We start from the raw sequence: 115,343 nt of genomic DNA, 5'->3' as shown, positions 1-115,343 counted from the left end.
AATTCACGAATATCTTCCGGTAAACAGACTTGAGCGACTTTCACTACCGTCTCAAAATTATTCGCCTCTTCCTGATAGCGTTGATAGTGAATCGAGTCTGAGATTGCCCAATAAATACAGGTGTGAGAACCACAAGGGGAATGGTTATCGTTAGTCTGTGAATGTATAGAAACGGCTAAAGCGGCGATCGCTCCTGGCAGTGCATGGGTAATAATGGGTTCATCAGTGAGGGAACGACTTGGTGGATAAGGGAGGACACTGATTGGAGTCGCGGATAAGGATAAATCAATTAACTCGGAAAGGCGATCGAGGTCACTGAGCATTTGCCTCGCGCTTTTATAACGCCGAGCAGGTAATTTTTCTAAGGCTTTGAAAATAATTTTTTGCAAAGGTAGAGGCACCTGGTCTGGAACGACGACCCGTTGATTGAGATGATAGTTCATCAACTGCTGGGGTTGTCCAGAAAAGGGGCGATTCCCCACCACTAACTCATAAAGAATCACCCCTAGAGCATAAATATCTGACTGAAGAGAATATTGCCCATAGAATCGCTCTGGAGCCATATAAGCCGGCGATCCTGTGTTATCTGAACCGGCTTTACTTTCCTGCATTAACCGAGCAATACCGAAATCCGATATGCGAGCGATCCAACCCCTTGATTTGAGTGTTAATAAAATATTTTCTGGCTTCAAATCCCGGTGGATAATGCCTCGACTATTAGCATGTTCCATCCCTTGCAATACATCTTTCATAAATTGGATCGACATCCCCAGAGGCAATTTTCCCTGGCGATCCATCCAATTTCGCAACGTTCCTCCCTCACAATAATCCATGATCAAATAGCGCCCTTCTCGAGAATGTTCTAGGGCGCGACACGTGACAATATTCGGATGGGACAGTTGCAATAAAAACCTCAATTCCCGCAAAAACTGATGCGTTGGAAAACGATGTTGATCTAAATCTTTGAGGGCAACTAATTTTCCCGTTTTGCGATGACACCCACAAAACACACGCCCAAACTGTCCTTGGCCAATCAATCCTAAAATCAGATATTTACTTTTGGGACGTTTGGACACAGTCATAGGCAGATCGTTCGTTTACATTGTGATTAAGTCATTCATAAGATCTACATGAGCTGTTCCCTGTTCGATCTGTTCTTCAATTTTTCTTAAGCGTTCCTCTAACCCGACAATAAAGTGGTTACATTCTGCACCCAAAGATTCACAAGAAGTTTGGACACAATGTAAGTCTTTCCCACTCAATTGACTAAAGAATGCACTGAAGACCCCCGCGTCCAGGAAACAAACCGGAATACCGAGATTAGGACCCTGGGTTGCGAAGGGAGCATTCCAAGTTTTGACGACTAAAAAACCTTGAGCAATATAACTTTGATCGAGATCGATTTTTCCCCATCCGTGAGTTTTCCAACATTCTTTAAACGATTGCAAAAAGTCTAACATACTCATATCTGCTAACGGTTTTTCGTAGTATTCCGATACTTCTTCAGCAAACCGAGCATAAAAGTTTTTTCCCCACCAGCGACCGCAGTTATACAAGACTAATTTTGAGGCTTGTCCCGTTTCTTTGTCTAAACCAGAATAGATGGCTTTGATTAAGGGTTCGGGCATTGCTAAGAGGCGATCGCCCCGGCGATTTTCTAACAATCCTAATTCTAAATCACTTCGCACATAAACATCTGTAGCAAAGTAATTACTAGGGATACGGTTATTGGTGACTAAATCAGAAACAGAAATCATAGTTAATTCTCGCCATAGGCTCCTGAACGATAAACCAATCTGTTAATTAATCCTTTAGCTTTCACTCTTGAGTAATTGGGTTTGGGCTAAAATCAACGGTGATTTGATTAATTTAATTTGCTCTGGTTTTAAGCTTTTCATCAATTGTTGATTGAGCAATTTGTATAAGGCTTTATCTAAATCTTGGGTTTCATACATGGCCATGCTTTGCGAGAGCCAATCCACAAATCGATCTTGAACCAATTTATCATTATTAATCAACATGGCCATGGCGCAATATCGCAACATGAGCATGGCATTTTTAATCGATCGCTCCATATCTTCAACGGATGAATTCGGAAAATACTGAGGAAGCTGATCGGCAACGGCTTGCATAATTTCTACTTCTTTTTCTCGAATCTGACTATAGGTTTCTAGCCGTTGGGGTAAGGACTCAACATACTCGGTTAAACCTTTGAGTTCTTCAGGTTTCAGATAGCGATTTTCTGCTTCTGCAAAAAGGGTTTCTAGATCGGTGTTCATAGCCACTAGATACGAATGGGTAAAGGTTTAAAATAAACTCGAAAAGTCTTCTAACGTCACATCATCTTCGTCTTGAATGGATGTGGACTCTACATCTAGAGGAAGGGGGTCACTTGGAGCGATCGCTCCTTGACCCTCCCAATCAATACAAGTAAAGAACTGGCTAACCGTCAAGGTCAAGGATAGATGCTTGCTCGACTCTTTTCCTTCTAAACTGGCTTGCTTACTCGCTTGTTTAAATTGCTGGATCGGTTCAGGGTCCTGTTCCCAGTTAATCTGGCTAAAAAAGTCACGGACTGAGACTCGACTCCAGGTTTTGGGAATCTCTTGGGTTTTTGTGGTTTTGGGTTTCGATGGGGTTTGAGAACGGGTACGGGGACTCATGTTAACCGCTCCCCTGAACGCAACCGTTTTTCAATATCACGAGCGGTTGCTCCTTCATTGAGCCAGAATGAGGCTGCATCAATGCGATCTTTACCCCCCAGCAGGAATTTACAATAGGTTTCCCCCATCGAATAGCATTGAATTTCAATACAACTGAGTTGTTTTTTGACTAATTCAGTAAAAAAGCCAGCAAATAGACCAGCATAGATATGACAGACGGGTTTACCGACATCGCCAAGGGTTCGTGCTACGGCAGAATCAAACAAGTTAATAAACATAAAGCCTTGTCTGCGATCGCCCATATCCACTTCCCAGCGTCCCCATCCTTGGGAAGTAAACGGCCACCACCAGGTTTCTAACAGAAACATTAAATTGGCTTGCCGGATGCTGCGATCGAACTCTTTTTCAAACCATTTTTCAAAGAAAAAAGCATCTTTTTGTCCCCACTCCACACCGATGGTATACATGATGGCAGCCGAAGCATCTCCAACTTCTTCTTCGAGACCTTCAACTAACCCAATAATAAAATCTTCACTGGTGAGGACATTTTGGGCACCATTCCAGTCTACGACGGTTCCGCGTTCTGGATCGAATTGAAAAAAATCCTGGAAGCCGTAGTGGTTGTGTTTTTTGGGCTGTTTGCTATTGAGTAAATGTTGAGTTTTAGTTGCGTTTGCCATAAGCGTTCAGATCGGTGAGTGGGGTTGGCCTTCTGACTAGAGAAGCGTTGACCTGGATGGGTTCATCTCTCCGATTTTCATTGTATCGGCTGGTGACGAATCCACAGCAAACTTGTAATGAAAGTCAAGCAAATTTTGCCCTTACAAGGGAAATTCTTCAATGGAAGAGGCTTGAGAGAGGATTTGGCGGTTATATTCGAGGATGGGACGTAAGAGAGCTGCTTCCTCGCGAGTTAAGAGGGATTCAACGACATTCTGCATGATTGAGTAAGTCACCTTACAGCTATCTTGAGCATCAAAGGCTCTCATTATTGTTTGAAACCACAATAGGAGGCGATCGCGTAATCTGTCCCGATCGTCGATCAATAGGGCTAGGGCTGAGTGACGTAGGATACGAAGGGTATCTTGTTTCCATTTAGCGCTCAAGTCTTTATTACCGCGCTGGAGCAAGTGGGGGGCCCGAGCGCGAATTTGAGATTGCACTTGTTGGACAATCAGAGCTTCTGATGTGCGAATCTTGTTATAGGTGGTTAACCGCAACGGAAACGATTGGATATAATCCTGGAAAAATTGCAATTCTTCATCTGTGGCATAGCGACCATCGCTTTCTCGGTATAGGTTTTGAGTTTGGGTTAGCATAGCTTCTGGATACTCTTTTAAGCATCTTTGGTTTGCGTTAAGTAGGCTCCAATTTCAAATTTTGTATCTTCGAGTTGTTTCAGGGTGGAGCGGGTGACGAGTTTACCCGTTTCGACTAAGACTTCCCCGGTTACCGGATGGAGCATATCTTGATCGGCTCGTCTGCCAATGAGAGCTTCAATATCTTGTAGCGATCTCACGTACATCCCTGGAGGTAATTCTACCACCACCCCATCCATCAGTACCCGTGACTGACAGGCCAGACGAGAATTGGGTTTACAGGAAGTAATCACCTCTAAGGTGCGCTGTTCCCTGCGATTCATGGGAGTGAGGAACTCCATCCCATCTTTAATGTACACATGGCAGGTGGCACACATGCCTCGGCCACCACATTCTTTGAGAACATCTAAGTCTTTATCGATCAAAACCGATAACAGATTGCCGTTAGTTTCTACTTCAGTCTCTTGGGCGATCGGTTCAAGTCTGACAATTTTTACCATAATTTTTGCGTCTCTAAGGGTTCTTAGGGTAAGAGTAACTGTTTATATTCAGGTTTGAGGGATTTTTCCACTAAGGCAGGAAAATCCCGGATCACTTTGATGCACCGACTGATAAAGGCGGCCACCCAAGACTGAATCAAGGCTAACTGTTCTGGGGTTACCGTTTGGGTAAGGGCTGTAGAACGGGTAAACGTCAATTCAGCAGTGCGGCTGATTTCAAAGCTCTGTAACCATTCCACATCTGGACGGGTGGATTTCCAATAATTGGTAATCACCGCTTTACCTAAATACTGGGTGGTATAAAGACTCAGTTGGTTGAGGGCTTCAAGCAATTCTTTTAGGGTAACCTGGGACGTAGCTTCTGGAATAGGAGAGGCATTAGGAACCGTAGGTTGAGACTTGAAAGGAACACGAATAGGAGAGGGACTGGGAGTCGGAGAATTTTGCCAGTAGGTTTGGTTGGAGAGGGTTAAACTGCCAGCAAGGAGTCGGAACGTGGCGATCGCCGTAGCCGTATCTGCAATCAATTCAGTTTTCAGCTCATGGAGCGCTTCAGCATAATTGCTATAGACCAAATCCAGGGTCGTCAGCACTAACAAAATCACGCCTTCAGGAAGCTTATAAATAAACACCTGATTTTGGGCAAATTGAAATTCAAAGGACTCAAACCCTTCTGGAGTGGTTTCGACGACCTGTCGCAAACCTTGGGCTAGGGCTTCTTTTTGCTGGAAGTTGAGGGTACTATCCACGCCACAAAAATAGGGGCGCGATCGCCGATCGATTAGGGCGACTCCCGCAATTCCTGGTAAATTCAGAAAATCCTCAACTACCTCCCGTTCCATAAGTAGATGCTTATCTGTTGTCTCCTGATGATGGGGTCATTGGTCTTCAATCTATTTATTTTGGGGCACTTTCATGTCACAACGGTAGGGGGGAGAGGTTTTGAGTCAAGATGGTTCAAGTTGTAGACACCAAGGGTATAGGTCTGCTATGGGTCAATTATCAGTTTGGTCTCAATTTTACCCAATTTCATTTTCTCATGTTCCCAAGGGTCTGTCTTGTTTTCCGTCCACTGAACTCTCCAATATCCCATTTTAGGTTGATCACTCATGTCTGACCTTCCATTCACGTTGGATCAATTACGCATTCTCAAGGCGATCGCCATTGAAGGAAGCTTTAAACGAGCCGCTGACAGTCTCTATGTCTCCCAACCGGCCGTGAGTCTCCAAGTCCAGAACTTAGAGAAACAATTAGATGTTCCCCTATTCGATCGAGGTGGAAGACGGGCCCAACTCACAGAAGCGGGTCATCTACTCCTTCAGTATGGTGAAAAGATTCTTTCGCTCTGTCAAGAAACCTGTCGGGCGATCGAAGATTTGCAAAATCTGCAAGGGGGGACTCTGATTGTTGGAGCCTCTCAAACCACAGGAACCTATCTGTTACCTCGGATGATTGGTGCATTTCGGCAAAAATACCCAGATGTGTCCGTGCAACTGCATGTTCATTCGACCCGCCGAACCTGTTGGAGTGTTTCTAATGGCCAAATTGATTTGGCTATTATCGGTGGTGAAGTGCCCAGCGAACTCCAAGAAACCTTAGAAATCTCTTCCTATGCTGAAGATGAATTAGCCCTGATTTTAGCCCCTTCCCATCCCCTGGCAGCCCAGAGGACGATTCACAAGGAAGACCTGTATGAACTCCAGTTTATTGCTCTAGATTCACAATCGACCATTCGTAAGGTAATTGATCAGGTTTTAACGCGCTGTGGGATTGAAACGAACCGCCTAAAGGTGGAAATGGAACTCAATTCGATTGAAGCGATTAAAAATGCGGTACAAGCTAATTTAGGCGCAGCTTTTGTTTCCATCTCAGCGATTGAAAAAGAATTGCAAATTAATTTGCTTCATCGTGCTTATGTTGAAGGGGTTTCTATCCAGCGTACTCTGTCCGTGATTGTCAATCCCAATCGCTATCGCTCTAAGGCGGCAGAAGCGTTTCGGACTCAAATCCTACCGGCTTTCACCACCCAAGGTAAAGTAGGGTTAACTCCCCCCACGGATATCGGGATCGATCTCAATGCTGCTGCTCAAGGGTCGGATCGAGAATCGTCTGTATCCTTGGATTAACTGGGGTCTATGATTGGAGTGATCGAGGTTTGCCGTCTGGCCTATGGATATTCATTGCACGCGCCCAAAATGTCAGCGTCCTATCAACCCGGTTCCTGAACTCGATAGTCCGGAACACTTGAAAACGACTTCCCAGAAATTTTGTACTTGCTGTGGAATGCCTTTAATTTTGGCTGGCCGGTATTTACCCCAACGGTTATTGGGTCAAGGGGGGTTTGGTGCAGCTTATTTGGCGGTGGATCGCTATACGCCGACTCTGCGCTCTTGCGTGGTTAAACAGTTTCAACCAGCCGGTCAGTTGTCCGAGCAACAATTGGCGATCGCCCAACAACATTTTGAGCAAGAGGCTTTAGTGCTGGAGGAATTGGGCAATGAACATCCTCAAATTCCTCGGCTTTATGCATTTTTCCCGCTCTTGGTTCCGTCATCAGCTCAAGGGGAAGAGAACCAATTTTTTTATCTCGTTCAAGAATGGATTGATGGTCAAAATTTAGAGGAAGAATTGGAGTATACTGGGCCGTTTTCAGAAGAGGATATTCTGACTCTATTGCGCCAAATTTTGCCCGTATTACAATTTATTCACGACCGCCATACTATTCACCGAGATATTAAACCGTCTAATATTATGCGGGATAAAAAGGGGCGATTGGTATTGCTCGATTTTGGTGCAGTGAAGCAAATTAGTCAAGGGTCAGGAGGTCGATCGACAGAAATCTATTCCCAAGGGTTTGCGCCTCCGGAACAAATGGCGGGAGGTCAGGTTTATCCGTCTACAGATTTGTATGCTCTGGCGGTGACTTGCTTAATTTTATTAACCCAAAAGGAGTCTCAGGATTTATATGATTCTTATAATAATCGTTGGAACTGGCGATCGGAAATTGAGTTATCAGAACCTTTAGCCTCGGCTTTAGATAAAATGCTGGCCCTATCTCCCTATCAACGGTTTGCTAGTGCCAATGAGGTCTTAGCCCTCTTGCGTTCCCAGTCTATTCAATCAATGAGTCCCTCGACTACCCTTCAGTCTCCGGCTGCTTCTGGTACAGTGGCTTCTGCTGTGACTCCCGCTCAACAGGTGCTGAAGACTCCGGTTTTTTCTACCCCAGAATTGTTGGGTATTTCGGTATTTACAGGGTTTGAATCGGTGGTTTTAGCATTAGGTTTAACTAATCTACTAGGAGTTAATGGGATCAGTATGGGGATTTGGGGGGCGCTGATGGGGGGGTTAGTTTATGCTCAATTTCGCCGGTGGATTGAACGGATGGACTTAGCAATTCTGGCGGTGATTTCTTGGGGGATTTTATTGTTTGTTCCTCCAGTGCGAGGAACTCATGCCTTAGATGTGATTTTAATTATTCCGGTTTGTGTGGGGGCTGGTTTAGGGTTGATTATGTCTGTTTTTCGGTTAATTTCTCAGAAGTTAATACGATAGCTCGCTTTGCGCTGTGATAGCGAGATAGGATGAACAAAAAACAGACTTGATCGAGCTTTTAGCTGTTCTAGCTATTCCCTATTCCCTATTCCCTATTCCTTCATTGCCTATTCCCTATTCCCTATTGCCTATTAACTGTCCTAACCCACTCCTTCTCTGCTATAACAATTAGTATTAAAGAGGTTAAGCTACAGTAGTGACTCAAGAACATTGCGATCCGAATGGAATGAGTGTGCCGAATGGTTGTTTTTTTGGTTTACCCTATTCGGTTGAGGATGCGAAACTGGTGTTTTTACCAGTTCCTTGGGATGTGACGACTTCCTATGGAGAAGGAGCTGCTCAGGGACCACAAGCAATTTTAGAGGCTTCAGTACAGTTGGATTGGTATGATTTTGATGTGCCTAATGCCTGGAAAATTCCGTTGGCGACTCTAGGGATTGATGCAGCAATTTTAGCCGAAAATGGTCGGATGAGGGCGATCGCCAAGCAAGTTATTGCCCATCTGGAAAGAGGTGGAGCAGTGGACGATCCGGCGATCGCTTCATCTTTAGCAAAGGTCAATCAAGCGTGTGCAGATGTTAATGCATGGGTTTATACTCAAAGCAAGAACTATCTAGAGCAAGGGAAGCTCGTCGCCATTGTCGGAGGCGATCATAGTGTACCCCTGGGATTAATGCAATCTCTGGGTCAGCAATACGAAAATTATGGCATTTTGCAGATTGATGCTCATGCCGATCTGCGTCCCGCCTACGAGGGATTTACTTATTCCCATGCATCAATTATGGATAATGCCCTCAAGATTCCCCAGATCAGTCGCTTGGTTCAGGTGGGAATTCGGGATGTTTGTGAGGCAGAAATAGACAGGGTAAAGGGCGATCGACGCATCGTTATGTTTGATGATTGGCAGCTTAAACACAACACCTATGAAGGGATAAATTGGGCGACCCAATGCCAGGAAATTATCTCCCATTTACCTGATCGGGTTTATATTAGCTTTGATATTGACGGCTTAAACCCCTCCTATTGTCCCCATACTGGTACGCCTGTACCCGGAGGATTAGAGTTTAATGAGAGCCTATATTTGATGCGATCGCTCGTTCGAGCTGGTAAAACAATCATTGGGTTTGATATCTGCGAAGTTGCTCCAGGTGAACCAGCAGACCAGTGGGATGGCAATGTGGGAGCCAGGATCCTCTATAAATTAGCCTGTTTGACCGAATTAATGAATCATTAAATAATTCTAGTTAAAAGCGTTTCCTTGCAAGGGTGATATCAATTAACAGAGAATTTATGAAAAAATGGAGATTTGATCGCCCCAAATGTCTAAGAAGTGATGCATTTTTTGGCGCATCCAAGTTAAGGGGTTATTGGCTTGTTTGCCTAGAGCTTTGTTATAACTTTGATAAGCTTGATTGTATTGTTGCAAATGATGTAAACACACGCCCCGAAACAGTTGTAGAGTGGAATCTTGAGGATTGAGGCTGAGAGCTTCTTCAAAACTCCATAGCGCTTTTTGATAGTGATGGAGATGGGTACAAGCGCACCCTCGCTGAATCCAAAGGTCTATGTTTTGTGGATCGAAAATGAGGGCACGGTCAAAATGGGAGATCGCCTCTACATAATTTCCTTTTTCCACACAGCGCTCGGCTTTCTGGGCGTAGTTTTGGCTCATCAACATCCTAGTCATTACTATATTGCCTCGTTTTTTATGCCGATTTTTATATATTAGGATCTACTGTTGAGCGCGACGATTTCATAGACTATATACGCTCGTGCCTATCAGTATCTTACGAGAAAAGAAAAATGGGGATAAGGGTATCACCCCCCATACGGATGGGGTACGTATAGAAAGATTATTTATGGTCAAAAGACGTGAATTTACTGATACTTCTTGAGAACTTCAAGAACGATTGGGGCAGGAACCAGGGTATTCGCGCATAAAATCCCGGAAGCGGCAACAGCCGGAACCCCAATACCCGGCAATGTGCTATCACCAACTCGATACAATCCCGGAATTGGGGTATAGCAACTGGGCCAGGTTCCTTGACCCGGGGCGATCGCCGGCCCGTAGGTTCCCCGATCGCGACGTAGATAATGGGAGTGGGTGAGGGGAGTGCCCACCAGCTCCAACACAATGCGCTCTCGAATATCGGGAATTACTCGCTCTACAGCCCGATAAAGGGGTTGAGATTTAAGGGATTTGCGATCGTGATACTCGCCATCTCGACTCCATCCGGCAAAAGATTCTAAGGTATAGGCATGAAGACAATGATGACCTTCGGGAGCCAGACTTTTATCCCATACGGAGGGAATAGAAATCATACAAGTATTACCGGGGCTGGTAATATCCACATCATCAGAATGGACGACTACATGATGGCCCGTTAACCCTTCTAAGCCATCGGCACGAATCCCTAAATGCAGGTGCATAAAGCTCTCTACCGCAGGGGTAGATAACTGTTCTTGGCGATAGGTCTTGGGTAGATCTTCGGAGTCTAAGAGGTGAGTGTAAGTATCCCAAAGAGTAGCATTAGAAATCACGATGGGAGCCGTTACCCTTTCGTTGCGTCGTAGCTGTACCCCTGCCACTCGTCCTTGCTCGATCGCAATTTTCTCGACATGGGCCCCAAGTTTCAATTGGCCACCCCACCGAGTTAATCCCCTCACTAGAGCGTCGATAATAGCTTCACTACCGCCTAGGGGATAGTCTACAACGGAGCGATCGCGCTCCCCTAACATAAAAGCGACTTCTGGCGCTACCGTTCCTTCAGCTTTGAGACCAGAGAGTAAAAAACATTCGAGATCGATCAACCGTCTGACCCAAGGATCTTGAACCGTGGAATTTAAGATCTGGCCAACCGAACCGTTAATGATGCCTAAATGGGGCAGCAGTTGCCACAAAGCGGGTAAATAGCGCGTGGCCAAAATGGGGAGCAGTTGCCAGTCCGAGCGCAGAGCAATGGTGGGAATCTGGCTCAAAGCTTCGTAGAGTTCTAACAGCGGTCGTTGAAAGGCGATCAGTTCCTTGGCTCCTTGGGGCGTAATCTGGGCTAAGGCTTCTTGGTAGCGATCGCTCTGGCAATAAATGGGTAAGGTAGCATCCGGAAAATGGTAATGTCCCAAGGGGTCATAAGCGATCGCCTCCACCCGTTCCCCCAAAATCTTCAAAACTTGGCACAGGGGATTCAGGGAATTAAAATCGCCCAATCCACAATAAAAAGACGGCCCCGTATCAAACCGAAACCCTTGACGGACAAAGCCATGGGCGGCTCCTCCAGGAATTCCATGGCTCTCACAAATAATGACCCGTTTGCCATAGTAAGAGAGCAACGCCCCCGCCACTAATCCCCCAATTCCACTACCAATGACCACCACATCCGCGTCTGACATTATTCCATCCTTATAGTTCAGCTATTCCAGAAAAGGGTAACCCCGGGTTTTCCCTATTGCCTGCCTATTGCCTATTGCCTACTTATTGCCTCTATCCTTGCATACTTCACATCTACACTATGCAAATTCTCGGAAAATATCAGAAAAAAGTTGCCCTAGATACATAAGTAAACTATAATAGGAAAGATAAGTTTTAATAGCTCTTTAAGTTCAGTTAGCCATTGCCTAAACTCTCTTAAAGAACTGTTAAAAAAATACGGTTATTTCCCTAAAACTAGGGTTCTAATCAACACAGAAAGGCTCAATCAACACCTGAGCAATTCAAACTTCACTCCTATTTTAGAGTTTCAAGAGGCAACAGCGATGAATTTGCGTTATCGCGGCATACAATATCAGCGTACTCTACCTTCTGTAAAGGCTCCTGAAGAAGTCAATCTACCTGAGGAAGTCATTCCCCAATCTCCTTTATCCTCTTCCCTGGATTTACAAACCCTACAGCTCTACAAGACGCTCATCGTCTTGATTGTAGCTCTGATGGCAGGGGTGGCATCATTAGTGACTTAAACCAGCGAGTGGTTACTCTGAATCCCCATTAGACCTCCTGTTCATGTAAACTGTTTTTCAATTTACCAGGGATCTAATGGAGTGAAAGAACTGAGGACAGACGGCGATTGAAATCCTAAAGGCTATGCAGGGCCCCTTTTCGGCCGACTTCAGACATTTTCATAAAAATATCTTGCGAACTTTGAGGTTCAGCATTTTCGGGAGGTTGGCGTTGGAGATAGGTTCCATCAGACTGAAGCTCCCAAGCATGGCGGTTATCGGCAAGCATAACCCCCAAAATCTCTTGCACATCTTTTTGGATCTCTGGATCATCAATGGGGGTAACCGCCTCCACCCGTCGATCGAGATTACGAGGCATCCAATCTGCACTACCAATATAGGACTCTTCAGCACCCTGGTTGTGGAAGTAGAAGATTCGAGCATGTTCTAAAAAGCGACCCACAATACTAATCACACGGATAGTCTCGCTCACTCCTGGAATTCCCGGTCGTAAACAACACATTCCCCGTACAATCAGATCGATTTGCACACCCGCCTGAGATGCTTTATAGAGGGCAGCAATCATTTTAGGATCGACTAAAGAGTTCATTTTCGCTACAATCCGAGCATGATGGCCATTACGAGCATGTTCAATTTCCCGTTCGATCAACTCCATCATCCGCGATCGCAAACTCACCGGAGCCACCAACAACTTACGATAAGATCGTTGTCGAGAATATCCGGTCAAGAAATTAAACAAATCCGTCAAATCTGCTCCTAGCTCATCATGACAAGACAAAATGCCCAAATCCGTATAGAGTTTTGCTGTTTTGGGATTGTAATTACCCGTGCCAATATGCACATAGCGCCGCATCTGATCCGAATCCCGACGCACCACCATCACCACCTTTGTATGGGTTTTCAATCCCACCAACCCATACACCACATGCACCCCAGCACTCTCTAGGGTTCTGGCCCATTGAATATTATTCTCTTCATCAAATCGAGCCTTCAATTCCACTAAAGCCACCACTTGCTTCCCATTTTCCGCCGCCGCAATCAAAGCCTTCACAATTGGAGAATCTCCAGAGGTTCGATACAACGTCATTTTGATCGCCAGCACTTTCGGATCGTAGGCCGCTTCTGTAATAAACCGTTGTACCGTAGAAGCAAAAGAATCATAGGGATGATGGAAAAACAAATCACGCTCGCGAATCAGCTCAAAAATACTAATCCCTTCCTCTTGATCCTCAGAAAACGGATCGGTTTGTAGGGATCTGAGTCCCTGAAAATAATGGGGGACAATAGGAGACCATTCTGGATCTTTAAGATGAGGTAAAGGAAGCCCCATAAAACTCATTAAGTCCCCTAGACCGACTAAGCCCTCAACTTCATAAACATCCTCTTCTTTTAAGTTCATTTCCTGGATTAACATCTCGCGAATTTTAGGCGGCGTATTGACCATAATTTCCATCCGCACGATTAATCCACCAATGCGACGTTTACGCAATTCTTGTTCCATTGCCAGCAGCAAATCATCGGCTTCATCTTCTTGTACTGATAGATCCGCATTGCGAGTAATCCGGAAAGGATAATATTCTTGGATATTCATCCCCGGAAATAAAGGGTCTAGATTATGGGCAATAATTTGTTCCAATGGAACACCCATCCAACGAATTTTAGCGGGATCTTCGGAAGAATAATATAACTCAGGAGGTAAGGCTAAAAAACGAGCCAGTGCCCTCGGAACTTTGACCCGAGCAAAATGATCTTCATCGGTTTCTGGGTCATTGACTAAAACGGCTAAATTGAGACTACGGTTAGAAATATAAGGAAAAGGATGGCTGGGATCAACGGCTAGAGGGGTTAAAACGGGAAAAATTTGCTTTTCAAAATAGTTTTGGTAATAGAGGCGTTGCTCTGGAGTGAGGTCAATATAATCAACCAAATAAATCCCTTCTTCAATCAGCTTGGGTTTAAGAACTTGATGAAAATGTTGATGTTGTTTTTCAACGGTTGGATGTAATTGTTGACTAATCTCTAGGAGTTGTTGTTCTGGAGTCCGTCCATCGGGAGTTAATTTATGGACTTCCGCTTCTACTTGTTTTTTCAAGCCAGCAATCCTCACCATGAAAAACTCATCGAGATTACTGCTGAAAATTCCGAGGAATTTTAATTTTTCTAATAAAGGAGTTCGCGGATCAAGCGCTTCATGTAAAACTCGTTTGTTAAACTCCAGCCAACTGAGTTCTCGATTCAAGTAGTATTGGGAATCTTTGAGATTTAAAGGTGGGGTTGTTTTGTTAGATTTAGCCATTATCAATAAGTGAATTAACAGAGCAAAGTTAACCCCTTATCCCACGGGATGAAAATTTTTTTTTTCGGTGAGGTGGGGGATTGGCTTGTATTTTACCTTATTAAGAGAGAAGTACAAAAATTAGGGTTTAAGGGCGTGAGTTGGGCGATAATCTGCATATCATGGTGAAGGATTGTCCTCCAGTGCGATTGGGGTGTTTGCTGTTATCAACTTGAGTAAATCCCAGGCGATGATAAAGGTGAAGGGCTGGATTATCAGAGCGTACATTGAGGGAGATGGAAGCATAGTGGAGTTGAGCTGTTGCTAGGAGTCGTTGGAGTAGTTGCGTGCCGATTCCCTGTCTTCGATATTGGGGGATAACAGCGATCGCCAATTCAGGAATTGAATCAGCGATATATCCAAACCCTCGGTCATTTTCTGGCCATAATCGCATCCAAGCTGCACCCAGGGGGTGTTGAGTTTTAGAGGCGATCGCCACCCAGCCCAGATCGCCCGATCTACCCCAATGATGAGCATATCGAGCGAGACTGGGGTTTTCTTGTACGGAAGTGACAGAAGATTCATAAGTGGCTAATCTGAGCATATCCCAGATGATCTCTTGGTCTTCTTGGCCTAAAAGGCGAAACAAATACTCATTCATAGGGTTAATTAGTGATCGCTGAAATCCCGAAAACATGGCCTTTCCAAGCCGCAATATCTAAATAGAGTCCTTGGCTGGATAACTCCTCCCCTTGTCGTTCATAATAGGCAGCGCTGATTAAATCTTGAAGAGCATAGGAAACCGGTTGCCAATCCCAGGGAATATGGACATAGCATTGTCCGGGATAGGGTGCATAATTCACTACAACCAACACCCGTTCATGGCGATCATTGTGCCAACCAAAGGCAATAAAATTAGCCCAAGTGCCGTTATATTCCCATGCAGGAGAGCAGTCCAAGAGCTGCCAGTTCCCTTCCCGCAGTACAGGATGACTCAAGGATTGTAGCAGTTGCTCATAGAAGTGTTCTAAAGCAGGATTAGAGACTTGTTTAGCACTGCGACACAGATGGATAGAAACTTTTTGTGTCCATCCATACAACTGCCCATGGTGGAAAAATCGGAGTCCAGGACATAGATAAGTCAACAGAGCCGCCGCTTGATGACTGCCCAAGGGAAATATGCCCGCAGCGCGGGGTTCATCATGATTTTCCAGGAAGCGGACAGAGCGCTCTTGATAGTCTAAGGAGGCGCTAAAGTGTTCGCGGACGGGATGGGCTTGTTGGCTATGGAGGCGATCGTAGAGGCGCTTGTCGTAGGTATAATCAAAGCCTTGTTGTTGCAGCGTCCATTCTAAACCCCAATAGACTTCTGCCATGAAGGTAAAGGTGGGGTGTTGTTGTTTTACGGTCTGGATGGCTGAGGGCCAAAAGGAGTGGGCAATAATGCCCCAAGTACGATGAAAAATGTCTGGCAGGATTAACATGGCCATGTCACAGCGTACTCCATCACAGACTTGGGCAATGGAGAGTAATTCATCGGTCATAGCCGTTAAAACTGCAGGGTGACCATAGTCGAGTTGTAGGGTATCTGGCCAACCCGTAAAGTAGGGGTCTCGACCATGGGCGAAGATGCCTTGGTGAGGAATTTCCGTGTAGTTTTGGGGTTCTCGTTGGCGATCTTCTGGGCTTCCTTGGATATAGAAGTCCGGATGCTCTTGTACCCAAGGATGATCGGGAGCAGTGTGGTTGGGGACAAAATCAAGCATCAGTTTGAGACCCCGTTGATGGAGGCGATCGCCAAATTCTTTTAGAGCAGATGGATCGCCAAAGCTAGGATGCAGTTGATAGGCTTTGATGGCAAAACAAGAGCCGCAAATATCGCTCTCGGTTAGATCGGGCAGGAGTTCTTTATATTCCCTCACCCAGTCGGGGTTCGTGCGCGAGACTTCTCGTCCTAGGGTTCCCGTTTCCCAGATTCCTAAGGCATAAATCCAATCAAACCCTAGTTTCGCCCACCCATCGAGTTCGCGATCGGGAATATCGTTGAGGGTGGTTGGACGGTTTAATTCTTGGGAGAGATTATGGAGCCGCAGACGGATATTGAGTTGGTAAAGGGTTGGATTCACAGTACAAGATATTAAAGAGTGTTTAATCAGACAAGCGTAGAGTGAAGCAAAACTTGAGTTTATGGGTTTATTGTATCGTGGTGTACTGCACAAAGGCGCGCGATCGATATGAGACGTATGGATCTTAAGGCTAATCCCGATCGACGGAGAATAAGTTGGAACAAAGAAAGGGGCAACTTGCACTTGAGTGGCGCAATCGGTACGATTGATGTCGGTGATCTCTAGCATCAGTGATGCCCAGAGATACGGCCCCGTGCATGATTCAATGGCATTGATAAAACTTTCCCCATGAATGACCCTCTTTCAGTTTCCCAATCTATGCTTAAACCTCGTCATCAGAGGAAAAAATTGTTTTTGAAATTTGCTCTCCTGTTAGCAATGCTCTCATTGGGCTACAAAGGGATTAGGAGTTATTTTCAAGAACCTGACGCGATTTTAGTCTTGGGAGGTTCGGTAGTCCGGGAACAGTTTGCGGCTGATTTTGCTCGCCAGCATAGTCATTTGGATATCTGGATTTCTGGGGGAAGTAATCCAGAATATGCACAATGGCTATTTACGGAAGCGGGGATTAGTTTGCGGCGACTCCATTTAGATTATGAAGCGGTAGATACGGTGACGAATTTCACGACTTTAGTCGATGAGTTTAAGGCGAGGGGAATTGATAGTGTTTATTTAATTACTTCAGACGATCATATGCGCCGCGCTCAAGTCATTGGCCAAATTGTGTTTGGCAGTCGAGGGATTGAATATAAACCTTTATCTGTACCTTCTGGACGAGAACCAGAGCCAATGGAAAAAGTTTTTCGTGATGGGGCAAGGGCAGTTTTATGGGTAATGACGGGAAAAACTGGATCGAGTTGGAGAGACTGGTTTTGAAGAATTCAAAAGAAAAACGCTAGTGGGTAGGACATCAAGAGTAATGCAGTAATTCTAGGTTCTGATGATGATTGCCATTCGTACCTATTACCTATTACCTTGTGCGGGTCTTCTACAAGAAGTCTAGAACCTAAATTGGGGGAAAATTCGCCAGTCCTGATACGGTTTGCCCTCCTGTCTCAAAGGGTTCAAACCTTTAGGATAAGAACAGTAGAAATCACTTACCCAAGGTCAACAGGAGGGTAACCATGATCGCGATGATGCGCGTCCAATCGATGGAACAAAGACCACTCTATCAACCGGCGATCGCCTGGCAAATCACATCAGAAGGTCTGATGCTACACGTTGAAGCACCAGGAATTCAAGCTGAAGATCTCGATATTGAAGCAACAGAAAAAACCCTAACCGTGCAATGGACTCGTCATCTTCGTCCTGACTCGGTTGCTCTCTATTCTGAAGTGAAGTATGGGCAATTTCGGCGCTCTGTAGCTCTACCGTTTGCCATAGAGTGCGATCGCATCGAGAGCCAATTAAAGCACGGCATCCTGACTCTGAACCTACCCAAAAAGCAAAAACCGCAACCGGTCAAAATCACCTTGGGTAAATCGACTCTCTCTCAACCCGAACCCACCCCCTTAGAAACTCCCGTCAGTTTAGACGAAGACCCTTGGGCAGCTTAAGTGCAACGGCTCGCCAGGTTCGGTAAACCGCCCTTCATCACAAGGGCAAACCCCCCTCAGTATAGGACAAGAGGTCTTTATACTGAGAACGGCCCATCCTCAAAGCAACGGATTTATAGATAGCTCTCAGGCCCAGGCCGTAAACCCTAGTCCTTAATTAAAGTTGGAACGCAAAAACTCTTATGGCTAAAGTAGTTGGAATTGACTTAGGAACCACAAACTCTTGTGTGGCAGTAATGGAAGGAGGAAAACCCACTGTTATTGCTAACGCAGAAGGTGGACGCACCACTCCTTCTGTCGTTGCTTATGCTAAAAATGGCGATCGCCTGGTCGGACAAATTGCCAAACGCCAAGCGGTCATGAACGCCCAAAATACCTTCTATTCCGTAAAGCGCTTCATTGGACGGCGCTACGATGAAGTGGGAACCGAATCCACAGAAGTATCCTACGAAGTCGTCAAAGAAGGAAATAACGTTAAACTCAACTGTCCAGCGGCGGACAAAAAATTTGCCCCTGAAGAAATCTCTGCCCAAGTACTGCGTAAACTGGTTGACGATGCCAGTAAATATCTGGGCGAAACCGTTACCCAAGCGGTGATTACCGTTCCGGCTTACTTTAATGACTCCCAACGGCAAGCCACCAAAGATGCGGGTAAAATTGCTGGAGTTGAAGTCCTGCGGATTATTAACGAACCCACTGCCGCCTCTCTGGCTTATGGATTAGACAAAAAGAGCAATGAAACCATTCTCGTCTTTGACTTAGGGGGTGGAACCTTCGACGTATCCATCCTAGAAGTCGGCGATGGTGTATTTGAAGTCTTATCCACCTCTGGAGATACTCACCTGGGTGGGGATGACTTCGATAAGAAAATTGTTGATTATCTGGCTGCAGAATTCCAGAAAACCGAGGGGATTGACCTGCGTAAGGATAAACAAGCCCTGCAACGGTTAACCGAAGCGGCTGAGAAAGCTAAAATTGAACTCTCCAGTGTTACTCAAGCAGAAATTAACTTACCCTTTATTACCGCTACCCAAGAGGGCCCCAAACATTTAGACTTAACTCTCACACGGGGTAAATTTGAAGATTTATGTGGCGATCTGATTAAGCGCTGCGCCATCCCTGTAGAAACAGCCCTCAAGGATGCCAAACTGGATAAATCTGCCATTGATGAAGTGGTACTGGTTGGGGGTTCCACTCGGATGCCTGCGGTTGGAGAAGTGGTGAAGAAAACCCTCGGTAAGGAACCCAACCAAACCGTAAACCCCGATGAAGTGGTGGCGGTTGGTGCTGCTATTCAAGCTGGAGTATTGGCTGGGGAAGTTAAAGATATTCTCCTACTGGATGTAACTCCCCTATCTCTTGGAGTGGAAACCCTCGGTGGTGTAATGACCAAGATTATTCCCCGCAACACCACTATTCCCACCAAGAAATCAGAAACCTTCTCGACTGCAGTTGATGGTCAAACCAATGTAGAAATTCATGTCCTGCAAGGGGAGCGGGAAATGTCAACTGACAACAAGAGCTTGGGAACCTTCCGCTTGGATGGCATTCCGGCGGCTCCCCGTGGTGTTCCTCAAATTGAGGTCACGTTTGATATTGATGCCAACGGTATCTTGAATGTGACGGCTAAAGATAAGGGAACCGGTAAGGCTCAGTCGATTAGTATTACCGGAGCTTCGACACTCGATGATCGGGAAGTCGATCGCATGGTGAAAGAAGCAGAAGCGAATGCCGATGCGGATAAGGAACGGCGCGAGAAAATCGATCGCAAGAACCAAGCCGATCAACTCTGCTATCAAGCCGAGAAGCAGATGGAAGAGCTTGGTGATAAGGTTCCCGCAGAAGATAAGACCAAGGTCGAAGGTTTGGTTAAAGACTTGCGTGAGGCGATCGGCAAGGAAGAGGATGAGAGCATCCAATCTCTGACCACTGAACTGCAACAAACCCTCTATGCTATTGGTAGCAGTGTCTATCAACAGGCTGGCGGTGATGAAGCTGGTGCACCGGGGGCTGATGCTCCCCCTCCTGGAGATGATGCTGGTTCCAATGGTCCTGATGATGATGTAATTGATGCTGAGTTCTCGGAAACGAAGTAGTTTTTCTATGATTTCTGAGTCAAAGCGGGTAATCGCTTAACATTAGGTATAGGGGGCGCTGCCCCCTATTTGGGTTGAACACAGTCTAAAGGCAAGTAATTTTCCACTTAACAAGGGGTTCTCAGCCCCTTGTTTCTCAAGGATCAATTGATGTAAGCATCTGAGCAAAAGGATATAGGTCTACCATGGAAAAAATGGAAAATTTCTCATTACTTGCAGGGCGAGCATTTCTGGTTGCTATTTTTCTCAGATCTGGGATTCTGAAAATTCTTGGCTTTAGTGGCACTGCATCAGTGATAGCGTCCCAAGGAATTCCTGTCCCAGAATTCTTCTTGGTTTTTGCTATTCTATTTGAGTTGATTGGCGCAATATCGATCCTTGTGGGTTATAAGTCTCGGTGGGGAGCGCTACTTTTAATGATTTTCCTAATCCCCACAACCTTAATATTTCATCTTGACTTTTCGGATCAAAGCCAGGTTATCGCATTTATGAAAAATTTATCGATTTTGGGAGGACTCCTTATTATTTTCTCACAAGGTTCGGGTCCTTTGAGTTTGGATTCCAGAGAAAGCAAATGAGGGAGAGTCTCAAGAGCGATTGTCTCCTAACTCATCTTCGTATGAATCAGCTTTAAAATACCGTTTTCGTCAAAGTCTAGGATAACACTCCGTGCTTCTTTGAGGGTGATTCGCGGTACATCAATAGTGGTTTTCAAGGATCTCCAAAATAGCTCAAAGCTAGATTGAGTATATTGTTCACTGCCTCACAGAGAACGCAAAGCGCTGTAACCCACTTATTCGCTGCGATATAATAATCCTCATTGTTGCTTCCTCCCCGATCGCCTTATGTCTTTCGTAGGATTACATATTCACACCGACTATAGCTTACTTGATGGCGCGTCTCAAATCAGTCAATTGGTCGGCAAAGCGCAGGAATTGGACATGCCGGCGATCGCCATTACGGATCATGGAGTCATGTATGGAGCAATTGAGTTAATTAAAGCCTGTCGAAATAGTTCGGTCAAACCTATTATTGGTAATGAAATGTATATCATTAATGGGGATATTGAGACCAAATATAAGAAAATCAAGAAATATCACCAATTAGTCTTAACAAAAAATACGCAAGGCTATAAAAACTTAGTCAAATTAACCACAGAATCCAATCTCAAAGGAATTCAGGGAAAAGGAATTTTTTCCCGTCCTTGCATTAACAAAGAACTCCTAGAACAATATCACGAAGGTCTAATTCTAACCAGTGGCTGTTTAGGCAGTGAAATTCCCCAGCTCATTCTTGCAGGAGAGATGGAAAAAGCGCGAGATGTGGCCAAATGGTATCAGAACCTATTGCAAGAAGATTATTATCTGGAAATTCAAGACCATGGTTCCCAAGAAGACCGAATTGTGAATGTGGAATTGATGAAAATTGGTCAAGAATTAGGGATTAAACTGGTTGCCACCAATGATTCCCACTTCATTTCCTGTTATGATACAGAAGCCCATGACGCGCTCCTGTGCATCAATACCGCCAGTTTAATTACCGATCAAAAGCGGATGCGCTATAGCGGGACAGAATATTTAAAAACCGCTGAGGAAATGGCGAAGCTATTCCGGGATCATCTTCCGGAGCAAGTGATTCAGGAGGCGATCGCCAATACCCTAGAAGTTGCTGAAAAAGTACAACCCTACCAAGGAGTTCTTGGAGAACCCCGCATCCCCGATTATCCCATTCCCAAGGATCACACCCCCGACACCTATGTAGAAAAACAAGCCTGGGATGGACTTCTAGAGCGCTTAAAGCTCAAAAGTCGAGACGAACTTAAACCCGCTTATAAAGAGCGGCTGGAATACGAAATCAAAATGCTCCAGCGCATGGGATTTTCCACCTATTTTCTAGTGGTTTGGGATTATATAAAATTTGCCAGAGATCATAATATTCCGGTCGGTCCCGGTCGTGGATCAGCCGCCGGTTCATTAGTCGCTTATGCCTTAAGAATTACCAACATTGATCCCGTTCACCATGGACTTTTATTCGAGCGATTTTTGAATCCAGAACGGAAATCCATGCCGGATATTGATACCGATTTTTGCATTGAACGTCGAGATGATGTGATTGATTATGTGACCGAAAAATATGGTAAAGAACGGGTCGCGCAAATCATCACGTTTAACCGCATGACCTCGAAAGCCGTGCTTAAAGATGTGGCGCGAGTTTTAGCCATTCCCTACTCAGATGCAGATCAAATGGCGAAAATGATCCCCGTTTCTCGAGGAAAACCCACGAAACTTAAAATTATGGTTTCTGATCAAACCCCGGCACCTGAATTTAAGCAAAAATATGATACCGATCCTGATGTGCGGCGCTGGATAGACATGGCGATGAGAATTGAAGGAACGAACAAAACGTTTGGCGTTCATGCTGCGGGGGTGGTGATTTCTAAAGAACCCTTAGATGAAATTGTTCCCCTCCAGAGAAATAATGATGGATCTGTGATTACCCAATATTCCATGGAGGATATTGAGTCTTTGGGATTGCTTAAAATGGACTTTTTGGGATTGAAAAACCTGACCACGATTCAAAAAGCTTTGGAATATATTGAACAGGATTATGGATTGAAAATTGACCCCTATGATATCCCTGCTGATGAACGGAGAGCGCAAGAAACTTATGTGCGCCTCAAGAAATTACCCAAAGATGTGCATAAAACCTATAAAGTTCTGGAAAAAGGAGACTTAGAAGGTATTTTTCAGTTGGAATCTTCTGGGATGAAGCAAGTAGTTCGCGAGCTGAAACCGTCCTGTATTGAAGATATTTCTTCTATTCTTGCTCTCTATCGACCGGGGCCACTGGATGCGGGTCTAATTCCGAAGTTTATTGGCCGGAAACATGGAACAGAAAAAATTGTTTATGACCATGAGATGTTAGAACCTATCTTGAATGAAACCTATGCGGTTTTAGTCTATCAAGAACAGATCATGAAAGTAGCTCAGGATTTAGCCGGATATTCTCTAGGAGAAGCGGACTTGCTGCGCCGAGCGATGGGGAAAAAGAAAATGGCAGAAATGCAGAAGCATCGCAATATTTTCATCGATGGTTCTGCGAAAAATGGGATTGATAAAAGCATTGCAGAAAGTTTGTTCGATCAGATGGTTTTGTTTGCGGAATATTGCTTTAATAAATCGCACTCTACAGCCTATGCCTATGTTACCTACCAGACCGCTTATCTGAAAGCCAATTATCCAGTAGAATATATGGCTGCTTTGTTGACTTCTAATAGTGGCGATCAGGATAAAGTCGGTAAGTATATCGCCAATTGTCGAGAAATGAGGATAGGGATTGAATCGCCCGATATTAATCGATCGGGGGTTGAATTTACGCCCACTCAAAACAAAACAATTTTATTTGGCTTGTCCGCAGTCAAAAATTTAGGACAAGGAGCGATTGATTGCATTTTAAGAGCGAGAGAAGAAGGGGAGTTTAAGGCATTAGCAGATTTGTGCGATCGCGTGGATTTACGAACGGTCAATAACCGCGCCTTAGAATCTCTGATTAAATGTGGTGCTTTTGATGCTTTTGATGAGAATCGCGCCCAACTTTTAGCGGATTTAGAAAAGATTGTTCCCTGGGCCCAGAGTCGGGCGAAAGACCGGGAAAGTGGCCCCAATTTATTTGACATGTTAGGCAATACTCCTTTTAGCAGTCAAAATACCAATGGTCGCGCCCACGAAGTCGCCCCAAAAGCCGATCCTGCACCGGAAATGACTTTAGCCGAAAAGCTACAAATGGAAAAAGAATTGCTCGGCTTTTATGTGTCTGAACATCCTCTTAATTCTGTGACTCAATTTGTGCAAAATTTAGATCCACAACCGATTCTGCTCTCCCAGTTAGAAAATGCTCCGAAGCGCAAGCCAATTAAAGTAGTGGCGATGATTACAGAGATTAAGGAAATTACCACTAAATCCGGTAAATTAATGGTGATTCTCAACCTAGAAGACTTAAGTACGAAAGGAGAAGCCAAGGTCTGGGGAGATGATTACGAACGAGTGAAAGGGAATTTAGGGACTGAAATTCCAGTGATTTTAACCGGAAAAGTGAGTTCCTGGAACGATCAAACCCAGCTTACGGTTAGTGATGCCCAAAAGATAAATTTAGAGGACATTCAACAGCCGATAGAAAATGAACCGGAATCACCTATAGATCAGATAGAGTCCGAGTTTGTATCCGAGCCTGCAAATGTAGAGATACTCGAAAATTATCCGCCCAAAATTGAGAATAAACCGTCTGAGTTTGTCCCCCCACCCCCTGCGCCAGAGGTTCCCCAAGATCAGTGGGTTGTGATTAGCCTTTCCTTAGAAGAAGCTTCTCAAGAAGTCGTGAAAAATCGGCTGAAGCTATGGTTGGGAGAATATTCTGGACAAACGAATACCAAAACTTATCCGGTTCTGATTGTGATTCAAGGGGATCGCTTTGGATTTTTGCAAGGGGTGCAACTGCCCCTAAAATGGCAAATTCAAGACCCAGAAGGCTTAGTGGAACAACTCGGCAAACAACAAGTTGTTGCTGAGTTTAAACCTTTATAATTGGAAAACTTGCGAGTGTAATATCAATTAAACGTTACTCAACCCCATTGAACGATAATGGGAAGAATTAAAAGCCAAGCTAAGATGGCAGAACTGTAAAGACCTGAAAAGGCTACAGCAAAGGCTTTCACAAGTCCTTGATTCCTTCGATAAGGTAACGATCGCCTCGATTACTGGATGGGACTACTTGGTCTATGCCTTATTAAGCGCAACTTCATAGAGAAATGGTACAACCCTCTTCTGTCACTTTCGGAAATCGAGATAGCTGTATCTCCTATGGAGAGAGACATGTACTGATCTGACTGGATTTTCGAGTTTCTGTTAGGAAAAACTGTCGCGATCGCCGATACTGCAAGAGTTCTAGAATTCAGTCAACACAAATGTTTTGCCAGTTTGACAGAAGAGGGTTAATTTGCATGGATGAAGCCAGCAAGGAATTACATGGGTATCTGTATCAACCAATTCCTGGGCAACCTGGGATTGATGCCAAAGAAGACACTACTGGCATGGCAAGCTTAAAATAGTTCATTAGGAAATCGCTATGATTGTTGAAATTAGAGAATTTAAGCAAAATCCTATTGCATCAAATTAAGCTTGCCACGCCACTACGACGATGCGTTAACCAATTGCTAATGATTCGTTATTCTTGATTACCCCAACGATTTCCTCGACCTGGGCCAAAGCGATCGCGTTTTTGATTCATCATCTCAGCAAACTGTTGCCGTTGACTCTCATTAAGCACTGCACGAATCTCCATCATGCTCTCAAAACGAAGATTTCCCATTTGTTGAGCCAACTGTTGCACCTGCTGATATTGGTTCCGAATTTGGCTCTCATCGGCATTTCCTGCCATTAAATTGCGCAACTGCTCGCGAGCTTGCTGCATGGCCTCTCGACCTTGTTCCAATTGGGGTTTATAGCGGTCTCGAATAGCTTCAATGTCCTGTTGCTGTTGTTCAGAAAGATTCAACTGTTGCATCAATCCACTATTTGTTCCGCGCTGACCCCAGCCTCTTTGTTGAGCCATAATCGTACCTTGATTATCCCAATTCCGACGCGATTGAGCTTCAGCCATTCCCCCACCAAGAACCAGTAAGGTGAAGCTAACAGCACAGACCCGAGCGATCGAACGAACATTAACAGACATCATTTTGAGATACCTCTTCGGTTGGATGAATAAACTAATGGGTTTATGGGGAAGATTCCCAGAGAAGCAATGGATCGTCTTGAACCCAAGACAACTCTTGGCCAGTCAGACTGACCGTTTCCTGCCAAGTGGCTTGCAAAAATTGATCTAATGACGCGATTTCTTCTTCGGATAGGGGTTGGCTTGCCATTTGAGTAGACCAGCGGGCATATCCACCCATCCCCAAAACCAGACTAGCGGCGATCGCCCCTACGACCCAAACCTTTCTCCTTTTGCGACTTATCGGTGTTTCAGGATGAAGGCTCTGAATGTCTTGCAGAATTTGCTCTTCCAGTCCCCTTGTCTCTGGTGGAGGGCAAGGGCGATAGTGATGCAGAAACTCAACCAGGCGATCGTCTTTTTCTGGCTCACCCGATGAAGATTGAGGATTAAGTGGCTTCATAATTGCACTCCCTGTGCTTCCAAAAACTTACGCATGGCTGCTCGGCCATGAAATAACCTCGATTTCACTGTCCCCACAGGAATCTGTAAAACCTGAGCAATCTCCTTTTGCGGTACATCTTCCAAATCATGCAAAACCAGAACTGTGCGTTGTTCCCAACTCAATTGTTCTAGACCTCGATGCACCAAATCTTGATAATGGAGTTGCATTAAATCGGATGTGTTTTCAGACACAGACAAAAGATCCACATTCAAGGAAAGTTGATTCTGTTTCGCCAATTGTCGTCGTTGATCCGAGGCTACATTACAAGTAATTCGGTAGAGCCAAGTCGAAAACTTAGCACTTCTCCGAAACTTGGGTAGTCCTTTCCAAGCTCGTAAAAATACATCCTGAACCAGATCATCCAGGTGAGATGGCCCACAAAGTTGATACAAAGTGGAGCGAACCTGGGCTTGATAACGGCGATATAATAGGCGATAGCTCTGGGAATCTCCCTGAAGACATCGATGGACTAATTCTGAATCATGATTGGATGATTCAGAATCACCATTCCTGCGATCGGGGCCCCAAAGATGAGCTAATCTAGCAGCCACGCAACCCGTTCCTCGTCATTAGTGATTTCTGTATGTTTAGACTTGGGGGGGGAGCAGGAGGTTCAAAGTCGTCAAGAATAATTTTAAAATTCTAGATTTTTAAATTCTGGATAAAATAAAAGATTAACAAATCACCCATCTTGTCTAACCCCTAATTTTATATGGATTTACTAGAGTATCAGGCTAAGGAACTATTCGCGGAGATTGGCATTCCAATATTGCCGTCTCAGTGCATCAATCATCCGGCTGAGTTGAAAGGATTGAAGATTCCCTATCCCGTAGTATTGAAGTCCCAAGTGCGGGCTGGAGGTCGCAGTAAGGCTGGAGGGGTAAAGTTTGCCGAAAATACCATTGATGCAGTGGCGGCTGCCCAAGCGATCGCGAATCTGCCGATTATGGGAGATTATCCAGATGTGATTCTCGCAGAGGCTAAGTACAATGCCGACCAAGAGTTCTATCTGGCAGTTGTTTTGGATACTCAGGCTAGACGACCAGTACTGTTAGGGTCGAAGAAAGGCGGGGTGGATCTCGATGCGGTGATGGAACAAATGCAATTGGTGGTGGTAGACCAGGCTTTTTCACCCTTTTATGCTCGCCGTTTGGTGTTGAAGATGGGACTCCAGGGGCGCTTGATTCAATCGGTTAGTCAAATCATTGAAAAAATGTATCGATTGTTTGTGGATAAAGACCTGGATGTGGTAGAAATCAATCCTTTGGGCGTAAGTCCCGATGGCAGTGTGATGGCTCTAGATGGTAAGATAACGGTGAATGACGAGGCCTTAAGCCGCCATCCGGATATGGTGGACTTATTGCCCCAACATGCCCCTGGATTGCTCAAGGCTAATCCGTTGAAGTTAGAGGTTAATGGCGATCGCCCACAGAAAAGAGATAAGATACGAGATTTGGGCTTTCATCTGATGGATTTAGAGGGCACAATTGGAGTCTTATCCAATGGCACAGGATTGATGATGGCCACCCTCGATTTAATCTATAGTAACCGAGGTAATCCAGGCCGGTGCTTAGATATTGCTGGGGACTTTCAAGGGGGATGGTTAGCCGACCAACTCTGTGAGCGGATTGAAATTGCCTTGGATTGGGTACTCGATGGGACGGATGAGGAGGTCTTGTTCATGAATTTGATCGGTAGTTTAACGCCGAGCGATCGTATTGCTGAAACGATCCTAAAGGTATTAGAACGCCGATCTCGATCACCTGTGAGTCGTTCAATTCCAGTTATTCTCAGAGTGGTGGGAGATCCCTTGAGTCCAGAGATGGAAGAGCGATTAGCTCAATTTCAAATTACGTGGATACAAGACCTAGAAGCAGCAATTAAAGCAGCTTTGGCTCCCAGTAAACTTTAAGTGTTCTGTCAAAAAAAGCGCCCTGATTACCCATGAACTTTAGTCATACTCAAAAAGTATTAGTCCAAGGAATTACCCAGGCTTTAGGAGGAGTCCATGCCCGGTTAATGAAAGAGTATGGTACGAATGTGGTGGCAGGGGTGAGTGCGGGAGATGGAGGTCAAGAGATTGAAGGCATTCCCACATTTGATTTGGTGGAAGAGGCAGTGACTCAGGTGGAGGGGATTGATACATCGTTGATTTTTGTCTCGCCCTATGAAATGCTTGATGCTGCTCTAGAGGCGATCGCCGCTGGAATTCGCAATCTGATTTTAATTCCCTCTGGAATGCCTCCCCTGGATATGGTGAAGTTACTGCGTAAAGCGGAAGTGACGGAAACCTTAGTCTTGGGGCCCAATTGTCCCGGCATCATTGTCCCAGGTCAAGTACTACTGGGAACCCATCCCACTCAATGTTATACTCCCGGCCGCATTGGTGTAATTAGTTGCGCGGATACTCTGACCTATCAGGTAGCCTTAGAGTTAAGTAAGGCAGGATTGGGCCAATCCGTAGGGGTGGGTTTAGGCCGAGAAACCATTTTAGGGTCTTCGTTTGCCCAATGGTTACAAATTTTAGAAGAAGATGACCAAACCGATGCGATCGTTCTTGTGGGTGAGATGGGTGGACTTGGAGGAGAAGAACAAGCTGCCCAGTATATTAGTGAAGCCATTGATAAACCGGTAGTAGCCTATTTAGCGGGTCAACAGTCCCCCAAACTTCGCCGAAAACGCCATGCAGCCTTAATTGCGTCCCGATTATTAGTGGGTGAGGCGAAAGCAGGAAGAGGTTCGATGGTGAATACGGAAATAGGCGATCGCAAGTTAGAAGCCTTTAAAGCTGGTAAAATTTCTGTGGCGCAGAAACTTGCTGATATTCCTAGATTGCTGAAAACTAAATTGAAACCCGCTTCATCTGCTAGAGGACGAAGAAGCCAAAAGTGAGGATAAAAATGAACAAAAAAACAACAGTACTAATCTGAACGTTCTTGGTCTTCCTACAATGGCTTTGATATTAGTTCAGATTATCCAGTTTTTCCAATAGTCTTAATCCCTTGTTGGGGTTACCTTGAGTTGCCATAGCTTTAAATCTACGTTCTGCCTCAAACTCAGTCAAAGCAAGCACTGAAAGCTCTTCAATCAGTTTATTTATACTGACTCCTTTGGCTTTCGCTAAATCTTGAAGGCGATCGCATTGATCGTCTGGTAATTGAATCATTAAAGTTGCCATATTCACCTATTCCTTATCATTACTTCTGGTTTTAAGATCGATAATTTTGGAAATAATAGTTCAGCGTTTTGGAAATCTTTCAGGTTATTGGTAACAATCGATGAAGCACCACCTGCTAGAGCAAGTTCAATTAAATGGTTATCAGCCTCATCTCTCAAGTTCGGTCGCCACAAAAAGTAAATATTCACCCATTCTGAAACCTTTAAAAAGCTTGAAATAACTCCAAAATCTCTTCTTCAGTTAGAGAACATTGATCGAAAATATCGGAGCGAAAAACAACAGATTAATACTCAGAAAACAGAGGATTTCCCAATATCAGCTTATATTCACGGCTCAAACAAAGTCGAATTACTTCTGGGCTTGGGCCACTCGGACTAATTAACGCACTAATGAAAACGCTCGTATCTACAACGATTCTTGAAGTCATATCAGCATAATAGCATATATAGCGTTTCTCTCTTCTATGAGCTACAGCTTGAAGCCTTAGAACCTAAGCCATACAAGCTATTGCTATTCATGCCTATTGCCTATTGCCTAGCGCGAAGCGCTATATATCTCTATGTGTAAGCTAGGACAATTTGATTAAAACGGCTTAGATAAAACAAAAAACGAAAAGCCATTATCCTGCCAAGTACCCTGATTAACGGGATTATCGATTAAAGCAATTCCCCATTGAACTCCAACCGTTAAATTTTCTTGTTCCCAACGTAAGCCAATTCCCAAGGAAGATAACGGTTGGGTATCCCTACCGGAGAAATTCCAACCAATGCCATAATCAAAAAAAGGAGTCAATTGGACTTGGGCTTCCCACTGGGTAATTTTAACCAGAGGAAAGCGTAATTCTAAAGCAGAAAACCAGCCGCTATCAGTTAATATTCCATCTTGACTACAATCTGAGTAGCCAGCTTGGGAAGTTCGGGTTCAGGATTAGAAGGAGGTAATAATTCCTCTGGAGTAGGACGTGCAGGAGGAGAAGAAACAGGGGGTCGAGCGATCGCCTCATCATCTATAGCGACAGATAATAAACCCCCAGCTATCAGTGCCCAGATCCATAGATAAAACGGTCGCCAAACCATACCAGAATGAGGAAAATAGGAGAGTCGAGTTCGTTCCATATGCTAAATTGCAACAAGTATGGGAGGCTTTGGTGAACCGATCCGATGAATACTCAAGACCCCGATCCAGAAACGTTTGTGGTACAAATGGCATCCATGCTCGATTTACCACCAGAGTGGGCAAATCAGCCAGGCACGATCGACAATATAACTCGATTGATGGCGATCGCCCAATCTCTGAACCAATTTCCTTTGCCTGAAGATCTTGAAGTTGCTCCCATTTTTAAGCCATGACCTTGGATCTTGATTATCTGGATGCGGTTGCGATCGCTCGTGGGGTACGCAACCAAAAATATCGTGCCCAAGAGGTTATGGAGGCGACGTTAAGCCGCATCGATCGCCATAATCCCTCCCTAAATTGTTTTACCACGCTCTTAGCAGAAGAAGCCTTGGACAAGGCCAAAGCCTTAGATCGAGGACTCGAAAGGGGCGATCGCCCAGGGGCGCTGGCTGGAGTTCCGTTTGCGGTGAAGAATTTATTTGATATTGCTGGGGTAACCACGGTAGCGGGTTCCAAGATCCATCGCTCCCATGCTCGAGCGAGGCAAGATGCCACGGCGATCGCCCGTTTAAAGCGAGCGGGAGCCATTGTGGTGGGAGCCTTGAATATGGATGAATATGCCTATGGGTTTGTGACGGAAAATGCCCATTATGGCCCCACCCATAACCCCCACGATCTAAGCCGCATAGCGGGAGGATCATCTGGAGGTTCGGCAGCGGCAGTTGCTGGGGGTTTAGTACCCTTTAGTTTAGGTTCAGATACCAATGGTTCAATCCGAATTCCAGCGGCGTTGTGTGGCGTTTATGGCTTGAAACCGACCTATGGTCGTTTGTCCCGTGCGGGAGTGATGTTGTTTTCCAGTAGCCTGGATCATATTGGCCCTTTTGGTCGCTCCGTGCGAGATATGGCGACGTTGTTTGATATTTTGCAAGGGGAAGATCCTCTCGATCCGGTCTGTTGTACGTTGCCCCCCGAACCCTGTCTGCCGCAACTGCATCAACCGATCGAGTCTTTACGGATCGCGATCGCCGATGATTATTTTACTCAAGGGGGAGAGCTAGAGGTTTTCGAGGCAGTAGAAAAGGTAGCTCAAGTATTAGGCGCAACCCAGACAGTGAAGCTCTCCGAAGCAGCGAGAGCGAGGGAAGCGGCTTATCTGATTACAGCCAGTGAGGGGGCTAATGTTCATTTATCCGATTTGAAAGCCTCCCCGCAGGACTTCGATCCAGCGACGCGCGATCGCTTTTTTGCTGGAGCTATGATTCCCGCGCAATGGTACTTAAACGCACAACGATTTCGGCGCTGGTATCGCGATCGGATTCGGGAAGTTTTTCGGGAAGTCGATGTTATTCTGGCTCCCACTACCCCTTGTGTCGCCACCCCCATCGGTCAAACCACCCTCAATATACAAGGAGAAGACGTGTTACTTCGTCCTAACTTAGGTCGCTATACTCAACCCCTCTCTTTTATTGGCTTACCTGTTTTATCCGTTCCTGTTCATCGTCCCCATCAGCTCCCGGTGGGAGTGCAAATTGTAGCAGCTCCCTATAATGAGGCACTCATTTTGCGCGTGGCAGCCGTTCTAGAAGATCGAGGGGCGATCGATGCCTCTAGTCATAAATTCACTCGACAATAATAGACTTCTTGCAGAAGGTGAGGGAATAGGGAATAGGGGTAAGAATGCAGGATTACTCCATTGCCATTTATTTTCTGCACAATTATGCAAGAGGTCTAATCTAAATCGACAAATTAAGGTATTGCAAAACTACTGAATTTGAAGTTAATCAGATTCTGAGTGTTCTTTGGTTCTTTGTGAGATTCTATCAGCTTCTTGGTCTCCTTTGTCTGTTGTGATTAGATAAGCTATATCGCCAATACTCGGCTCTGTTCCTAATTCGCTCCATTCACGATCAATGCGATGTATAGCACTATCAATGTCTAGATCGCAAATCTTGAATTCTAGTTTATTGTCATTATTGTACTCAAGCATTGCTAGTTCTATAAATCCACTGTTTAGGTATTCCCGAACTATTTCCAGTGTTATCACTTTTCTTTCCTGTTCGTTGGCTTTTGGGAAAATTGAACGGACTTCAGAAAGTATTTGCCACAGACCCACATCACCGTCTGAAGCTTCAAGAATCCGATCTTCCCAAAACTCATACTGCATAAACTTATTCTTCATTAAACCCCCTCGAATACCTGCCTTTTTATTTGGAATTTCACTAATCATCATCATCTGGAAAATCATCAGATTCCTTAGATGATTTTTTCTCTTTCAATTGCACCATGTTAGATGCAGCACTAATCCGTCTTAATTGTAATACAGCCCACTCAGCAACTTCTTGAACTTCTTCATCTGGATCGTCAACTGCATGGCACATCATATGGCTGACGGTGGCGATTAATTCATACATGCGAGTAAAATCTCGAATCGCATTTTTTCTGACATCCGGATTATCATCTTGTAACGATAAAGATAAAGCTCGATTCATGGGCTTAATGGTTTTTACGCCAATTTCCGATAGAGCAGATAAAATTAAAGTCCGCTGTCCTGAATCAGAATCGAACAGTAAATTAAGCAAGGGTTGCACTGCCAAAGAATTCCCCCGTTGTCCCAATTCCCAAATGGCTTGACGGCGCTTTTGAGGATCGGCACTTTCTAAATCTTTAATTAAATCTTCAACAATTGTAAGTTTAGGTAAACGGGTGGTTTCATTAACGGGCAAAAGCTGATCGGTTTTCTCCGATTCTGAAGAAGAATCTTCAGAAGAAATGGGTTCTTTTTCGAGTTCTGGATGGGCGTTTTTTTCTGGAGAAATTTGCTCGGTTTGCTCTTCAGATAAACCTTGGGATTCGGTTTCTGGATCGTGATGAGCTGATTTCCCATTGCGCAGTTTTTCTAGAGCGGCTTGAGCCAGAGAAGGCATCAGTTCAGGGGCGGAAGAATCAGCTCCTGACTCGACTGATTCTAGTTCTTCCTCGTCTTCTTCCTCTTCAAACTCCTCTTCTTCTACTCGTCGATTGAGCAGCTTAAGGAGGATAAAAACCGTTCCTCCTAAAACGGTTAAGCCTCCTAACCCCATCATCACCCAACCGATGATCCCTTGTCTCTTAGAGGGTTTTTGCTCCTGATTATCTTTCTCTGATTCATTTTCTTCGCTTTCAGCTTTGCTAGAAGCCTGGGCAATGAGGGCAGAGTCTAACTTATCCCAAGTATTTTGACCGACTTGACCATCAGGATCTAATCCTTGTGCGTTTTGGAATGCGATCGCGGCTTCCTGGGTCGTTTGAGCAAAAATACCATCCACTTCACCTTGAAAATGACCTAAGTCTTTAAGCTGTTGCTGAAGTTGGGTAACCGCTTCTCCCTGAGCGCCCAGGACGAGAAAGGGTCTAGGAGTGCGGTTTTTGTCAGCTTCTTCTAAAGCAACTTCACTGTTATTGCGATAAAAGTTAATCCTCTCTTGAGCTTTGGCATAACAGTCATCTTCTGCGGGCACTTGAGCCATGAAGTCGGCGGCTTGTTGCCATTGCTTGGAGATTTGAGTCCATTGCCCAGCAGTGGTGGCAATTTTTCCGGCTTGATTAGCTTTCTGAGCTAATTCTAGACCCTGAGCGCAAGCATTTTCAGAGGCTTGAGCCAGCAGAAGAGGTCTGGTTTCAGGGTTGGATAAGCCAGAAGTAGCAATAATGTGACCCATACCTCGACTGCGCTCGGCAACCATCGCTGGCGCGATCGCCGTTGCAGAAGTGATGATTCCTAGACTGGCAAGGGTACTAAAAATACATAAGGGGAGGCGATAGGACATTAGGGTAAGCCGCTGCCGGAGAAGCGAGTTTATGGATCAGAATCTATGAGTCTGTGATACCTTGGATTGCTTGATCTGGCAAGGATATGTCCTCCCTGTTTTGGGGGGTTATGCCATGGGAATGGGCGTTTCAGCAGATGCTCGGAAGGGGGTTGAGCAATTTGAGGTATGGGTATGCAGGATTCTAAGCGGATTTTACCATAAGGTCGAAGGGCTGTTCGACTCTACAGTTTAGAGATTATGCTTATCAATTTCGACTATCTGTGGGGCGAGGGTGGAATCCGGGTTGGGGAAAAATTTCAGGTTAAATGTGGCCGCTAGGATTTCTCGTTGATTAACTAAGTAGATGCTGATTAGGGTTAAGCCTACACCTAGCCATTGTAAGGGACTGAGGATTTCTTCGAGGATCAGATTGCCAAACAGGAGGGCAAAGATAGGGGTGAGGAAGGTGAGGGAGCTGAGGCTCGTTAAGTTTCCAGAGGAAGCAAAGTAGAAGAAGAGTCCATAGGCGATCGCGCTGCCAAAAATCGTTGAATAGGCGATCGCCATCCAATCATTGATCAATAGTCCATCCCATTGGTGAGTTTCCCAAAGTCCAGAGGCGAGCATCAGGGGAAGTCCTCCTAGGATCATATGCCAACCGGTGGCCATGACTGGATCGGCATGACGGCTCACATAACGAATGAGAATGGTTCCCACTGCCATGGAGAGGGCAGCAAAGAGCATTAATCCTTGTCCATTCTGGAAAATTTGGGTCAAGTTGGGCATCTCTTGTACCGGAAATCCACCTAAAATCCATTCATCGGGTAATCCAATCAGGCTAATGCCACTTATGCCTAGGATTAAGCCGAATGCCCCCCACAGACCAATCGTTTCGCCGAATAACCCAGCAGCCAGTAGTGCTACGGCTAGAGGTTGGGAGTCAATCATCACCGATCCGAGTCCTGCATTGGTTCGGACTAATCCTTGGGCAAGAAAGCCTTGGAAGAGGGTTCCATCCACAAGGGCAAAGAGACTAATCCATAACCAAGCTTTCCATCCTTGGGGTTGGGAGCGTTGAGTGAGCCAACCGGCAATCAGGATTAAAAGTCCAGCAGGAACCAGACGCAGGGTAGCTACAAAGAAGGGGGTAGTGTGAGGAAGAGAACCTTTCATCGCGACCATAGCTGTTCCCCAGAAGAAGAACGGCGCAATTAAGATCAGGGAGAAGAGCCAAGAGGATTGACTGTTGAAGGGTTTCAGTTGCATATTTCTACAGTTGAGGGCAGCAAGCCAAGATTCTGAGTTGGCGAATGGTTAAGATACATTGTAGTCTATGTAGATTTGTGAAGCGATCAGTCAAGGGGTTGAGAACGGGTTAAGCAATAATGGGTTAAGGAGGCTGGTTCGGTTCTCTGTAAACATCTAGGTTAATTATGATTTGGTTTTTTAAGTCAAAAGCACGAAAGCAAATAGCTCGGATTGAAATTAATGGGGCGATCGCCTCTGCAACTCGCAAACGGGTTTTAGAAGCACTCAAAACGATCGAAGAGAAAAAATACCCGGCTCTGCTACTGCGGATTGATTCTCCTGGGGGAACTGTGGGAGATTCCCAGGAAATTTACGCTGCCTTAATGCGACTGCGCAAGAAGCTCAAAATCGTGGCCAGTTTTGGTAATATTTCTGCATCGGGTGGCGTGTATATCGGCATGGGAGCCGAGCATATCGTCTCTAACCCTGGAACGATCACCGGCAGTATTGGTGTGATCTTGCGTGGTAATAACTTAGAGCGCCTGCTAGAGAAAATTGGGGTCTCGTTTAAGGTGGTCAAATCTGGCCCTTACAAAGATATCTTGGCCTTTGACCGAGAATTAACCCAGGAGGAGCAAGATATTCTCCAACAAATGATTGATACCAGTTATCAACAGTTTGTCGAAACGGTTGCCCAATCTCGGAACTTAGAGGTAGATCGGGTTAAAAGTTTTGCCGATGGTCGAATTTTCACCGGTCAACAGGCCTTAGAGTTAGGCGTGGTTGACCGACTGGGAACCGAAGAAGATGCTCGCCTCTGGTTAGCCGAATTGGTCGATCTTGACCCCCAAAAAACCGAGTGTAAAACCATTGAAGAACCCAAACCTTTATGGAGTCGCATTATTAGTGGCGATAATCAGGTAAAATCAGGATTGCCGGCTGCGATGGACTGGTTGGAGTTTGAGGCATCAACCAATGGCTTGCCCTTATGGTTATATCGACCTTGAATAGGGAGTAATTTTTTCTGTATCCAAACCAGACCAGCAATCATTACAAGCATGGAGAAGAGGAACGTGGGTTGGCAAGTCCGGGCAATTCGTGGAGCAACGACAGTAGAAGACAATACCGTTGAGGCGATCAAGAAAGCGGTCACCGAGTTACTCGATGAGCTAGACCGAAAAAACCGGCTTTGTCCTGACCAACTGATTAGTGTCACGTTTTCAGTCACCCGCGATCTCGATGCAGTGTTTCCAGCAGCGATCGCCCGTCAAAGAAAAGGATGGGATCATGTGCCATTATTGGATGTGCAACAAATGCATGTGGAAGGAGCCTTATCCCACTGTATCCGATTTCTAATTCATGCTTATTTGCCTGTGGAACATCATGTGAGCCATCCCTACTTAAGAGGGGCGAGAAAACTACGACCCGACTTAAACCCAGATCTGCAAGAGGGATTAAGCTAAAAAATCAGAAGGCTGGAAATCAGAACCAGTCTTCGAGGCTATCATGGAATTAGGTTACATAGTCGAGCAGGAGTTATGAAGACTGCCGAGATTGTCGTCAACTCTCTCCTGCTCTCGGTAAGGCTTTCCCCTAGAACTGTTCTGGCCTCTGAATTATGTCCTTTGCTTCTGTATCTTTTCAATTACCAAGTTTAGAAAGTGTACTGGATCGTCACCCTGTTGTGGTTTCCCCGGATCTCAGTGTAGAGGAAGCGATCGCGTTTTGGAATCGTGAATCGCCCTATCCTTATCTTGTGGTCAGCCAAAACCAGCAAGTATTAGGGATGATAACGGTATCGGATTATCATCAGATTCGCACCCATTGGCAAAAATGGAGATCGGTGAGTGTTGAGCGAGTCATGACTCCCCAGGGTTGTAGTTTAACGTGGCAACCAGATTTAGATCTGTTGGCCGTCACGAAACTGATGGTTGAGGAGCAAATCGAGTATTTACCTATACTCAATCTCCAACAGAATATCATGGGCGTAGTCTGTGCCCACGATCTGCAAAAAAGCTTACAAGATTTAGATGCGATCTCTGTTTACTATGGCTTGGCACAACTTCAAGCAATACACAAAAAATCTGATGATCGCCACAACATTGGTTTTCAGACGCTTCTGGATCGCACAGTTACAGAAATTCATCAGGGTTTAAAGTGCGATCGAGTCTTAATTTATCGTTTTGAACCGGATGGTGGTGGTACGGTAATTGCAGAATCTGTATATCCCTTATGTAAATCTTTATTAGGTATAAAGATTAAGGATTCTCATTTTGGTGAAGATCTGTTTAAAGCCTACATCAATGGCCGAACTCAAGTTACCCACGATATTGAATCAGGAGGCTTAACCCCTTGTCATGTGGAATTCTTACGGCAAATTCAGGTCAAGGCGAATTTGGTGGTTCCCATTCTCCAAGAGAATCATCTCTGGGGATTGCTAACCGCACAACAGGCGATCGCCCCTCGGTATTGGTCTAGAAACGATGAAGCCTTTCTTAAACAGCAAGCGGATCAATTGGCGATCTGCCTCAAACAAAGCTTACCGTTCCAAGATTTACCTACCCAACTGAGGGAACATCAATGGATGCACTATACGTTGGAACAAGAAAAGAACTTTACCCATGCCATTCTCAGTGCAGTTGATGCGTTAGTGGTGGTCGTTAATCAACAGGGTGAAATTATTTACTTTAATAATGCCTGCCAACGTTTAAGTGGTGTTCTGGAACAACAGGCTCAAGGTCAGCGATTTTGGGAATTTCTGATTCCCGTAGCCGAACAACCTCAGATTAAACACGTGATTGGGCAAGCACTCCAGGGAGAATCTACTGGGGCTTATCAATGCCACTGGGTGATTCAAGGTAGTAAAAAACGCCGTATTGAGTGGTCAAACCAGATCTTTCACGACCGGGGGATTGTAACCCATGCGATCATTACTGGAATAGATTTAAGCCGACGACAGGAAGCTCAAATCCAGCTTCGGTTTCGCGATCGCCAACAACAAACCTTAACCTATTTAAGCCAGTATGCGATCACAGCTACAGACTTACAGAGTCTGATGAACGAAATTGTACAGCAAGTTGCCAAAACTCTAAGTGTTGATTATGTAGAAATTCTGGAATTATTGCCCAATCAAGCAGCATTTCAAATGCAAGCTGCCCATGGATTTACTTCTTGTTATCATCACGATCTTCATCATTCCATTGAACAACCGACTCTTGGTGCCACAAAAAATACACAGCCGGGATATACTTTATCCTGTGGCCAATCTGTCATTGTAGACGATCTACAGATAGAAACTCGGTTTCGAGGGGCGGCGTTACATAATAATCGTAGAATCATCAGTAGCATAACCACCATTATTCCTGGTGTAAAACAACCCTTTGGAGTATTGGGAGTCCATAGCAGAGAGCATCGTCATTTTAATCCTGATGAAGTGCAATTTTTGGAGGCAATTGCCCATTTATTGGCTTCTTTCCTGGAGCAACATCGACTCACTGAAGAATTAAACCAATTTTTTAACCTTTCCCTCGATCTGTTTTGTATTATTACTTTTGACGGTTCTTTTAAACGGATCAACCCTCGTTTTCAAGGACTCTTAGGATATAGCTCACATCAACTGCAATCGAGGAGCTTATTTGACTTCATCCATCCCGATGATTTAGCAGCCACCCAAGCTCAAGTACAACAACTTGCCTCTAGAGTTCCCACCGTTAATTTTGAACATCGGTATCGCTGTCAGGATGGTTCCTATCGATGGATTGCTTGGACGGCTATGCCGACCGACGAATCCTATTTTTACGCCGTTGGTCGAGATATCACAGAGCGACGAGAAATAGAAATAGCCTTAAAAGAGAGTCGAAAACGCTATGTAACTTTAGCCACTGCTTCTCCTGTGGGGATCTTTCAGACGGATAATCAAGGTCTGTGTTTATACGTCAATCAGTGCTGGTGTGATATGACCGATCTATCAGCGCAAGAAGCAATGATGGAGGGTTGGTTGCAAACCCTCCATCCCGAAGATTCAGAACGGGTGTTTCAGGAGTGGAATAAAGCGGTTGAGGAGTATCGTCCCTTTTCTTCTGAGTATCGGTTTAAACATCGAGATGGAAGCGTGGTTTGGGTCATGGGTCAGGCGGTTGCTGATGTAGATGAGGAAGGGAAGATTGTAGGGTATGTGGGCAGTATTACTGATATTAGCGATCGCAAGCAAGCCGAAGAAGCTCTGAAATATCTCAATCAAACCCTAGAAGATCAAGTGGCTCAACGCACGGCTGATTTAGAAACCGCCAATGAAGCCCTCTGTTATGCCGAAGAACGGTTTAGGATTGCCCTAAAAAATGCCCCCATTACCGTTTTTAACCAAGATGTAGATCTGCGATATACCTGGATTTATAATCCCACTCTCGGTTATACCGCAGAAGCAGTAATTGGAAAGTCCGATCGAGATTTATTTGCTCCAGAAGATGCCCAAAAATTAGAACGAATCAAACAACAAGCCTTAGATTCTCAGAGCAGTGTGCGAGAAGAGGTCATGCTCACCGATCGTGGGAATTTGAAGTGCTACGATATAACTGTTGACCCCTTATCAAATTTAGAGAACCAGGTTATTGGAATTACTTGCGCAGTCTTAGATATTACTCACCGTAAAAAAGCTGAATTAGCTCTGCAAGAGAACGAGCGATTTATTCAACGTATTGCTGATGCCAGTCCGAATATTCTCTATATTTATGACTTAGAACAGCATAAGACTGTTTATAGTAACAAAAACATTGCTCTAGTCTTAGGTTATACTCCCCATGAGGTTCAGGAAATGGGCAATATTGTCTGTGAGGACTTCCTACATCCAGAAGATCGACCTAAACTAGCCCAATGGTATCAAGAATTGATGAATGCAAATAATACAGACATTTGGGAACTCGAATACCGAATGCTCGATCGCAATGGAGAATCGCATTGGTTTGTAAGTCGAGATACAATTTTTACTCGAAATGCCGAGGGAAAACCGATGCAGCTTTTGGGAGCTGCTTCTGATATTACGGAACGTAAGGAAGTTGAAGAACAGTTGCGCTTGAGTGAACGAGCGATCGCTGCTAGCAGTAATGGTATCGTTATTATTGATGCTCAACAGCCCGATTTTCCCGTGATTTCAGTTAATCCTGCTTTTGAGCGAGTCACCGGATATTGTGCACAAGATATAATCGGTAAGAATTGCCGAATTCTACAAGGGACGGATCGTGAGCAAGAGGGACTTGAAACGATTCGTAAAGCCTTAAAAAATGAAGAAAGCTGTACGGTTGTCTTGCGAAACTATCGCAAAGATGGAAGTTTATTTTGGAATCGAACTACTATTTCTCCGATTCATGATGATCAGGGTATTTTAACTCACTATCTAGGCATTCAAAATAATATCACTGAAATCAAAGTTGCTGAAGAACGTTTACTGGCTAAAGTTAAACGTGAAGAGCTGTTTGGCATGATTACTCAACGAATTCGAGAATCTTTAGATCTGCAAGAAATTTTGAGAACCACAGTCCAAGAAGTCAAACAGCTTTTACTCTCCGATCGCGTATTAGTTTATCGGATTTTACCCAATTATACAGGACAAGTAATTGCGGAAGCTGTTAATCCAGGTTGGACTGGAACCTTAGATAAAAAATTTCCAGAAGAGACCTTCCCTAGAGAATGCTACGATCAATATCTTGCTGGCAAAACTTATGCCATATCCGACGTTACTCAAACAGATATTCGTCCTTGCTTAGTTGAGTTTTTACAAGAATTTCAAGTCAAAAGTAAAATCGTAGTTCCCATTATTCAAAATAACTTACTTTGGGGATTGTTGATTGTCCATCAATGCGATCGAGTCAGAGACTGGAAAGAGGAAGAAATTGAGTTATTGAAACAGATTGCTTCCCAATTAGCGATCGCTATCCAACAATCAGAATTTTATCAGCAACTGCAAAGAGAGCTTAAAGAACGAATTGTTGCTGAAACAGCTTTATTAATGAGCCAAGAAAGGATTCAATATTTACTCTCTTCTAGTCCTGGTATTTTATATAGTTTGCGGGCAAATGATAGCTTAGAGCTTACATTTGTGAGTGACAATGCCTATGATGTTATTGGCTATGAATTACTGGAAATGTTTGAGGAAAACTTTTGGTGGACTCATCTGCATCCAGAAGATCAAGTCAAAATCAGTCAGCATGGCTTAAAGCGTTTATTTGACCAGGGTTTTTATAGCCATGAATACCGTTTTTTACATAAAGATGGCAGATATATTTGGATCTACGACAAACTCAATTTAGTCCGTGATGAAGAAGGTAATCCTCTAGAAATTATTGGCTATTGGATTGACATTACCGATCGCAAGCGAATCGAACAAAAATTACAAGAAACAACTTCTCGATTAACCAGCTTAATTTCCAATCTTCAACTGGGTGTTTTAGTTAAGGATGAACATCATAAAGTCGCGTTAATCAACCAAACATTTTGTCATCTATTCAAAACCACAAATTGTTCTGAACAATTAATTGGGCAAGAATGGGGAAATATTGGAGATGAATTTTCACATTTATTTGATCGCCCAGAAGAAATTAGTCAACACCATCAAGATATTGTCGCCCATAATAAAATAGTGACCAACCAGGAAATCAAATTGGCTGATGGTCGCATCTTAGAACAAAATTATGTTCCTATATTGATTGACTCTATTGATCGCGGACATCTATGGATGTATCGAGATATTAGCGATCGCAAACAAGCTGAAAGTCGATTGGTGACTTCTTTGCAAGAAAAAGAAATTCTCTTAAAAGAAATTCATCATCGAGTTAAAAATAATTTATTGGTCGTTTCTAATCTATTGGAATTTCAAGCAGATTATGTTAGCGATCCGACGTTAATTAAAGTTTTGGAAGATAGTCGCAATCGTATTTATTCCATGGCTCTGATTCATGAAAAACTCTATCGGTCGATGACCCTAGATACGATTAATTTTGGTGAATATTTGCAAGATTTAGTCCTCAATTTGTTTGAATCCTATAATGTAGAAGACAATAAGGTTAAATTTTATTTGGATATCGAACCCGTTCTATTAAATATAGAAACAGCTCATCCCTGTGGCTTAATTGTAAATGAGTTATTGTCCAATACTTTAAAACATGCTTTTCCTGAAGAAAAAATAGGAAAAGTGGAGGTAATTATGTATCAAAAAGATAACAATCAAATTGTCGTCAAAGTAGCGGATAATGGAATTGGTTTTCCAGAAGACTTGGATTTTCGCAAGGTTGATTCTTTGGGCATGGAGTTGGTTTGTACCCTAACGGAACAGTTAGAAGGTGAAATCACATTATTCAGAGACCATGGCACAACATTTGAATTACGATTTTCAGAGTTAAAGTATCGTCAGAGGGTATAATTATGTCTCCTGTCAAAATTTTAATTGTTGAGGATGAATTACTGATTGCCAAAGGATTAGCCCGTAAATTACAAAAATTAGGCTATGAAGTAGTGGGGATTGTCTCTTCTGGAAAAGCAGCTCTCAATAAAATTAGAGAGATTATTCCTGATATAATTCTAATGGATATTGTGATTAAAGGGGATATGGATGGTATTGAAACTACAGAAGAAATTAGAAAACAATATAATATTCCAGTTATCTATGTAACGGCTTATGCTGATGATGAGACCTTGTCCCGTGCTGAAGAAACCGGCTCTTATGGCTATTTACTCAAACCTTTTAAGGAAAGGGAAGTTCATGCCACGATTAAAATGACGTTAAAAAAATATCAGGAAAGCTTAAATATAGAATCTTCGTTAGCTCAGGCAAAATCTAAAAGTCAAGAAAAAACAGAATACATCTCGATCGCGTCCCATGACTTGAAAACGCCTTTAACCGCAATTCAAATGTCGGCAGGAATGTTACAACGTTATGGTAATAAACTAACGGAAGAGAAAAAAGAGAAGCACTTAAAGCGCATTCAAACCGCAGCACAGCATATGCATCAGTTATTGGAAGATATTCTCACATTAAGCCGGACTGAATTTGGCAAGTTAGAGTTTAATCCGGAACAGATTAATGTAGTCGAGTTTTGTGAAGAGATTATTGAAGAAATCAAAGTGATTGCCTCTTCTAAGCATAACTTAGTGCTGACCCTTTATGGAGAAAACCGGATTATTAATCTTGATGCTATGATTCTACGCCATGTTCTCTCGAATTTGCTCTCGAATGCCATCAAGTATTCCCCAAATGGAGGAACTGTTAAGCTTGATATTACCCAAACTGAATCTGAGATTAGGCTTGCAGTTCGAGACCAAGGGATTGGGTTACCTCTAGACTATCAACAAAAACTGTTTCAACGGTTTGAACGAGGCGCGAATGTGGGGAAAATCCCCGGAACTGGCTTAGGACTTTCCATTGTGAAACGCTTAATTGATCTCCATGGAGGTGAAATCATGGTGGAGAGTGAACAAGGAAAGGGAAGTGCTTTTACCGTTACCTTCCCCTGTGTTTTCTAGTCGGGTCAGTCATAGATGGCACTAGGACAGACAAGGAGCTGAAAATCCGGGTTAAAGATCAGTTTATAGATAGTTTAAGTATAAATAATTAGTCTGGATCTAATCATTGATTGTTGGAGAGCAATACTGATCGCTCACTACACGGCTATAAGTATGTAAAGAGGGTTTGTCGGTATAGCGAGGATTAGGTTGAATGACAGACTCTAACTGCTTGCAAACCTTTTGATGACTTCCTACGCGATCGTATCCCCAGCTATAGACAAGGGTATGTTCACTAGGGGGTTGTGCTTGGACAGGATTTGAGATTAGGGATGTACAGAGAATTAGGGTAAAGGCTCCCAGGAATAAGATCGCGAACTTCAACATAGGATAACTTTCGTGATTGGCTAATTTAGATGGTGTTACTTGGATCATAGAAGCTGTAACCTAACTTTGAAATGAGTTAAATCACACAACTATCCGTTTTAAAATGCACCTTGGAGATAGTCTATAATCATAAACTGCTGATGGTTATAGGTGAGTGGTGGGGAGATCGCCCGAACATCTGAACATGTACCCACTCGCTGATAATAGACCAACGCCACATCAAAACGACATCCCCATTCACCAAACTCAGGTGACTCAGCTAGAAAGAGTTCCGCAGCACAGCGCAATTTCTCCTGTTTCCTAGAAGAAATTGCACCTAACCCATTCTGATCCCAATTGCCAGCACTGCGGGTTTTCACCTCCACAAAAACCAACTCTTCCTGCCATTGGACAATCAGATCTAACTCTCCCCAACGACAATGCCACCGACGATGCAAAATCTTTGCACCTTGCTGTTGCAACCATTGAGCAACGGTCTCTTCTCCTTGCATTCCCGGATTGAGCCTCATATCAGTCCACCCTCTTTTCAGCCTCCACCTTCCCATAGGATGATGATATCGCTGTTGAACACCTAAACCGACCATTCCCATGACCGTCAAAAAAATTCCTACTTATCTGATTGGGTTATTGAGTGTATGCCTAATCCTGAGCCTGAGCCTGACTGGAAGCATCGGTAACCTATCCCCAGCGTTTGCCCAAAACTATGAAAAAGTAGACCTGAAAGGTGCTGATTTTTCGGGTAAAGATCTCATAGAAGCTCAATTCGATCAAGCAGATCTGACTGAAAGCAGCTTTGTGGGAGCAGACTTGCGAGGCGCGAGTTTATTTGGAGCCAAATTAATTAGAGCGAATTTAGAAGGAGCCGATCTGAGATATTCCACTATTGGAGAAGCCAATTTTAGAAAGGCGAACTTAAAAGATGTTCTCTTTGAAGGGGCTTTTGCCCAACTGGCCAGCTTTAGAGATGCTAATATCGAGGGAGCAGATTTTACTGATGTGATTCTCCGAGATGATGCTCAGGAATATTTATGTGCGATCGCCAAAGGAACCAACCCCATCACCGGAGAAAACACCCGCGATACCCTTTACTGTGATTAACTTCACCTATTCTCTCCTGCCCTACTCGGGCAGGCTCAGACTTTCCTCGGTTTCGCAAAATCCCTGCTTCCTAAGTTCGGTTCACCTCCAATGGCTTTTTTGAGTCCTCGTTTACAGTAAAAACAGTCAATAGAAGTCACTCTCTCATTGAGTCAAAAACTATGAATCCTAACATACCCTCCCAACATTCCGATCTCTTCGAGCAATTGGCTAATGACAACAACGTCCTAGGTCAATATCTGCATTCCCTAGACCCTGAAGCTGTTAATCATCTCTCACAACCCTCTAAAGAAGCCCTCAGCGTCATGGAACACAACATTGTGGGATTGCTGGGACATTTGCCTCCAGACCATTTCGGAGTGACTATCACCACCAGTCGGGAACAGTTAGGCCGTTTGTTGGCTTCGGCAATGATGACGGGCTATTTTCTGCATAAAGCGGAAACTCGCATGGGATTGGAAGAGCATCTGGCAAACTTAAGCGACGAAGAGTAATCCAACTCAGTGATGAGGAGCGTTTATGCCTTCCCCTTTTTCAGGGATGAACCCTTATCTGGAACATCCAGAACTTTGGCCAGGAGTCCATCACTGGCTCATTATTGAACTGGCTCTAAGGGGCAGTCTCAGAAAGGGCGAAAGCAATATGAGGGTAAGCGCAATAAAGTTTTAAGCAGTTCTACTCATTTAGTGGAGATTGATTTATTGCGCAAGGGACAACCTATACTGGTTTATTACAGCTAAGGTTCCACTAATTATCGAATTTTGGTTAGTCGAGGCGATCGCCGCCCTCAAGCAGATTTGTATGGATTTAATTTATGCGATCGCATTCCTGCATTTCCCTTGTCTCTAATACCATTTCTCTTTAAGTTTGCCACTAATGATTTCTATTGAGGCAATTATCTGAGAGTATTCATTAAGCGCAATATCATAGAGAAATAGTATAAAGTCTGGAGATACGGAATCCTTAGTAGATTTACAGGTATTGTTAGATAATATTTACGATACAGCCAGTTATGATTTAGTCGTAGATTATAGCCAAGATCCTCTGCCCCCTTGATCGGAGGGCGATAGCTGGTTGAGGGAGCAAAATCTGCGATCGCTACCCGATCTCAAGTCTGATTAGTCTATTATGATACCATGTATTTAACCGGACTTAAAAGTGAAAATTATTATATAAAAAAATATGCTCAACCGACGAAAATTACTGACTTATATGGCCGGTACAAGCGGCACAATCCTACTGAGTCAATGTAATCGAAAAACGATCAGCCAAGCACCAGCTATGCCGAATACTCATATCAGTCAAGACGGATTTTTATCTGTGGATATGGTTGCCCAAGAAATGCCAATGCAATTCGGCAGAAATCGGCTCATGCAATGGGGATATAATGGGCAAATTCCCGGGCCAAGACTAGAAGCGAAACCCGGAGATACGATTCAAATTAATTTTCAGAATCAATTACCCCAAACGAGCAACCTTCATTATCACGGATTGCATATTCCGCCCACAGGAAAGGCTGATAATGTGTTTATTGCTGTTCCTCCTGGAGAACAATTCAGCTATGAATTTACGCTGCCTGAAAATCATCCGGCGGTCACCTCTTGGTATCATCCCCATTACCATGGACAAGTAGCAGAACAGGTATTTAAAGGATTAGCTGGCTTGTTGATTGTCCGGGGTGAATTAGACGAAATTCCAGAAATTAAAGCCGCTTCTGAAGAATTTTTAGTGTTACAAGATTTTAGTGCTAATCGTAATGCCCACCTCTCCCATGGGGCAATTATGTTAGGGAGAGAAGGAGAATTGGTGACGGTGAATGGGAAAATCAAGCCAGAGTTTTCTATTCCTGCCCAAGGTTTGCTGCGCTTACACTTGTTGAATGCGTCCAGTTCTCGGTTTTATCGCTTATCCTTAGATGAACATCCCTTTTATTTAATTGCTACAGATGGGGGTGCAATTTCCGAACCGGTAGAATTAAGAGAATTACTGTTAGCGCCAGGAGAGCGAGTACAGGTTTTAATTTCAGGCGATCGCCCCCCATCCCAGTATACGTTATCGAGTTTACCCTATGACCGGGGAACCGTGGGCATGATGGGGCATATGAGATTATCCTCTAGCAGCAACCAAACTCAGGCGATCGCCACGTTCAAGTATACTGAACCTGTCGCCCCCATTCCCCTACCCAAAACCCTGATTCCCATTACACCGTTACCTGAACCGCAAACCCTGCGCCAGTTTACCCTCAATCATGGCATGACTCCAGGAAGGGGAATGGTATTTTTGATTAACGATCGGGTCTTTAATCATCAACGTATCGATGTTAGGGTCAAATTGAATCAAATTGAAGAGTGGGAAATCATTAATCCAGGAGGAATGGATCATCCCTTTCATATCCATCTCAACTCATTCCAAGTGATCGGCCGCAATCAAACTCCTGAACCGCTTTTAGCCTGGAAAGATGTGGTTAATGTCCGTCGTGGTGAAACCGTTCGCTTGCGAATTCAGTATCAAGATTTTATCGGCAAAACCGTTTACCACTGTCATATCCTCGACCATGAAGATCAAGGTATGATGGGTATGTTAGAGATTGTTTGATAATTTAACACTCAAGTGCTTTATTTATGGAATATCCAAGGAAAGGGCAAAACTGGGTTGTTCTTATTCCCCATTCCCTAAACCGTAATCTGATATCCAACGTCTTGTAAGAGCACTAAATCGAGAAGGGTAGGGAATTGTCGTACCCCTAAAGAAACAAAGGGTGTGAGTAAGGAATCTCCACTGATGCCATTGGGTAAGAAATGGTCTTCAATATGGGATAAATCGTCAGCTAAGGGAACCCCTAAACCCTCAGTCATCACTAGGGCATTGGGTCCGATGAAGGTTTGACCGGATATCCATTGGTTAAAGGCTTGGGATTTACCTATACCCAGAATATGGCCGAGTTCATGGGCCGCAACGGTCATTAAATCGACTTGTCCTGGCGGAATATCATTATGGGTTTGGGGCGTTGGATCGATAAACCAATTAATGCTTGAATTAAAACTGATATGACCCGTCCAAGGCTCAAAGTTGGCACTGTTAAATCGGCGATCGAGGTCACTACCAGGAGTCCAATTGCCACTTGGCCCTGCTTGAGCAAGAATTGGAGAGGAGAGGGGCGCTGCACCAACAAAGACGAGTACATCATCAATGGGACGGTCTAGGGTAAACGATACGGTGCTTCGAGTGGTGGGATTTTTGATGTAAATGGAGGTTCCGGGAGCTAGATCTGCAAATTCATCCAGAATATGGCGCTCCCAGAAGGAGGCAGCAGTTTCTAGGATTTGACGACAGTTAGGATCGTTGAAAAAACCACTGTGATCGAATCGATAGTCAAATTCAATGTTAAATGAGGTGGGGGTTTCGGGAGGGGCTAGGAGTAAGGGAGAATCGGATGGTGCGCTTTGGCTGAGGTTAAAGGGGAGAGCCTCACTGATAAAGTCTTCAGGGGTTAATTGATTGGGATGAATACCGGATAAAATGGTAAGGGTTTGGCCGGTGAGGAGATCTTGAATGAGGGTTGTACCGGTTAAGTTATCGGTTCCTAAACCAATGATTAGTCGCTCATAAGTTAAACCACCCATAAGTTGGATATAATCTTGACCGTCTTCAAAATCAAGTATCCAATCTGTTTGGGTCTGGTTTGCGGAGGATGGCTGACTGAGGATAAAGAAGTCTCGATCTGCCCCCCCGATCAGGAGGTCTGAACCGAGGTCTCCGGAAAGGCGATCGCTCCCCTTGTCCCCGTAGAGGGTATCATTTCCTTGACCTCCATGGAGCAGATCCGAGTCTTGTCCGCCATAAAGTAGATCTTGGCCTGTATTGGCTTTGAGAGTATCTGAGCCTTGATTTCCGGCAATCCAATCGTCTCCAGCATAAGTAATGATTTTATCCGGGTTCGGGGTTCCAATCAAAGTATCAGCGCTAGGGGTTCCGGCGATCGCTGATCCTGGAGTCAATGCAGACTCTAATGCATACTCATCTGTTGGCATGGATTTAGTATTTTTATTTATATTCTAGTATAATTTATTATATCTTTTTGGGAAGAACTAGAAAATTTTAGATTATTTTTAGATCGGTAACGCCAAAAATATAATATGGGGCTTCTCTCTTCTATGGAATACAGCTTCAAGCCTTAGCACCATCAATAAGGAGCTGAACAGATGGATTGCAATCCCTGATTTCATGCTTAAAGGAAAACAATGTGCTAGGCTATTTGAAAATCTTTTTGCAATTATCTATATCCATGAGCAAGGTTCTGGTGTTAAATGCCTCTTACGAACCGCTCAATATCGCTACCTGGCGACGGGCGGTTATTCTGTTGCTCAAGGGAAAAGCCGAACAAGTAGAACACAATGGTAAGTTGTTGTGCCCTGGTTTTCCCTTACCAACCGTAATTCGACTGCGGCACTATATCCAAGTTCCCTATAAAGAAATTCCCTTGACAAGACGAAATATTTTGTACAGAGACTCCCATTGCTGTCAATACTGTGGATACAAGGGAGAGGGTCTAACGCTCGATCATGTAATTCCGCGATCGCGCAGAGGAGGAGATACCTGGGAAAACTTAGTCACAGCCTGTGTTCGCTGTAATGTCAAAAAAGGAAACCGGACTCCAGAAGAAGCTTCTATGACTTTATCTCATCCCCCGCGAAAGCCATACAGCAGTCTCTATTTCGAGCTGCAAAAGCATGTGACAAGCGGTACACATCAAGAATGGAAAAAATATGTGATTGGCATCTAAACCCCTGACTTCATCTTCAGGGGTTTTTTCAACGCTAAATGATGGGTAATGATGTGCAAATCTCTAGGGAATATGGAGGAAAGGCTCCTCAACCCAGCAGATTGGTCATTACCCATTCTCCTTGTCTAGAGAGTCTCCGTTTCTCCGTTTCTCCGTGTCATCCCCAGTCCAATCATTCCCTTGAAAGGGGGAGCTATGGGGCGATTGGCACTTGACCATGGGTATCAATAACATCCTGAAAAAACTCAACCACTAAATCCTGATTAATGGGAATAACTCCTTCAGACCCAAACCAGCGATTAATGACGGCTACATCATCCGGTCTCTCCATCAGGTAACCTTGCATGAATTTAGCCAAGCTATAGTTAACCAGATCGCGGAATTTAGAATTATCTTCTGGCATCATACAAGCAATTCCTTCACGGGTATAAGGAACTTCAGGGACAACCTTAAATTGATCTGGATCGCTGGCCGTTTTGCGTAAACCTTCTAAAAGCACACCATCCCACGCAAACGCATCAATCTTACCATCTTGGAGAGCAGCTAATCCTTCCGCACTACCGCGCATAGGAACCAGATCGGCATCCGGTTGAATCAGTTGAATGACCTGTTCATTTGTCGTTCCCAGTAATACACCTACTTTTTTACCTTTTAAAGAGTCTGGTGATTCTAATCGATTTCCTTGTTGAACCAATAAACGAGTCCCGGTGACAGCATAACTTAAGGAAAAGTCTACAAAAACATCCCGATCCCAAGTAAAACTGGTGACTCCACAGACTAAATCAACCGTGCGATTGGTAATTGCAGGAATGCGAGTATCCGGCGTGACTTCAACTAACTCTAAGGTGATTTCTTTCCCCAGTTGAGCTTCCATTTCTTGGCGAATTCGGTCAAGCATATCAATCGAATAGCCCACTAACTCTTCTTGCTCATTAATATAAGCAAAAGGTGCTGTATGGGTACGAGTTCCTGCCGTGAGTACCCCTGTACGCATGACTTTTTCTATCACTGTCTCTGCCCAACTGGGTAGGGATAGACTGCCTGAAAACAGCAAAGTTAGGACGGCGATTGCTAAATTCCGTTTCATGGTTTTTCCCTCACTGAATTAATTCATCTGCTGCATGATACTCAAGGCTTATCTTCATTGTCAATTTTTATCGCTATTACAAATAACAATACGGTGAATTTGTAGGAAGATGAAATCGCTTGTCAGGGATTTTCCTCCCCATCTTACAGTTATTCCCATTCATTTTCTGGAAGCCACTGTAAAGAGTTTAGAGTTTCTTGATAATGAAAATAAACGGCTTGTCGAGGATAGGGAAGTAAGCCATCTGTTCCAAACCAGCGTTGAAAAATGGCAATTTCAGCCGGTTTATCGGTTAAAAATCCTTGCATATATTTAACCAAGCTGTAATTAATCATTGATTGCCAACGAGAATTGTTTTCTGGGAGAATACAAGCATAGGATTCTAAGCTGTAAGGACGACTGGGGGTCACTCTCCAGGCTTGGGGGTCTTTGGCGGTTCTCCGGAGAGCTTCTAGGAGAACTCCATCACTCACTAGGGCATCAATGTTTCCTTGTTCTAATTGTTGCAATCCCTGGACGCGATCGCGCACCCAGATAAATTCAGCATTGGGTTGGATCTTTTGAATGATTTCAGCATTGGTGGTATTTTCAATAACTCCTATCCGTTTCCCCTGTAAAGATTCTGGGTTTCCTAGCTTAGTTTGTTGGGGAACCAAAAGCTGAGTACCTGTGCTAAAGTAGCTAATAGAAAAATCGACGATTTCATCTCGTTCCCAAGTAAAAGAGTTTGAGCCACAATCGAGATCTACCTGATTCTCTTGAATGGCTTGAAACCGATTTTGGGTATCAACTTCGACCCATTCTATCTCAATAGTTTTATTCAGTTCTGCTTCTAGCTCGGCTTGAATACGCTTAACTAAATCCACAGAAAACCCCATCCATTGTCCTCGATCATTTTTGAATCCAAAGGGAATGGTATCTTGGCGAACGGCAACTCGTAAGGTTCCGCTTTGATTCACTTGTTCAAGAACATTAGCTGCCCAACTGGGATAAGCAATAGAAAGGGGAATTAAGCTCAATAGAGCTGTAGCGATCGCTAGTTTTTTCTGCATCTGAATGTTTTCCTAATTTCCACTAATATGAACGACCAGTTCCCGGTGGTGACTCCGACTGCGATGTTCCCATAAGTAAATCCCCTGCCAAGTCCCTAACAGTAAGCGTCCTTGGTGAATGGGAATTTGTTCTGACGTTTTGGTTAATGCGCTGCGGATATGAGCGGGCATATCATCTGGCCCTTCAGCATCATGAATATAACTTATTCCATCTTCAGGAACTAATTTGGCAAAAAAGTTAGCTAAATCTTGCAAAACATCAGGATCGGCATTTTCTTGAATGACTAAACTGGCGGAAGTATGCCTTAAAAACAGAGTACATAATCCAGTTTGAATCCCGGATTCTTTGACTACTTGTTTAATTTGAGCCGTGATAGCAGAAAAGTTCTTTCCTGTGGTTTTGATATGCAATTGGGTTTGATAATGGGTCATGGGGGAATGGGAGAGACACGGGGATGCGGGGACACGGAGACACGGGGAAATGTCCTATTACTCATTACTCATTACTCCTTTGGGAAGAGAATCTTCACCGGTAATCAACCGTGCTCCTCTTCCACTGGTCAGGTAGTTCCATCCCCATTGGACCATGACGACTAATTTATTATCAAACTCGATTAAATAATAGATATGGGCGAATACCCAGGTTAACCAGGCAATAAATCCGGTGAGCTTAATCCATCCTAAGTCTACCACCGCCGCATTTTGACCAATTACGGCTAGACTTCCAACTTCGGTATAGCGGAAGGGGGAATGGGTTTGGCCGCGCAGTTCCTGTTTTATCCATTGGGCCACATATTTACCTTGTTGCATAGCGACCGGGGCAATACCGGGTAAGGGTTGCTCTCCTTGATGGGAGAAGTTGGCTAGGTCACCAATAACGAAAATGTTCGGATAACCGGGAATGCTTAGGTTCTCTTCTACCCTTACCCGACCTGCCCGATCTAGGGCAACTCCGGTTTTCTGATTGAGTACTTTCCCAAGACTCGAAGCCTTGACCCCAGCAGCCCAGAGAATGGTACGAGCAGGAATTACGTTTTCTTTTTCTCCTTGCCGCACGGTTACTGAACTGTCCGTGACTTGGGTGACTAGGGTCTGAGTTTGTACCCTTACTCCTAGCTGGGTAAGGTCTTCTTCTGCTCTAATGGACAATTCTGGCGCGTAAGGAGGTAAGATGCGATCTACACCCTCTAGGAGCAAAATTTGGGCGCTGGTGGTGTTGATGTGATGAAAGTCGTTTTTGAGGACGCTATGGGCTAATTCGGCGATCGCCCCTGCTAATTCTACTCCAGTCGGGCCACCACCGACTATCACAAACGTCAGCCAAGCTTTTTGTTTTTCGGGATCAGTTTCTTTTTCTGCGGCTTCAAATGCGCCATAAATGCGGCGACGCATGAGCAGAGCATCTTCGATAGTTTTCAAACCAGGGGCAATATTTTGCCATTGGTCGTTGCCAAAATAGTGATGCTTCACACCCGTGGCCAGAATCAGGGTATCGTAGGAGAGGGTACGGTTGTCGAGGGTAAGCTGTTGGCGATCGGGATCAATATCCTTTACATGATCTAAAAGGACTTGGGTGTTTTTATTTTGATTTAAAACCAAGCGCAGAGGAGAAGAAATATCCGCAGGAGATAAACTGCCCGTCGCCACTTGATACAGTAAGGGTTGAAATAGGTGGAAATTGCGTTTATCGATTAAGGTCAGTTTAACCGGTGCTTTGCCTAGGCTTTGGGCTGCATAAAGCCCCCCAAAGCCTCCTCCAACAATCACGACATGGGGGACAGAGGGTTGGTTTTTTGCATCAACCATAGCGTTTGGGTTCTCAACGTAAGATTGCGATCCGATCTTAGTTTAGCAATGAAATATTGAATTCACTATGAATGATGAATGATACACTAAAGCCTAGAGATACCATCATTCTCTGGCACTTTGGGTTATTGAGGTTGAAGATCTGGCGATTTGAATTCCCGAAATATCATGCGATCGCGACCCTGTTTTTTAGCTTCGTAGAGGGCTTGATCCGCAATTTCAAACAATTCTTCTCCTGACGTTTCGTGAGTGGGGATGGTTGAAGAGAGTCCCATACTCATCGTAATAAAAGGACTAACGAGTGAGGCTTGATGATCGAGGGATAGTTGACGCACATGCTCTTGGATTTCTTGAGCAACTATCCAAGCTCCAGATGCTTGAGTATTGGGCAAAATTACGACAAATTCTTCTCCACCATATCGAGCCACTAAATCCGCTGGTCTTTTTAAAGCTTGTTTGATTGCTTCGGCTATTTTTTGTAAGCATTCATCTCCCATTTGATGCCCATAAGTATCATTATAACGCTTAAAATAATCTACATCACAGATAATAATGGATAGGGGCAATTTCTCCCTTGCCAGTCGAGACCATTCTCGATCAAATGTTTCTTGCAAACAGCGACGGTTTGCCACTTGGGTTAAGCCATCTAAATTAGCCAGTTGATTTAATTCTTGGTTTACTCGCTCTAATTCAGCGGTTCTTTCAGCTACTTTTCTCTCTAAGGTATAGGAATAGTCCCGGAGTTGTTCATAAAATAGAGCATTCTGAATTGATGCGGCGGCTTGGGAAGCTAGAGCTGTAAATAATTTGAGGTCTTGGGCTGTATAGTCTAGAGCGCGATCGCTACTAATTTGAATTATGCCTAATTTCCCCGTTTGTGTCATTAACGGACAACACATCATAGACACAATTTCAAAATCTTGAGGAATAAATCGAGGATCTAAAGTCACCTGATTTACAATTTCCGCCTTTCCTGAATTAAAAACAGAACCATAAATTCCGATATTAGTTGGAATTTTCTTCCCTAAGATGACTTGATTTTCATCAGTTTTAGGATAAAAAGTTTGCATAGATTGTTCATAAGCATTATAAATCATGACCACTAATGCATTACCCGGTATTTGTTTGAATGCTTCATTCGCCATGAGCTTGATCACTTCATGGACATGCAAACACGTAGATATTTTAGAGGAGATATCATACAAAAAGTTTAGTTCTTCGTATTTGTCTAAAGCATCAGCCGCTAACACTTTTTTGTTGACTTCTATTTCAATTAAATAAATAACCAGTTGGGCAATCGAATCATGGATATCTTCGCTGACGACCCAACCTAAAATTTTATCTTCTACAGCAATTTCATATCCTTGGGCATTAGCTAGGGTTAGCTCTCCTAAAATGGGAATTTGACGATCGTCTAAAATCCCTATCTGATGATTATCGTTAGTGAGCCGCTGGATGATTTTTTTTATTCTAGGCTTGAGGACAATTTTTTTAAAATTAATATTTATCATTAAAATTTACTCATTTATAAATCCAAGAATTTCTCTTGATTTAGCCAATACTTCCTTCGGACGAAAAGGTTTAGTCATATACAAATCTGCTCCTACAGCTATGCCTGTTTTTCTATCAAACTCTTGACCTTTTGCCGTCAGCATAATAATATAGATATTATCAAACTTAGAATTTTCTTTAACTTGGGCACAAACTTCTAGTCCATTCATCTTAGGCATCATCACATCTAAAAAAACTAAGTCAGGGTTTTCTTCTTCAATTACCTGCAATGCTTCTTGACCGTTTTTAGCTGTTAAGAGAATTACGTCATCTTCATCCTCCAATTTTTCAAGAGCTTGTTCCATGAGGATAAGGATGTTAGGTTCATCATCAACAATTAAGACTTTTTTATTCATTGAATTCCTCTATATGCTGTCTAACCACTTTTGGATCGAGGGGAAGCAAAAAAGAAAACTTACTTCCTTGATTAAGGGCACTTTCAACCCAAATTTTACCCCCATGATATTCAATAATCTGTTTACAAATTGCTAATCCTAAACCTGTTCCTTTAGGTTTATTCGTTAAAATATCCCCCACTTGCTTAAACCGCTCAAATACAGTATCCTGGTTTTCTGGTGCAATACCTATACCTGTATCAATAATGGAAACCACCAGGTGATTGTCTGCAACCTCTGCTTCACAAGTAATGGTTCCTTGTTCGGTAAATTTTACAGCATTAGAGATTAAATTAATGAGGACTTGAATCAGGCGATCGGTATCAACTTCAATCACGGGTAAATCTGGATGGATTTTTTTGATTAACTGTAAATTATTACTGTTGATGAGAGAAAAAGTTACGGCAATCGCTCGATCTAAAATCACCTTTGGATTAACGGGTTGAATATTCCAGTCTACTCGACCAGATTCCATTTTTGCAATATCTAATACATCATTGATTAGGGAGGTTAACCGTTCTGCTTCAGAAATGATAATGTCAATGTTATTACTGACTGCGACAACCGATCGCTTCACTTTTCTATCCTGTTGTATAGTTGCAGGAAAAATAATTTCTTCCAGCTTCTCCTGAATCATTTCTGCAAATCCTAGTACTGAAGTTAAAGGGGTTCTCAATTCATGGGAAACTGTGTTTAAGAAATCAGTTTTCATCCGATCTACTTCCCGCTCGACAGTGACATCTCGAATGAGAATCACTGAACCCATACATTGATCCCCTTCCATTCCTTCTCCTTCCTTAATAATACTCGTCGCTAAGGCTTGACCTTCGCGATGATTCCCCAACTTCACATCAAGGGTAATAATTTCTTGATTTCGATTATGAATTAATGCGATCAACTCCTCTAATTCAGGGGAGAAAATCGTCCAAACATTCTGTCCTTCTAGTTGCCATCGTTCTAAGTTAAACATCGACAAAAGAGCAGGATTAAACCGAGTTACTCTCCCTTGGGTATCAGTCACTAATAAGCCATCGGCTAAATTATCAACAATGGCATTTAAATCTGCTAGGGTTATTCGTAATTCACTGGATCGCTTTTGTGCTTGAGAGAGTAATTCTGCCTGTTGTAAGGCTACGCCTAACTGAATGGCAATTTTACGGGTAAATTCAATTTCTTTGGGGTCCCAAGTTCTGGCTTTGGAACATTGATGAATACATAGCAAACCCCATAACTGATTCCCTTTAACTAGGGGGAGAACTAGATTGGCACGAATTTGAAATTTGTTTAAGATATTAAAATAGCAAGGAGATAGATCTGCCGTAAAAATGTCGGAAATGGCTTGTAGTTTTCCGGGTTTATGATTATTGTTCTGATGCCAATCAAAACAATAATCATAAACTTTTTGAGTTAAGGTTGATTCAAAGCTAGGTAAGACATCTTCAGAAACAAATTTTCCCTGAGTACAGTCGGACTCGCGATCAAACTCAAAAATAGCGACTCGATCTGCATTTAGCAGTTGTCGGACTTCTGTTGCAGCCGTTTGAAAAATAGTCTCTAAGTCTAGGGTACGACGAATTTTATCAATTACTTCAGCGATCGCCTTCTCCCGTTGTGCTTCTTGCTCTAATTCATTGGCTCGTTTTTGCAGTTGGGCATCTAATGTGCTTTTTAATTCGCTAGAGCGTTTTTGGGTTTGGGCTAATAATTCTGCTTGTTGAATCGCCACTCCTAATTGAGAACTAATCTGAACTAAGAAGTTGATTTCAATCTCTTGCCAATCTCTGGGGCCGGAATTTTGAAAGACAGCTAATAAGCCCCATAGACGCTGGTGTTGATAAATGGCGACAATGGCATAGGCTCTAGCTTGATAGGATTCTAAGGCCTGAATATAACATTCAGAAAAATTACTATTATAGATATCTGAACAAACCCGAAATAATTGCACTTGATTAAATAATTGGCCTTGGGTTTGCTGGAAGTAAGTATCTGTGACGGACAAATGTTCTAGGTTTTTGAGACTACATTCACTAATCTGACCGTTCAAATTTGGATTTTTCTGTTGCCCGATAATTAAGGATTTCCACATCGGAGCGACGGAGTCTACAACAAATTCTCCACTCCAATCTTCGTTAAAACGATAAATGACGACTCGATCGGCTTTGAGCAGTTGACGGACTTCATCGGTGGTGGTGCGAAAAATAGTATCGAGATCGAGGGATTGGCGGATTTTCGTGATTACAGCAGCGATCGCCTGTTCCCGATCCACAGCCTGAGCTACCGCTTTAGCTAACCGATCTGACTGTTGTTTTTGCCCGGCTAAGACTTCTGCCTGCTGTAGAGCAACTCCTAAATGAACCGCGATTTGGGAAACAAATTCTATTTCTTGGGGTTGCCAACATCGAGGATCGCCACACTGATGAATACAGAGAAGTCCCCATAATATCTCTCCCTTTAGGAGGGGAACCACCAAATTAGCTTGGACTTGGAATTGTTCTAAGATCTGAATATGACAAGTATTTAAACCTTGTGCATAAATATCATTGCAAGCCCAAATTCGTCCTTCTTGGTAATATTGGGCATAATTATCGCCAAAACAGTGATCTTCAATCCGAGCAGCTAAAGTGGAAGAAAAAGGAGGTAAGACATCCTCGGAGACAAATTCCCCCCATTGGTAGTTAGAGTTTTCAGCAAATTGATACATGCCTACCCGATCGGCATTTAACAGTTGTCGTACTTCTATCGCTGTTGATTGGAAAATAGTTTCCACATCCAGAGATTGACGAATGCGTGTAATGACGGCTAAAAGGGCTTTTTGTTGAGCCACCTGGATAGGTTCAGGTTGAATTTGGGTCGGCTGTTCAAGTGCCCATACCCGTTCTCTGAGGCGTTTTACTTCCTCTTGAAGGGAAGTATATTCACTGGTTTTAACCACAATATACTCATCGGACATGGAATTTATAAGGGGGAAAAAGTAACTATCATTGCCTTGATCGGTAGCTTGGCCAGTATAAAAGATTGGAAGGGGAACTGTGCGTAAAGAAGTTTAAACCTTTTTTAGGATTCTGCTGTGCCCCAAGGCAATCGGTAATAAATTTTCTAATGAATAAGGGATACAACCGGTTCGTTGTATCCCTTCAGAGTTGTGAATCTGTTGGCTTTCAGGGCTATGCGTTATAAGCGAGTTTGCCAAACGGCGATCGCCCGTTGGGCCTCTGCATAAGCTCCTGTGTTTTCGGGAACCAATTTAGCTGCCGCGATCGCCTGTGCCGGACCATCACTGGCTAACCGACGGTAGGCAATTTTGAGGATTTCACTACTCCATTGGTTGGCCAGTGTTTGAGCTTGGTTATATCGGGGTTGATCCGCCCCAATGGTCTTCACCTGGGCGATTGCCTGATTATAAGAAGACGCTTGATTGGCCTTAATCTTACTACTGGCTTGTTGAATCACCACCTGATTCGCCTTGGCTTGAGCTGCCTGCTGTTGCCAAGTGGTGATTGAACTTTGGGCTGCTGAATAAGCCGAGACTTCGGGTGGCACCAGTTGAGCAGCGGCGATCGCCCCCTCAAACTGCCCTTGAGCTGCCCGACCCATGGCAATATCCATAATGGCTTGACTCCATAGCTCAATTTTTCCTTGAGCCTCAGCATAATTGGGATTATCTGCCGAAATTTTCCGCGCTTCTTCAATCGCCTTTACATACAGCGATGCTTGCTGAGAGCCTAAAATACTCGTCACCTGGGTCAAGGTTGGGGCACTCGCTGGCTGAGGTTGGGGAGCGGGAGCCGGTGTAGCTACAGTCGCTGGAGCTTGAGGAACCGCTGGAGAAGGAGCTGGAGTCGCCGCGACTGGAGAATCAGCCGGGGCAGGAATCACCACCACTTCCGAAGGACTTGCGGCAGGAGTTGGAGCCGGAGAACCCGCAACTGGATCAGTCACTGCTGGACTAGGTGGTGTTTCGACCGTAGTTAACGCATTACGATTGCGTAAAAAGACTCCTCCAATCAAAATTAGGGCAATACCCCCCCAAGCCAGAATCAGTAATCGCCAAAATTGTGCATCTTCTTCATTGGATTTGGGGTCTTGAGATTGGGGTTTTTTGTCAGGTTCCATAGGCTTATGAATATCTGTTGAGGTTTTCTGGGCAACAGGGCTTGGCTGAGGAATAACCCCAGAACCGGACGGAACACTTAGTGGTTCAGCGGTACTGGAACTTTGAGAAAAGGCTTCCTCTGTTTCGGTCTCCTCAATCGGTAAAATCACCCGATGAACTCGGCCGGGAGGATTCACCACCATCAAGGCTTGTTGGTTGGGTCGATTGTGTTGATCGCTCAATTCCATTAGCCGACGGTGCAGATAATGATCTAAACTCGCTAATGTACTGCATTGACCTGATCGCAATCCTTCCAGCAAAGCAGCCGTAAATAACCCTTGTCGTAATTCTAAGGTCTCTTGGGAAAATTGACCGGGTTGACACGAAAGAAGAGTGGCAATTTCTAGTTCTCGCGCTAAATTAGCGGTCTGATTCCCTAAAAGTCCCCCAATTTGCAAACTCGATGGCCGATTCATATCTAACACCACCAACAGATTTTGAGTCGGTAAGTTGGCGAGAGAGTTGAATAACCAAGCCATAGAGATTCCTGTGGTGCTGACTTGATTGGGATCGCTGTCAATGGGCATCAGATAGTCTTGGCCATCGACACTGGAACCGTAACCACTAAAGAACAGCCAGAGGCGATCTTCTGGATCGAGCTGGAATTGTGGATGATTGCCACTAGAAATTTTCTCCATCCATCCTTCTATTGTGGGGCGATCCGGGTAAGTTGATTCACCCTGAATGGGTTGAGAAACCTCACTCAGGAGTAAGCATTGATCCAGAGATAACCCAGCTTGATACGTCCAAAAATCACAAAATGCTTGGGCATCTTGTTGGGCATAGCTTAACGGCTGGAAATACTGATACTGATTAATGCCGATGGCGATCGCCCTAGTTTTTCCCATGACCCACTCCTAATATACCTAGTGCCTTGATGGTTAGTGTCTTTGAATTTGTCTTTAATGTATCGGGTATTGTCCTTGGTCACAAGAGGGGGTTGGATGGGGGACATGGGCACACTCGAGACCCAGAGATGGAGGAGAATGGGAGAGAGAAACCTTGACTCATTTGCCTATTGCCTATTGCCTATTGCCTATTGCCTTCTGTATAATTGAAAGGTTGTGGAAAAATTGCCCTCTTAAAAGGGACTCTGACATCCTATGGCTGTTCCAAAGAAGAAAACCTCTAAAACAAAACGCAATCAGCGTCGCGCTGTCTGGAAACGCAAGGCAGCACTAGAAGCCCAGAAAGCTATGTCTCTGGGTAAGTCCATCCTTACGGGACGATCCAATTTTGTCTATCCTTCTGATGAGGATGAAGAAGAAGAGTAAATTGCCTATCAAAACTGGGGAAAGGTCTGGGAATGGGTGGCATCAGGTCACCCATTCTTGACTATTATAGAGAGGAAAACCCTCAACGCTTTGTGGTATGGCAATTGGTAAATTTTTCAGCAAACCCGATCCGTCCTTGCAAGATCGCACTCCACCTGGGCAACATCTCAGTAAGGGGTTTCCCGTCCTCACGTATGGGGAAACGCCCGAAGTTACGGCCGATGCCTGGCAATTGAAGGTATGGGGATTAGCCAAAGAAGTGAGCTTCACCTTCTCCGACTTGATGGCGATGCCCCAACATGACTTCACCAAAGATTTTCATTGTGTTACCCACTGGTCAAAGCTAGATGTGCAATGGCGTGGGGTTCGGGTCATGGATTTCATGAAACAGGTAGACCTTAACCCTACAGCGACCTATCTGATGCAACATGCCTATGGAGGATATACCACTAATCTGACTCTGGAGGATTTCTTAAAAGAAGATAACTTCTTTGCACATACTCTCTTTGGTGAACCTCTATCCGCAGACCATGGGGGCCCCGTTCGCCTCGTCATCCCCCATCTATATGCTTGGAAAAGCACCAAGTGGATTCATGGTTTAGAATTTCTCGATCGCGAAGAGTTAGGCTTTTGGGAGAGTAATGGCTATCATCGTCGCGGAGAACCCTGGGCACAAGAGCGATATAGTGATAGCAATCGATAATGGCTTAGGTAAGCTCTAACTCAATAATGAATGCTGTTCCTTCACCTGGTTGAGATTCACATCGCAACTGTCCATTATGGCGTTCAGTAATAATTTGTTGGCTCAGAGATAGTCCCAATCCTGTTCCTTTACCCAGGGGCTTGGTGGTAAAGTAAGTTTTAAAAACTTTCTCTTGAACCTCTGGAGTCATACCTGTACCATTATCCGCAATGCGAATCTCTACACGATCGCTAGAAGATAAGGAAGTCGTAATCTGAATCTGGGGATCTTCCGTCTTATACCCCCCTTGTTCGAGTCTTTCTTCGATCGCATCGATCGCATTACTTAACAAGTTCATGAAAACTTGATTGAGTTGTCCCCCATATCCGACAACCTGCGTAATTTCACCATAGTGTTTCTGTACTACAATCTCCGGTTGACTGCCTTTCGCTTTCAAGCGATTATGTAAAATCATCAAGGTGCTATCCAAACCTTCATGCAAATCAACCGGTTGCAGAGTTTGATCGTCTGTACGGGAAAAATGACGCAAACTCCGAACCAGTTGATTAATGCGGTTGGCTCCCACTTCCATAGAAGCAAGAACTTGGGGTAAATCTGCCACCAAAAACTCTACATCTAGATTCTCTTGGGCCTGTTGAATTTCGGCCCCAGGTTCTGGATATTGGTTTTGGTAGAGTGTTACTAACTCTAACAAGTCTTGAGTATAGGCGATCGCGTGGGTCAAATTCCCACAGACAAAACTGACTGGATTATTAATTTCATGGGCTACTCCCGCAACCAACTGCCCCAAGGAAGACATCTTATCCTGTTGTACCAATTGACTTTGGGCCAGTTGTACTTGCTCTAAAGCCTGTTGCAGCGCTTCGGACTGTTGACGATAAGAAGTCTCTGACTCTTTAAGCGCCAATTCTGTTTGTTTGCGATCGGTGATATTCTGAACTATCCCTTCATAATATAGAAGAATTCCTGCCGGATTCCGCACTTCCCTAGCCGTTTCCGAAATCCAAATCACTTGGCCATCCGGTTGGCGAATTTGGGATTCAAAACCCCACACCTGTCCGTATTTCGTTAATTGCTCTACAAACTCCTGGCGACGGTCTCTATCTACATACAGATCTCCTACTCGAATTCCCTCATTCTTCAGAGCTTCTACAGTAGAATAACCATAAATCCCAGCCAGAGCTGGGTTCGCACTGATTAACTCACCCTCTGGAGTGCTTTGAAATATTCCCTCCATGGCATTCTCAAACATGGAGCGATATTTTTCTTCTGCCTGCCTCCGTTTGGCAACCTCATCCGCTAACTCTAAGTTAGCTTGGGCCATTTGTTGGGTTCGTTTCACCAGTCTTTGATGGATATTGGGGGTTGAGCGGGGGTCAATGCCCTCAGAAAAATTCATCCGTCGAATATGGGTCTCAGGTTTTGAGTAGTGTTCATACAAGTACATAGCATCGTTTCCCCCCTAGGTTTACGCAACTCTATCTATTAGTATCTAAGAATTCATGAAATCTTGATGTGACAATACCCTAATCAACTTGTGATTATTCGCTCAAAAAGGTGTGATATGAATTACAGACAAATGCAAGCATTAAGTCGGAGACTTTGGAGGTCTCCACTCAACATTGTCCTGGATTCCTTAGGGTGGATTGGAGCAATCGCCTTATATTTCCTGGCTTTTCCCGCTCTAGCTGCCGAACTTAGACAATGGCAATATGACCCCCTGAAGACTCAATTGGAATTAATCTTTCAAGGAGAAATAACACCTCGCTACTTCGTTGTCGAGAATCCCCTGAGAATTATTTTAGAATTACCGGATACAGAAACTCAAGTACCTACGGATCGCAATTTTTACTCTGGATTGATTCAGGAAATTTCCTTAGAGACTTCAGAATCCGATAAGACAAAGTTAATTTTATACTTATCTCCTGGGGTGACATTAGCCCCAGAATCAGTGCAGATCGAATCCTCTCCCACATCTGCTGGATTCTATAGAACCGTGATTCGTCCCTTGATTACTCAAGATCGCTCAACATCAACCCTAACTCTCCCTCCAGCCACATTTGAACCTCCAGCCAATCAGCCCCTCGTCTCGGTTCCTCCCCTATTTCCCCGTCAGTCCCAAGCGCCAACTGGCAATACGGAAGAACCCACCCCTGGAGCATCAGCCGCTTCCCTGGTCACCCAGCCGGCATCCGTAGAAACGACACCAGATTTAGTCGGAATCAGAAGGCGATCTCTCCCTCAAGCTCCTGCCCCCACTTTGGATGTGCCCCCTATCCGCTCTACAGTGATTCCTACCATCGAGTTTGGGCAAGATTTGCCCTCGTCGAATTCAGGAACCAGAATTGCTCAGAATCCTAGATCGTCCCTCCCTCGCGGAACTCGTTTAAAATTGCGCTATCCAGGCCAGGAGAGCATTTACCTCACTCCCGGTATTCCCCTACAAGAAGTGTTAATGGTTCATGAAGCCATCACAGATCGGCAGGGGAGTTTACTGATCCCCGTAGGAACACGGGTAATTGGGCAATTTGAAACCCAAGGCCAACAGAGTCGCTTTCAAGCCACTGCGATTATTCTAGGCTCTGACCGTACCTTCCCCATTCAAGGACAATCGGATCGCCTGACTTCTGTCAATCCTTATCTGCCAGTCATCATTCAACCCGGACAGATCATCGAGATTCGCTTATGATCGCGGCCAGATTTCCATTAAAATTTATCGCTAAAGACAACCGGACAGAATCGATATACTACAATCGTGTTATCCCCATTGGGATAACATCTGTTTAATCTTGTGCGACTGCTCAGGGAGAGAGAGCCTATCGATACTATCTACGGCAACATTCAAGGATTAAAGCCGAGTCAACTCAAACAATTGCAACGGTTGTATCATCAACGGCTACCGGGCGATCGCCTAACTACGTCCGAATTTGCCCAGCGCGTTGCTGCCATTAGCTCAGATATTAATCAACCCGTCTGTAGCTACATTAACCGTCGCGGTCACGTCATTCGCGTAGGAGTCGGGAGTCCCCACCAAACCCAGATCCCCCCTCTGGAACTGCCCCGATATGGCATGGAGCGACTGAGCGGTATTCGCTGTATTGCCACCCAACTGAAGCAGACTCCGCCCAATAAGTCATCGCTCACTGCCATGGCTTTACAACGGTTGGATGCTCTAGCGGTGTTAACTCTCAGTGGTGGGGGTTCCTATCGTAGTGGTAAAGGGGCGACGGGCTATGTTAAATCAGCCTATCTCGCCCATTTAATTGCCGATCCGCAACTGAATTGGATTCTTTCTCCTCCTGTGAGTTTGGAGGAATTGACTGATTCAGATTTTCTGGACTTGGTAGAAGAACTGGAAAATGAATTTCGCAGAGAAGCGGTTGCTCAAGCCGTTGATACGGAGCAAGACCGGGTATTATTGGTGGGTCTACAGGTGGATCGAGCTAGTCCCGAACGGTTCTCAGAAGGGTTGCAAGAGTTAGCTCGGTTGGTGGAAACGGCTGGCGGTATCGTCTTGGAAAGCATGCAGCAGAAGCGATCGCAGCCCCATCCGCAAACCGTGGTTGGTAAGGGTAAGGTCTCGGATATTGCCTTAACCGCCCAAACCCTAGGAGCCACCTTAGTCGTATTTGACCGGGATTTATCCCCAGCCCAAGTGCGAAATTTGGAAACCCAAATTGGTATTCGAGTCTTAGACCGTACTGAAGTAATTTTAGATATCTTTGCCCAACGGGCCCAGTCCCGTGCCGGGAAACTCCAGGTGGAGTTAGCGCAACTTGAATATATGTTGCCTCGGTTGACGGGGCGCGGTCAAATGATGTCTCGGTTGGGTGGAGGTATTGGAACCAGAGGCCCAGGGGAAACCAAGTTAGAGACTGAGCGGCGGGTGATTTCACGACGCTTGTCTCGTTTGCAACGGGAAGTGAGCCAACTGCAAGCTCACCGAGGTCGTTTGCGTCATCAGCGGCAACATCGGGAAATTCCGGCGATCGCCATTGTTGGATATACGAACGCAGGTAAATCCACCCTGCTCAACACCCTAACCAATGCTGAAGTTTATACGGCTGACCAGTTGTTCGCTACCCTGGATGCCACCACCCGCCGTTTAGTTGTTCCCCATGCCGTTACTGGAGCAGCGCAAACTATTCTAACGACAGATACCGTGGGATTTATCCACGAACTGCCCCCTCCCCTGGTGGATGCATTCCGGGCGACTTTAGAGGAAGTCACTGAAGCGGATGCCCTGTTGCATTTGGTCGATCTCTCCCATCCTGCGTGGGAACAACAAGTGGAGTCGGTAACTACCCTGTTATCGGATCTGGAGATCGAACCTTGTCCTAGTTTGATGGTGTTTAACAAAATCGATCGCGTCGATGGCGATACCCTGGCTCTAGCTCAAGAAAACTATCCCCAAGCTCTGTTTATCTCCGCTAGTGCGCGTCTGGGTTTAGAAACCCTGCGTCACAAACTCGGTCAACTGGTTCATTATGCTGCCCATCAAAATTAGGGAATAAAGAGAAATTCCTTGTGAACTTATGCACTTCCAATACCATCCCAAACATGACTTACCCTCAGCTCAAGATTTACCGGACTCGGATGAAACCCCTGTGGATAATCAGAAGTGCATCAACTAAAGGGAGGTGAATACCAGTTATAGCAGAGAAAGAGTCGGTTAGGACTCCGGTTCAATACTGAAACCCAGCTAACATAACCTATTCCCTATTCCCCATTCCCTATTCCCTAGCGTGCAGCGCTATAGATTACTACGCTCTTCTCACCCAACCGTTAATCGTAAACCGACTATCGGTAAACTTTTTCGAGGGACAACGCACCGGTAGGACTTCATGTAAATAACGACTGAGGAAAAAGACAATACTGTTATGTCGGGGTTCAACCGTTTGGTACGTATCTGCTTTAGCATAATACCCATTTTTGATGGTACTGTCGTAAAGGAGCAGCTCTCCCCCACTAAAGTTTTTGGGTTGATTATGGAAATAGTAAACATAGGTTAGCTCTCGGGTGGCAGTATCTGGAGAGCCATTATCATTATGGAGCCTAAAATAATGACCATCATTATGGGCGGTTAATTGGGCTTCCACATCGTGGGGTTCAAACAGGGGGCGATCGAGTTGGGGTAAAACTTCTGGTATTATCCCTTTTATCCGTTCAATCATCATCTCGGAGAATTCGGGGAAGTGATAGAGAACGGTGGAATAGCGATAGTCTGCTTCTCCAGTGGATGTAGTGGTACTCGTGAAATCTTTTTGACGTTTTTTGACATATTTGAGTAAGCGATCGCACTCTTCGTCACTCAGGAAGTTATCTAAATGGACAAAGCGGGAGGTAATGGTATTCGATATGGGAGCCGGGGGTTGAGGTGCAGGAGTAGCCATCTGCTGTGTTTTCTGTTGCACATATAATGGCGGCTCTGTAAGGACTCCAATGAGTTGATGACTGGGAAAACATAGCGCCTGGCGATCGTCATTTAAGGGAATTTGAAATAATTGAGAACCAGAGCTTCCCTGGTTTCCTATCTGGGCAGCCAAGACTTTCATCACCGCTACCAGGATAGGAGAATTGGAGGGCAGAGACAGGGTATACTGATGACCTCCAGCTAAGAGCAGGGTGACTTTAATGGTTTGAACTGCGGCTACTGATGTTTGGCTACTCATTGGATGAACAGTGTAGAGTTGATAGTGAACAGTTATAGCGCTTTGCGCTAGGGAATAGGGAATAGGGAATAGGGTTGTGGTATATGGCTTTAAGGATGCAATACTGTCCCTCATAGCAGTGCAAAGCGCTGTAATAGTTATCTTACGATCGGGGAAGTTCTTTAATTCAGAAATTCTATACTTTGAATCTCCGATGTCCAAAATTTCCATTTACCCTTATATTTTTTTAAGGTATGAAGTACGATCAGTTGGTTGTCTCTAAATTGAGCATCACCTCCAATTTTGGTCGTCGTTTGAGTGGCCATAATTTGAGCTTTATCACCCATGAGTTCAACAATTTCCCAATCGTTCACTTCATATCTTAAATCCATTAAATCTATGGAATAGAGCACCGTTTGTTCTGTGATTTCCCATTGGGGAGAATCCGGGTGCATTGTGTTCATATATCTCTCAACATTTTCTGCATTGATAGCGTTTAAGTTTTCGTCGAGTAAGGCTTGGATTTTTGCTCTCTCTTCAACTTCTTTAGTCTCAGATGAATCTCGTTCATAGCGTGAGTTGAATACGTCAGTCGCAGACGCGATCGTCGGTAAAGACTCAATCGAGAACAAAGCAATAATGGAGGCTAAGGCAATTTGATAAAACATAAATAGTTAGATTAAAAAGCTAAAGGTTATTTGATTCTATAGCGCTTCGCGCTAGGCAATAGGCACGAATAGCAATAGCTTGTATGGCTTAGGGTCTAAGGCTTTAAGCTATACTTCATATGGAGAGAGAAAAGTTATAATTTTTTCTTATCTCTCTATCCTCCCATCTCCACGTCTCCCTATCTCCCTATCTCCCCATTCCCTCATCCCTTCTAAAGTCTCGGCGGAATGACATACCACCCATACCAGTGATGAACGGCTAACCAAGTGACGGATAAGAGGGCAGCTAAACTTAAGGTTAACCCACTATAGGCAACCAATAGCCCTAAAACGGGTAAAACGGCTCCGGAGATAGTGGCAATGAGTGCAGCAGAGGATTCTCGACGATTGTCACCTAATCCCCAAGCTAGGGGAAGTAACACAAAAGAGAGGAGAACCCAGGATAGTTCTGGGCTAAGGACGCGACTGGCGTAGGTGAGGGCAAAAATACAGGCGAAAAACACGCCACAGGCGATCGCCACATCTCGCAGTTGCAAAGGTAACGATAAATACAGCAAGCCAATCCACCAGAGCAATAAACCAGGAGTGAGTAACAGTAGACGGGGCAAGACTCCTGTTCTGCCCACAGGACTCGTAGCGGTAAATACACCGAAGGGATTACGGACAGAAACGTTATCTTCAAATACCCAGATAAACCGTTTACCTTGTCCTTCTTCGAGGGTTTGAGTGGGGACGATACCACTGGCAAAATCAGCTTTAGGAAAATTGGCGATCGCCGTTAACTGAAAATTGGATAATAATTGTCCATTGGCATTATAGACCCATCGCGGAGACCCTTGAACTTGATAAGTAACCCGAAATTGGGCAGTTTCTTTAGACTCTAAGCTAAACGGAAAACCGTAATCTCCGGGATTAATGGGTTCTAAACGCTGCCCATCGCGATCGATACGAAAATTCTGGAGGATCGTATAGCTGTAGGGAGGCTGGATTTCAAAGAAAAAAGCCTCCTTCTCTCCCAAGAGATTCGTTACCTGATACTGAGCATCAAAAGAAACCTGATAAACCGGGAGATTCGTTTGCACATCCATCACCTGATTGAGCAATACGTCAATCTCAGAAGCTTCTAAAGTCAAATAGCGGTTGACCTCTCGGACTTCCTCCACCTCCACATACTCACCATCGACATATTGGTTATAGCGATAGGTTTCAGGAATGGTGTAGCGCACTTGGGGAGCAGCTTGTTCCAATCTCTCCCTAGAGAGGATCTGGGCAGATTCAACGACTTTGGCTTGTTCCCAATGATGATAACGGTTAGCTAGAGTCGTACAGAAGAAAAAGCCGATCGCGATCGCCATCAACAGTACCACACCATGTTGCAGAAGTTCCAAGAGCCGATCATAGCGTTGTAACCATTTATGCGTCCAAGCCGAAGGATCTCGATCCCGTCGCAGGGCAAAACCCAAAGCCGCTAAGACAAAACCAAATCCTGCCACCACCAGAATAAAAATGAGAAAAGCATTAAAAATATGACTGCCAAACTGCATTAATTCGTCGGCATGGGTAAGATCGGGTAAATTGGGAATGCCTTCAGGAAGTCTAAACATAAGATCTTATAGCGCTTCGCGCTAGGGAATAGGGAATAGTAATGCAGTCATCATATATTCTTATGACTCTTGCCTCTTGCCTTGTGCCTTTTGCCTGACTTCTGTAAGAAGTCAATGTCCACTATCGACTATTCACTGGCTATGGATCACTATCAGAACCATACAGATCAAATCGATATCTTGGTGGTTGATGACACTTCAGCGAACTTAAGTGTACTCACCCAACTGTTATCGAAAGAAGGCTATAAAGTCCGAGTTGCTCGTAATGGTGAGTTTGCCTTACGCTCTGCATTGTCTTCTCCTCCAAGTCTGATTTTATTGGATATAATGATGCCAGAAATGAATGGCTATCAAGTTTGTGAGTATCTAAAATCCAACCCTAAAACCCAAGATATCCCGATTATTTTTTTGAGTGCTTCTGATGAAATCTTGGATAAAGTGACAGCGTTTGGAGTGGGAGGGGTCGATTATATTACTAAGCCTTTTGAAGGGATAGAAGTTTTAGCCAGAATTGAAAATCAGCTCCGGTTGCGCTCTCTACAACTGCAACTGCAAACCCAAAATCAACATTTATACGCAGAAATCGAAAAGCGCAAGTCTATCGAAGCCTCTTTAGCTCAATCCCGTTCCCTACTATCAGGAATCTTAAACAGTTCCCTAGATGGTATAGCGGCCTTAGAAGCTATCCGAGATCATCAAGAAAAGATAATTGATTTTCGCTGCTTATTGCTTAACCCTATGGCCTATCAATTATTAGGCCAATCTCAATTATCGAGTAAATCGTTATTGCAAGCCTTGCCGGGTTTAAAACTCGATGGGCTATTCAATGAGTTTATCTCGGTGGTAGAAACCTCACATGCGATCCAAAAAGAAATTTATTATGCTCATGATGACATTGAATGTTGGTTTGAGATTTTGTTAGTCAAACTTGGAGATGGGTTAACGGTAACGTTTCGGGATATTACTAAGCGCAAACAGATTGAGTTAGCCCTGGAGAAAGCGAATTTAGAATTAACCAATCAAGCGAATCTGGATGGTCTGACTCAAATTGCCAATCGTCGCTATTTCGATCAGTATTTGGCCGAGCAATGGCAACAGTTGAAGCTAGAGCAACGGCCTTTGGCGTTAATTTTGGCAGATGTGGATTATTTTAAGCTCTATAACGATAATTATGGCCATCAAGGGGGCGATCGCTGTTTAATTAAAGTAGCTCAAACCCTTTCCCATCATTTACCGACAGCCGAAAGTTTGGCCGCTCGCTATGGGGGGGAAGAATTTGGGATTATTCTTCCCCAAACGTCCTTGGAGCAAGCGGCTCAAGTGGGAGAGAGTCTTCGCCAAGCCATTCATACACTCAGGCTTGATCATGCCCATTCTCAGGTGTGTTCCTGGGTAACGTTAAGTTTAGGAGTCAGTGCGGTGGTTCCTGGGGATATTCAATCTCCGGAGTTACTCATTGCTCAAGCTGATCGTGCTTTATATCAAGCGAAACAAAAAGGACGCGATCGCCTAGAATGTGCCTAGTGGACGGCCTCAATTAAAATGATGCATAGCTTTATTCCTCCCCATCGCTTTTTCCCTTATTTAACTTGGACCGAGATTCGGGATATGCCCCATAAAGAAAATGTGGTGATTGTGCAACCTATAGGGGCAATTGAGCAACATGGACCTCATTTACCCTTAATTGTGGATTCGGCGATCGCCACTGGAGTATTAGGAAAAGCCTTAGAACTCATTCCCGAAACACTACCAGTATACGCCTTACCCACCCAATATTACGGCAAATCTAACGAACACATTAACTTTCCAGGAACCATTACCCTCAGTGCCCAAACCTTGCTTGCGGTACTCAAAGAACTAGGAGAGAGCATTTATCGCGCTGGTTTTCGCAAACTTGTTTTTCTCAACGCCCATGGAGGACAACCTGAAGTTATTAGCATTATTGCCCGTGATTTGCATCTCCAATACCCGGATCTGATGGTCTTTCCCCTCTTTGTCTGGCGCGTTCCCAATGCATCGGGTGAACTGCTCAAACAACAACCCCATCCAGAATTAAGTATTCACGCCGATCTGGGAGAAACCAGTCTTTTGCTCTCCCTACTCCCCGATCAAGTGCATATGGAACGAGCCGTGAAAGAATATCCTCAAGGGTTACCCCCAGAAGATAGCCTACTGTCTATGGAAGGAAAACTCCCCTTTGCTTGGGCAACCCATGAACTGAGTCAAAGTGGGGTATTTGGCGATCCAACAGGTGCAACCTCTGAAATTGGCGATCGCCTCCTCGACTCCCTGGCTCAAAGTTGGGCACAAGTATTCCAAGATATCTATGATTTTTCTAAACCCAACCTAGCGCCGCGACACAACTAATTTGATGCATTGATGGAATAGCTTATGGATATTAATCGTAAATCACTAGAGCTTGAATTAAGGAATAATCTGTACAAGTTAGCCTTGAAAACAATAAAAACAGAAGCTGATCTTAAACTCAATAGGCTTTTGAAAACGATGTCGCTTATCTTACTATCAAATTGATTTATTCGTGCCACACACCAATCTCCGTGTCCCCGTGTCTCCGTGTCTCTGTGTCAATCCTCTGTAGCAAGCCTTTTAAAGATTTGATATGAGTATAAATCCCCTTGGACAAATATTCGTTCCACTGTGGGCTGGAAATCGATCGCTTCTCAACTGTCCCCAACCCTGATAAAATAAAGTCTTTGCTTCCCTGTCCTCTCTGCTGAAACACTCAAAAACCTGATCGTTCTCACCATCAGGTAAACATCAATGTTAGGATTGCCACAGAGAAGAAATGAAAAGATGTGTCAATAAAAGGTAACGAACGGCATGGTAGAGATAGACAAGTCAATATCCTTTGATGGACGGGATATTCGGCTCAAAGTAGGAATTCTTGCGCCTCAAGCTGGTGGTTCAGTTCTGATCCAATCGGGAGATACAGCAGTTTTAGTGACGGCAACTCGTGCTGAAGCACGGGAAGGAATCGATTTTCTACCCCTACTGGTTGACTATGAAGAGCGACTCTATGCTGCGGGGCGAGTCCCAGGTGGATTTTTGCGTCGAGAAGGAAAACCCTCGGAAAAAGCCATATTAACCAGTCGCTTAATCGATCGCCCCTTACGTCCCCTGTTTCCCTCCTGGTTACGGGATGATATTCAAGTCGTAGCCACAACCCTATCGATGGATGACCGGGTTCCCCCCGATATTTTAGCGGTCACTGGCGCGTCCCTAGCGGTGATGTTAGCGAAAATCCCCTTTTACGGGCCCATGGCTGCTGTACGAGTGGGATTAGTTGGCGATGATTTTGTGATTAACCCCACCTATACAGAAGTGGAGAATGGTGACCTCGACCTAGTGGTGGCTGGATCGCCCGATGGTGTGATTATGGTGGAATCGGGAGCCAACAAACTGCCAGAACAAGATATCATCGAGGCGATCGATTTTGGTTACGAAGCGGTTTGTGACTTAATTACTGCCCAACGGGAATTAATGGCAGAAATGGGCATCGAATTAGTCATTCCCGAAGTCCCTCAAGAAGATGAAACCCTAACGCAATTTATTAGCGATCGCGCTACGGAGAAAATTAAAGGCATTCTTTCCCAATTTGACCTGGATAAACCCACCCGCGATCAGCTCCTAGACGACATTAAAGAAACTGAAGTCTCCTGGGCGATCGCCGAACTCCCAGAAAACGACTCCATTCGTCAAGCCGCAGAAGCTGATGATAAGGCGATCTCCAAAACCTTCAAAAGCTTGACGAAGAAGCTGATGCGTAAACAAATTGTGGACGACGGAGTGCGTGTCGATGGACGCAAACTCGATGAAGTTCGTCCCATCTCCTGCATGGTTGGCCTATTACCGCCTAGGGTTCACGGTAGTGCTCTCTTTAACCGAGGATTAACCCAAGTGATGTCCATCGTCACCCTGGGAACCTCTGGAGATGCCCAAGAACTCGATGACCTGCATCCCGATGCCCAAAAACGCTATATCCATCACTACAACTTCCCTCCTTATTCTGTGGGAGAAACCAAACCCATGCGATCGCCCGGTCGTCGGGAAATTGGTCACGGTGCTCTAGCCGAACGGGCCATTATCCCCGTACTACCTCCTAAAGATGACTTCCCCTATGTGATCCGGGTGGTCTCTGAAGTTCTCTCCTCCAACGGTTCCACCTCCATGGGATCGGTCTGTGGCTCAACCCTAAGTCTCATGGATGCCGGTGTCCCCATTTCTCAACCCGTGAGTGGTGCAGCCATGGGCCTGATTAAAGAAGGGGATGAAGTGCGTATCTTGACCGACATCCAAGGCATCGAAGACTTTCTTGGCGATATGGACTTTAAGGTTGCCGGAACTGACTCCGGAATTACCGCCCTGCAACTGGATATGAAAATTACTGGATTACCGGTAAGTGTGATTGCTGATGCGATTAAACAAGCCAAACCAGCCCGGTTACATATCCTAGAAAAGATGACCGGCACCATCAGCACCCCTCGCGAAAACCTATCGTCCTATGCCCCTCGGATCGTCACATTCAAAATTGACCCCGAACGGATTGGCTTAGTGATTGGGCCAGGTGGAAAAACGATTAAGGGCATTACGGAACAAACTGGAGCTAAAGTCGATATCGAAGATGATGGCACGGTCATGGTCTATAGTTCCGATCCGGAAAAAGCTAGACAAGCTCAATACCTGATCCAAAACATGACGAAAAAGCCTGAAGAAGGGGATGTTTATCTGGGCAAAGTCACTCGTATTATTCCCATTGGCGCTTTTGTCGAGTACCTTCCGGGTAAAGAAGGCATGATCCATATTTCCCAGTTGGAAGATCGACGAGTCGGTAAAGTCGAAGATGTGGTGGCTGTAGGCGATGAAGTGATTGTCAAAGTGCGCGATATTGATAATAAAGGACGCATTAATCTGACTCGCTTGGGCATTCATCCGGAGGAAGCAGAAAAGGCTAGACAAGAGGTCAAATCTTTTAGCTAGTTTGCCCAGAAGACCACATTATACCGAAAGGTTAATGTGGGAATAGGTCATGTTTTGAGCGTTAGATCAAGTCTGGTTAATTGGCTATGATGCCATGCTTCACCTTGGGCAACAGGCACTCCTGCATTGTTCTACCAGAACAATGCAGGAGTGCGTTTCAATCCCTGCATTGTTAAACTAATTACTCGAACTTGATAGTATTACCTTTGCCATTACCTATGGCCTGATTCCAACTTATCCTGACTCGGATACTCACGGCTGTCAAAGAAAAAAGTGTTGTTAGTATCCGCTAGTATGAGTCACTATAGTTTATTGGCCCTCAGTCTATTGGCCCAAGGCACAGGTAGCAATCTGGGGGATGGACTGCTCACCGTTCTGCCAATGGATGAGTTCGTTCCTCCCGTATCCGATGCTTCCTCCGATCTGTCCTTAGCACGAATCGTTGAGGAAGTGTTAGATACTTTGCCTACAGTTGATGACTTTCAACCCCAGTTTAGTCAATCGAATCGGGTAGCTCAGTGGAGTCTGGATCGACCGGCGAGTTTACGGCCTGTAACGCCCCAAACCGTAACCTCTGCGGCTGCCGTTGAATGGCGGCCGGTATCCGGGAAGCAATTGTATCAACAAAGACTGGCGGCGTTGAAGGCAGGGAAAATCTATACTCGTTTGTCGGTTAATAGTTTTGCCGATCGCTGGACCAAGGCAATAGAACAACCGACTCATCAACAATGGCAATGGTTATTAGAGCTAGAAGCTAAGGCGATCGCCAGCGGTCAAGGAAAAAATCGCTTAAATGTATTGGTGGGAGACTCCCTCAGTGTTTGGTTTCCCCATGACCAACTCCCCCCAGGTAAATTATGGCTGAATCAAAGTGTCTCAGGAGAAGCAACTCGACATATTCTCCAACGCTTGCATTTTTTCAACTCCACCCAACCCGATCGCATTTTTGTTTTAGCTGGAATTAATGACTTGCGTCAGGGAGTCAGTAATCAGGTCATTATCCAAAATTGGCGCACCATCGTGGAAACCTTACGCCACAAGCACCCCAACTCAGAAATTATTCTCCAGTCCCTGTTACCCACAAGATTAGAGGCGATTGGCAATGGGCGTATTCGTTATCTTAATGGACAGTTAGCAGCGATCGCCCATCAAGAAGGAGCTACCTATCTCGATCTCTATTCTCAATTTACCGACGACCAAGGAAACCTAGACCGGAATCTAACGACTGATGGCATTCATCTGAGTCGCCAGGGTTACAGCATTTGGCAGCAGGCACTCCACGAGTACGAAAATCCCCAACTGCTGGATCGAGGCTATCATGCGATCGAAATTGAGGGTGCGATCGGGGGATAGGGAGACACGGGGACACGGAGATGGCTTATTGCCTAGCGCTTCGCGCTATATTTTTTAGATTTCCTTCCACTCTTAACTTGTCCATAACCTATTCACCCATGTTATCATATAGATGACGTATAGATAAAAGATAGGCTGATGACTGCCAAACGTAAGTTAGTCACCTTTAAGACGGATGAGAAGCTTTGGAAAGATTTCAAAACCGTTTGTGGCAAAACCACCGCTACAGAAGCATTTATCAGCTTTATGGAGCGCTGTGTAGAACAGGGAATACTACCCTCCGATCAACCGACCCCCGAACAGTACGTAGCCCTAGAACAACGGGTTGCTACCTTAGAAACGCTTGCGATCCAAGGACAAGAACAAATCTTAAAGTTGAGCAAAAACATGAATCAACCTCAAAGTCGTGTTGCAGCCAATTCGTCCAAAAAATAATCCCAGTTAATAAAGGAATTTAAAACTATGCTAACTCCTGAGCAAAAGATTTTAGTCATCTACAACGCTTTAAGCGATTTAAAAAGCATCCTGAGCCTTTTGCAAGAGAGTGGCTATCAAGTGCAAACCCTATCCTATAGAGAAGGGCAATCTACTAAAATTCTAAAAGATCGCCCTGACTTAATCTTAATTGATCGTCGTGAGGCACATCCGGAAAATCTGGCATGGATTACGTCCTTATGTGGTCAAGCTGTGATGAAATCGATTCCTATGGTAGCGATGACAACCTTAGAAGATCTCATGGATCATTATCCTTTTTATCTCGATTATCAAATCGATTACTTACTCAATCCCTTTGAAGCAGAAGAATTATTATCGCGATTAGAAACCCATTTCCAAGTGTCCCATCAATTTCAAGACCTTCACACTCAAGAAGAACATCATTCTCCTTCTCCTGTCGCTGATTACCAACCTCTAGAACTAACCTGGATCGATCATCTCAATCATGAGATTCGCACTCCCTTACATGGCATTTTAGGTCATATCCAAATGCTCTATCGTGAGTCGGATCTAACTCCACAACAAAAATCTCACTTAGACAGCATTGAAATCTGTAGTCATCAAGTTCTGCAAACTATGCATCGGATGCTTAATCCCTTTGAAAGAGAGGAATTCAGGGAATATAAGAGTTTAGCTTCTCAACCCTCTATAGAAGTTTCCTTAGAGGCTTCTCAGATTCCTCCCAGTGGCGAACTGATAACCCTATATAATGCGGCTCAAATTGGCGATATTGAGGTAATTGAACAGGAAAGTTTACGCTTGAAAGCTTTAAGCCCGAGCTATTTGAAATTTGCCCATTGCATTCTTGAGTTAGCTGAACAGTTTGAAGATAAAAAAATTGTGGAGTTGATTCGGCAATATGCTTTCTTAGAGCAACGGGTCAGTTGAAGCTCGAGTGGTAGAAAATCGTAACGCTATACTATAGCAGTTCTCTTTTCAGTGATTAAATTAAGGGTAAAACGAGCAAGGTCGTTTAACGGCTATTGGTAAGAGAGCCTGATACTCTGAATTACTGATAATATAGGCACCGAACCGAGCTAAATGGGGGTTCATCATTTGTGCATCAAAGAGGAGAAAGTGGCGATCGCGCAACCATTCAACTAATTTGACCATGGCTACCTTAGAGCCATCGGGAATCCGAAAAAACATGGATTCCCCAATAAAAGCCCCACCAATGACGATACCTAAAATCCCTCCAGCTAGGGTATCATCCTGCCAGGTTTCAAAACTATAGGCCCATCCCGCGCGGTACAGAGCCAAATAAATAGCTTTGAGTTCTGAGGAAATCCAGGTTGAGGGGCGATCGGCACATCCTTCTACAACTGCCTCAAAATCACGATTAATGGCTACCGAAAACCGGTTTTGGTTCAGAACGCGTTGCAGGGATTTCGGATATCGGAAGCGATCGTCGAGGGGGATCAGAGTACGAGCGTTACTTGAATACCAGCTTAAGGTCGAGGATTTTTTTTCATCCTCGTCTTCGGACATCAAGAAAAAGCCTTGGCGATACCCGTCAACAATTAAGGGGATATCATAATCCATAGTATTCTACTATAATTCATCAATCTGAAGGTGGCTCTTCAAGGAAAGGGGAAAACTTGGTTGTCCCGATTGAGTCGTGCTGTTTACCTCTCGGCTTGTCCATTGACAAAACGGCGAAAGACCTTAACTTATTATTTATAACTATTCCCCATTACTGATTACCCCTTACCAGAAAAAAGCACTATATCTATGACTGAACCGATTCAACCGATTACGTTACCTCTAGCTAGAGATGCACAACAGGAGGGACAATGGTTACAAAAAACCCTGCATCAGTGGCTCGATCGAGAGTTTCTACCAGAACCAGTCAATCATCAGATTGCCCAGCGAGCCACCCAAGTCTATGTACGACATCGATTGGAAGGGGAAACAGATCTCGGTTCCCTAGTGATTGCGATTGTCACTGAAATGCAGGGATTTGATTTTTCCGAAAGCTTTTATGGCGAATTTGCGATCGCCAATGCAGTAAGTGATTTATTGCTTCAAAGTCTAGGGATTGATACTTGTTGTGGTCAAGGCTAGGGATTGTCAGCCAATCCCTATCTCTAATCTACCAACTGGATTTGACCACTCCTGGTAATAGCCCCTCGTGGGCCATTTCCCGAATCACATGGCGAGATAGGCCAAAATCGCGGTAATATCCTCTAGGACGGCCTGTCGCCCAACAGCGATTGCGCAAACGACTGGGAGCACTATTACGGGGGAGACGTTGGATTTGACGATGGAGTTCAAATTTTTCCCCTGGATCATCAGCTTTCCGGAACTGCTCAAGTAACTCTTGGCGCTTCTGAGCATACTTCTGTACTAGCTTTTGGCGTTTCTTTTCCCGCTCGATCATACCCTTTTTAGCCATGGGTAACTGGTTCACCTCTGTTCTAAAGACACCATCTTCCATTATAGCACGCTCCTTAGATTGTCACCACTACTGAGATTAAAGGTTAGACCTTAAAAACTATACCCTTCTGTGCGTCTGAGTGTTTCCGTGTTCTCCTCACCCCACCGGCTTAATGGGAATTCTAATTACAAATTCCGTTCCTTTTCCAGGTTCCGAGAAACAATCAATGTTTCCCCGATGTTTTTCGACGACAATCTGATAACTAATTGACAGGCCTAATCCTGTTCCTTTACCGACCGGTTTAGTAGTAAAAAACGGATCAAATAATCGGCGTTTAACTTCTTCCGTCATCCCTTGACCATTATCTTGAATTCGGATCGCCACATGGGGAGTTTTCCAATCCTTGGGTTTTCCCCGGTCTGTCACAATGGTAATTTGGCGAGGTTCTGCTCGATTTTCCAGAGCATCAATACTATTACTAATGATATTCATAAACACTTGATTGAGTTGACTGGCGTGACATTCAACCTGGGGCAAATCACCATAGTTTTTAATCACATCGATGCCACCAAATGAGCCTTTAGCTTTCAGACGATGCTGCAAAATTAGCAAGGTATTATCGATGCCCTCATCAATTTGAACCGGTTTCATTTCCGCTTCATCTAACCGGGAGAAATTCCGGAGTGACAGGACAATTTGACTAATTCGATCCGCTCCCACTTTCATCGAATCGAGCATTTTCGGTAAATCTTCGCGCAGAAAATCAATATCAATATCTTCGGATTCGTCCAGAATGTCTTCATCCGGTTCTGGATAGTGTCTCTGATAGAGTTCTAAAAGTCTTAATAAGTCTTCAATATAATTACTGGTATGAAGAAGATTGCCATTAATAAAATTAACGGGATTATTAATTTCATGGGCAATACCCGCCACCATTTGTCCTAAGCCTGACATTTTTTCCGTTTGCACTAATTGCGCTTGAGTTTGTTTGAGCTTTTTCAAAGTCTGTTCTAATTGTTGAGCTTGGGCTTGGGCATGGAAGGCAGCGGCACGGGTTTGGGTATAAAGTTCAGATTGGTCAATGGCGATCGCCAGTTGGTCACAGGCTGCTCGTAACAGTTCCACCTCACTATCGGTCCAGACTCGCGATTTGTGACATTGACTACAGACAATTGCCCCCAATTGACCGGTGTGAGTTCGCAAAGGGACTAATAATTCTGACATAATGCCAAATTGTTCTAATAATTCTTGATGATAGGGATGTTCATCACTATTGATCCGGGTATCATCAATGCGGAAAATATCCAAAGACTGGAATTTCTCCACCACTTCCTCCACTTGAGTAATGGGATATTCACCTAATAAACTGGGCAAATCTCGCTCTTGAGCTTCATGAGTAATCGTTAAAATAGGTAGATGAATGGATAGACTATCTTTCGTGGGTAAAATGCACCAGAGAAAATGACAGGTATCAATTTGCAAAAGATTGCGAATTTCATGGACGGCGGTATCTAGAATAGTATTAAGATCTAAGGACTTACGAATTTGACTGGCTAATCCAAATAATAAGCCTTCTCGACGGCTAATTAATTCAGTTCTTGCCCAAGAGCGGTCAATAGCTAAAGCGATCGCATCAGAGATCCACGCTAACATCTGATAAACGTCTTCGCTGAAGGGATTTCGACCGAAGACTGCTAACACCCCCAATAAGCGCTCTTCGACAATCAGAGGATATCCAGCAAAGGCTTGGATCTGTTGATCAGAAATCCAAGCCGGAGCGCCAATGCAAACATCATTAGCCGTATGATTGGTACAGTAAGCCTGTTGGCGGGTAGCGATAAATCCAATCACGGAAATACCTAAGGGAATTCTAGCCTGTAGGGGATCCGTTAAGGTAATTGACCCAGCTAAGGCTTGCAATTCCAACATTTGACTTTCGGCATCAAATGTCCAAATTCTAGCACCAATCGCTTCGAGTTGCTCAATTAAAATTTGCGTACAGCGATCTAAAAGTGCAGGTAAATCTCCGCCTTGTCCTAAAGTTTTTCCGATTTCAGCCGCTAAAGTAGACAGTTGCGATCGTTCTAATAAAGCGGCTTCTGCTTGTTTACGTTCGGAAATATCATGGATAGAAATCGATAGACCCTCTATGTAGGGATAAATGGCTACTTCTAACCATCTAGTTAAACTAGAGTGAAATGTTTCCAAATGTCTTGCTTTCTGCTCCAAAGTAGCTTGGTCACATTCCGGTTTCAAGATTTTTTGCCAAAATTCGGGCAATAAATCCCACAAGGGTTGTCCTAAAACTTTGTGCTGTTCTGAAAACAAAAGGCATTGAGCTTGGGCATTAACATACGTTACATGATTTTGTTGATCGACCGTTAAGAGGGCATCACTAATACTTTCTAAAATCTTAGTGATTTTTTCTGCCTGTTGTTCAAAGCTTGCTTGGGTATCTTGGCGCTCGGTAATATCACGAGAAACTGTAATTAGTTCTTGGAGTTCGTGGGTTTGGGGATCATATAATCGGCCAATGGTGGTTTCAAACCATAAGTAATGCCCCTGTTTATGGCCCATCCGATAGGTTAGGATGCAAATATCTGCGGGATCGAGAAGACGTTGACCTGCTTTTTGTAAGCGTTGTAAATCTTGGGGATGGAATAAATCTTCGACGTGGGTTCCCAGCAGTTCTTGAGGGGTATAACCGAGTAGTTTTTCACAAGCGCCAGAGGCATATAAACAAATTCCTTGGGGACTATAGCGAGCGATTAAGTCTTGCGTATTGTCGGTCATAATCCGATGGCAGTCTTGACTTTCTTGAAGTTGAGCTTCGATTGGTTGGCCATCGCTTAGAGCTTTAGGCGTGAGTTCAATGAGCCAGAATTTAGGCGTTTGGGATAAGGGGGTAATCTCTACATTAAGCAACTTTCCGGGAGTATTTTGGAGCGTCCAAGTATAGTCTTGGCGATCGCTCATGGGTAGAAGGGTTTCTAGACTGACTTGCTCTAGATCCGAAGGGAAAAAGAACGTCAGAGGTTTACCGACTAGATCCTCTATGGCAGCATTGTGGAGTTTAGCATAAGCATAATTGAGATAGATTAAGGTTGCGTCCTGGTCAACAATGCCCATCGCTACTGAACTTTGATCCCAAACTGCTGAGAGCAGGAAGGTTTGGGGTATCATGGTCAGGTCAGTAAATTCAGATTGTGCCATACTCTTAAGTCTCTCAGCAATTACAGCATGAAGCGCTGGAATAGGTCATGGGTAATCGGTAAACCGTTTTTAACCTTAAAAGCAAAAGCCCCCATTGATCGAGTTTTGGAGAGGTTAGGATAGATGCTAGATCTAAATTTTACTCGAAGATCCCACTTAGTTCTCGTTACATTGGCTAAATGCTTGATCCTACACAAGCAAGATTGAACCTCCAGTCTACTCAATGGCAGGGAAAATTATCGGTTCAGTATCAGTTGTCTGCGGGCCGAACCTATCCCGTTGTTGAGGAGATGGTTGCACCTCTGAAGCTGCAACGTCCATTTTACAACCTAGGATCGGGTAACTGCCAAAGTGTTCTTTTGCATACGGCAGGGGGGTTAGTGGGCGGAGATCGCCTTTGTGTCTCTCTACATTTAAGGCCAGAAACGTCCGTATTCTGGACTACGCCTTCCGCAACTAAAGTTTATCGCTCTGCGGGGGAAATGGCTCGAACTCAGGTACAGATCCGGATTGAAGCAGGTGCAAGCTTAACTTGGTTTCCTTTGGAGACGATTTTGTTTAACGGTGCTCTTTATCAGCAGGATCTTCAGGTGGAATTATCTCCTGGAGCGATTTGGTGTGGCTGGGAGTGGACAAGGTTGGGGCGCACGGCCCTAGGGGAGGGTTTCGATCGCGGACAATGGCGCTCTCGAACTCAAGTTACCCAGAAAGGAATGCCCCTATGGATTGATGCCCAGAGTAGCTTGACCCAGCAAAGAGCTTTAGACGCTGATTATGGCTTGGGAGGATATCCTGTGGTGGGATCGTTCTGTTGGTTGGGGAGGGAGATCGGGCGATCGCTCCTAGAAGAGATACAAGCCTTTTTGCCTCGTTCTGAAAAAAAGTTCTCCGTTGGGGTTACTCGACTGCCTCAAGGACTCCTCTGTCGCTATCGAGGATATTCTACGGAAGAGGGAAAGCGTTTGTTTATGGGGATTTGGCAGATTTTGTCTCCAGATCGGGGACGAGACAAAAAATCTATGAATATAATTTGGCTATTATAGCATTAAGTCTTAATTATGGCATTTTGATCGAAAATTGTCAATAAATGCTATAAAAAAAGATAGATTAATCGGCTAAGGGACTATGCAACTCACTCCCCAAGAAAAAGACAAATTGTTGATTTTTACGGCGGCGCTATTAGCAGAAAGACGTAAAGAAAAAGGGTTGAAGCTAAATTATCCGGAAGCTGTGGCCTATATTTCATCGGCTATCCTCGAAGGAGCAAGGGAAGGGAAAACAGTAGCAGAACTGATGCAATTGGGAACAACCTTGTTAACTCAAGAAGATGTGATGGATGGGATTCGTGAAATGTTAGCCGAAGTGCAAGTAGAAGCCACATTTCCAGATGGCACAAAATTAGTTACAGTCCACGATCCAATTCGTGCATGAGGTAAGGTTTATGATTCCTGGAGAACTGTTGGTTGAACCTGGAGAAATTGAACTGAATGCCGATCGCCCCACGGTGACGATTTCCGTAGCGAATCAGGGCGATCGTCCAATTCAAATCGGCTCCCATTTCCACTTTTATGAAGTCAATTTAGCTCTACATTTTGAGCGAGATCGGGCCTTGGGAATGCGCTTAGATATTCCGGCTGGAACGGCTGTCCGTTTTGAACCAGGGGATGAACGGGAAGTGAATCTCGTTCCCTTTGTAGGCGATCGCCAGGTCTATGGCTTCCAAGCTCAGATTAATGGCCCTTTACCTAACTAACCGTAATCCAGCCTAGTGCCTGGATTGCTCTAAAGTCGTGTATTAGACACTCGGTGCAGAGTTAGGGCACTTTACTCTTAGCTCAAACCATAACCTACATGTCCTAATTTAACGAGTTCACTGCTATACATCAAATTAGCTCCACCACGGTACTAGGGACAGTTTTTGTGATAAGTTAAGTTTTGTAAACAACTTCTCACGGAGACACCCATGGAGATTCCAGAATCCATTAAGCTATGGAGTCAATTCTTCCACCCCTTCTTAATGTGGGTTTTATTAGCCCTTATCCTCTATAGCATGTATCTGGGTTTCAAAATTCGCGAAACCCGCAGCGCTACCGGTGACACAAAAAAAGAATTAATCAAAGGAAAATTTAACGCCAGACACCACAAAATTAGTTCCGTTATTCTAGCCTTGATGGTGACAGGAACTCTCGGAGGAATGGCCGTTACTTACATTAATAATGGTAAGCTCTTTGTTGGTCCTCATTTAATCGTCGGTTTGGCAATGACTGGAGTTATTTCTCTTTCGGCAGCACTGACCCCTTGGATGCAAAAAGGAAACGATATCGCTCGATATAGCCATATTACGCTCAATACCGTTTTAGTTGGTTTATTTGCCTGGCAAGCAGTGACAGGTCTGGATATTGTGAACCGTATTTTAGAGAATATGTTCTCTTAAATCCATCCTCGAAAGGCAAGGGGCTTCAAACCCCCTTGTCCAAAGCAGCATTAGAGAATAGGGAATAGATCCAATCCCTAATTTTTCGGTTGGCGAGGGAAAGGACAGTTGTAGGTCTGGTGAAAGTCCTTGAGAATTTTATGATTGAGACAATGGGAAACCTGACGTACAATTTGGGCTAAGAGGCGATCGCCTGTTTTTTGAATTAAACCTTGGGGCAAAGCATGAATAAATTGGGGAAAGTACACCTTCACCTTTAAATCTAGCGTCCATTGGGCATAAGTCATCCTCCCCTCTTCACTCACCCGATCGACCGCTTCTACTAACTCCATCGAAGAGCGAAAATCAACCTCATAGCCGAGATCTACATCATTGGGGACAGGAATAGAGTCAATCGTATAGATCCCTTGCAGTTGGGGTTGCATTTCCAAGCCGACTTTTGGCTCCACATTATAGCCAAATGCACCGAATTGACCAATAATTAAAGCATAGCCATTTTTGCTAATCGGGCGAACTTTCATGGGAGCTGCACAACGGCAAAACCATCCTTGATGATCGTCAAGATACTCAGCAACGGTTTGGGGGTGGGCATTAAATAAAAGTTTGCCTTCAGCTAATGTGGAAAATTGGAACGGTTCCTTGACGATTTCTTCCTGCGCCACAGTTTCCAATGACGTGTACTCTGGAACTGCCCCCAAAATTACATCCGATTGATTGTGGTCTTGCTCTAAACTTAAACTCGATTGAAGCTTCATGATTTTGAACTATCCCCATAATTCGACAATTGGCCACTGGGATAGAAGCTATCACCAGCACATTTACTCAATCGAGCAAATGATTTGATCCCCAATTTCTGGCTCAATTGGGTCAATCCATTTGACCTAATGCTTAGTGTACAAATCTATTCTTATTTTTTTATAATCCAGATCACACCTAGGCAGAGATCTGGATCGGCAGCGGTCTGAAAACCCTTAGAAAAGCAAGGTCGAGGCTGTAATGTTAATATTTGTAGAGAAATTTTAATCCCCCGAAAAACCATGAAAGCATTTGTAGCCGGAGCAACTGGAGAAACCGGAAAACGGATTGTTCACGAGTTAGTGAAGCGCGAGATTCCCACGATCGCCTTGGTGCGCGATCGCCAAGCCGCCCGCTCCATTCTCCCAGAAGTGGCTTACCCTACACCATTGTCCGGCCTGGGGGATTAAAAAATGAAGACAATAGCCAGGCGATCGTTATGTCTCAAGCTGATACCTTATTTGAAGGGAGTATTCCTCGTCAGAAAGTGGCGCAAGTCTGTGTAGAAGCCCTATTCTGTCCAGAGTCTCGGAATAAAATTGTAGAAATCGTCACTCAGGAACAAGCCGTAGAAAAAAGCTTTTCCGATTTGTTTGCTGCCGTTTAATTTATCCTTTGACATCCTCCCCGCCGGGCGCACTGCTCTGGACGGGGATTTCCCATCTACCTAAGCGCAAAGAAGGAGTTGGTTAGAACAGTTAGGTTATGGTTTGAAGCAATCGGCAATAGAGAACAGGCAATGTCCTAGTTCTTCATTTCACTGCTATAGTTGCCTAAATTTTGCACGAGTTGAAGTCTGACGCTTTCCTCCACGTCTGTTGGACACTGAGATCCCCAATATAGATCAACAGAAGATGGCAATTGCAAGCCATTCAGGTATAGTGAATCGAGACAAATAATCAGCGTTGGGTTAGGTTCGGTTGTGATTGCAGAAAGTATTGGAATTGGTTTAGGAGGTTCAGCTCTCCTGCTTTTATGGGCGATAGAGAATCAGTATCGAGGTCGCCCTGGGAATGAACTGGCCCTGAAGTTTGAACAGTGGCAAGGAGAATTTTTGGCGGCTGACCATTATCAGTTGGTGGGAGAAGCAGTTTTAATCAATGAAACCTCGACCTTGGAAATTATGGTTCCCGAAGTTTCCGTAGACGTGGAACTGCTTAGTAAGGGATCGTTGGAGGGAGTAAGCTGGAAAACTCGCGTGATTCCCCTGCACTCGGATGCTCCGAGTCGAGATGATGATTATTGGTTTGCCTATATTGTCAAAGTGGGTAAACAGACACGGTTCAAAATTAGCATTGAGATTACAGGGCCGAATTTGGATCGGGTGCAAACGGCTTGGATTAAAGTCAATTATGTCACCTATGGTCCAGAAGGGCGGATTCCAAAAACGGGTCATTCGGTCTATGCGCTCCAGTATCCCGATACCTCCCAATTGGCTTCAGGACGAGAGGCAGAAGGGGCGCGGGTGTTTCCGATTCCGACCCATATTTTAACCGATCAGGACGATCCAGCGGCGGTCGTGGAGCGGTATGTTTTGCCTCATGCTCAACCCGGAGATATCGTGACTATTGGAGAAACCCCGATCGCCCTCATGCAAGGTCGGCTGCGCCATCCTACTACGGTAAAACCCGGATGGGTAGCCAAACGGATTTGTTATTATTTTCTCCCGACATCGAGTTTAGCCACGGCTTGCGGAATGCAGACCTTAGTAGATATCGTGGGGCCAGTGCGAGTGGCGTTTGCCTTTGTGGTCGGGGCTTTAGCCAAAGCTCTGTTGCGTAAACCCGGTGTCTTTTATCAACTCGCTGGAGAGCAAGCGCGGTTAATTGATGATGTGACGGGAACCTTGCCCCCCTTCGATCAATTTATTGTTCTGGGGCCAGAGAAACCGGAAGAGGTGGTGGCTAAAATTAAAGAAAAAACGGGATTATCGGCGGCGATCGTGGATGTCAATGACTTGAAAGCCGTTAAAATATTAGCAGCGACCCCAGATTTATCGACGGAGTTGCTCACCAAAGCCCTCAGAAGTAACCCAGCAGGTAATGCTGACGAACAAACCCCCATTGTTCTGATTCGACCCCAAGGGTAGGCGACAACTTCAAAGAAAGGGTTTTCCTATTGCTAGAGTACCTCTTGCCTAATCCCCCCTGTCAATTGAGAGAATACCCCATGATACCAGCGTCTCCCCAAAATTTAGAAAAACAGACGGAAATCCGGAGTTTGCAACATCGAGACCTCGATGTGGTGGAAGCTTTACTTGATACGGGGGCTTCTTCTCCGATGCTGGGTAAGGATAAACCCTATTCGGGACAGGATATTCGCCAGTGGTTTGGAGTCTTAAAACTGTTGAGTTTATTTCCTAATCCCTGGCGCTATAAGCTGTCAATCCATGTGGCAGGGCAGCGTCAGCGCTCCGAAAGTACGGATGAACAAGTGGTGGGGGTGATCGAAATTTCGCCTTTTAACCGCACTCGCAGTACCTGGCGCGTTGATCGCGTGGGAGTGAAACCAGGAGTCTCGCGATCGGGGATTGGTTCCGTACTCCTGCGCTATTGTATGCAAGCGGTACGAGAAGCCAGAACTTGGTTGTTGGAAGTGGATGTGAATGAGGCGGATGAAATTGCCCTGTATCGGCAAAATGGGTTTCAGCCTTTAGCTCACATGACCTATTGGGCGATCGCCCCGGAACAGCTCGCGAAGTTAGCCCAACGGGAGCCGGATTTGCCCAATCTCCTACCAGTGAGTAATGCTGATGCGGGACCGCTGTATCAATTAGATACCGTCGCCATGCCGCCTTTTGTACGCCAGGTCTTTGACCGCCATGTGGATGACTTTAAGACTCCCTTGGTGCAATCGGTGATTGACGGGATTAAGCAATGGTGGACAAAAACTGAGGTGGTGAGTGGCTATGTGTTTGAAACGCAACGGCAAGCGGCGATCGGCTATTTTCAGTTACACTTGCAACGTCAAGGTGAGGGCTACCATCAAGCGGAGTTGACGGTTCATCCTGCTTATACTTGGCTCTACCCAGAATTGATGGCGCAAATGGCTCGCATTACCCAAGAGTTTCCCCCCCAACCTTTATATTTAGCTTCGGCAGATTATCAACCGGAACGGGAGGAACATTTGCAGCAAATTGGTGCAAGTCGGATCGGTCATACGTTGATGATGTCGCGATCGGTTTGGCATAAATTGCGCGAGTCTAAGTTAGTGTCTCTCGAAGGTTTACAACTCTCGGATATGCTGCAAGGCTTGCAACCGGCTGGAAAACCGATTCCGGGACGGATGTCGATTCTCCATTCTTTGAGTTTGGAAGAGAATGCTGAAGACCTCTCCCCTGGTGGCAAAGAGGGTAATGGTGGCGTTGAAGGCGATGGCACTGGGGAGAACAGTTCATCGGTGGATCAATAATTTCAATCGCAGAAACCGGGTTTCTGACTATCTTCAGGCTCTTATTCTAAGTTCTGGGAGAAACCCGGTTTCTGGTTGCTAGTGCGATCGCCGTAGTCGAAGAAACCCGGTTTCTGACTCTCTTGAGGCTCTTACCCTAACTTCTCGGAGAAACCCGGTTTCTAAAGCCTCGCAATAACTTATTAATATAAGATAAGCGAGATCGAAGTTACAGGAGATTGCATGATTTCAGCTTTGGGTTTGGATATCGGTCAGAAACGGATTGGGGTGGCAGGATGCGATCGCCTCGGATTACTCGCAACCCCTCTCACCACCATCTATCGTGAATCTTTTGAGACAGATGTGGCGCTCCTCAAACCGATCATTATTGAACGGGAAGTCAGTATTCTAATCATCGGTTTGCCCTATCTGATGGATGGACAATTAGGCACTCAAGCTCAACAAGTGCAAAAATATAGCGATCGCCTGCAACAGGCTCTTCAATTACCCGTCGAGTATGTAGATGAGCGCTGCACGTCCCTGGAAGCCAAAGAAATCCTCGTCTCCCGAAAACGCTCCCCATCTCACAATAAAGGATTAATTGATGCCCAAGCTGCCGCCTTAATTTTGCAACGTTGGCTCGACAATCGCGCATAACTTGAACAATACCCTAGGATATTCACCTCTCCATTAAACGAAGAGAGACAGAACCCGATCAAATCCTTTTACCCATTACCGATTACCCTTGTGCCGCGCGAAGCGCATATAAGATATGATGAAAGGTCGAAGTGAATCCGCGATCGCTGCGGTCAATAGGAAGTAACCCTCATGGCTCAAGAAGCAATGGAGAACGATCCCCTGACTGTATTCTTAACCGATTCTGGGGGACAGGAATTAGAATGCACAATTGAATATTCCTTTACCCATGAAAACGAAAACTATTTCGTTTTACTGCCCAAAGATACCCCTGTCGAAATTTTTGTCTGGCAAACTTCTGGAGAGGAAGAAAATCTAGTTCCGGTAGAAGATCCCTCTGTGATTGATGAACTGTTTAACTTAGCTAAAGCGGTTTTATCCGAACAAAATCTGCAACTCAAACGTACCGGAATTACACTCACTGTAGAAGGAGATATTCCTGATTTAGAAGAAGAGGATGATGAAGATATTGATGCCGATCTCGAATCATTCCAGTTATTAGCCAGCTTCTATTTTGGTGAAGATGAGTATGAAATTTCCACACCTTTAGACCCACTTTTCTTGCTCGGGAAAATGGCAGATAATGGTAAAGCCACCGAGCTGTCTGAAAGTGAACTCAAGAAAATTGAACATTTACTACCAGAGATTGAACAGACGTTAGAAGAAGAACTCTTGGCTTAACGCCTGAGAACACAATCCTTAGTCATGGCATAAATCGCCAAAATATTTAGGGTGCATCCGTAAAATCAGATAAAACTTGCTTGGTTATGACAACCCGTAATTCACGAATCACAAAGTGGTTCTTTTATTTAATGCTTTTACCCATCGTTGTTGCCTTCTCTGGATGGCAAGGATGGCGGTGGTGGAGTTGGGCTATTAGTCCTGTTATGTCTGCAAGTGCTGAGGCCAGGGATCATCAAGTGCTAGTTGAAATTGGCCTCGGAACTTCCGGACAACAAATTGGTGCGGATTTAGCCGATCTCGATCTCATTCGCTCAGAACAGGCTTGGAATATTTGGGCAAAATGGCTTAGATTACAAGCCAAACTTCAACCGGAGTTAGAAGGCTATTTCCAAGCGGGAACGTATCAGTTGTCTCCCACCCAGTCCTTACCGGAAATTGCGGCTCAAATTCGATCGGGAACCGTAATACAAACCACCTATACCATTCCAGAAGGCTGGACGTTGACCCAAATGGGGGATTATTTTGAAGACCAAGGATTTTTTACATCCCAAGAGTTTTTAGACGCAGTTAATCGAGTTTCTGCCCAAGATTATCCTTGGTTACCTTCTGTGCCAAAATTGGAGGGGTTTTTATTTCCAGATACTTATCAGATTTCTGGGGATAATTTGACAGCCGATCGCATTGTTCAACAGATGTTAACTCAATTTGAACGGGTGGCCCTGCCTCTGTATCAAAAAGCTCAAGCGCAAACGGATTTGAGTCTTTTGGAGTGGGTGACCTTGGCGAGTATTGTAGAAAAAGAGTCGGTTGTGGCTCAAGAACGAGGGGTGATTTCTGGGGTATTTCATAATCGACTGCGAACAGGAATGACTCTAGGCGCTGATCCCACGGTGGAATATGGTTTGGGAATTAAGCAAACCCCGGATCAACCGTTAACTTTAAAGGATGTGAATACTCCGAATCCTTATAATACCTATTTGAATCCAGGATTACCGCCCACGCCGATTGCTGCTCCTGGAACAGCGAGCTTAGAAGCAACCCTCTATCCGGAAACAACGGAGTATCTGTATTTTGTGGCTCGCTATGATGGGACACATATTTTTAGTCGCACTCTCAATGAACATAACCAAGCGATTAACCAAGTTGCCCAACAACGTTAACCCTAAATGGGTCTCATTTTTTTCCTATGTCTTCTAATCTTCTCTTGCAACCGGATCTCGTTCTTGGTGGCCCAATTTTGGATTTAACGCCAGATTTGTTGCGCTTGCACGATCTCAAAGGTTTGATCCTAGATGTTGATGATACTCTTGTGCCCATAAATTCACCAGGTGCTTCTGATGACTTAAAAAACTGGATTGCACAGATCAAACCCTTGGTTCCCATTTGGCTTGTGAGTAATAACCTAAATTGGATTAGAATTCGGGCGATCGCTGAGTGTTTAGACTTACCGTTTATGATGGGAGCGGCTAAACCTTCCCGGCGAAAATTGCGTCAGGCTGCCGAAAATATGGGTTTACCGATTGAGCAAATCGCAATGGTTGGCGATCGCCTGTTCACAGATGTCTTAGCTGGGAATCGTTTGGGAATGTTTACAATTCTAGTTGAACCCATGGTTGATCCCCACCACGGTTATCGACCGTTTGATGTTCGATCCTTTGAAGTGTGGTTATCTCAGATGTTGGGCGCTCGCTTGAGTCCTTCCGTACAAAACTTTACAAATCTTGATAAAACCTGAAAAAACGAAATATAAAGAAAAGATTACGAATCGGGGATCATCAACAAATTGATGCAATTATGAGAATTAGTTCAAATGGGGTCAGCCAATATAAAGACCCTAAAGATAAATCCCTGTAAATATTTTACCCTGGTAAAGCGCTGGCCCTCACTATAGAGAAGCCGGCGCTTTCCGCATCGTAAAGGAAGCTGCTGTAAGACTGGGGATCGCTTCTGCGATCGCCGAGATATACCGCTTCGCGCTAGGCAATAGGCAATAGAAAATGTGCGAACGCTCCCTTTCTCTGCTACAGGCAAAAAGAAGTAGGGGCGAAAAGTTTTTCGCCCCTACTTAGGTTTTGAGAATTCAACCCTGTACTCTATAACAGAGTAAACTGCTGTATTTTGGGTTGCATATTCTATGTCCCTAACCCTTGTCATTAAAATTGGTACGTCCAGCCTGACCGATCCGGAAACCGGAAATCTGGCCCTATCGACCTTAGCCCTATTAGTTGAAGTCTTAAGCCAACTGCGCCACCAAGGTCATCGTGTGATTTTAGTCTCTTCGGGAGCCATCGGAGTCGGGTGTTCGCGGTTAGGCTTGAAAAAGCGCCCCCGTGATATTGCCCTCAAACAGGCGATCGCCGCTGTTGGCCAAGGTCGCTTAATGCGGATTTACGATGACCTATTCACCACTCTCGATCAGGCGATCGCGCAAGTACTACTGACTCGCAGAGATCTAGAATCAAGAGTCTCCTATGTCAACGCCTACGATGCCTTTCAAGAACTACTCGATTTGGGCGTGATCCCCATCGTCAATGAAAACGATACCGTTGCTACAGACGAACTGAGACGGAAATTTGGAGATAACGATACCCTAGCTGCCCTAGTTGCTAGTCTAGTGGAAGCAGATTGGCTATTTTTACTCACAGATGTGGATAAACTCTATTCTGCCGATCCCCACTTGGTTCCCGATGCGCAACCTATTGCCCACGTTCATAACCTGGAGGAGTTAACCGAGGTGGAAGCGGGAGAGGCTTCTACCTGGGGTACCGGAGGCATGAGTACCAAAATCGCCGCTGCTCGTATTGCCACCAATGCAGGAGTGCGGATGGTGATTATGCAAGGACGCTATCCCAACCAAATTCCACGGATTTTAGATGGGGATGAAATTGGCACTCAATTTCATCCCGCTCCCCGAACACTAAATGCTCGTAAACGGTGGATTGCTAATGGGTTGGTTCCCTCTGGCACCGTGGTTCTCGATCCAGGCGCAGTTAAAGCCATTTGCGATCGCGGAAAATCCCTATTAGCCGTCGGAATTTCTGAGGTAATCGGCCAATTTCAGGTCTCAGAAGCCGTGACGCTTTGCGATCTTGAGGGTAAGGAAGTCGCTCGCGGAATCGTCAACTATGGCAGTGATGAATTAGATTTAATTAAGGGCTATCGTTCGGATGACATTCCTGACCTTTTAGGATATGAAGGTTCGGATACGGTGGTTCATCGAGATGATTTAGTTTTGATGTAATAGAGCGCTGAGGGGAGGGAATTCAGAATAAGGAATGGAAAAAAACCCGATTTTTCCCTTACTCGTAATAGCGTTCTTCTAGCCAAACCCGTACCTCTTGCTCGGAGTCAAACATCAAGTGTTGGTGGCTGAGGGGATCGTAAACGTGATAAATCCAATTCCCATCTCGGTCTTTTTTCTCGGTAATGCGAGGTTCATCGCTGTACCACCAAATGGCAACAAAATAGTTCCAAAGCTTCTGGAGGCGATCGCCTGGAAAAATAGAATGGGGAAGCTGAGGTACGCTTTTTAGATCGGTTAAATGTAACTGCGATCCTTTCGTGATTTCTGGAACAGTAGTGGTATTTTTCATGGATCGTGCCCTCAATGCTGATCAATGGTGGTAGACAGGGGATAGAAATCTGTCAATAATCGAAAAATTCGTTGCCCCTACTTGCTATATCTCTAGTTTGGACAAAAGCCAGAAAAAAAAACAGATGCAATTGAGCTAAATTGTAACCATAACAGTTTTCCTTCTAGAAACTGTTATGGTTAATAAAATCAAGAACTGTACTGGAGCATTATGCACTTACGACCTATTGAGCAAACCCAAGGTGCTAACTTATATGAACAGGTGGCCAATCGTATTCAGGTCTTAATTGCTGAAGGAACCCTGCAACCGGGCGATCGCCTGCCTTCGGTGCGAAAAGTTCATCAACAAATGTCAGTGAGTATTTCTACTGCCTTAGAAGCCTATCGTCTCTTAGAAGACCGGGGACTCATTGGGGCTAAACCCCAATCTGGCTATTTTGTACGCTCGCTTAAATCGCCTCCGGAACCGGATCGCTCTTCCCCAACCCAAAAATCCTGTCGAGTGGATACGTCCCTCGTCTTTCAAGTGAATTCTATGCTCCGCGATCCAGAAATCATTCAACTTGGAGCTGCTGTACCCGGAATGGACTTATTTCCTCTGTCCACCTTAAACCGTCTCATGGGTCAAGTGATGCGCCAAAATCCAACCTTAGCCCATAGTTATACTCCGCCTCCAGGATGTCTTGAATTTCGCCGGGCGATCGCCAGACGGTTATTGGATGCGGACTGTGCAGTAACCCCAGATCAAATTGTGGCCACCCATGGAGCCACGGAAGCAGTGTATTTATCCTTACGAGCAACCACCCAACCCGGAGACACCGTGGCGATCGCCTCACCGTGCTATTATGGATTACTCGAAACCCTATCTACACTTCATTTACGAGCCTTAGAACTTCCCACCCATCCCAGGGAAGGAATTTGTCTCACTGCCCTAGAAACGGCTCTCAAACGGAAACAAATTAGCGCCTGTGCCCTAGTCTCTAATTTTAGTAATCCCCTGGGAACTTGCATGAGCAATGAGAAAAAACAAGACCTAGTGGAATTACTCGCCCGGCATCAAATTCCCCTGATTGAAGATGATGTTTATGGTGACTTGTCCTTTGATGGCGATCGTCCTAAAGCCATAAAAGCCTTTGATAAAGATGGATTTGTTCTATACTGTGCATCCTTTAGTAAGGTCTTATCTCCTGGGTTACGAGTCGGTTGGGCCGTTCCTGGACGCTATCAATCTATAGTGGAACGACTTAAGCTAACAGTAAATATGAGTACCTCTCCGGCGAGTCAACTGGCGATCAGTGCCTTTTTAGCCAATGGAGGATACGATCGCCATGTGCGAAACCTGCGCCGCGCTTATGAACAGCAAATGCTACAAATGATTCAAGCCATTTGTCATCACTTCCCTGAAGACACAAAAGTTACGCGTCCTACAGGCGGTCATGTACTTTGGATTGAACTTCCTCCCCACTTCGATGCCATGGACCTCTTCTACAGAGCGGGTCAACATAAGATCAGTATTTCCCCAGGAATTATGTTTTCACCATCTGGAAGCTATGGCAATTGTTTCCGGCTCAATTCCGGTTTACCGTGGTCACCACAAATCGAACAAGCCATGGAAACCTTGGGACAGTTAATTAGCGAACAGGAGAAATGAGGGAAGATGGGGAAGATAGCTAATGACCTAATTCCCCATGACCAGCACTTCATACTATAGACACTTAAGGAGCAAATCAGGTGATTACCATTAGTCCAATAGACACCATTTTAGATCGGGCCCTATCAGGTCAAGATATTTCAACGGATGAAGCCATTCTATTATTACAGCAAAGGGATTGTGGAGTAATTGAAGCGATTCGAGAAACCAGCGATCGCCTGCGAAAACAGAAAATCGGCAACACCGTCACCTATGTCATCAATCGCAACATTAATTTCACCAACATTTGCGAACAACATTGCAGTTTTTGTGCTTTTCGTCGAGATGCCAACGCTCCAGAATCCTATTGGTTAACCATAGAAACGATGCTCCAGAAAACGACGAATGCAGTAGAGCGAGGAGCTACCGAGATTTGTATGCAAGGGGGCTTAAATCCAGCAGCAAAAATCGAAGGAAGCACCTTAACCTATTATGTCAAACTTGTACAAGAGATCAAAAGCCACTATCCCCAACTCCATCTTCATGCCTTCTCTCCTCAAGAAATCCAGTTTATCGCCAGAGAAGATCAAATGAGTTATGAAAGTGTCATCTCTAGCCTACAAGAAGCGGGGCTGGGATCAATACCAGGAACCGCTGCTGAAGTGCTTGACGATCGCGTTAGATCCATCCTTTGCCCCGAAAAAATCAACACCCAAACCTGGGTAGAAATTATCAGCACTGCTCACCGTTTAGGAATGCCCACTACTAGCACCCTATTATCTGGACATATTGAAACCCCCGAACAGCAAATCACCCACTTAAATCATCTGCGAACCCTACAGCAAAAGTCCCTAGAATCCTATCCATCAGCCATTACAGAATTTATTTTGTTGCCCTTTGTTGGTCAAGACGCACCGCCCATTATTCGTCATCGAGTTGGACGAGATCAACCCCTATTATCTGATGCTTTATTGCTCACCGCAGTTGCTCGAATTTTTCTGGGTAATTGGATTATGAACCATCAACCCAGTTGGGTAAAATTAGGCTTAGATGGGGCAACCGAAGCCTTAAATTGGGGATGTAATGATATCGGTGGAACTCTGATGGAAGAACATATTAGTACCATGGCGGGGGCCCAGGGAGGAACTTGTATGGAAGTGGGAAGCCTACAAACTGCGATTCGCTCCATCGGCCGAGATCCACAACAGCGAGATACCCTTTATAGGGCTATTCCCGGGTAATGGCGAATAATGATAAAAGTATCTTAATGGTTCATTTTCTCCATCGTTAACGGATTGATATTCTATGGCTAGAACTCGATTTGTCGTTTGTCGGCTGATGCTCCATTTAGCAGGGGATCGGATTGCGCCTTTGCTGGGGGTATTGAATGAAAAGGCACAAGAAGCGATTAATGCAGAAGGGGATATCAGCGTTTTGGGTGAAGGGTTGGTCGATATTGCTGAATCTTTACTGCAATCTGAATCCTATTGGCGATCGGCGGCGAATGAAGGGGATGTGATATGGAAGGAGGCGGAAGCAGCAGATTATGTGCAAGAGTTGTTTACGGATTCGGCCCAGCGCTATTTGAGCCAGCCAGATTTAAGTGATAATGACGATGACGATTTGCTTTCCCTGCCGATTACAGAGAATATTGTAGTGATGATGACGATCGCCTTTGAAGGAGAATCGCCCGATCTAGAAACGGATTTAGCCAGCTTCAGCGCTCTACAGAAGGGATTAAAAACAATGATTAATCTCCATTATCAAGACCGATTGCGAGCAGTGCAAGTCCATTTTTCTCCCGCTCGATTGGGCGATCGCCTCACGGAGGATCAACTGTTACTCAATTTCTCTGAGCTGATCCCTCTCTAGCTCATGGCACAATAGCTTTAAGGAAACCTGATAACATAACCCAATTCAATTCTATGTGGCGCAAATTCTTAACTGTCTTTCTGTGTTTTACCTTACTCCTGACCACAACTGCTTGTGGTGGCTCATCGAAGCAAACGGTCAGTTCAACCCAAACCGCGAGCGCTCCTGCGCCCGTGCGTAACCCGGTCTCTAGCGGAGAATATCCGGTACAACAAGCTACCTATGATGATGGTACGGGGGAGTATGGCTTGATGTTACTGAATACTCCGGCAGGAACTGGCCCCCTATTTCGCACGAGTGATGTACAGATGGCACGACTCACGGATGAGCAGATTCAAGCGGGAAAAAGCACTTATGCTGAAATTGAAGGCGATCGCGCTCTTCTCTATATGACTCCAGATTTTCAAATCCAATATGTTCATAATGTGACTGAAGATCGCACTAACCCGCAAACGGGACAAACAGAAACGGTTATTGTGCGCCGAGAATCTAATTTCTGGACACCGTTTGCAGGAGCATTAGCAGGACAGGCAGTTGCCAATATGCTCTTTAGTCCAACTTATTATGTACCCCCTGTCTATCAAGCTGGAACAGTAATGACTGGTTATGGTGGCTATGGCAATACCTATAGCCAAGCTGTAAACAGTTACCAAAGTCGCTATAATCAACCGCCAGCAGCAGTTAAAAATCGTCAAACCCTTCGCACAACTGGCAATCTCCGTTCTCCCAGTACCACCACCAACGGTAAACCCAATTCGACTAATGCCAATCGCTCGACGGGTTCTGGGTATGGTAGCTCTAACTTGCGCTCTTCTGGCAATTCCCAATCCAAACAGCGTACATCCAGTTTTGGCAGCGGAACCTCCCGTCGCTCTTCCGGATTCAGCAGTGGTCGCAGAAGACGGCGTTAATAATGGGTAATGGGTAATAGGGAATATCCCTATCTCCCCATCTCCCCATTCCTCCATCACCCTCAACTGCCCAATTGCTTCAAAGCGTCCAGGGCGCGTTTAAAATTTGTAACATCTGCTTGAGTATCAAAAAGCGCAGCAGCTTGTTGTAAATCAGAGATCGCCCCTTGCTGATCTCCAATTCGAGACCGGGCTAACCCCCGGTTTCCGTAGGTAAAAGCATTCTGAGGTTCAAGTTCTAGCGCTCGACTATAATCGGCGATCGCATCTTGCCATTGTTCTTTCCCAGCATAGCGATTGCCTCGATTGAGATAAGCCAGAGCTAAATTTAACATTAAGGTCACGTTCTGGGAATCCCCATGGGAAATCACCCGTAATTTTCCCGTGACTGCTCCTCTCATATCTCCCCGATTTTCATAGATCATCGCCATATTTTCTGGTAAATTCAAAGGAGATGAATGATCCCATAAAGCCTGATGTTCACCCCCCTCCTGATCGGCGATCTGGGCGGAAAGGCCAACCCCTTGATCTCTATGCCATAATTTCAGAGCTTCTTCATACACCTGAATTGCCTCTGAGTAGCGCTGGAGTCTTTGTAATAAATGACCTTGTAGCTCTTGGAGATGAATATCATGAGGAACTAAAGTAATCGCCTGTTCAATGGATTTCAGAGCTTCATCATATCGATTTAACCAGACTAGCTCTTCTGCTCGCGCCCGCCAAGCCGGTGCAAAGGTGCCCTCACTTTCAGTAATGGCTTCTTCAAAAGCAGCTAATGCCTCGTTGTAGCGTTTTTGAAAGCGCAACATCATGCCTAAACCGTACCAAGCTTGATAGAAAGATTGATCCTGTTGAATAGCCCAATTAAAGGCCAGCATTGCTTCTTCGTACTGCTCCAATTGCCAGAGGTTCATGCCATAATTAAACCAGGCAATCTTATCCGTACTACTCCCTGGTATTTCCAAATGTTTCAACAGAGAGTCCCGGATATGCTCAAGTGCAGTGGCGTGTAACTGCGGGGGAGGATTAGAGTCTAACTTTAGCCAGGCGGGATCAATTTCCACAGAAGAGGCTAAGTCCAAAAAGGTCTCAATGGGGATTCCCACTCCATAGCCCAACTTCAGGGGACGAATTTCCCCCTCTTCATCTTCTTTAATTTCTCCCGAACCCCGACCATGAACCCCAATCACATGACCTTGAGTATCTAATATTAATCCTCCACTCATTCCTGGAGCAGTCAAATTAGAGTAAACCATTTCATAGCCATAGGTTAGAGATAAAGACTCAATTCCCGGTTGCCTTTGGGTTACTTCTAGGGCACTTTGGATCTGGGAATCCTGACTGAGCAACCGCCCAGTACTTAAGAGGCGTGTGGGAGGATGGGAGGTTCGCTTTGGAGAAGATACTGGCCAACCGGATACAAAGACATAATTTAAGCTCTCGGAGCTACGCCAATCATAGTTTCCTAACGTCGCGACTTGATACGGTCGATGACTCTCAAATTCTACAATGGCTAAATCTACACCTTTTAGAGGTCGTATTTGTTCTGGGTTGATGGGGTAACACTGACCATCTGGAGCCACCAGGTGATAATCCGTTGGGTTACGGATAACATGTTCGGCGGTTAAGGCATAATAGGTTGAATTATTCTGGCCAATGATGATCCCAGAGCCAATACTTTTAGAGTTAGCAATCAAGACCGTTGTTTTTTGGGCGATCGCATCCACTTGGTGAACTAAGTTCAGATTAACCCATTCTGGAACAGCTTCAGCGATTCGGTGTATGGGAATACCCCAAGCCACTTCTCTCATTTGATTTTGCAAGGGAACCTTAGGTCGAGATCCATCCTCAAAAACATAGGGATTGCCCCAGAGAGGGTAAGGCATCATGCCATTAATACTCATCAGTTCTCCCCTCAAATTTAGGACTGGGCCCCCACTCATCCCTTTATAAATATCGTTGGTATATCCGATCTGATATCCCTGTTGTAGGGATTGATCGGGAATCAATGTAATTTCGCCTTTGGTTAAATTCAAAGTTTGTGTCTCATCTGAAAATCCCGCTGCTATAACTTTTTCATTGATCATTAACGTCGCCGATGATCCCAGTTGAGCAACTTGATAATCCTCTGATGATTGGAATTGTAGGAGTTCTACATCTTGCTGATTCAGAGGTAAATCTTGGAGAACCCTAGCTCGATAAACCCGACCATCAGGCATTTCGATCTGATAAGAATCTCCTGTCGCAATGACATGACGAGTCGTTAAAACCGTATAAATTGCTCCATCTCGGTGAATTAAGGTTCCTGAACCCCCAGTGGTTCCAGTATTTACCTTAACTGTAATTGTCTGAGCTATGTTTTTTATTTCTGTATATGATAAGCTAGTTCCACTAGGAGTATGGTTACAGAGAGGATAAGACACTTGCTCATGAAGCAGTTTTAAGGATAGCCCTAGGGATAAACTGCTTACACCAGCCACCAACACTATCACGAGGCGTTTCATTGTTAATCCACTCCCAATCTATGAATTACCCTCATCCCACCTCTATTCTGATGGGCTTGGCTTGCTAAAATGCACTCCTCCATATCACATAATACCGTTTATGGGAATAGGGGTAAAACCCCTTGTATGAAATTCGAGGTAGCTTCCCACCCCTCTACGAAAGCAAGTATCCAAATTTATGCCAATAAGTAGGACTAGAAAAACAGTCCAACAGAAAGAACAGTAGGAACTTAAAAGAGAGAGATTAATCAGAAAGACTATTTTGTAGTTCATTCAGTTCAGTCAATTGTCCGGATCATCAGAGCATTACTCGTGAATTATTCTTTCAGTAGTCCTCATTTTTGAGTGCAAAAAATTACATGTTGCTCCCTTGAAACCGAGGGATTGAATCTAAATCACCCATCAAGGTTGAGTTGGGTCTTTGGTGTCATTTAATTGAGCTATTAAGTATAAAAAAGCACTGAGCCAATTGAGTAAGTGAACAACAGTAGTGAGGAAGAAAGAACACTTAACACAAGGGCAGTTTAAACACTAGCTACGGTTGTGTTGAGTTTATTAATTAGTGTAGCGAGAAAAATGGATCAATTCAAGTTTGCGAACAAAAATTAGGGAGTTAGTTCAATAGAGAAAAGACAAAAAAAGAACCGATCTCGGTTCCTAAGAATATTTTTTAGCTCTGACTAACGAGAATTTACTGAATCATTTTCTACGGTAGCTTGATCCATGAGTTGGTTTAAATCAATATAGATTTGATCCGTATTTGACCCTTGTAATAAAGGATTTAAACCATATTGACCGACATCAAATAAATCCTGAATGACACGACTTGCACTCTCTCCTGGTTGGAGGGTAAACAGGAGTCCTGTACAGGGTCCTCCCAAGACACTAGAGACACAAATGACATCCAGACCATCTTGAATACCCGTAGTGATAAAATTAGCAATTCCCTGTTCCTGGTAGGTTTGTAGGCGATTGGAAACTTGTTCGCATCGAGTCTGAGGATCGTAGCCAAAAGGCGTAAAATATTCAGAAACCCAGCGAATAATGGGAATATTTCCTCTAGGAACGAGAGCAAGCGTTGTGGGAATACCATCACGGGAAGCGCCACAAGCAAAGGTTTGAGTTTGATTGCTCTTGATTTGGGCGGTTGCCCCAACCGCCAATAAGGACAATATCAAGGCTGTAACTGTAGATTTGAGCTTCATAGGAGTATTTGGGATAACTGAAGCTAGACAAAAAAAATACAAAGGTGGACAACTGACTATGCTAGTTCAGGTTCTACTTTACCATTTCTGACTCCGGAATAAAGAACCGGATCAAAGGGGATTTGATGATATATCCTTAACTGAAAAGACTAAAGGGCAGAAGATCGCACTCCAACAGCAGTGGGTCATAGCTTGCTCAGGATTCAGATTACTTGAGGAGTATAGCAGTATGAAATACGGCCTTCATGGGTTAGTCGTTTTCGGATTAATGATGGCTCATTTTCCAGGTCGATCGCTACCAGCGATCGCCTCTCCAATACCATCCTATGTGTCCCAGGCTGAAGATATTACCGGAGAATGTCGGGCTGCTGGTCGGGGAACTTTCATCCACTACGAACCTAGTGATGATTCGGGCAAAATTCGTGCCCTTCAAGTCAACGATCGGGTGATCTTAGGGGGAAACGTACAAAATGGATGGATCGCTATCACTGAGCCAACTGTAGGTTTTGTCCGTACTAGAGACCTCAAACTCTGTACAACGGAAAAAATTACCCTCTGTGCTAGTGTGGGTACATTTATTTATCAAGACCCTTCTACCGGATCTAAACCGATTAGAAGTGTTCTTCCTGATGAATCTGTTGTGATGACAACAGAGTTAGTAGATGGATGGCGTACGGTACTAGAACCCCGTCCGGGATTTATTCAACAAGGGCGCTTAAAGGAGTGTGAAGAGTCCTCTTCAAGAGTTCCTGCTCTACCGAGTCGTACCTCAACTGCTCTGGCTCAACCCAGCACGAGTTTATGTCATCGAGTTACCCCTTTAGTTGATGATGGTCTCAATGTGCGCTCTGTACCTACGGAAGCAGGGACGGTTGTTGAGACTTTAACTCCAGGAACTTTGGTCATGCTGCGATCGACAACAGCTCGAATGGATAGTACCGGGCGATCTTGGGTTTCTATCATTTCCCCAGTCTCCGGTTGGGTTTCGGATGGGTTTGAGGGAAATAAACGCAATTTAAGGCCTGTCTCGTGTGGGACTACTCGATAAACGCAAGAGGGACAAGGCAATAGCTTTTGGTACGTCGGGTTTTAGCGTTTGATCGGGTAGCTTATGATATAGCAGAAAAAAGGAGAGTTAGGACATTTTCTATTGCCTATTGCCTAAAACCATAACCTAACTGTCCTAACCAACTCATTCACTGCGATAGCTGTAAGAGTGAACGGCTGTTCGCTCTTACAATCCGGTCTGATAGATAGTTGAAAGGATTATAAATTAGTGGTTTGGGCGATCAATTGCCGAAACCGCTATATCCTGAAAGATGACTTTTAAAACAGGACTTCATCGTATGTTAATCCTCATGGAAGCTGGATCGTTTCCTCTCGCCTTTACCCTGGTTTATGTGGTTGGATTTATTGCTGCGGTGGCGATCGGTTCGATCGCCTGGTACAACTCTAAGCGCCCCGCAGGATGGGAAGATGCAGAAAAACCCGATTATATTCCCGACATGAATAAAGACAAAACGGACTCTTAAAGCTTTGTTCTCCTCTAGTGCGTAGCGCTCTACGTGAGTTGGAGACGCACCATAAAAAAGCCATCCATCTGATGACGGTGAGGCCAAATCTTAATCCAGCCTTCAGGGGTAGACAAATGAGCTAAGGGTTCCGGCGATCGCACGGGAGAAATCTTCCACTGGGGGTTCTGGTCTAAAAAGAGGCTAATCACCTGCTCATTTTCCTGGGGGTCGAGGGTACAAGTGGAGTAGACCAAAAGTCCCCCAGGTTTCACCCAAGATGCGGCTTTTGTCAACAGTTCCTGTTGTAGCATCGATAGCTGTTCAATGGACTCTGGAGACTGTCGCCACCGGGCATCGGCATGACGGTGGAGTGTCCCTAACCCGGAACAGGGAACATCAACTAAGACGCGATCGCCTTTTTGGGAAAAATCTTCAATCTCGCGCAGATCCCCCACACGGGTTTTAATTGAGTGTAAATCCAGACGTTGGGCATTTTGGTTTACCTTTTTCAAGCGCGAACCTTGGCGATCGCATCCCCAAATTGTGCCGCGATCGCCCATTAATTCGGCTAAATGGGTGGTTTTGCCTCCAGGAGCAGCACACCCATCGATCGCCACTTCTCCGGGTTGTGGATCGAGCAAATACCCCACCAGTTGGGCGCTACCATCTTGGATGCTCCACCATCCTTGCTCAAAACCGGGTAACTGCTGCACCGCTCCTACTTTTTTCAATAATCTCAACCCTTGGGGAGAATAGGGCAGTCGCTCCACCGGAATATCCGAGTCCTGGAAAGCCTTTTCGACTGCTTCCACCGAAGTTTTATGAATATTCACCCGCAGATCCAGATGGGGAGGATGGTTAAACCACTCACATAACTGTTCCGTTTCCGTTTCCCCGAGTTGGGTTAACCATTTTTCCACGATCCAGTCGGGATAACTATGGAGAATTGCCAAACGTTGGGCAACTGGATCGGGTAACTTCAGGGGATCGCCAGGTAACCTCGTATACTGTCGTAATACTCCATTTACCACTCCAGATAAGCCTCGTAAACCATTATTTTTTGCCAACTCCACCGTCGTATGCACCACCGCAGGAGCTGGAATTTGATTCAGATACCGCAGTTGATACAAGCCTAAATAGAAAATTAACCGTAAATCCGCCGGTTGCTGCTCAATCGGTTTACGAGCAAATTGACCGATCAGCGCATCGAGCGATCGCTTGCGTCGCACGACCCCATACACCAATTCTGTGACCAAACCCCGGTCTACCATTGCCAGTTGTGCCCCATTCAAGCCCCGATTTAAGGCTACATCGGTATAAGTGTCGTGGCGATCAATTTCCTTGAGAATTGAAAATGCAACTTGACGAGGATTAGCGTTAGGCATGTCAACTTTTTCTAGACCGACCCGTTAATGATAAGGGTTGGGGCGATCGCAAGAAAGCCCTTGTTTCAAAAAATAAGAAAATCTTAAGCTTACAACCGTTTTAATTCTAGCTTCTCAATTTTTGTCTCCCAAGATAGTAGGAATCATGGTCTAAAATTATCGCATAAGAAACAACAAGGAAACGGCAGCTCTTAAAACCTAGGCCGAGAAAATACAAGAAAGTATTTCTCAAAAAACAATTCCAGTCTTAGACCGTAACAACATATAGCGCTTTGCGCTAGGGAATAGGGTTGTGGTATATGGCTTTAAGGATTCAATACTGTCCCTCATAGCAGCGCAAAGCGCTGTAATTCTTGTAGGTGATATTAAAGGCGATCGGCAAAAGATGTGAAACAACCACTCAGCTTAATTGTGGATCGACGCAATAAAATTGCCCATAAACCTGACATTGATCTGAGTTTTGGTATCGGTAATCGCTGGCCGATTGATGCAATAATAGTTAATGATGCAGTTGATTTTATTGAACAAGTCGTTGAGAGTATGCATCAAATCTTCTAAACAAGTAATCCGATGAGATAATCGTATGATGTGGGAGATTGAAGCTAAGGAAATACAAGTCGGTCAGATTGTCCAATATCGTATCCGTACCGGCAAGGATTATCTGCACGTTCAAGAAGTCTTGCAACTGTGGCAAGATAACCCTGACTTTCGCTTATTTTATAGTTATATACTTGCTGATTGCCGCTTTTCTGCCTTTCGCTGGGAAATGCCTCCTTGTACTTCCCAAACTCTGGATCGCATCTTTGAATATGTACTGATTAATCAACCGAGTTTATGCCGTTCTCCCGATCCAGATGCCTTTAAGACCTATTTTGATTCAGTCTCTGTTGGGGAAACAGTGGTTAGTTTTCCCAATTTGGGCAAGGATGCTCGTTTAATTGTGCCTTGTCCAATTGGTCCTAACTCAAGTTATGTTCATTTAGCTTCCTTTGTGCGAGAGGTTCCAGAGTCTCAACAGCACGAATTATGGGCAACTATAGCTGGAGAAATGGTGGCTCAATTGAGGCGATCGCCCGTTTCACCAATTTGGTTAAATACGGCTGGCATGGGGGTTTCCTGGCTCCATATTCGCTTAGATTCTCGGCCTAAATACTATAGGTACACCCCTTATAAAGTCTGACGAATAAGAGACAACACGAACATACAGATACCGGAATTGAAACAAAAGTTATAGGTTTAACGGGTATAGCAGAGAAAGGAAGAGTGAGGACATTTTTTATTGCTCTATTACCTACTGCCTATTGCCTAAAACAATAACTTCACTGTCCTAAAAAAATCCTTCTCTGCTATAGTGTCATTGCAGACAAAATTTCCTCAGTTAACTGCTATCCAAACTTCCCAATCAACAATGTCTATGAAGTAGGGTTAAACAAGTGATTTTTGATAGAACTCATTAGGTTTCGGGTTGCATTCAAGGCACTTGCCCAGCCCCAACTTTGCTCTACCCAAAGCCAGTACAGGCCATTTTCGAGTTCTTCAGGAGTCATGTTTTGGGGTTGATATACGGCATGTGTACCATCATATTTTGACCAGTCCTTAGTTAAAATTCTCCCTTCACAATCCAGTTTTTCAAATGTCTTTGAACCAGGGAAAGGAATCATCAAATGGGGAATTGCCTTATCTATTCCTATCTCTTCGATAAAGTATCGTGCTTCTTGAAAAATCTCTTTCTCTTCCTCATCCAGACCAAAAAGAAAGTCACCCCAGACTTCTATTCCATAACTTTTGACCTTTTGGACATACTCTTTGATCCGTGCCGGCTTCACAAAGCTCTTTCCTTGGGCTTTTAACACAGCTTCTGACGGCGTTTCAATCCCAAATAGTAAAGCTTTTACCCCACCTTCTTTCGCTGCTTGCAAGAGTTCTTCATCTCTAGCGATTAAGATCGTTGTTTCTCCATAAAAATTCATGTTCAAAGGAGCCAAAGCTTTGAATAATTTTAGGGCATATTTCCGGTTTGCGGTTAAATTGTCAGAATGCAGTTCTACCCATTGAACTCCAAGCTTTTTGAGCCTTTTTACTTCTGCAACAATTTGCTCTACCGGTCTCAACTGAAATTGATCAAAGAATTCATGAACCAAACAAAAATCACAATGCATTGGGCATCCTCTCGAAACGAGAACTGACCAAGTATAATGATATCGAGAAGGGGGAATGATATCAATCGGATAAGGGTTGACTTTTGACAGGTCGAAAGGAGTTTCCCGCTTGTATTGTTTTTCTAATCGACCGTCCTGATAATCTTGCAGCAGTTGTTCCCAAATTTCTTCTGATTCCCCAATTAAAAGCGTATCTGCGTACTTTGCGGCTTCAACAGGCATAAATTTTGTATGCAGTCCTCCCAGTACAATCGCTTTGCCCTGGGCACGGAATCGATCGGCTATTTCGTAGGCTCTCAATGCATCGGGTGTAGACATGAAAATTGCAACTAGGTCTGCCTGGGAATTAAAATTGGTTTTCATGCCAATCGTCTCATCTGTCATTTCAATGTCAATCCATGCAGGTGTTGCGGCTGCTGTAGAAAAAATATTTTGCGGCGGGCCTCCAGTTTCGGCTTTGTACTTGGAAAAGTCGCTTCCTGCGGATGCTTTAATTAAATAAACTTTCATTTTCTTGCCCTCTCCTTTAGTTTAAATTTTCTAGAGGAAAACTTTGGATAATTCCGTTATGATTGGGATCTCCATTTCTTGGGATGCACCGATGAATGGCGCTAATTGACCTTTTTTGCAACGGTTCTTGAACTGTCGTTGTTGATGAGCGGATTGAGCAAAAGGAACTTTTCGGTTAATCCTTCTACTGCAACGCGACTGGTGTTACCAGGCTCAATTCTTGTTTTTTTGATAACCTCCCTTGCTTGTAATCGCTGAACCCAACTTTTCGAGAAGGTTGGGTTGTCTATGAGACTATATTAACTTAAGTGAGACATAAATGTCTATATTTTATCTCATGTTTACTCCTTCAAGGGGAGATAAGGCAGTTCAAAGCTAAACCCAGCCTTATATTTAAGCTGGTTGTCATCTGCTGAGTATTTTTCTATTGCTCTATAAAATCAACACCCCCCTTCACAATCCATATGAAGGGGGGATGAAATCAATCTGCTGGGTTAATTGAGATTCGGACAATCTTAACCTTGCTTTCTTCTGAGCAGTTGAGTACTGCCGTAGCCTAAGCCAAATAACATTAAACCAGCCAGAACAGAGGGTTCGGGTACATCAACGGGATCTTCAAACTCAGAGACGGTGGTGACGGTGCGATCGCTCGCTGAAGTCCGTACTCCATATTTTTCCTCCAAGACCTGTTCTTTGGCCTCAGCTTGTGCAACAATCTCCTGGCGCATACCGGCAAGAATGTCTTGAATCTCCCGCTCTAAATCTTTACGCTTTTGTTTTTGCACATTGCGTTCGGCGATCGCTGCTTTGCGACGTGCAGTCGGTTCTACCATCGCTTCTTCATTGTCTACATATCTAGGGTTATCTGCACGGATTTGATTAATCAGGTTGCCATAAGCACGGTTTGCCGTTTTCCAGTCATCCTGAGCTGTGGCTAAAGCCTCTGTTCCGTACTTCTCATTAATCTTCTGGATTTCCTTGTTGGCGTTCTTAATCTCATCCTGGAGGAACTTGCGGTATTTCTCGTCTTTGGTGTTCCAGGTGGGATCGTTGGCTTCTCTCTCATTCAACTCGGCAATCTGCCCTTCTGTTTTAGAAATCAACTTAACCTGCTTTTGAATTTTATTCGCTGCATTTCTGACGTTTAAAGCGGCTTGTCGATTAGCCCAGATTTCATTGAAACCAGGAGTTCCTGTCCGAATCTCTTTGTTCTCTTCGTGATGGTCTTTAATTTCTTTATTCCAGATCCGCTTTTGTTCAGCCTGGAGACGATTATACTCATCCTTGATGGTCTGGAAGTCATCATCCCAAATCCATTCCACACCTAGTTGTTCGGCTTGCTCATCTAGAGGGAGCGGTTGGGTCAAAGCCTTGAGATTGAATTCAAAGGCAATGAGGTGTTCTCCTGCATGATCAAATCCAGAAGCATCAAATCCTAAATCACTCAAACGAGTGCTGTCAACAAAGGAAAATCCATCATTGTAGGCACGAGTTCCTTGAGCCATCACATTGTATCCTGGCCCAGTGAGGTTGTAGTAGGGGTTATTCCCACCTAGCTCATTGGATTGGATATCTCCAAAGAAGTTGGTGACATCAGAGTCCACCAAATCCATGTAGTTGCTATAGGTGCGGTGACCAAAGTTGTGCATGCCTACCCCTTGAGCGGTCACACTATTGTAAACACCGACTTCAGGAGCATTAGAATCATTGGCTTGGGAGAAGTGAATCGCAAAGAGCTTACCGGCGTTTTGAGCTTCTTCAAAGGTTTGCTTACCAGAAGTGAAGAAGAGGTCACCCCAAGCGATCGCGTTGCTACTGCGATCGCGTCCTTCGCCATTAATGCTTGTGTTCCCAGTCATCACCACAACGACTTTCCCATCGTTGGTTACCGTAGTAGCCATTCCTCGCATGTCGTATAGCGGGCCGTCTGTATTATCTCCAACTGCATCTTGAGTGAATTGCCAACCATTGATGTTTTGGTTTCTCTGGTGGGCCATGCCATCATTGTTACAATCGAGGAAAACGCTGAACGTTCCTCCTAAAGAGGCTGCTTGTGCAGGGGAGGTAAAGAGTGTAGCTAAACCGAGAGTCGTTAATGTTCCAAGGAACTGAGTTGTCGTCTTGTAGGTCATGATTAATTCTGCTAAAACTCTGTCTGTTGTTGTTTGTCTTTTTTGATATCACCCTCTCATGAGAAGCGGGATGATATCCTTTAGAAGCACACGTATCTCTCAGAATAATTTAAATCATCCATTTCCGTAAATTGTCGAGAATACTGAATTGAGGTTGAAAGAAACTTAAAGCGTATAGGGGGATTCTATCATGTGATTAATTAATCCTGTGAAAATACGGATCTTTAACCAAAGATTTATGAAAGATATACTCTCCACTATCTTGAGTAAGGGTTGATACGGGGATAGGGGGACGCTCCAGACGCGGGCAACTCCAGACACGCAGATGAAGGCAATTCTATTACTCCCTATTCCCTAAGATTTAGTAATCTCATAAATATGGCGATTCATTTGCATCGATTCACTTAAATCGACCATCGGTAAAGGATAATCCACCCCCATCTGCACACCAAACCGTTTTTGTTCCACTGCTAATAACTTCCACGGTTGATGAATTTTAGTCGGTGGAACATGGGCTAATTCAGGCAACCAATGCTTAACATATTGTCCTTTAGGATCATACTCTTGAGATTGTTTAGCAATATTAAAATAGCGGAATCCACGTCCATCATTGCCAACTCCTGCCAAATAATTCCAATTTCCCCAATTGCTACAGGGATCATAATCGATTAAACACGATTCAAACCATTCCGCGCCCATGCGCCAATCCATACCCAAATTTTTGGTCAGAAAACTGGCGACATTTTGCCGACCTCGATTCGACATAAACCCAGTGGTGGATAACTCTCTCATATTGGCATCTACTAAAGGAAATCCGGTAATTCCCTGTTGCCAGCGTTCAAATTGTTTCCAATCCTGTTTCCAGGGTAAAGATAATCCTTGCAGTCCAGAAGCGTAAAAAATTTTATTCCCATGTTTGGCACAAATGAAGCGAAAATAATCGCGCCACATGAGTTCAAAAATTAGCCAATAAGTCGATTCATTTTTGATTCGTTCCGATTCATAGTTTTGCACTTCTTCATGAATCAAACGGGGAGATAGACAACCGAAGGTTAACCAGGGAGAAAATTTAGAGGAGCCATCTGCCCCTAACATTTGATTGCGAGTTTTTTTATAATGTTCTAAATGATTGCCCTGCCAAATATAATCTTGTATCCGTTGTAGTCCTGCTTTTTCTCCACCCCTGAAAAATAAAACGGCTCTTGGATCGGAGCGGGGGTGTTCTAGTCCCCACTCTTCTAAGCTGGGGAGAGTTCCCAGATCGAGGTTAAGGGAATTCGGTAAGGGTGGAAGAGCATCAGGAGTCGGAAGGGTAGGACGTACCCTAGAGCTTTTTTCAACGGGTTTCCGATAGGAGGTAAAGACTTCGGGGATCTCGGCGATCGCCCAAGGTAAGTCTTCAGGGTGGTACAATGTAGACCCCCAAAAGCCCTGGGTACTAATCTGATGTTGGCTTAAGGCTTTATTGAGTTCAGTTTCTACTAACTTTTCTTCTGCTGTGACTTCCTGATGATAATAAAGGGCACTGACGTTTAGGGTTATGGCTAACTGGGCAATCACGTTTTCCGGTAAGCCTTGGCGGATAATCAGATCGCTCCCTAGATCTCTTAAGGTTTGGCGCAAATTAGCAACACTTTCCAGGAGAAACTTAGCTCGAAAAACCCCCATCTTGGAAAACCCAAAAGAGGTGTTCTGTAACCAACGAGAGTCAAAACAATATACAGGAATCACCACAGCGCCGGTTTTCAGGGCTTGGTTTAGGGGTTCATGATCGTGCGATCGTAGATCGTTACGATACCAAAGAAGGATGGGTTTTTGGCTCATCAGTCTACGAGATCTCCTGGTGATATTTGCCTAGGGGATGGATCGATTGATTTAGCAGGCTTTTCTTCAGTTTGCCATAAAAGAGAAAGGCTTTATAAGATTGAATCGATAAACCGGGTAATGAACATGGCGAATTTGGCGGTATTGGAACAAACAGTAGCATCTATGTTTAATCCCCAAGTGGTGGCTCCTCCTGCGGGGGAAGTAGTAGAGGAACTGTTGGCTTGGGAAAAGTTGGCGAAAAGGGAGAAAACGCCCTATGGCTTCGAGCAACTGAGCGGAGCTTGGCGCTTATGTTGGATCACGGGGGAAAAACAGGGGCGATCGCTCAATTTAACGCAGATGAGGTTAGCGCAGACCTTACTGCGATTGATTCCGATTCAATTGGTGTATCGTCCGTTGGCTGATTTAGAAGGTATCGATCAAGAGAAATTTGAAGCGGGGGAAGTAGAGAACCGGATTCAAATTGGTTTGTTTACTCTAGTGGTTTTTGGGCCGGCTAAACGGTTAAAGTCTAATTCCCTGCTAGCTTTTGACTTTACCACCATGCAAATCAAGTTCTTCGATAAAGTCTTATTTTCTACTCTGATTCGCAACGGAGAAAATCGCAATGCCCGATTTTATGGTGCGCCCATCCGCGAACTGGCGTTTTTCAACTATTTTTTAGTCCAAGATAAGTTGATTGCTGCTCGCGGGCGGGGCAGTGGGTTAGCCTTGTGGGGACGCAGTGCTGGTTGAGTCATAGACTTCTGGCAGAAGGTGAGGGAATAGGGGAGAGGGGGAGAAATAAACCCATACCCTCATGCATTAGATTTCCTCCGTTGTTGCACTTTAGCGCTCCGAACATTTTAGGGCTAAACCCCTACAACGAATTGCAGCTAATGCACTATTTTAGACGAAACAATAGTTAAAAGAAAAGAATGAAAAAAATAGCGGGAAAAATAATTTTGCTGCTAGCGATCAATTACTTGGCGGCATTTGTTTTTCAGTTGGGTTTCCTGATGGGAATAATCTACAGAGATATTTTTTTAGGGGCGGCAATAGGTTCTATATCTCTTCCTGCCCTTCTTCTACAACCCTGGTCTTTTTTTATTGTTGCTTTTTTTATTGTTGCTTCACCCTCTGGTGTATTATGGTGGCCTCTTGTGACGACGGGAATCACGATTGTACTCTACAACTTGGTTGGCAGATCGAAATTCCGGACACCAATCGACTTACTCTGCTCAACTACCCGTAGCCGAATTGCTAAGATCTGCTGGATATCTTTTGTGGTCGTGGCTTTGTCTCTTGGAGTTTCTAGGTTAGTCGATTTTCCACCCAAAAGGAGCGGGATTCCAGAATTATATTCTGTGGAGAAAGCAGTTGAAAAAATCTCACCGCTTGAAGATTCCAAATACTACTATAAAGCATCTTTTATAGACTCGGAATGGCTCTGGAAAGCAAAATTGGATGAAGAACAATTTTTTTCATTGATGTCAGACTTAGGTCTAGAGCCAAAAACCGGATTAACTGAGGAAAGTAATTTTTTTCTACAAGGCCCGTATTGGTGGGAACCCAAGATTTATGAAGGATCTATGGTCTATTCGACTCCTGAGTTTCCTGATAAAAATCGTGGCAATGATGGTTTCCATGCATTGGCATCATGGAGTCCAAATGACGAAGTCATGTTTATGTGGATAAAAGAGAATTTTTAACTTCCAACAAATCACTGGTCGTGACGGTGATATCAAGTCCGTTGAATTATAGCGCTGCGCGCTAGGGAATAGGGAATAGGGAATAGGGAATAGGGAATAGGCACGAATGGCGATAGCTTGTATTGCTTAGGCTCTAAGGCTTCAAGCTGTACTCCATAGAAGAGAGAATCCCTATAACTTGTAAGTACCATACCGCGCAGCGCTATAATTACAAGCTGTAGAGACAAGGTGTGCCTTGTCTCTACCGTGATGGCGATCGCGTACATCTAGGGGTTAATTGCTTGTTCTGTTAATCCATTGAGTGCTTCAGCAATCTTATTAATAACCTGCGCCCCACAACCCTCTAGGGCATGTCGTTGGCTGAGGTAGCGCGGATCATTATAGGCAATTTTTACGCCCTGCTCATCTTGAAAAATCAGCAGCTTCTGCGGCAAGTCAATACCGATGCTTTGCTGACACCGCATGAGTGGCGTTCCAGCCATAGGGTTACCGAAAATCACCACACGGGTAGGCGGTAGCTCTAAATTAGCATTCGCAGCGTTCTGGGTATGATCGACAGTCGTAAAAACATTCAACCCATTCGATTCAAGGACTTGAATGAAGCGTTTCTCTGTTTCTTCGACGCTATAGGCACTCGGCTTAATCACCAGACCTCTAGCCGTTCGATTTTGGGCTGTTGCTGAGGGTTGGGACATAAGGGGGCTGAGGGCAAATCCTAGACTCAATGATAGGCCCAACGCAATGAGACTTAGTTTACGCATACTCACAAACCGGAAGATTTCACCCACAGCTTATCGCTCTGGCTCTGATTTGGTAACCAACTGAGATAGAGAAGCAGAGAAGCGACGCGATCGCCTGACCGTGATCTGCGTCGCCAAGGCGGCTCAATTACCATCACAGTTCAGCTCGTATGAAGATCATCCTCCACGATGAGGGGTGTCACCCATTAAATAGAAAATTTTGAAGACAATAAAAACATAAGAAATGAGGAAGAATACCATGCTATCCACAAAAGAAAGACTATCTGACTACATCTCACATCTGTTTGCTTCAGTCGGAGCCATGAATGCAATCTCTGCCGAAGAATTCTTCTTCTTGCAAGTCATGTCCCAAACCTTTGGAGTTGGAACCGAAGAACACAAAGCCGCTTGTCGCATCCTAAGAGGAGTACAACGAGGAAAGGTTCAGGTGATTGGTAAATCCTTAGCCAGCTAGGGAATCGGGAATAGGGAAACTAGGTTTTCCCACTTCTCAGTACAGGATAAGAAGCTTGAAAAGAAGAAGCAGATGGGGTTTGATCGCAATTAGCATCTTCATCACAAACCCCACGCACTACTATAATCAACTTTAAAAAGCACTTCAACCCCATTGGGGATAACATAAAATTAAAGCATTTTTTATAACTTTATTTTTGCTTGTATTACTGAATGCAACAACTCTGAATTTGAGTCAACTAGCATTAGGGTTTGAAGGTAAAGTGCTTAGTGTCCTGAGTCCTCTTGTCTCATTTAAGAAAGGGTAAGTCTCAACAACTGCAAGGGTTATGTGGGGCTTGGGGAAGGGAAAATCTCAAAGAGAGTTGCAAAGAGCGCCGTTGGTGTCTCGAATCGACTCACTTATATTGAGTGTAAGTGATGCTTATAAATCCGCTACCGATCGCACATAAGCATTCTGACCCCTGATGAA

General features: G+C 44.6%; 103 protein-coding genes and 4 pseudogenes (2 of these 107 cut by a window edge). 56 read left to right on the top strand and 51 right to left on the bottom strand.

Annotated features, from left to right (window positions below):
* The 8 genes from PN466_RS13315 to PN466_RS13280 all read right to left on the bottom strand — a co-directional run.
* Positions 1 to 1,082, bottom strand: the 5' portion of a protein-coding gene (locus tag PN466_RS13315; RefSeq protein ID WP_271940122.1) for a serine/threonine-protein kinase. 757 nt of this gene lie to the left of the window's left edge; the window shows 1,082 of its 1,839 coding nt (coding positions 1-1,082); its start codon is at positions 1,080 to 1,082; its stop codon lies off the left edge, out of view.
* 15 nt (positions 1,083 to 1,097) lie between these two features.
* Positions 1,098 to 1,757: a V4R domain-containing protein gene (locus PN466_RS13310; protein ID WP_271940121.1), complete on the bottom strand. Its 660-nt coding sequence runs from the start codon at positions 1,755 to 1,757 to the stop codon at positions 1,098 to 1,100.
* Positions 1,758 to 1,811: 54 nt separating this feature from the next.
* Positions 1,812 to 2,279, bottom strand: a complete 468-nt coding sequence (locus PN466_RS13305) for a hypothetical protein (RefSeq protein WP_271940120.1) — start codon at positions 2,277 to 2,279, stop codon at positions 1,812 to 1,814.
* Between the two features lie 27 nt (positions 2,280 to 2,306).
* On the bottom strand, positions 2,307 to 2,663 hold the full coding sequence (locus PN466_RS13300) for a hypothetical protein (RefSeq protein ID WP_271940119.1): 357 nt from the start codon (positions 2,661 to 2,663) through the stop codon (positions 2,307 to 2,309).
* Positions 2,660 to 3,343: a V4R domain-containing protein gene (locus tag PN466_RS13295; protein WP_271940118.1), complete on the bottom strand. Its 684-nt coding sequence runs from the start codon at positions 3,341 to 3,343 to the stop codon at positions 2,660 to 2,662. The genes PN466_RS13300 and PN466_RS13295 overlap by 4 nt, the downstream gene beginning before the upstream one ends.
* A gap of 141 nt (positions 3,344 to 3,484) precedes the next feature.
* Entirely contained in the window at positions 3,485 to 3,982 is a 498-nt protein-coding gene (locus PN466_RS13290; protein ID WP_271940117.1) for a phycobilisome protein, read from the bottom strand.
* A gap of 17 nt (positions 3,983 to 3,999) precedes the next feature.
* Positions 4,000 to 4,482, bottom strand: coding sequence for a 2Fe-2S iron-sulfur cluster-binding protein (locus tag PN466_RS13285; RefSeq protein ID WP_271940116.1), 483 nt, complete (start codon positions 4,480 to 4,482; stop codon positions 4,000 to 4,002).
* Positions 4,483 to 4,505: 23 nt separating this feature from the next.
* Positions 4,506 to 5,324, bottom strand: coding sequence for a hypothetical protein (locus PN466_RS13280; RefSeq protein WP_271940115.1), 819 nt, complete (start codon positions 5,322 to 5,324; stop codon positions 4,506 to 4,508).
* A gap of 267 nt (positions 5,325 to 5,591) precedes the next feature.
* On the opposite strand from PN466_RS13280, the gene PN466_RS13275 reads away from it, so the two are divergent.
* The 3 genes from PN466_RS13275 (at position 5,592) to PN466_RS13265 (ending at position 9,271) form a co-directional block, all read left to right on the top strand.
* Positions 5,592 to 6,608, top strand: a complete 1,017-nt coding sequence (locus PN466_RS13275; protein ID WP_271940114.1) for a LysR family transcriptional regulator — start codon at positions 5,592 to 5,594, stop codon at positions 6,606 to 6,608.
* Between the two features lie 43 nt (positions 6,609 to 6,651).
* A complete protein-coding gene (locus PN466_RS13270; RefSeq protein WP_271940113.1) occupies positions 6,652 to 8,037 on the top strand; it encodes a serine/threonine-protein kinase in 1,386 nt (461 codons plus the stop codon).
* 196 nt (positions 8,038 to 8,233) lie between these two features.
* Complete coding sequence (locus tag PN466_RS13265; protein WP_271940112.1) at positions 8,234 to 9,271, top strand: agmatinase family protein; 1,038 nt, start codon at positions 8,234 to 8,236, stop codon at positions 9,269 to 9,271.
* A 54-nt stretch (positions 9,272 to 9,325) separates the two neighbouring features.
* Here the strand turns inward: PN466_RS13265 and PN466_RS13260 are convergent, their stop codons facing one another.
* A complete protein-coding gene (locus PN466_RS13260; protein WP_271940111.1) occupies positions 9,326 to 9,709 on the bottom strand; it encodes a tetratricopeptide repeat protein in 384 nt (127 codons plus the stop codon).
* Between the two features lie 206 nt (positions 9,710 to 9,915).
* Positions 9,916 to 11,427 carry a phytoene desaturase family protein gene (locus PN466_RS13255; protein ID WP_271940110.1) on the bottom strand — a complete coding sequence of 504 codons (1,512 nt, stop codon included), beginning with the start codon at positions 11,425 to 11,427 and terminating at the stop codon, positions 9,916 to 9,918.
* Positions 11,428 to 11,790: 363 nt separating this feature from the next.
* Here PN466_RS13255 and PN466_RS13250 point away from each other — a divergent pair, with 363 nt between their 5' ends.
* On the top strand, positions 11,791 to 11,991 hold the full coding sequence (locus PN466_RS13250) for a hypothetical protein (protein WP_271940109.1): 201 nt from the start codon (positions 11,791 to 11,793) through the stop codon (positions 11,989 to 11,991).
* A 115-nt stretch (positions 11,992 to 12,106) separates the two neighbouring features.
* Here PN466_RS13250 and ppk1 read toward each other — a convergent pair whose 3' ends face one another.
* From ppk1 to PN466_RS13235, 3 genes are all read right to left on the bottom strand, one after another.
* A complete protein-coding gene (gene ppk1, locus PN466_RS13245; RefSeq protein WP_271940108.1) occupies positions 12,107 to 14,287 on the bottom strand; it encodes a polyphosphate kinase 1 in 2,181 nt (726 codons plus the stop codon).
* A gap of 127 nt (positions 14,288 to 14,414) precedes the next feature.
* Positions 14,415 to 14,927: a GNAT family N-acetyltransferase gene (locus tag PN466_RS13240; RefSeq protein ID WP_271940107.1), complete on the bottom strand. Its 513-nt coding sequence runs from the start codon at positions 14,925 to 14,927 to the stop codon at positions 14,415 to 14,417.
* A 4-nt stretch (positions 14,928 to 14,931) separates the two neighbouring features.
* On the bottom strand, positions 14,932 to 16,620 hold the full coding sequence (locus tag PN466_RS13235) for an alpha-amylase family glycosyl hydrolase (RefSeq protein WP_271940106.1): 1,689 nt from the start codon (positions 16,618 to 16,620) through the stop codon (positions 14,932 to 14,934).
* A gap of 150 nt (positions 16,621 to 16,770) precedes the next feature.
* On the opposite strand from PN466_RS13235, the gene PN466_RS13230 reads away from it, so the two are divergent.
* The 5 genes from PN466_RS13230 to PN466_RS13210 all read left to right on the top strand — a co-directional run bounded on the left by PN466_RS13230 (position 16,771) and on the right by PN466_RS13210 (position 24,624).
* Positions 16,771 to 17,268 (top strand): YdcF family protein, encoded by a 498-nt coding sequence (locus tag PN466_RS13230; RefSeq protein ID WP_390890000.1) that lies wholly within the window; start codon positions 16,771 to 16,773, stop codon positions 17,266 to 17,268.
* Between the two features lie 275 nt (positions 17,269 to 17,543).
* Entirely contained in the window at positions 17,544 to 17,948 is a 405-nt protein-coding gene (locus PN466_RS13225) for an Hsp20/alpha crystallin family protein (protein ID WP_271940105.1), read from the top strand.
* Positions 17,949 to 18,130: 182 nt separating this feature from the next.
* Positions 18,131 to 20,044: a molecular chaperone DnaK gene (gene dnaK / locus PN466_RS13220; RefSeq protein WP_271940104.1), complete on the top strand. Its 1,914-nt coding sequence runs from the start codon at positions 18,131 to 18,133 to the stop codon at positions 20,042 to 20,044.
* A gap of 185 nt (positions 20,045 to 20,229) precedes the next feature.
* Entirely contained in the window at positions 20,230 to 20,622 is a 393-nt protein-coding gene (locus PN466_RS13215; RefSeq protein ID WP_271940103.1) for a DoxX family protein, read from the top strand.
* Between the two features lie 267 nt (positions 20,623 to 20,889).
* On the top strand, positions 20,890 to 24,624 hold the full coding sequence (locus tag PN466_RS13210) for a DNA polymerase III subunit alpha (protein ID WP_271940102.1): 3,735 nt from the start codon (positions 20,890 to 20,892) through the stop codon (positions 24,622 to 24,624).
* A 640-nt stretch (positions 24,625 to 25,264) separates the two neighbouring features.
* On the opposite strand, the gene PN466_RS13205 is transcribed toward PN466_RS13210, so the two are convergent.
* Genes PN466_RS13205 through PN466_RS13195 form a run of 3 tightly spaced genes read right to left on the bottom strand, consistent with a single transcriptional unit; the run spans position 25,265 to position 26,806 of the window.
* Positions 25,265 to 25,774: a Spy/CpxP family protein refolding chaperone gene (locus PN466_RS13205; RefSeq protein ID WP_271940101.1), complete on the bottom strand. Its 510-nt coding sequence runs from the start codon at positions 25,772 to 25,774 to the stop codon at positions 25,265 to 25,267.
* A 40-nt stretch (positions 25,775 to 25,814) separates the two neighbouring features.
* A complete protein-coding gene (locus tag PN466_RS13200) occupies positions 25,815 to 26,213 on the bottom strand; it encodes a hypothetical protein (protein WP_271940100.1) in 399 nt (132 codons plus the stop codon).
* Positions 26,210 to 26,806 carry a sigma-70 family RNA polymerase sigma factor gene (locus tag PN466_RS13195; protein WP_271940099.1) on the bottom strand — a complete coding sequence of 199 codons (597 nt, stop codon included), beginning with the start codon at positions 26,804 to 26,806 and terminating at the stop codon, positions 26,210 to 26,212. Before PN466_RS13195 ends, PN466_RS13200 begins: the two co-directional genes overlap by 4 nt.
* A 161-nt stretch (positions 26,807 to 26,967) precedes the next feature.
* Here PN466_RS13195 and PN466_RS13190 point away from each other — a divergent pair, with 161 nt between their 5' ends.
* Positions 26,968 to 28,167: an ATP-grasp domain-containing protein gene (locus tag PN466_RS13190; protein WP_271940098.1), complete on the top strand. Its 1,200-nt coding sequence runs from the start codon at positions 26,968 to 26,970 to the stop codon at positions 28,165 to 28,167.
* 32 nt (positions 28,168 to 28,199) lie between these two features.
* Positions 28,200 to 29,147 carry a succinate--CoA ligase subunit alpha gene (locus PN466_RS13185; RefSeq protein WP_271940097.1) on the top strand — a complete coding sequence of 316 codons (948 nt, stop codon included), beginning with the start codon at positions 28,200 to 28,202 and terminating at the stop codon, positions 29,145 to 29,147.
* 70 nt (positions 29,148 to 29,217) lie between these two features.
* Here PN466_RS13185 and PN466_RS13180 read toward each other — a convergent pair whose 3' ends face one another.
* The 4 genes and pseudogenes from PN466_RS13180 to PN466_RS13170 form a co-directional block, all read right to left on the bottom strand.
* A complete protein-coding gene (locus PN466_RS13180) occupies positions 29,218 to 29,433 on the bottom strand; it encodes a toxin-antitoxin system HicB family antitoxin (RefSeq protein WP_271940096.1) in 216 nt (71 codons plus the stop codon).
* 2 nt (positions 29,434 to 29,435) lie between these two features.
* A pseudogene (locus PN466_RS26335) lies at positions 29,436 to 29,860 on the bottom strand (putative toxin-antitoxin system toxin component, PIN family).
* Positions 29,861 to 30,015: 155 nt separating this feature from the next.
* Entirely contained in the window at positions 30,016 to 30,309 is a 294-nt protein-coding gene (locus PN466_RS13175) for a BamA/TamA family outer membrane protein (protein ID WP_271940141.1), read from the bottom strand.
* Positions 30,303 to 30,548 carry a hypothetical protein gene (locus PN466_RS13170; RefSeq protein WP_271940095.1) on the bottom strand — a complete coding sequence of 82 codons (246 nt, stop codon included), beginning with the start codon at positions 30,546 to 30,548 and terminating at the stop codon, positions 30,303 to 30,305. The genes PN466_RS13175 and PN466_RS13170 overlap by 7 nt, the downstream gene beginning before the upstream one ends.
* A 45-nt stretch (positions 30,549 to 30,593) precedes the next feature.
* On the opposite strand from PN466_RS13170, the gene PN466_RS13165 reads away from it, so the two are divergent.
* Together PN466_RS13165 and PN466_RS13160 are read left to right on the top strand one after the other, a co-directional pair.
* Positions 30,594 to 30,782 (top strand): DUF4089 domain-containing protein, encoded by a 189-nt coding sequence (locus PN466_RS13165; protein ID WP_271940094.1) that lies wholly within the window; start codon positions 30,594 to 30,596, stop codon positions 30,780 to 30,782.
* A 2-nt stretch (positions 30,783 to 30,784) separates the two neighbouring features.
* A complete protein-coding gene (locus PN466_RS13160) occupies positions 30,785 to 32,185 on the top strand; it encodes an AtzE family amidohydrolase (RefSeq protein ID WP_278003087.1) in 1,401 nt (466 codons plus the stop codon).
* 144 nt (positions 32,186 to 32,329) lie between these two features.
* On the opposite strand, the gene PN466_RS13155 is transcribed toward PN466_RS13160, so the two are convergent.
* From PN466_RS13155 to PN466_RS13145, 3 genes are all read right to left on the bottom strand, one after another.
* Positions 32,330 to 32,785 carry a hypothetical protein gene (locus PN466_RS13155; protein WP_271940092.1) on the bottom strand — a complete coding sequence of 152 codons (456 nt, stop codon included), beginning with the start codon at positions 32,783 to 32,785 and terminating at the stop codon, positions 32,330 to 32,332.
* Positions 32,772 to 34,358 (bottom strand): peptidoglycan-binding protein, encoded by a 1,587-nt coding sequence (locus tag PN466_RS13150; protein WP_271940091.1) that lies wholly within the window; start codon positions 34,356 to 34,358, stop codon positions 32,772 to 32,774. Before PN466_RS13150 ends, PN466_RS13155 begins: the two co-directional genes overlap by 14 nt.
* Before the next feature lie 231 nt (positions 34,359 to 34,589).
* Entirely contained in the window at positions 34,590 to 35,606 is a 1,017-nt protein-coding gene (locus tag PN466_RS13145) for a DMT family transporter (RefSeq protein ID WP_271940090.1), read from the bottom strand.
* Positions 35,607 to 35,773: 167 nt separating this feature from the next.
* Here PN466_RS13145 and sppA point away from each other — a divergent pair, with 167 nt between their 5' ends.
* The 4 genes from sppA (at position 35,774) to PN466_RS13125 (ending at position 44,099) form a co-directional block, all read left to right on the top strand.
* Positions 35,774 to 36,595 carry a signal peptide peptidase SppA gene (gene sppA, locus PN466_RS13140; RefSeq protein ID WP_271940089.1) on the top strand — a complete coding sequence of 274 codons (822 nt, stop codon included), beginning with the start codon at positions 35,774 to 35,776 and terminating at the stop codon, positions 36,593 to 36,595.
* A 66-nt stretch (positions 36,596 to 36,661) separates the two neighbouring features.
* Complete coding sequence (gene aroH, locus PN466_RS13135; protein WP_271940088.1) at positions 36,662 to 37,051, top strand: chorismate mutase; 390 nt, start codon at positions 36,662 to 36,664, stop codon at positions 37,049 to 37,051.
* Positions 37,052 to 37,206: 155 nt separating this feature from the next.
* The gene (locus PN466_RS13130; protein WP_271940087.1) at positions 37,207 to 42,999 is read left to right on the top strand and encodes a PAS domain S-box protein; all 5,793 of its coding nucleotides are present in this window, start codon (positions 37,207 to 37,209) and stop codon (positions 42,997 to 42,999) included.
* A gap of 2 nt (positions 43,000 to 43,001) precedes the next feature.
* Positions 43,002 to 44,099: a hybrid sensor histidine kinase/response regulator gene (locus tag PN466_RS13125; RefSeq protein ID WP_271940086.1), complete on the top strand. Its 1,098-nt coding sequence runs from the start codon at positions 43,002 to 43,004 to the stop codon at positions 44,097 to 44,099.
* A gap of 99 nt (positions 44,100 to 44,198) precedes the next feature.
* Here PN466_RS13125 and PN466_RS13120 read toward each other — a convergent pair whose 3' ends face one another.
* Positions 44,199 to 44,513 carry a hypothetical protein gene (locus PN466_RS13120; protein ID WP_271940085.1) on the bottom strand — a complete coding sequence of 105 codons (315 nt, stop codon included), beginning with the start codon at positions 44,511 to 44,513 and terminating at the stop codon, positions 44,199 to 44,201.
* Between the two features lie 50 nt (positions 44,514 to 44,563).
* Complete coding sequence (locus PN466_RS13115; RefSeq protein ID WP_271940084.1) at positions 44,564 to 44,974, bottom strand: YraN family protein; 411 nt, start codon at positions 44,972 to 44,974, stop codon at positions 44,564 to 44,566.
* A 79-nt stretch (positions 44,975 to 45,053) separates the two neighbouring features.
* Between PN466_RS13115 and PN466_RS13110 the strand changes: the two genes are divergently transcribed.
* The 4 genes and pseudogenes from PN466_RS13110 (at position 45,054) to PN466_RS13095 (ending at position 48,158) form a co-directional block, all read left to right on the top strand.
* Complete coding sequence (locus tag PN466_RS13110; RefSeq protein WP_271940083.1) at positions 45,054 to 45,563, top strand: pentapeptide repeat-containing protein; 510 nt, start codon at positions 45,054 to 45,056, stop codon at positions 45,561 to 45,563.
* 161 nt (positions 45,564 to 45,724) lie between these two features.
* The gene (locus PN466_RS13105) at positions 45,725 to 46,057 is read left to right on the top strand and encodes a DUF760 domain-containing protein (RefSeq protein WP_271940082.1); all 333 of its coding nucleotides are present in this window, start codon (positions 45,725 to 45,727) and stop codon (positions 46,055 to 46,057) included.
* A gap of 25 nt (positions 46,058 to 46,082) precedes the next feature.
* Positions 46,083 to 46,619 (top strand): annotated as a pseudogene (locus tag PN466_RS26330) (DUF4058 family protein).
* Positions 46,620 to 46,745: 126 nt separating this feature from the next.
* Positions 46,746 to 48,158, top strand: a complete 1,413-nt coding sequence (locus PN466_RS13095) for a multicopper oxidase family protein (RefSeq protein WP_271940081.1) — start codon at positions 46,746 to 46,748, stop codon at positions 48,156 to 48,158.
* 77 nt (positions 48,159 to 48,235) lie between these two features.
* On the opposite strand, the gene PN466_RS13090 is transcribed toward PN466_RS13095, so the two are convergent.
* Positions 48,236 to 49,594, bottom strand: coding sequence for a matrixin family metalloprotease (locus PN466_RS13090; protein ID WP_271940080.1), 1,359 nt, complete (start codon positions 49,592 to 49,594; stop codon positions 48,236 to 48,238).
* Positions 49,595 to 49,848: 254 nt separating this feature from the next.
* Here PN466_RS13090 and PN466_RS13085 point away from each other — a divergent pair, with 254 nt between their 5' ends.
* A complete protein-coding gene (locus tag PN466_RS13085; protein ID WP_271940079.1) occupies positions 49,849 to 50,346 on the top strand; it encodes an HNH endonuclease in 498 nt (165 codons plus the stop codon).
* 193 nt (positions 50,347 to 50,539) lie between these two features.
* On the opposite strand, the gene grrP is transcribed toward PN466_RS13085, so the two are convergent.
* The 8 genes from grrP to PN466_RS13045 form a co-directional block, all read right to left on the bottom strand.
* Positions 50,540 to 51,433 (bottom strand): extracellular substrate binding-like orphan protein GrrP, encoded by an 894-nt coding sequence (grrP, locus tag PN466_RS13080; protein WP_271940078.1) that lies wholly within the window; start codon positions 51,431 to 51,433, stop codon positions 50,540 to 50,542.
* Between the two features lie 149 nt (positions 51,434 to 51,582).
* Positions 51,583 to 52,485, bottom strand: coding sequence for an amino acid ABC transporter substrate-binding protein (locus PN466_RS13075; RefSeq protein WP_271940077.1), 903 nt, complete (start codon positions 52,483 to 52,485; stop codon positions 51,583 to 51,585).
* 12 nt (positions 52,486 to 52,497) lie between these two features.
* Positions 52,498 to 52,917 carry a secondary thiamine-phosphate synthase enzyme YjbQ gene (locus PN466_RS13070; RefSeq protein WP_271940076.1) on the bottom strand — a complete coding sequence of 140 codons (420 nt, stop codon included), beginning with the start codon at positions 52,915 to 52,917 and terminating at the stop codon, positions 52,498 to 52,500.
* Positions 52,918 to 52,974: 57 nt separating this feature from the next.
* A complete protein-coding gene (locus PN466_RS13065; RefSeq protein WP_271940075.1) occupies positions 52,975 to 54,291 on the bottom strand; it encodes an NAD(P)/FAD-dependent oxidoreductase in 1,317 nt (438 codons plus the stop codon).
* Between the two features lie 125 nt (positions 54,292 to 54,416).
* Positions 54,417 to 55,802 (bottom strand): diguanylate cyclase domain-containing protein, encoded by a 1,386-nt coding sequence (locus PN466_RS13060; protein ID WP_271940074.1) that lies wholly within the window; start codon positions 55,800 to 55,802, stop codon positions 54,417 to 54,419.
* A 6-nt stretch (positions 55,803 to 55,808) separates the two neighbouring features.
* Positions 55,809 to 56,198: a response regulator transcription factor gene (locus tag PN466_RS13055; protein ID WP_271940073.1), complete on the bottom strand. Its 390-nt coding sequence runs from the start codon at positions 56,196 to 56,198 to the stop codon at positions 55,809 to 55,811.
* Positions 56,191 to 59,187, bottom strand: coding sequence for a GAF domain-containing protein (locus PN466_RS13050; RefSeq protein ID WP_271940072.1), 2,997 nt, complete (start codon positions 59,185 to 59,187; stop codon positions 56,191 to 56,193). Before PN466_RS13050 ends, PN466_RS13055 begins: the two co-directional genes overlap by 8 nt.
* 221 nt (positions 59,188 to 59,408) lie before the next feature.
* Positions 59,409 to 61,238, bottom strand: coding sequence for a caspase family protein (locus PN466_RS13045; protein WP_271940071.1), 1,830 nt, complete (start codon positions 61,236 to 61,238; stop codon positions 59,409 to 59,411).
* 255 nt (positions 61,239 to 61,493) lie between these two features.
* Between PN466_RS13045 and rpmF the strand changes: the two genes are divergently transcribed.
* Positions 61,494 to 61,664 (top strand): 50S ribosomal protein L32, encoded by a 171-nt coding sequence (rpmF, locus tag PN466_RS13040; protein WP_271940070.1) that lies wholly within the window; start codon positions 61,494 to 61,496, stop codon positions 61,662 to 61,664.
* A 97-nt stretch (positions 61,665 to 61,761) separates the two neighbouring features.
* Positions 61,762 to 62,367 (top strand): sulfite oxidase-like oxidoreductase, encoded by a 606-nt coding sequence (locus tag PN466_RS13035; protein ID WP_271940069.1) that lies wholly within the window; start codon positions 61,762 to 61,764, stop codon positions 62,365 to 62,367.
* Positions 62,368 to 62,371: 4 nt separating this feature from the next.
* Here the strand turns inward: PN466_RS13035 and PN466_RS13030 are convergent, their stop codons facing one another.
* Positions 62,372 to 63,766, bottom strand: a complete 1,395-nt coding sequence (locus PN466_RS13030) for a sensor histidine kinase (protein ID WP_271940068.1) — start codon at positions 63,764 to 63,766, stop codon at positions 62,372 to 62,374.
* A 165-nt stretch (positions 63,767 to 63,931) separates the two neighbouring features.
* Here PN466_RS13030 and PN466_RS13025 point away from each other — a divergent pair, with 165 nt between their 5' ends.
* Positions 63,932 to 65,056, top strand: coding sequence for an AMIN domain-containing protein (locus tag PN466_RS13025; protein WP_271940067.1), 1,125 nt, complete (start codon positions 63,932 to 63,934; stop codon positions 65,054 to 65,056).
* Between the two features lie 129 nt (positions 65,057 to 65,185).
* The gene (gene hflX / locus PN466_RS13020) at positions 65,186 to 66,874 is read left to right on the top strand and encodes a GTPase HflX (protein WP_390889999.1); all 1,689 of its coding nucleotides are present in this window, start codon (positions 65,186 to 65,188) and stop codon (positions 66,872 to 66,874) included.
* A 256-nt stretch (positions 66,875 to 67,130) separates the two neighbouring features.
* On the opposite strand, the gene PN466_RS13015 is transcribed toward hflX, so the two are convergent.
* The 3 genes from PN466_RS13015 to PN466_RS13005 all read right to left on the bottom strand — a co-directional run bounded on the left by PN466_RS13015 (position 67,131) and on the right by PN466_RS13005 (position 70,290).
* Positions 67,131 to 68,039 (bottom strand): 2OG-Fe(II) oxygenase, encoded by a 909-nt coding sequence (locus PN466_RS13015; RefSeq protein WP_271940065.1) that lies wholly within the window; start codon positions 68,037 to 68,039, stop codon positions 67,131 to 67,133.
* Positions 68,040 to 68,200: 161 nt separating this feature from the next.
* Positions 68,201 to 68,686: a hypothetical protein gene (locus PN466_RS13010; protein ID WP_271940064.1), complete on the bottom strand. Its 486-nt coding sequence runs from the start codon at positions 68,684 to 68,686 to the stop codon at positions 68,201 to 68,203.
* A 212-nt stretch (positions 68,687 to 68,898) separates the two neighbouring features.
* A complete protein-coding gene (locus tag PN466_RS13005) occupies positions 68,899 to 70,290 on the bottom strand; it encodes a hypothetical protein (protein ID WP_271940063.1) in 1,392 nt (463 codons plus the stop codon).
* Positions 70,291 to 70,404: 114 nt separating this feature from the next.
* Here PN466_RS13005 and PN466_RS13000 point away from each other — a divergent pair, with 114 nt between their 5' ends.
* From PN466_RS13000 to PN466_RS12975, 6 genes are all read left to right on the top strand, one after another.
* Complete coding sequence (locus PN466_RS13000) at positions 70,405 to 71,814, top strand: diguanylate cyclase domain-containing protein (protein WP_271940062.1); 1,410 nt, start codon at positions 70,405 to 70,407, stop codon at positions 71,812 to 71,814.
* 18 nt (positions 71,815 to 71,832) lie between these two features.
* The gene (locus PN466_RS12995; protein ID WP_278003082.1) at positions 71,833 to 72,657 is read left to right on the top strand and encodes a creatininase family protein; all 825 of its coding nucleotides are present in this window, start codon (positions 71,833 to 71,835) and stop codon (positions 72,655 to 72,657) included.
* A 474-nt stretch (positions 72,658 to 73,131) separates the two neighbouring features.
* Positions 73,132 to 75,288 (top strand): polyribonucleotide nucleotidyltransferase, encoded by a 2,157-nt coding sequence (locus PN466_RS12990; protein WP_271940061.1) that lies wholly within the window; start codon positions 73,132 to 73,134, stop codon positions 75,286 to 75,288.
* 294 nt (positions 75,289 to 75,582) lie between these two features.
* A complete protein-coding gene (locus PN466_RS12985) occupies positions 75,583 to 76,641 on the top strand; it encodes a GDSL-type esterase/lipase family protein (RefSeq protein WP_271940060.1) in 1,059 nt (352 codons plus the stop codon).
* A gap of 138 nt (positions 76,642 to 76,779) precedes the next feature.
* Positions 76,780 to 77,076 (top strand): hypothetical protein, encoded by a 297-nt coding sequence (locus PN466_RS12980; protein ID WP_271940059.1) that lies wholly within the window; start codon positions 76,780 to 76,782, stop codon positions 77,074 to 77,076.
* 27 nt (positions 77,077 to 77,103) lie between these two features.
* Positions 77,104 to 78,024 carry a histidine kinase dimerization/phospho-acceptor domain-containing protein gene (locus PN466_RS12975; RefSeq protein ID WP_271940058.1) on the top strand — a complete coding sequence of 307 codons (921 nt, stop codon included), beginning with the start codon at positions 77,104 to 77,106 and terminating at the stop codon, positions 78,022 to 78,024.
* A 60-nt stretch (positions 78,025 to 78,084) separates the two neighbouring features.
* On the opposite strand, the gene aat is transcribed toward PN466_RS12975, so the two are convergent.
* A complete protein-coding gene (gene aat, locus PN466_RS12970) occupies positions 78,085 to 78,678 on the bottom strand; it encodes a leucyl/phenylalanyl-tRNA--protein transferase (RefSeq protein ID WP_271940057.1) in 594 nt (197 codons plus the stop codon).
* A 189-nt stretch (positions 78,679 to 78,867) separates the two neighbouring features.
* On the opposite strand from aat, the gene PN466_RS12965 reads away from it, so the two are divergent.
* Positions 78,868 to 79,200, top strand: coding sequence for a hypothetical protein (locus PN466_RS12965; RefSeq protein WP_271940056.1), 333 nt, complete (start codon positions 78,868 to 78,870; stop codon positions 79,198 to 79,200).
* 28 nt (positions 79,201 to 79,228) lie between these two features.
* Here PN466_RS12965 and rpsN read toward each other — a convergent pair whose 3' ends face one another.
* Positions 79,229 to 79,531, bottom strand: a complete 303-nt coding sequence (gene rpsN / locus PN466_RS12960) for a 30S ribosomal protein S14 (protein WP_271940139.1) — start codon at positions 79,529 to 79,531, stop codon at positions 79,229 to 79,231.
* Positions 79,532 to 79,669: 138 nt separating this feature from the next.
* Complete coding sequence (locus PN466_RS12955; RefSeq protein ID WP_271940055.1) at positions 79,670 to 82,726, bottom strand: PAS domain S-box protein; 3,057 nt, start codon at positions 82,724 to 82,726, stop codon at positions 79,670 to 79,672.
* Between the two features lie 179 nt (positions 82,727 to 82,905).
* On the opposite strand from PN466_RS12955, the gene PN466_RS12950 reads away from it, so the two are divergent.
* From PN466_RS12950 to PN466_RS12935, 4 genes are all read left to right on the top strand, one after another.
* Positions 82,906 to 83,769 carry an urease accessory protein UreD gene (locus tag PN466_RS12950; RefSeq protein WP_271940054.1) on the top strand — a complete coding sequence of 288 codons (864 nt, stop codon included), beginning with the start codon at positions 82,906 to 82,908 and terminating at the stop codon, positions 83,767 to 83,769.
* An 82-nt stretch (positions 83,770 to 83,851) separates the two neighbouring features.
* A complete protein-coding gene (gene ureA / locus PN466_RS12945; protein WP_271940053.1) occupies positions 83,852 to 84,157 on the top strand; it encodes an urease subunit gamma in 306 nt (101 codons plus the stop codon).
* A 10-nt stretch (positions 84,158 to 84,167) separates the two neighbouring features.
* Positions 84,168 to 84,479, top strand: a complete 312-nt coding sequence (locus PN466_RS12940; protein ID WP_271940052.1) for an urease subunit beta — start codon at positions 84,168 to 84,170, stop codon at positions 84,477 to 84,479.
* 210 nt (positions 84,480 to 84,689) lie between these two features.
* On the top strand, positions 84,690 to 85,160 hold the full coding sequence (locus PN466_RS12935) for a DUF4079 domain-containing protein (RefSeq protein WP_271940051.1): 471 nt from the start codon (positions 84,690 to 84,692) through the stop codon (positions 85,158 to 85,160).
* A gap of 77 nt (positions 85,161 to 85,237) precedes the next feature.
* On the opposite strand, the gene PN466_RS12930 is transcribed toward PN466_RS12935, so the two are convergent.
* Positions 85,238 to 85,915 carry a DUF1997 domain-containing protein gene (locus PN466_RS12930; RefSeq protein WP_271940050.1) on the bottom strand — a complete coding sequence of 226 codons (678 nt, stop codon included), beginning with the start codon at positions 85,913 to 85,915 and terminating at the stop codon, positions 85,238 to 85,240.
* A gap of 282 nt (positions 85,916 to 86,197) precedes the next feature.
* On the opposite strand from PN466_RS12930, the pseudogene PN466_RS26325 reads away from it, so the two are divergent.
* The 8 genes and pseudogenes from PN466_RS26325 (at position 86,198) to proB (ending at position 93,966) form a co-directional block, all read left to right on the top strand.
* Positions 86,198 to 86,562: pseudogene (locus tag PN466_RS26325) on the top strand (NAD(P)H-binding protein).
* A gap of 315 nt (positions 86,563 to 86,877) precedes the next feature.
* Positions 86,878 to 88,044, top strand: coding sequence for a F420-0:Gamma-glutamyl ligase (locus PN466_RS12920; protein WP_271940049.1), 1,167 nt, complete (start codon positions 86,878 to 86,880; stop codon positions 88,042 to 88,044).
* A gap of 80 nt (positions 88,045 to 88,124) precedes the next feature.
* Entirely contained in the window at positions 88,125 to 89,366 is a 1,242-nt protein-coding gene (locus PN466_RS12915; protein WP_271940048.1) for a GNAT family N-acetyltransferase, read from the top strand.
* Positions 89,367 to 89,588: 222 nt separating this feature from the next.
* Positions 89,589 to 90,002 carry a Holliday junction resolvase RuvX gene (gene ruvX, locus PN466_RS12910; protein ID WP_271940047.1) on the top strand — a complete coding sequence of 138 codons (414 nt, stop codon included), beginning with the start codon at positions 89,589 to 89,591 and terminating at the stop codon, positions 90,000 to 90,002.
* A 171-nt stretch (positions 90,003 to 90,173) separates the two neighbouring features.
* On the top strand, positions 90,174 to 90,722 hold the full coding sequence (locus PN466_RS12905; protein WP_271940046.1) for a DUF3727 domain-containing protein: 549 nt from the start codon (positions 90,174 to 90,176) through the stop codon (positions 90,720 to 90,722).
* An 86-nt stretch (positions 90,723 to 90,808) separates the two neighbouring features.
* Complete coding sequence (gene mltG / locus PN466_RS12900) at positions 90,809 to 91,885, top strand: endolytic transglycosylase MltG (protein ID WP_271940045.1); 1,077 nt, start codon at positions 90,809 to 90,811, stop codon at positions 91,883 to 91,885.
* A gap of 26 nt (positions 91,886 to 91,911) precedes the next feature.
* Positions 91,912 to 92,460 (top strand): YqeG family HAD IIIA-type phosphatase, encoded by a 549-nt coding sequence (locus PN466_RS12895; protein ID WP_271940044.1) that lies wholly within the window; start codon positions 91,912 to 91,914, stop codon positions 92,458 to 92,460.
* Positions 92,461 to 92,859: 399 nt separating this feature from the next.
* Positions 92,860 to 93,966: a glutamate 5-kinase gene (gene proB / locus PN466_RS12890; RefSeq protein ID WP_271940043.1), complete on the top strand. Its 1,107-nt coding sequence runs from the start codon at positions 92,860 to 92,862 to the stop codon at positions 93,964 to 93,966.
* 58 nt (positions 93,967 to 94,024) lie between these two features.
* Here the strand turns inward: proB and PN466_RS12885 are convergent, their stop codons facing one another.
* Positions 94,025 to 94,318 carry a hypothetical protein gene (locus tag PN466_RS12885; RefSeq protein ID WP_271940042.1) on the bottom strand — a complete coding sequence of 98 codons (294 nt, stop codon included), beginning with the start codon at positions 94,316 to 94,318 and terminating at the stop codon, positions 94,025 to 94,027.
* Between the two features lie 210 nt (positions 94,319 to 94,528).
* On the opposite strand from PN466_RS12885, the gene PN466_RS12880 reads away from it, so the two are divergent.
* The 4 genes from PN466_RS12880 (at position 94,529) to PN466_RS12865 (ending at position 98,730) form a co-directional block, all read left to right on the top strand.
* Entirely contained in the window at positions 94,529 to 95,968 is a 1,440-nt protein-coding gene (locus PN466_RS12880) for an aminotransferase-like domain-containing protein (protein WP_271940041.1), read from the top strand.
* Positions 95,969 to 96,051: 83 nt separating this feature from the next.
* Positions 96,052 to 97,188 carry a 7,8-didemethyl-8-hydroxy-5-deazariboflavin synthase subunit CofH gene (gene cofH, locus PN466_RS12875; RefSeq protein ID WP_390889998.1) on the top strand — a complete coding sequence of 379 codons (1,137 nt, stop codon included), beginning with the start codon at positions 96,052 to 96,054 and terminating at the stop codon, positions 97,186 to 97,188.
* A 64-nt stretch (positions 97,189 to 97,252) separates the two neighbouring features.
* The gene (locus tag PN466_RS12870) at positions 97,253 to 97,819 is read left to right on the top strand and encodes a DUF1517 domain-containing protein (protein ID WP_271940039.1); all 567 of its coding nucleotides are present in this window, start codon (positions 97,253 to 97,255) and stop codon (positions 97,817 to 97,819) included.
* Between the two features lie 53 nt (positions 97,820 to 97,872).
* Entirely contained in the window at positions 97,873 to 98,730 is an 858-nt protein-coding gene (locus tag PN466_RS12865) for a hypothetical protein (RefSeq protein WP_271940038.1), read from the top strand.
* A gap of 62 nt (positions 98,731 to 98,792) precedes the next feature.
* Here PN466_RS12865 and PN466_RS12860 read toward each other — a convergent pair whose 3' ends face one another.
* The gene (locus PN466_RS12860) at positions 98,793 to 101,234 is read right to left on the bottom strand and encodes a tetratricopeptide repeat-containing S1 family peptidase (protein ID WP_271940037.1); all 2,442 of its coding nucleotides are present in this window, start codon (positions 101,232 to 101,234) and stop codon (positions 98,793 to 98,795) included.
* A 680-nt stretch (positions 101,235 to 101,914) separates the two neighbouring features.
* Positions 101,915 to 102,439: a COP23 domain-containing protein gene (locus tag PN466_RS12855; RefSeq protein ID WP_271940036.1), complete on the bottom strand. Its 525-nt coding sequence runs from the start codon at positions 102,437 to 102,439 to the stop codon at positions 101,915 to 101,917.
* Between the two features lie 229 nt (positions 102,440 to 102,668).
* Between PN466_RS12855 and PN466_RS12850 the strand changes: the two genes are divergently transcribed.
* Positions 102,669 to 103,487, top strand: coding sequence for an SH3 domain-containing protein (locus PN466_RS12850; RefSeq protein WP_271940035.1), 819 nt, complete (start codon positions 102,669 to 102,671; stop codon positions 103,485 to 103,487).
* Positions 103,488 to 103,785: 298 nt separating this feature from the next.
* Positions 103,786 to 103,971 carry a photosystem II assembly protein Psb35 gene (psb35, locus tag PN466_RS12845; RefSeq protein WP_271940138.1) on the top strand — a complete coding sequence of 62 codons (186 nt, stop codon included), beginning with the start codon at positions 103,786 to 103,788 and terminating at the stop codon, positions 103,969 to 103,971.
* Positions 103,972 to 104,000: 29 nt separating this feature from the next.
* Here the strand turns inward: psb35 and PN466_RS12840 are convergent, their stop codons facing one another.
* On the bottom strand, positions 104,001 to 105,338 hold the full coding sequence (locus tag PN466_RS12840; protein ID WP_271940034.1) for a 16S rRNA (cytosine(967)-C(5))-methyltransferase: 1,338 nt from the start codon (positions 105,336 to 105,338) through the stop codon (positions 104,001 to 104,003).
* A 372-nt stretch (positions 105,339 to 105,710) separates the two neighbouring features.
* Between PN466_RS12840 and PN466_RS12835 the strand changes: the two are divergent.
* Both PN466_RS12835 and PN466_RS12830 read left to right on the top strand, forming a co-directional pair.
* Positions 105,711 to 105,896: pseudogene (locus PN466_RS12835) on the top strand (HEPN domain-containing protein); the annotation flags it as partial.
* A 25-nt stretch (positions 105,897 to 105,921) separates the two neighbouring features.
* Positions 105,922 to 106,518, top strand: a complete 597-nt coding sequence (locus PN466_RS12830) for a DUF6940 family protein (protein WP_271940032.1) — start codon at positions 105,922 to 105,924, stop codon at positions 106,516 to 106,518.
* A gap of 232 nt (positions 106,519 to 106,750) precedes the next feature.
* On the opposite strand, the gene PN466_RS12825 is transcribed toward PN466_RS12830, so the two are convergent.
* The 3 genes from PN466_RS12825 to PN466_RS12815 form a co-directional block, all read right to left on the bottom strand.
* Positions 106,751 to 108,007, bottom strand: a complete 1,257-nt coding sequence (locus PN466_RS12825; RefSeq protein ID WP_271940031.1) for a B12-binding domain-containing radical SAM protein — start codon at positions 108,005 to 108,007, stop codon at positions 106,751 to 106,753.
* A gap of 515 nt (positions 108,008 to 108,522) precedes the next feature.
* Complete coding sequence (locus PN466_RS12820; protein WP_271940030.1) at positions 108,523 to 110,139, bottom strand: XDD3 family exosortase-dependent surface protein; 1,617 nt, start codon at positions 110,137 to 110,139, stop codon at positions 108,523 to 108,525.
* Between the two features lie 354 nt (positions 110,140 to 110,493).
* On the bottom strand, positions 110,494 to 111,963 hold the full coding sequence (locus PN466_RS12815; protein WP_271940029.1) for a DASH family cryptochrome: 1,470 nt from the start codon (positions 111,961 to 111,963) through the stop codon (positions 110,494 to 110,496).
* Positions 111,964 to 112,083: 120 nt separating this feature from the next.
* Here PN466_RS12815 and PN466_RS12810 point away from each other — a divergent pair, with 120 nt between their 5' ends.
* Positions 112,084 to 112,701, top strand: coding sequence for a hypothetical protein (locus PN466_RS12810; RefSeq protein WP_271940028.1), 618 nt, complete (start codon positions 112,084 to 112,086; stop codon positions 112,699 to 112,701).
* A 182-nt stretch (positions 112,702 to 112,883) separates the two neighbouring features.
* Positions 112,884 to 113,657, top strand: a complete 774-nt coding sequence (locus tag PN466_RS12805) for a hypothetical protein (protein WP_271940027.1) — start codon at positions 112,884 to 112,886, stop codon at positions 113,655 to 113,657.
* A 266-nt stretch (positions 113,658 to 113,923) separates the two neighbouring features.
* Here the strand turns inward: PN466_RS12805 and PN466_RS12800 are convergent, their stop codons facing one another.
* The gene (locus PN466_RS12800; RefSeq protein WP_271940026.1) at positions 113,924 to 114,352 is read right to left on the bottom strand and encodes a DUF302 domain-containing protein; all 429 of its coding nucleotides are present in this window, start codon (positions 114,350 to 114,352) and stop codon (positions 113,924 to 113,926) included.
* A gap of 304 nt (positions 114,353 to 114,656) precedes the next feature.
* Here PN466_RS12800 and PN466_RS12795 point away from each other — a divergent pair, with 304 nt between their 5' ends.
* Positions 114,657 to 114,872 (top strand): hypothetical protein, encoded by a 216-nt coding sequence (locus PN466_RS12795; protein WP_271940025.1) that lies wholly within the window; start codon positions 114,657 to 114,659, stop codon positions 114,870 to 114,872.
* Between the two features lie 423 nt (positions 114,873 to 115,295).
* Here the strand turns inward: PN466_RS12795 and PN466_RS12790 are convergent, their stop codons facing one another.
* Positions 115,296 to 115,343 carry the end of a hypothetical protein gene (locus tag PN466_RS12790; protein ID WP_271940024.1) on the bottom strand. The gene runs 180 nt beyond the window's last position, so only the last 48 of its 228 coding nucleotides appear in the window; its start codon lies beyond the right edge, outside the window; its stop codon occupies positions 115,296 to 115,298.

The organism is Roseofilum reptotaenium CS-1145, assembly GCF_028330985.1.
Lineage (GTDB): Bacteria > Cyanobacteriota > Cyanobacteriia > Cyanobacteriales > Desertifilaceae > Roseofilum > Roseofilum reptotaenium.
This window is presented reverse-complemented; position numbering and strand designations above follow the sequence as displayed.

Excerpts from the sequence above, each read along its gene's own strand:
- PN466_RS13045 (WP_271940071.1), bottom strand. The coding sequence starts at position 61,238 with ATGGGAAAAACTAGGGCGATCGCCATCGGCATTAATCAGTATCAGTAT.
- PN466_RS13095 (WP_271940081.1), top strand. The coding sequence starts at position 46,746 with ATGCTCAACCGACGAAAATTACTGACTTATATGGCCGGTACAAGCGGC.
- PN466_RS13010 (WP_271940064.1), bottom strand. The coding sequence starts at position 68,686 with ATGTTTTATCAAATTGCCTTAGCCTCCATTATTGCTTTGTTCTCGATT.
- PN466_RS12815 (WP_271940029.1), bottom strand. The coding sequence starts at position 111,963 with ATGAGCCAAAAACCCATCCTTCTTTGGTATCGTAACGATCTACGATCG.
- PN466_RS13155 (WP_271940092.1), bottom strand. The coding sequence starts at position 32,785 with ATGATGATGATTAGTGAAATTCCAAATAAAAAGGCAGGTATTCGAGGG.
- PN466_RS13065 (WP_271940075.1), bottom strand. The coding sequence starts at position 54,291 with ATGGTTGATGCAAAAAACCAACCCTCTGTCCCCCATGTCGTGATTGTT.
- PN466_RS13225 (WP_271940105.1), top strand. The coding sequence starts at position 17,544 with ATGGAACAAAGACCACTCTATCAACCGGCGATCGCCTGGCAAATCACA.
- PN466_RS13085 (WP_271940079.1), top strand. The coding sequence starts at position 49,849 with ATGAGCAAGGTTCTGGTGTTAAATGCCTCTTACGAACCGCTCAATATC.
- PN466_RS12850 (WP_271940035.1), top strand. The coding sequence starts at position 102,669 with ATGAAATACGGCCTTCATGGGTTAGTCGTTTTCGGATTAATGATGGCT.
- proB (WP_271940043.1), top strand. The coding sequence starts at position 92,860 with ATGTCCCTAACCCTTGTCATTAAAATTGGTACGTCCAGCCTGACCGAT.
- ppk1 (WP_271940108.1), bottom strand. The coding sequence starts at position 14,287 with ATGGCTAAATCTAACAAAACAACCCCACCTTTAAATCTCAAAGATTCC.
- PN466_RS13260 (WP_271940111.1), bottom strand. The coding sequence starts at position 9,709 with ATGAGCCAAAACTACGCCCAGAAAGCCGAGCGCTGTGTGGAAAAAGGA.
- PN466_RS13235 (WP_271940106.1), bottom strand. The coding sequence starts at position 16,620 with ATGCTAGAGATCACCGACATCAATCGTACCGATTGCGCCACTCAAGTG.
- PN466_RS12915 (WP_271940048.1), top strand. The coding sequence starts at position 88,125 with ATGATACCAGCGTCTCCCCAAAATTTAGAAAAACAGACGGAAATCCGG.
- PN466_RS13210 (WP_271940102.1), top strand. The coding sequence starts at position 20,890 with ATGTCTTTCGTAGGATTACATATTCACACCGACTATAGCTTACTTGAT.
- PN466_RS12810 (WP_271940028.1), top strand. The coding sequence starts at position 112,084 with ATGAACATGGCGAATTTGGCGGTATTGGAACAAACAGTAGCATCTATG.
- PN466_RS12895 (WP_271940044.1), top strand. The coding sequence starts at position 91,912 with ATGTCTTCTAATCTTCTCTTGCAACCGGATCTCGTTCTTGGTGGCCCA.
- PN466_RS13070 (WP_271940076.1), bottom strand. The coding sequence starts at position 52,917 with ATGACCCATTATCAAACCCAATTGCATATCAAAACCACAGGAAAGAAC.
- PN466_RS12840 (WP_271940034.1), bottom strand. The coding sequence starts at position 105,338 with ATGCCTAACGCTAATCCTCGTCAAGTTGCATTTTCAATTCTCAAGGAA.
- PN466_RS13240 (WP_271940107.1), bottom strand. The coding sequence starts at position 14,927 with ATGAATGAGTATTTGTTTCGCCTTTTAGGCCAAGAAGACCAAGAGATC.
- PN466_RS13115 (WP_271940084.1), bottom strand. The coding sequence starts at position 44,974 with ATGAGGCTCAATCCGGGAATGCAAGGAGAAGAGACCGTTGCTCAATGG.
- PN466_RS12885 (WP_271940042.1), bottom strand. The coding sequence starts at position 94,318 with ATGAAAAATACCACTACTGTTCCAGAAATCACGAAAGGATCGCAGTTA.
- PN466_RS12880 (WP_271940041.1), top strand. The coding sequence starts at position 94,529 with ATGCACTTACGACCTATTGAGCAAACCCAAGGTGCTAACTTATATGAA.
- rpsN (WP_271940139.1), bottom strand. The coding sequence starts at position 79,531 with ATGGCTAAAAAGGGTATGATCGAGCGGGAAAAGAAACGCCAAAAGCTA.
- PN466_RS13200 (WP_271940100.1), bottom strand. The coding sequence starts at position 26,213 with ATGAAGCCACTTAATCCTCAATCTTCATCGGGTGAGCCAGAAAAAGAC.
- PN466_RS13030 (WP_271940068.1), bottom strand. The coding sequence starts at position 63,766 with ATGAATTTTTCTGAGGGCATTGACCCCCGCTCAACCCCCAATATCCAT.
- PN466_RS12830 (WP_271940032.1), top strand. The coding sequence starts at position 105,922 with ATGATGTGGGAGATTGAAGCTAAGGAAATACAAGTCGGTCAGATTGTC.
- PN466_RS13120 (WP_271940085.1), bottom strand. The coding sequence starts at position 44,513 with ATGATCCAAGTAACACCATCTAAATTAGCCAATCACGAAAGTTATCCT.
- PN466_RS13035 (WP_271940069.1), top strand. The coding sequence starts at position 61,762 with ATGGCAATTGGTAAATTTTTCAGCAAACCCGATCCGTCCTTGCAAGAT.
- PN466_RS13275 (WP_271940114.1), top strand. The coding sequence starts at position 5,592 with ATGTCTGACCTTCCATTCACGTTGGATCAATTACGCATTCTCAAGGCG.
- PN466_RS13105 (WP_271940082.1), top strand. The coding sequence starts at position 45,725 with ATGAATCCTAACATACCCTCCCAACATTCCGATCTCTTCGAGCAATTG.
- sppA (WP_271940089.1), top strand. The coding sequence starts at position 35,774 with ATGATTTGGTTTTTTAAGTCAAAAGCACGAAAGCAAATAGCTCGGATT.
- PN466_RS13060 (WP_271940074.1), bottom strand. The coding sequence starts at position 55,802 with ATGATAAATATTAATTTTAAAAAAATTGTCCTCAAGCCTAGAATAAAA.
- PN466_RS12805 (WP_271940027.1), top strand. The coding sequence starts at position 112,884 with ATGAAAAAAATAGCGGGAAAAATAATTTTGCTGCTAGCGATCAATTAC.
- PN466_RS13300 (WP_271940119.1), bottom strand. The coding sequence starts at position 2,663 with ATGAGTCCCCGTACCCGTTCTCAAACCCCATCGAAACCCAAAACCACA.
- PN466_RS12955 (WP_271940055.1), bottom strand. The coding sequence starts at position 82,726 with ATGGCACAATCTGAATTTACTGACCTGACCATGATACCCCAAACCTTC.
- PN466_RS12800 (WP_271940026.1), bottom strand. The coding sequence starts at position 114,352 with ATGTCCCAACCCTCAGCAACAGCCCAAAATCGAACGGCTAGAGGTCTG.
- PN466_RS12795 (WP_271940025.1), top strand. The coding sequence starts at position 114,657 with ATGCTATCCACAAAAGAAAGACTATCTGACTACATCTCACATCTGTTT.
- ureA (WP_271940053.1), top strand. The coding sequence starts at position 83,852 with ATGCAACTCACTCCCCAAGAAAAAGACAAATTGTTGATTTTTACGGCG.
- grrP (WP_271940078.1), bottom strand. The coding sequence starts at position 51,433 with ATGAAACGGAATTTAGCAATCGCCGTCCTAACTTTGCTGTTTTCAGGC.
- PN466_RS12855 (WP_271940036.1), bottom strand. The coding sequence starts at position 102,439 with ATGAAGCTCAAATCTACAGTTACAGCCTTGATATTGTCCTTATTGGCG.
- PN466_RS13025 (WP_271940067.1), top strand. The coding sequence starts at position 63,932 with ATGAATTACAGACAAATGCAAGCATTAAGTCGGAGACTTTGGAGGTCT.
- dnaK (WP_271940104.1), top strand. The coding sequence starts at position 18,131 with ATGGCTAAAGTAGTTGGAATTGACTTAGGAACCACAAACTCTTGTGTG.
- PN466_RS13165 (WP_271940094.1), top strand. The coding sequence starts at position 30,594 with ATGAATACTCAAGACCCCGATCCAGAAACGTTTGTGGTACAAATGGCA.
- PN466_RS13055 (WP_271940073.1), bottom strand. The coding sequence starts at position 56,198 with ATGAATAAAAAAGTCTTAATTGTTGATGATGAACCTAACATCCTTATC.
- PN466_RS13295 (WP_271940118.1), bottom strand. The coding sequence starts at position 3,343 with ATGGCAAACGCAACTAAAACTCAACATTTACTCAATAGCAAACAGCCC.
- PN466_RS12870 (WP_271940039.1), top strand. The coding sequence starts at position 97,253 with ATGGCTAGAACTCGATTTGTCGTTTGTCGGCTGATGCTCCATTTAGCA.
- PN466_RS12860 (WP_271940037.1), bottom strand. The coding sequence starts at position 101,234 with ATGAAACGCCTCGTGATAGTGTTGGTGGCTGGTGTAAGCAGTTTATCC.
- PN466_RS12930 (WP_271940050.1), bottom strand. The coding sequence starts at position 85,915 with ATGAAGCTTCAATCGAGTTTAAGTTTAGAGCAAGACCACAATCAATCG.
- PN466_RS12905 (WP_271940046.1), top strand. The coding sequence starts at position 90,174 with ATGGCTCAAGAAGCAATGGAGAACGATCCCCTGACTGTATTCTTAACC.
- PN466_RS13015 (WP_271940065.1), bottom strand. The coding sequence starts at position 68,039 with ATGAGTAGCCAAACATCAGTAGCCGCAGTTCAAACCATTAAAGTCACC.
- PN466_RS12950 (WP_271940054.1), top strand. The coding sequence starts at position 82,906 with ATGCTTGATCCTACACAAGCAAGATTGAACCTCCAGTCTACTCAATGG.
- PN466_RS13130 (WP_271940087.1), top strand. The coding sequence starts at position 37,207 with ATGTCCTTTGCTTCTGTATCTTTTCAATTACCAAGTTTAGAAAGTGTA.
- PN466_RS13205 (WP_271940101.1), bottom strand. The coding sequence starts at position 25,774 with ATGATGTCTGTTAATGTTCGTTCGATCGCTCGGGTCTGTGCTGTTAGC.
- mltG (WP_271940045.1), top strand. The coding sequence starts at position 90,809 with ATGACAACCCGTAATTCACGAATCACAAAGTGGTTCTTTTATTTAATG.
- ruvX (WP_271940047.1), top strand. The coding sequence starts at position 89,589 with ATGATTTCAGCTTTGGGTTTGGATATCGGTCAGAAACGGATTGGGGTG.
- PN466_RS12995 (WP_278003082.1), top strand. The coding sequence starts at position 71,833 with ATGATGCATAGCTTTATTCCTCCCCATCGCTTTTTCCCTTATTTAACT.
- PN466_RS13145 (WP_271940090.1), bottom strand. The coding sequence starts at position 35,606 with ATGCAACTGAAACCCTTCAACAGTCAATCCTCTTGGCTCTTCTCCCTG.
- PN466_RS12985 (WP_271940060.1), top strand. The coding sequence starts at position 75,583 with ATGAGTCACTATAGTTTATTGGCCCTCAGTCTATTGGCCCAAGGCACA.
- PN466_RS12965 (WP_271940056.1), top strand. The coding sequence starts at position 78,868 with ATGACTGAACCGATTCAACCGATTACGTTACCTCTAGCTAGAGATGCA.
- PN466_RS13075 (WP_271940077.1), bottom strand. The coding sequence starts at position 52,485 with ATGCAGAAAAAACTAGCGATCGCTACAGCTCTATTGAGCTTAATTCCC.
- PN466_RS13050 (WP_271940072.1), bottom strand. The coding sequence starts at position 59,187 with ATGTCCGATGAGTATATTGTGGTTAAAACCAGTGAATATACTTCCCTT.
- PN466_RS13090 (WP_271940080.1), bottom strand. The coding sequence starts at position 49,594 with ATGCCAACAGATGAGTATGCATTAGAGTCTGCATTGACTCCAGGATCA.
- PN466_RS13125 (WP_271940086.1), top strand. The coding sequence starts at position 43,002 with ATGTCTCCTGTCAAAATTTTAATTGTTGAGGATGAATTACTGATTGCC.
- PN466_RS13255 (WP_271940110.1), bottom strand. The coding sequence starts at position 11,427 with ATGTCAGACGCGGATGTGGTGGTCATTGGTAGTGGAATTGGGGGATTA.
- PN466_RS13215 (WP_271940103.1), top strand. The coding sequence starts at position 20,230 with ATGGAAAAAATGGAAAATTTCTCATTACTTGCAGGGCGAGCATTTCTG.
- psb35 (WP_271940138.1), top strand. The coding sequence starts at position 103,786 with ATGTTAATCCTCATGGAAGCTGGATCGTTTCCTCTCGCCTTTACCCTG.
- PN466_RS13310 (WP_271940121.1), bottom strand. The coding sequence starts at position 1,757 with ATGATTTCTGTTTCTGATTTAGTCACCAATAACCGTATCCCTAGTAAT.
- PN466_RS13270 (WP_271940113.1), top strand. The coding sequence starts at position 6,652 with ATGGATATTCATTGCACGCGCCCAAAATGTCAGCGTCCTATCAACCCG.
- PN466_RS12940 (WP_271940052.1), top strand. The coding sequence starts at position 84,168 with ATGATTCCTGGAGAACTGTTGGTTGAACCTGGAGAAATTGAACTGAAT.
- PN466_RS13190 (WP_271940098.1), top strand. The coding sequence starts at position 26,968 with ATGGATTTACTAGAGTATCAGGCTAAGGAACTATTCGCGGAGATTGGC.
- PN466_RS12935 (WP_271940051.1), top strand. The coding sequence starts at position 84,690 with ATGGAGATTCCAGAATCCATTAAGCTATGGAGTCAATTCTTCCACCCC.
- PN466_RS13305 (WP_271940120.1), bottom strand. The coding sequence starts at position 2,279 with ATGAACACCGATCTAGAAACCCTTTTTGCAGAAGCAGAAAATCGCTAT.
- PN466_RS13170 (WP_271940095.1), bottom strand. The coding sequence starts at position 30,548 with ATGGAACGAACTCGACTCTCCTATTTTCCTCATTCTGGTATGGTTTGG.
- PN466_RS12825 (WP_271940031.1), bottom strand. The coding sequence starts at position 108,007 with ATGAAAGTTTATTTAATTAAAGCATCCGCAGGAAGCGACTTTTCCAAG.
- PN466_RS13290 (WP_271940117.1), bottom strand. The coding sequence starts at position 3,982 with ATGCTAACCCAAACTCAAAACCTATACCGAGAAAGCGATGGTCGCTAT.
- PN466_RS13250 (WP_271940109.1), top strand. The coding sequence starts at position 11,791 with ATGAATTTGCGTTATCGCGGCATACAATATCAGCGTACTCTACCTTCT.
- PN466_RS13180 (WP_271940096.1), bottom strand. The coding sequence starts at position 29,433 with ATGGCAACTTTAATGATTCAATTACCAGACGATCAATGCGATCGCCTT.
- PN466_RS13005 (WP_271940063.1), bottom strand. The coding sequence starts at position 70,290 with ATGTTTAGACTTCCTGAAGGCATTCCCAATTTACCCGATCTTACCCAT.
- PN466_RS13000 (WP_271940062.1), top strand. The coding sequence starts at position 70,405 with ATGTCCACTATCGACTATTCACTGGCTATGGATCACTATCAGAACCAT.
- PN466_RS13150 (WP_271940091.1), bottom strand. The coding sequence starts at position 34,358 with ATGTCCTATCGCCTCCCCTTATGTATTTTTAGTACCCTTGCCAGTCTA.
- PN466_RS13230 (WP_390890000.1), top strand. The coding sequence starts at position 16,771 with ATGCTCTCATTGGGCTACAAAGGGATTAGGAGTTATTTTCAAGAACCT.
- aat (WP_271940057.1), bottom strand. The coding sequence starts at position 78,678 with ATGGATTATGATATCCCCTTAATTGTTGACGGGTATCGCCAAGGCTTT.
- PN466_RS13185 (WP_271940097.1), top strand. The coding sequence starts at position 28,200 with ATGAACTTTAGTCATACTCAAAAAGTATTAGTCCAAGGAATTACCCAG.
- PN466_RS13285 (WP_271940116.1), bottom strand. The coding sequence starts at position 4,482 with ATGGTAAAAATTGTCAGACTTGAACCGATCGCCCAAGAGACTGAAGTA.
- PN466_RS12975 (WP_271940058.1), top strand. The coding sequence starts at position 77,104 with ATGCTAACTCCTGAGCAAAAGATTTTAGTCATCTACAACGCTTTAAGC.
- PN466_RS12865 (WP_271940038.1), top strand. The coding sequence starts at position 97,873 with ATGTGGCGCAAATTCTTAACTGTCTTTCTGTGTTTTACCTTACTCCTG.
- rpmF (WP_271940070.1), top strand. The coding sequence starts at position 61,494 with ATGGCTGTTCCAAAGAAGAAAACCTCTAAAACAAAACGCAATCAGCGT.
- PN466_RS12820 (WP_271940030.1), bottom strand. The coding sequence starts at position 110,139 with ATGACCTACAAGACGACAACTCAGTTCCTTGGAACATTAACGACTCTC.
- PN466_RS12980 (WP_271940059.1), top strand. The coding sequence starts at position 76,780 with ATGACTGCCAAACGTAAGTTAGTCACCTTTAAGACGGATGAGAAGCTT.
- PN466_RS12990 (WP_271940061.1), top strand. The coding sequence starts at position 73,132 with ATGGTAGAGATAGACAAGTCAATATCCTTTGATGGACGGGATATTCGG.
- PN466_RS13110 (WP_271940083.1), top strand. The coding sequence starts at position 45,054 with ATGACCGTCAAAAAAATTCCTACTTATCTGATTGGGTTATTGAGTGTA.
- PN466_RS13280 (WP_271940115.1), bottom strand. The coding sequence starts at position 5,324 with ATGGAACGGGAGGTAGTTGAGGATTTTCTGAATTTACCAGGAATTGCG.